105 protein-coding genes, 2 pseudogenes and 1 riboswitch (1 of these 108 running past the window's edge) are annotated in these 115343 nt (G+C 39.1%); of the genes and pseudogenes, 97 read left to right on the top strand and 10 right to left on the bottom strand.

Annotation, left to right across the window (positions count from 1 at the left end; all coding sequences use genetic code 11):
• The 54 genes and pseudogenes from JNUCC25_RS20865 to spoVK all read left to right on the top strand — a co-directional run.
• Positions 1-2042: the end of a PolC-type DNA polymerase III gene (locus JNUCC25_RS20865; RefSeq protein ID WP_013058841.1), read on the top strand. It extends 2269 nt beyond the left edge of the window; 2042 of the gene's 4311 nt are visible here — the last part of the coding sequence; its start codon lies off the left edge, out of view; the stop codon is at positions 2040-2042.
• A 364-nt stretch (positions 2043-2406) separates the two neighbouring features.
• Positions 2407-2877 (top strand): ribosome maturation factor RimP, encoded by a 471-nt coding sequence (gene rimP, locus JNUCC25_RS20860; protein WP_013058840.1) that lies wholly within the window; start codon positions 2407-2409, stop codon positions 2875-2877.
• Between the two features lie 37 nt (positions 2878-2914).
• Positions 2915-4027, top strand: coding sequence for a transcription termination factor NusA (gene nusA, locus JNUCC25_RS20855; protein WP_013058839.1), 1113 nt, complete (start codon positions 2915-2917; stop codon positions 4025-4027).
• Between the two features lie 13 nt (positions 4028-4040).
• Entirely contained in the window at positions 4041-4322 is a 282-nt protein-coding gene (gene rnpM / locus JNUCC25_RS20850; RefSeq protein ID WP_013058838.1) for an RNase P modulator RnpM, read from the top strand.
• The gene (locus JNUCC25_RS20845) at positions 4322-4621 is read left to right on the top strand and encodes a YlxQ family RNA-binding protein (protein WP_013058837.1); all 300 of its coding nucleotides are present in this window, start codon (positions 4322-4324) and stop codon (positions 4619-4621) included. The genes rnpM and JNUCC25_RS20845 overlap by 1 nt, the downstream gene beginning before the upstream one ends.
• Positions 4622-4643: 22 nt before the next feature.
• Positions 4644-6512: pseudogene (gene infB, locus JNUCC25_RS20840) on the top strand (translation initiation factor IF-2); the annotation flags it as partial.
• Positions 6509-6787 carry a DUF503 domain-containing protein gene (locus JNUCC25_RS20835; protein WP_013058835.1) on the top strand — a complete coding sequence of 93 codons (279 nt, stop codon included), beginning with the start codon at positions 6509-6511 and terminating at the stop codon, positions 6785-6787. The pseudogene infB and the gene JNUCC25_RS20835, both read left to right, overlap by 4 nt.
• Positions 6788-6801: 14 nt before the next feature.
• On the top strand, positions 6802-7167 hold the full coding sequence (gene rbfA / locus JNUCC25_RS20830) for a 30S ribosome-binding factor RbfA (protein WP_013058834.1): 366 nt from the start codon (positions 6802-6804) through the stop codon (positions 7165-7167).
• Between the two features lie 92 nt (positions 7168-7259).
• Positions 7260-8177: a tRNA pseudouridine(55) synthase TruB gene (gene truB, locus JNUCC25_RS20825; protein ID WP_029320617.1), complete on the top strand. Its 918-nt coding sequence runs from the start codon at positions 7260-7262 to the stop codon at positions 8175-8177.
• Positions 8178-8205: 28 nt separating this feature from the next.
• Positions 8206-9162 carry a bifunctional riboflavin kinase/FAD synthetase gene (gene ribF / locus JNUCC25_RS20820; RefSeq protein WP_013058832.1) on the top strand — a complete coding sequence of 319 codons (957 nt, stop codon included), beginning with the start codon at positions 8206-8208 and terminating at the stop codon, positions 9160-9162.
• Between the two features lie 149 nt (positions 9163-9311).
• Complete coding sequence (gene rpsO, locus JNUCC25_RS20815; RefSeq protein ID WP_013058831.1) at positions 9312-9581, top strand: 30S ribosomal protein S15; 270 nt, start codon at positions 9312-9314, stop codon at positions 9579-9581.
• A gap of 168 nt (positions 9582-9749) precedes the next feature.
• A complete protein-coding gene (pnp, locus tag JNUCC25_RS20810) occupies positions 9750-11876 on the top strand; it encodes a polyribonucleotide nucleotidyltransferase (RefSeq protein WP_013058830.1) in 2127 nt (708 codons plus the stop codon).
• A gap of 142 nt (positions 11877-12018) precedes the next feature.
• Positions 12019-12999 carry a polysaccharide deacetylase family protein gene (locus tag JNUCC25_RS20805; protein WP_013058829.1) on the top strand — a complete coding sequence of 327 codons (981 nt, stop codon included), beginning with the start codon at positions 12019-12021 and terminating at the stop codon, positions 12997-12999.
• Between the two features lie 28 nt (positions 13000-13027).
• Positions 13028-14272, top strand: coding sequence for a M16 family metallopeptidase (locus tag JNUCC25_RS20800; protein ID WP_013058828.1), 1245 nt, complete (start codon positions 13028-13030; stop codon positions 14270-14272).
• A gap of 98 nt (positions 14273-14370) precedes the next feature.
• Positions 14371-14637, top strand: a complete 267-nt coding sequence (locus JNUCC25_RS20795; protein WP_013058827.1) for a YlmC/YmxH family sporulation protein — start codon at positions 14371-14373, stop codon at positions 14635-14637.
• A gap of 188 nt (positions 14638-14825) precedes the next feature.
• A complete protein-coding gene (dpaA, locus tag JNUCC25_RS20790; RefSeq protein WP_013058826.1) occupies positions 14826-15725 on the top strand; it encodes a dipicolinic acid synthetase subunit A in 900 nt (299 codons plus the stop codon).
• Entirely contained in the window at positions 15725-16330 is a 606-nt protein-coding gene (locus JNUCC25_RS20785; protein ID WP_013058825.1) for a dipicolinate synthase subunit B, read from the top strand. Before dpaA ends, JNUCC25_RS20785 begins: the two co-directional genes overlap by 1 nt.
• A 191-nt stretch (positions 16331-16521) precedes the next feature.
• The gene (gene asd / locus JNUCC25_RS20780; protein ID WP_013058824.1) at positions 16522-17565 is read left to right on the top strand and encodes an aspartate-semialdehyde dehydrogenase; all 1044 of its coding nucleotides are present in this window, start codon (positions 16522-16524) and stop codon (positions 17563-17565) included.
• A 39-nt stretch (positions 17566-17604) separates the two neighbouring features.
• Entirely contained in the window at positions 17605-18837 is a 1233-nt protein-coding gene (gene dapG / locus JNUCC25_RS20775) for an aspartate kinase (RefSeq protein ID WP_013058823.1), read from the top strand.
• 75 nt (positions 18838-18912) lie between these two features.
• On the top strand, positions 18913-19785 hold the full coding sequence (gene dapA, locus JNUCC25_RS20770) for a 4-hydroxy-tetrahydrodipicolinate synthase (RefSeq protein ID WP_013084756.1): 873 nt from the start codon (positions 18913-18915) through the stop codon (positions 19783-19785).
• A 194-nt stretch (positions 19786-19979) separates the two neighbouring features.
• Positions 19980-21647: a ribonuclease J gene (locus JNUCC25_RS20765; RefSeq protein WP_025601502.1), complete on the top strand. Its 1668-nt coding sequence runs from the start codon at positions 19980-19982 to the stop codon at positions 21645-21647.
• A gap of 105 nt (positions 21648-21752) precedes the next feature.
• Complete coding sequence (locus JNUCC25_RS20760; protein ID WP_013058820.1) at positions 21753-22505, top strand: ClpP family protease; 753 nt, start codon at positions 21753-21755, stop codon at positions 22503-22505.
• On the top strand, positions 22502-22711 hold the full coding sequence (locus tag JNUCC25_RS20755; protein WP_013058819.1) for a YlzJ-like family protein: 210 nt from the start codon (positions 22502-22504) through the stop codon (positions 22709-22711). Before JNUCC25_RS20760 ends, JNUCC25_RS20755 begins: the two co-directional genes overlap by 4 nt.
• Positions 22712-22849: 138 nt before the next feature.
• Positions 22850-25207 (top strand): FtsK/SpoIIIE family DNA translocase, encoded by a 2358-nt coding sequence (locus tag JNUCC25_RS20750; protein ID WP_013058818.1) that lies wholly within the window; start codon positions 22850-22852, stop codon positions 25205-25207.
• A 639-nt stretch (positions 25208-25846) separates the two neighbouring features.
• Positions 25847-26572: a GntR family transcriptional regulator gene (locus JNUCC25_RS20745; protein WP_013058817.1), complete on the top strand. Its 726-nt coding sequence runs from the start codon at positions 25847-25849 to the stop codon at positions 26570-26572.
• Between the two features lie 133 nt (positions 26573-26705).
• On the top strand, positions 26706-27794 hold the full coding sequence (locus JNUCC25_RS20740; protein WP_013058816.1) for a BMP family lipoprotein: 1089 nt from the start codon (positions 26706-26708) through the stop codon (positions 27792-27794).
• A 119-nt stretch (positions 27795-27913) separates the two neighbouring features.
• A complete protein-coding gene (locus JNUCC25_RS20735; protein ID WP_263032825.1) occupies positions 27914-29443 on the top strand; it encodes an ABC transporter ATP-binding protein in 1530 nt (509 codons plus the stop codon).
• A complete protein-coding gene (locus tag JNUCC25_RS20730; protein ID WP_013058814.1) occupies positions 29440-30501 on the top strand; it encodes an ABC transporter permease in 1062 nt (353 codons plus the stop codon). Before JNUCC25_RS20735 ends, JNUCC25_RS20730 begins: the two co-directional genes overlap by 4 nt.
• Positions 30498-31457 (top strand): ABC transporter permease, encoded by a 960-nt coding sequence (locus tag JNUCC25_RS20725; RefSeq protein WP_013058813.1) that lies wholly within the window; start codon positions 30498-30500, stop codon positions 31455-31457. Before JNUCC25_RS20730 ends, JNUCC25_RS20725 begins: the two co-directional genes overlap by 4 nt.
• Before the next feature lie 258 nt (positions 31458-31715).
• A complete protein-coding gene (gene yfmF / locus JNUCC25_RS20720; RefSeq protein ID WP_064472073.1) occupies positions 31716-33011 on the top strand; it encodes an EF-P 5-aminopentanol modification-associated protein YfmF in 1296 nt (431 codons plus the stop codon).
• A complete protein-coding gene (yfmH, locus tag JNUCC25_RS20715) occupies positions 32998-34281 on the top strand; it encodes an EF-P 5-aminopentanol modification-associated protein YfmH (protein WP_025750276.1) in 1284 nt (427 codons plus the stop codon). The genes yfmF and yfmH overlap by 14 nt, the downstream gene beginning before the upstream one ends.
• 63 nt (positions 34282-34344) lie before the next feature.
• Positions 34345-35070: an elongation factor P 5-aminopentanone reductase gene (gene ymfI, locus JNUCC25_RS20710; protein ID WP_064472072.1), complete on the top strand. Its 726-nt coding sequence runs from the start codon at positions 34345-34347 to the stop codon at positions 35068-35070.
• Positions 35071-35135: 65 nt separating this feature from the next.
• Positions 35136-35396: a DUF3243 domain-containing protein gene (locus JNUCC25_RS20705; protein WP_013058809.1), complete on the top strand. Its 261-nt coding sequence runs from the start codon at positions 35136-35138 to the stop codon at positions 35394-35396.
• A 213-nt stretch (positions 35397-35609) separates the two neighbouring features.
• Positions 35610-36401 (top strand): DUF3388 domain-containing protein, encoded by a 792-nt coding sequence (locus JNUCC25_RS20700; RefSeq protein WP_013058808.1) that lies wholly within the window; start codon positions 35610-35612, stop codon positions 36399-36401.
• 12 nt (positions 36402-36413) lie between these two features.
• Positions 36414-37397 carry a helix-turn-helix domain-containing protein gene (locus JNUCC25_RS20695; RefSeq protein ID WP_255285006.1) on the top strand — a complete coding sequence of 328 codons (984 nt, stop codon included), beginning with the start codon at positions 36414-36416 and terminating at the stop codon, positions 37395-37397.
• Positions 37398-37541: 144 nt separating this feature from the next.
• Positions 37542-38126 carry a CDP-diacylglycerol--glycerol-3-phosphate 3-phosphatidyltransferase gene (gene pgsA / locus JNUCC25_RS20690; RefSeq protein ID WP_013058806.1) on the top strand — a complete coding sequence of 195 codons (585 nt, stop codon included), beginning with the start codon at positions 37542-37544 and terminating at the stop codon, positions 38124-38126.
• A 16-nt stretch (positions 38127-38142) separates the two neighbouring features.
• On the top strand, positions 38143-39384 hold the full coding sequence (locus JNUCC25_RS20685; protein WP_029320633.1) for a competence/damage-inducible protein A: 1242 nt from the start codon (positions 38143-38145) through the stop codon (positions 39382-39384).
• A 199-nt stretch (positions 39385-39583) separates the two neighbouring features.
• On the top strand, positions 39584-40621 hold the full coding sequence (recA, locus tag JNUCC25_RS20680) for a recombinase RecA (RefSeq protein WP_013058804.1): 1038 nt from the start codon (positions 39584-39586) through the stop codon (positions 40619-40621).
• A 280-nt stretch (positions 40622-40901) separates the two neighbouring features.
• The gene (rny, locus tag JNUCC25_RS20675) at positions 40902-42461 is read left to right on the top strand and encodes a ribonuclease Y (protein WP_013058803.1); all 1560 of its coding nucleotides are present in this window, start codon (positions 40902-40904) and stop codon (positions 42459-42461) included.
• Between the two features lie 81 nt (positions 42462-42542).
• Positions 42543-43340 (top strand): TIGR00282 family metallophosphoesterase, encoded by a 798-nt coding sequence (locus JNUCC25_RS20670; RefSeq protein WP_029320635.1) that lies wholly within the window; start codon positions 42543-42545, stop codon positions 43338-43340.
• A gap of 223 nt (positions 43341-43563) precedes the next feature.
• Positions 43564-43824, top strand: coding sequence for a stage V sporulation protein SpoVS (spoVS, locus tag JNUCC25_RS20665; protein ID WP_003181955.1), 261 nt, complete (start codon positions 43564-43566; stop codon positions 43822-43824).
• Positions 43825-43899: 75 nt separating this feature from the next.
• Entirely contained in the window at positions 43900-44817 is a 918-nt protein-coding gene (locus JNUCC25_RS20660) for a dipeptidase (RefSeq protein WP_013058801.1), read from the top strand.
• Positions 44818-45001: 184 nt separating this feature from the next.
• Positions 45002-45178, top strand: a complete 177-nt coding sequence (locus tag JNUCC25_RS20655) for a hypothetical protein (RefSeq protein WP_171843228.1) — start codon at positions 45002-45004, stop codon at positions 45176-45178.
• 17 nt (positions 45179-45195) lie between these two features.
• Positions 45196-46953, top strand: coding sequence for a 2-oxoacid:acceptor oxidoreductase subunit alpha (locus JNUCC25_RS20650; protein ID WP_013058800.1), 1758 nt, complete (start codon positions 45196-45198; stop codon positions 46951-46953).
• On the top strand, positions 46940-47806 hold the full coding sequence (locus JNUCC25_RS20645) for a 2-oxoacid:ferredoxin oxidoreductase subunit beta (protein WP_013058799.1): 867 nt from the start codon (positions 46940-46942) through the stop codon (positions 47804-47806). The genes JNUCC25_RS20650 and JNUCC25_RS20645 overlap by 14 nt, the downstream gene beginning before the upstream one ends.
• 555 nt (positions 47807-48361) lie before the next feature.
• Positions 48362-49891, top strand: coding sequence for a tRNA (N6-isopentenyl adenosine(37)-C2)-methylthiotransferase MiaB (miaB, locus tag JNUCC25_RS20640; RefSeq protein ID WP_025601388.1), 1530 nt, complete (start codon positions 48362-48364; stop codon positions 49889-49891).
• 1 nt (position 49892) lies between these two features.
• On the top strand, positions 49893-50324 hold the full coding sequence (locus JNUCC25_RS20635) for a RicAFT regulatory complex protein RicA family protein (RefSeq protein ID WP_013058797.1): 432 nt from the start codon (positions 49893-49895) through the stop codon (positions 50322-50324).
• A gap of 224 nt (positions 50325-50548) precedes the next feature.
• Positions 50549-51094 carry an outer spore coat protein CotE gene (locus JNUCC25_RS20630; protein WP_013058796.1) on the top strand — a complete coding sequence of 182 codons (546 nt, stop codon included), beginning with the start codon at positions 50549-50551 and terminating at the stop codon, positions 51092-51094.
• Positions 51095-51271: 177 nt separating this feature from the next.
• A complete protein-coding gene (locus JNUCC25_RS20625) occupies positions 51272-52669 on the top strand; it encodes an amino acid permease (protein WP_013084740.1) in 1398 nt (465 codons plus the stop codon).
• 163 nt (positions 52670-52832) lie between these two features.
• Positions 52833-55490 carry a DNA mismatch repair protein MutS gene (gene mutS / locus JNUCC25_RS20620; protein ID WP_064472069.1) on the top strand — a complete coding sequence of 886 codons (2658 nt, stop codon included), beginning with the start codon at positions 52833-52835 and terminating at the stop codon, positions 55488-55490.
• Positions 55491-55508: 18 nt separating this feature from the next.
• Positions 55509-57386 carry a DNA mismatch repair endonuclease MutL gene (mutL, locus tag JNUCC25_RS20615; RefSeq protein ID WP_098314800.1) on the top strand — a complete coding sequence of 626 codons (1878 nt, stop codon included), beginning with the start codon at positions 55509-55511 and terminating at the stop codon, positions 57384-57386.
• A gap of 100 nt (positions 57387-57486) precedes the next feature.
• On the top strand, positions 57487-58437 hold the full coding sequence (gene miaA, locus JNUCC25_RS20610; protein WP_013058792.1) for a tRNA (adenosine(37)-N6)-dimethylallyltransferase MiaA: 951 nt from the start codon (positions 57487-57489) through the stop codon (positions 58435-58437).
• Between the two features lie 32 nt (positions 58438-58469).
• A complete protein-coding gene (hfq, locus tag JNUCC25_RS20605; RefSeq protein ID WP_013058791.1) occupies positions 58470-58694 on the top strand; it encodes an RNA chaperone Hfq in 225 nt (74 codons plus the stop codon).
• A 187-nt stretch (positions 58695-58881) separates the two neighbouring features.
• A complete protein-coding gene (gene spoVK / locus JNUCC25_RS20600) occupies positions 58882-59838 on the top strand; it encodes a stage V sporulation protein K (protein ID WP_013058790.1) in 957 nt (318 codons plus the stop codon).
• Between the two features lie 31 nt (positions 59839-59869).
• On the opposite strand, the gene JNUCC25_RS20595 is transcribed toward spoVK, so the two are convergent.
• Entirely contained in the window at positions 59870-60481 is a 612-nt protein-coding gene (locus JNUCC25_RS20595; RefSeq protein WP_013058789.1) for a trimeric intracellular cation channel family protein, read from the bottom strand.
• Positions 60482-60758: 277 nt separating this feature from the next.
• On the opposite strand from JNUCC25_RS20595, the gene hflX reads away from it, so the two are divergent.
• From hflX to JNUCC25_RS20560, 7 genes are all read left to right on the top strand, one after another.
• A complete protein-coding gene (gene hflX, locus JNUCC25_RS20590) occupies positions 60759-62021 on the top strand; it encodes a GTPase HflX (RefSeq protein ID WP_078082127.1) in 1263 nt (420 codons plus the stop codon).
• A gap of 14 nt (positions 62022-62035) precedes the next feature.
• The gene (locus JNUCC25_RS20585; protein ID WP_013058787.1) at positions 62036-63298 is read left to right on the top strand and encodes a methionine gamma-lyase family protein; all 1263 of its coding nucleotides are present in this window, start codon (positions 62036-62038) and stop codon (positions 63296-63298) included.
• 191 nt (positions 63299-63489) lie between these two features.
• On the top strand, positions 63490-63897 hold the full coding sequence (locus JNUCC25_RS20580; protein WP_013058786.1) for a MerR family transcriptional regulator: 408 nt from the start codon (positions 63490-63492) through the stop codon (positions 63895-63897).
• An 83-nt stretch (positions 63898-63980) separates the two neighbouring features.
• Positions 63981-65315, top strand: coding sequence for a type I glutamate--ammonia ligase (gene glnA / locus JNUCC25_RS20575; RefSeq protein ID WP_013058785.1), 1335 nt, complete (start codon positions 63981-63983; stop codon positions 65313-65315).
• A 739-nt stretch (positions 65316-66054) separates the two neighbouring features.
• A complete protein-coding gene (locus JNUCC25_RS20570) occupies positions 66055-67089 on the top strand; it encodes an N-acetylmuramoyl-L-alanine amidase (RefSeq protein ID WP_029320646.1) in 1035 nt (344 codons plus the stop codon).
• A gap of 191 nt (positions 67090-67280) precedes the next feature.
• A riboswitch (cyclic di-AMP (ydaO/yuaA leader) is annotated at positions 67281-67422 on the top strand.
• A 162-nt stretch (positions 67423-67584) separates the two neighbouring features.
• Entirely contained in the window at positions 67585-69411 is a 1827-nt protein-coding gene (locus tag JNUCC25_RS20565) for an APC family permease (protein WP_029320648.1), read from the top strand.
• A gap of 108 nt (positions 69412-69519) precedes the next feature.
• A complete protein-coding gene (locus tag JNUCC25_RS20560; protein ID WP_013058781.1) occupies positions 69520-70497 on the top strand; it encodes a cation diffusion facilitator family transporter in 978 nt (325 codons plus the stop codon).
• 38 nt (positions 70498-70535) lie between these two features.
• Here the strand turns inward: JNUCC25_RS20560 and JNUCC25_RS20555 are convergent.
• The 3 genes and pseudogenes from JNUCC25_RS20555 to lexA form a co-directional block, all read right to left on the bottom strand.
• Positions 70536-71090, bottom strand: a pseudogene (locus JNUCC25_RS20555) (glycosyltransferase); the annotation flags it as partial.
• 32 nt (positions 71091-71122) lie between these two features.
• The gene (locus JNUCC25_RS20550) at positions 71123-72568 is read right to left on the bottom strand and encodes a magnesium transporter CorA family protein (protein ID WP_064472068.1); all 1446 of its coding nucleotides are present in this window, start codon (positions 72566-72568) and stop codon (positions 71123-71125) included.
• Between the two features lie 211 nt (positions 72569-72779).
• Positions 72780-73397, bottom strand: a complete 618-nt coding sequence (lexA, locus tag JNUCC25_RS20545) for a transcriptional repressor LexA (protein WP_013058778.1) — start codon at positions 73395-73397, stop codon at positions 72780-72782.
• A gap of 146 nt (positions 73398-73543) precedes the next feature.
• On the opposite strand from lexA, the gene yneA reads away from it, so the two are divergent.
• The 8 genes from yneA (at position 73544) to JNUCC25_RS20505 (ending at position 81611) form a co-directional block, all read left to right on the top strand.
• Positions 73544-73873, top strand: coding sequence for a cell division suppressor protein YneA (gene yneA / locus JNUCC25_RS20540; RefSeq protein ID WP_014458514.1), 330 nt, complete (start codon positions 73544-73546; stop codon positions 73871-73873).
• A gap of 53 nt (positions 73874-73926) precedes the next feature.
• Positions 73927-74595, top strand: a complete 669-nt coding sequence (locus tag JNUCC25_RS20535) for a YneB family resolvase-like protein (RefSeq protein WP_013058776.1) — start codon at positions 73927-73929, stop codon at positions 74593-74595.
• Positions 74596-74664: 69 nt separating this feature from the next.
• Entirely contained in the window at positions 74665-74895 is a 231-nt protein-coding gene (locus JNUCC25_RS20530; RefSeq protein WP_013058775.1) for a DUF896 domain-containing protein, read from the top strand.
• Between the two features lie 167 nt (positions 74896-75062).
• Complete coding sequence (gene tkt / locus JNUCC25_RS20525; protein WP_013058774.1) at positions 75063-77069, top strand: transketolase; 2007 nt, start codon at positions 75063-75065, stop codon at positions 77067-77069.
• A 149-nt stretch (positions 77070-77218) separates the two neighbouring features.
• Positions 77219-77659, top strand: coding sequence for a sporulation inhibitor of replication protein SirA (gene sirA / locus JNUCC25_RS20520; protein ID WP_029320661.1), 441 nt, complete (start codon positions 77219-77221; stop codon positions 77657-77659).
• A 90-nt stretch (positions 77660-77749) separates the two neighbouring features.
• The gene (locus JNUCC25_RS20515; protein WP_013058772.1) at positions 77750-77962 is read left to right on the top strand and encodes a YneF family protein; all 213 of its coding nucleotides are present in this window, start codon (positions 77750-77752) and stop codon (positions 77960-77962) included.
• Positions 77963-78052: 90 nt separating this feature from the next.
• The gene (locus tag JNUCC25_RS20510) at positions 78053-79816 is read left to right on the top strand and encodes an ABC transporter transmembrane domain-containing protein (RefSeq protein WP_029320665.1); all 1764 of its coding nucleotides are present in this window, start codon (positions 78053-78055) and stop codon (positions 79814-79816) included.
• Positions 79806-81611: an ABC transporter ATP-binding protein gene (locus JNUCC25_RS20505; protein WP_029320667.1), complete on the top strand. Its 1806-nt coding sequence runs from the start codon at positions 79806-79808 to the stop codon at positions 81609-81611. The genes JNUCC25_RS20510 and JNUCC25_RS20505 overlap by 11 nt, the downstream gene beginning before the upstream one ends.
• 21 nt (positions 81612-81632) lie before the next feature.
• On the opposite strand, the gene JNUCC25_RS20500 is transcribed toward JNUCC25_RS20505, so the two are convergent.
• Positions 81633-81809, bottom strand: a complete 177-nt coding sequence (locus JNUCC25_RS20500; RefSeq protein WP_013058769.1) for an aspartyl-phosphate phosphatase Spo0E family protein — start codon at positions 81807-81809, stop codon at positions 81633-81635.
• A gap of 140 nt (positions 81810-81949) precedes the next feature.
• Between JNUCC25_RS20500 and JNUCC25_RS20495 the strand changes: the two genes are divergently transcribed.
• The 3 genes from JNUCC25_RS20495 to JNUCC25_RS20485 all read left to right on the top strand — a co-directional run bounded on the left by JNUCC25_RS20495 (position 81950) and on the right by JNUCC25_RS20485 (position 84021).
• Positions 81950-82657 carry a cytochrome c biogenesis CcdA family protein gene (locus JNUCC25_RS20495; RefSeq protein WP_013058768.1) on the top strand — a complete coding sequence of 236 codons (708 nt, stop codon included), beginning with the start codon at positions 81950-81952 and terminating at the stop codon, positions 82655-82657.
• Between the two features lie 210 nt (positions 82658-82867).
• Positions 82868-83425, top strand: coding sequence for a DUF2179 domain-containing protein (locus JNUCC25_RS20490; protein WP_013058767.1), 558 nt, complete (start codon positions 82868-82870; stop codon positions 83423-83425).
• A gap of 104 nt (positions 83426-83529) precedes the next feature.
• Positions 83530-84021, top strand: a complete 492-nt coding sequence (locus tag JNUCC25_RS20485) for a CcdC family protein (RefSeq protein WP_013058766.1) — start codon at positions 83530-83532, stop codon at positions 84019-84021.
• A gap of 31 nt (positions 84022-84052) precedes the next feature.
• Here the strand turns inward: JNUCC25_RS20485 and JNUCC25_RS20480 are convergent, their stop codons facing one another.
• On the bottom strand, positions 84053-84478 hold the full coding sequence (locus JNUCC25_RS20480; RefSeq protein ID WP_013058765.1) for a DUF2621 domain-containing protein: 426 nt from the start codon (positions 84476-84478) through the stop codon (positions 84053-84055).
• 276 nt (positions 84479-84754) lie between these two features.
• On the opposite strand from JNUCC25_RS20480, the gene gabT reads away from it, so the two are divergent.
• The 4 genes from gabT (at position 84755) to JNUCC25_RS20460 (ending at position 89407) form a co-directional block, all read left to right on the top strand.
• Complete coding sequence (gabT, locus tag JNUCC25_RS20475) at positions 84755-86110, top strand: 4-aminobutyrate--2-oxoglutarate transaminase (RefSeq protein WP_029320670.1); 1356 nt, start codon at positions 84755-84757, stop codon at positions 86108-86110.
• 151 nt (positions 86111-86261) lie between these two features.
• Complete coding sequence (locus tag JNUCC25_RS20470) at positions 86262-86441, top strand: hypothetical protein (protein ID WP_078082126.1); 180 nt, start codon at positions 86262-86264, stop codon at positions 86439-86441.
• Between the two features lie 139 nt (positions 86442-86580).
• Positions 86581-87951, top strand: coding sequence for a sigma-54 interaction domain-containing protein (locus tag JNUCC25_RS20465; RefSeq protein ID WP_029320672.1), 1371 nt, complete (start codon positions 86581-86583; stop codon positions 87949-87951).
• 31 nt (positions 87952-87982) lie between these two features.
• Entirely contained in the window at positions 87983-89407 is a 1425-nt protein-coding gene (locus JNUCC25_RS20460) for an NAD-dependent succinate-semialdehyde dehydrogenase (protein ID WP_029320676.1), read from the top strand.
• Between the two features lie 36 nt (positions 89408-89443).
• On the opposite strand, the gene JNUCC25_RS20455 is transcribed toward JNUCC25_RS20460, so the two are convergent.
• On the bottom strand, positions 89444-89686 hold the full coding sequence (locus JNUCC25_RS20455) for a hypothetical protein (RefSeq protein ID WP_029320678.1): 243 nt from the start codon (positions 89684-89686) through the stop codon (positions 89444-89446).
• A 123-nt stretch (positions 89687-89809) separates the two neighbouring features.
• On the opposite strand from JNUCC25_RS20455, the gene JNUCC25_RS20450 reads away from it, so the two are divergent.
• Complete coding sequence (locus tag JNUCC25_RS20450; RefSeq protein WP_013058761.1) at positions 89810-89977, top strand: hypothetical protein; 168 nt, start codon at positions 89810-89812, stop codon at positions 89975-89977.
• A gap of 116 nt (positions 89978-90093) precedes the next feature.
• Positions 90094-90579: a metal-dependent hydrolase gene (locus tag JNUCC25_RS20445; protein ID WP_013058760.1), complete on the top strand. Its 486-nt coding sequence runs from the start codon at positions 90094-90096 to the stop codon at positions 90577-90579.
• Positions 90580-90925: 346 nt separating this feature from the next.
• Here JNUCC25_RS20445 and JNUCC25_RS20440 read toward each other — a convergent pair whose 3' ends face one another.
• Together JNUCC25_RS20440 and JNUCC25_RS20435 are read right to left on the bottom strand one after the other, a co-directional pair.
• Positions 90926-92158, bottom strand: coding sequence for an ATP-binding protein (locus JNUCC25_RS20440; RefSeq protein ID WP_223268972.1), 1233 nt, complete (start codon positions 92156-92158; stop codon positions 90926-90928).
• A gap of 213 nt (positions 92159-92371) precedes the next feature.
• Positions 92372-93799: a cryptochrome/photolyase family protein gene (locus tag JNUCC25_RS20435; RefSeq protein WP_078082125.1), complete on the bottom strand. Its 1428-nt coding sequence runs from the start codon at positions 93797-93799 to the stop codon at positions 92372-92374.
• Between the two features lie 165 nt (positions 93800-93964).
• Here JNUCC25_RS20435 and JNUCC25_RS20430 point away from each other — a divergent pair, with 165 nt between their 5' ends.
• The 13 genes from JNUCC25_RS20430 to JNUCC25_RS20370 all read left to right on the top strand — a co-directional run bounded on the left by JNUCC25_RS20430 (position 93965) and on the right by JNUCC25_RS20370 (position 108417).
• The gene (locus tag JNUCC25_RS20430; protein ID WP_454222405.1) at positions 93965-94858 is read left to right on the top strand and encodes a hypothetical protein; all 894 of its coding nucleotides are present in this window, start codon (positions 93965-93967) and stop codon (positions 94856-94858) included.
• Positions 94859-95109: 251 nt separating this feature from the next.
• Entirely contained in the window at positions 95110-95802 is a 693-nt protein-coding gene (locus JNUCC25_RS20425; protein WP_013058756.1) for a copper homeostasis protein CutC, read from the top strand.
• Positions 95803-96064: 262 nt separating this feature from the next.
• Complete coding sequence (locus tag JNUCC25_RS20420; RefSeq protein ID WP_064472066.1) at positions 96065-97429, top strand: aspartate aminotransferase family protein; 1365 nt, start codon at positions 96065-96067, stop codon at positions 97427-97429.
• Position 97430: 1 nt separating this feature from the next.
• A complete protein-coding gene (locus tag JNUCC25_RS20415; protein WP_029323970.1) occupies positions 97431-98951 on the top strand; it encodes a pyridoxal phosphate-dependent decarboxylase family protein in 1521 nt (506 codons plus the stop codon).
• Complete coding sequence (locus JNUCC25_RS20410) at positions 98929-100683, top strand: IucA/IucC family protein (protein WP_078082123.1); 1755 nt, start codon at positions 98929-98931, stop codon at positions 100681-100683. Before JNUCC25_RS20415 ends, JNUCC25_RS20410 begins: the two co-directional genes overlap by 23 nt.
• The gene (locus JNUCC25_RS20405) at positions 100680-101273 is read left to right on the top strand and encodes a GNAT family N-acetyltransferase (RefSeq protein ID WP_013058752.1); all 594 of its coding nucleotides are present in this window, start codon (positions 100680-100682) and stop codon (positions 101271-101273) included. The genes JNUCC25_RS20410 and JNUCC25_RS20405 overlap by 4 nt, the downstream gene beginning before the upstream one ends.
• Positions 101252-102541: a lysine N(6)-hydroxylase/L-ornithine N(5)-oxygenase family protein gene (locus JNUCC25_RS20400; RefSeq protein ID WP_013058751.1), complete on the top strand. Its 1290-nt coding sequence runs from the start codon at positions 101252-101254 to the stop codon at positions 102539-102541. The genes JNUCC25_RS20405 and JNUCC25_RS20400 overlap by 22 nt, the downstream gene beginning before the upstream one ends.
• Before the next feature lie 3 nt (positions 102542-102544).
• Positions 102545-103702, top strand: coding sequence for an MFS transporter (locus JNUCC25_RS20395; RefSeq protein ID WP_029323964.1), 1158 nt, complete (start codon positions 102545-102547; stop codon positions 103700-103702).
• Positions 103699-105504, top strand: coding sequence for an IucA/IucC family protein (locus tag JNUCC25_RS20390; protein ID WP_029323962.1), 1806 nt, complete (start codon positions 103699-103701; stop codon positions 105502-105504). The genes JNUCC25_RS20395 and JNUCC25_RS20390 overlap by 4 nt, the downstream gene beginning before the upstream one ends.
• 131 nt (positions 105505-105635) lie before the next feature.
• Positions 105636-105794 carry a hypothetical protein gene (locus JNUCC25_RS20385; RefSeq protein WP_013058748.1) on the top strand — a complete coding sequence of 53 codons (159 nt, stop codon included), beginning with the start codon at positions 105636-105638 and terminating at the stop codon, positions 105792-105794.
• Positions 105791-106693, top strand: coding sequence for a formyltetrahydrofolate deformylase (gene purU / locus JNUCC25_RS20380; RefSeq protein WP_025750221.1), 903 nt, complete (start codon positions 105791-105793; stop codon positions 106691-106693). The genes JNUCC25_RS20385 and purU overlap by 4 nt, the downstream gene beginning before the upstream one ends.
• Before the next feature lie 447 nt (positions 106694-107140).
• Positions 107141-107935 carry a thymidylate synthase gene (locus JNUCC25_RS20375; RefSeq protein ID WP_013058746.1) on the top strand — a complete coding sequence of 265 codons (795 nt, stop codon included), beginning with the start codon at positions 107141-107143 and terminating at the stop codon, positions 107933-107935.
• Positions 107932-108417 carry a dihydrofolate reductase gene (locus tag JNUCC25_RS20370; protein WP_029323958.1) on the top strand — a complete coding sequence of 162 codons (486 nt, stop codon included), beginning with the start codon at positions 107932-107934 and terminating at the stop codon, positions 108415-108417. The genes JNUCC25_RS20375 and JNUCC25_RS20370 overlap by 4 nt, the downstream gene beginning before the upstream one ends.
• 277 nt (positions 108418-108694) lie before the next feature.
• Here JNUCC25_RS20370 and JNUCC25_RS20365 read toward each other — a convergent pair whose 3' ends face one another.
• Positions 108695-108913, bottom strand: coding sequence for a hypothetical protein (locus JNUCC25_RS20365; RefSeq protein WP_029323955.1), 219 nt, complete (start codon positions 108911-108913; stop codon positions 108695-108697).
• 231 nt (positions 108914-109144) lie between these two features.
• On the opposite strand from JNUCC25_RS20365, the gene ilvA reads away from it, so the two are divergent.
• From ilvA to JNUCC25_RS20335, 6 genes are all read left to right on the top strand, one after another.
• Positions 109145-110416 (top strand): threonine ammonia-lyase IlvA, encoded by a 1272-nt coding sequence (gene ilvA, locus JNUCC25_RS20360; protein WP_013084697.1) that lies wholly within the window; start codon positions 109145-109147, stop codon positions 110414-110416.
• Positions 110417-110577: 161 nt separating this feature from the next.
• Positions 110578-110829: a YpmP family protein gene (locus tag JNUCC25_RS20355; protein WP_013058743.1), complete on the top strand. Its 252-nt coding sequence runs from the start codon at positions 110578-110580 to the stop codon at positions 110827-110829.
• Positions 110830-110999: 170 nt separating this feature from the next.
• On the top strand, positions 111000-111842 hold the full coding sequence (locus JNUCC25_RS20350) for a DegV family protein (protein WP_013058742.1): 843 nt from the start codon (positions 111000-111002) through the stop codon (positions 111840-111842).
• 150 nt (positions 111843-111992) lie between these two features.
• Positions 111993-113609 (top strand): ATP-binding protein, encoded by a 1617-nt coding sequence (locus JNUCC25_RS20345; protein ID WP_029323953.1) that lies wholly within the window; start codon positions 111993-111995, stop codon positions 113607-113609.
• A gap of 24 nt (positions 113610-113633) precedes the next feature.
• Positions 113634-114212 carry an SCO family protein gene (locus JNUCC25_RS20340; protein WP_029323951.1) on the top strand — a complete coding sequence of 193 codons (579 nt, stop codon included), beginning with the start codon at positions 113634-113636 and terminating at the stop codon, positions 114210-114212.
• A gap of 236 nt (positions 114213-114448) precedes the next feature.
• A complete protein-coding gene (locus JNUCC25_RS20335; RefSeq protein WP_014458541.1) occupies positions 114449-115333 on the top strand; it encodes an SGNH/GDSL hydrolase family protein in 885 nt (294 codons plus the stop codon).
• The last annotated feature ends 10 nt before the right edge of the window (positions 115334-115343 follow it).

The following is a 115343-nucleotide window of genomic DNA, read 5'->3' as shown; positions in this document are numbered from 1 at the left end:
CTAACCCGTTAAACCGTCACCAGCTGCCGGATGTTCATTTTAGATCAACGGATGAGATGCTGAATTGTTTTTCATTTTTAGACGGGGACAAAGCGAAAGAAATTGTTGTTCATAATACGCAAAAAATAGCGGATATGATTGACGATATTAAACCAATTAAAGATGATTTATATACACCAAAAATTGAAGGTGCAGACGAAGAAATGCGTGAAATGAGCTATGCGATGGCACGCAGCATCTACGGTGAAGAGCTGCCTGAAGTAGTAGAAGCTCGCCTAGAGAAAGAGTTGAAAAGTATTATCGGCCACGGGTTTGCCGTTATTTACTTGATCTCGCATAAACTCGTTAAAAAATCCTTGAATGATGGTTACTTAGTTGGTTCACGTGGTTCCGTAGGGTCTTCATTCGTTGCGACGATGACGGAAATTACAGAAGTAAACCCACTGCCGCCGCATTATGTTTGTCCAAAATGTAAGAAATCCGAGTTTTTTAATGACGGTTCCGTTGGTTCTGGATTCGACTTGCCGGATAAAAGCTGTGAAGATTGTGGCGTACCATTTATTAAAGACGGACACGATATTCCGTTTGAAACGTTCTTAGGATTCAAAGGAGATAAAGTTCCTGATATCGATTTGAACTTCTCCGGAGAGTATCAGCCGCGAGCTCATAACTATACAAAAGTACTGTTTGGACAAGATAATGTATACCGCGCGGGAACAATCGGTACAGTAGCCGAAAAAACAGCTTATGGCTATGTCAAAGGCTATGCCGGTGACCGTGATTTACATTTACGAAACGCAGAAGTGGATCGTTTAGTAGCAGGATGTACGGGCGTAAAACGTACAACGGGTCAGCATCCAGGGGGGATTATCGTTGTACCGGACTATATGGATATTTTCGATTTTTCACCGATCCAGTTTCCAGCTGACGACCGTAATTCTGAATGGAGAACAACTCATTTTGACTTCCATTCGATTCATGATAATTTATTAAAACTTGATATACTCGGACACGATGATCCGACCGTGATTCGCATGCTTCAAGATTTAAGTGGAATTGATCCAAAAACGATTCCGACGGATGATCCTGAAGTGATGAAAATTTTTAGCGGAACGGAATCACTTGGCGTAACAGAAGAGCAAATTATGTGTAAAACAGGAACGCTTGGTATACCTGAATTTGGAACGCGCTTTGTGCGTCAAATGTTAGAAGATACGAAGCCAACGACGTTTTCAGAGCTTGTTCAAATCTCGGGACTGTCTCACGGGACGGACGTATGGCTTGGTAATGCGCAGGAGCTAATTCGCAATGATATTTGCAACTTAAGTGAAGTAATTGGCTGTCGTGATGATATTATGGTTTATTTAATTTATCAAGGTCTTGAACCGTCACTTGCCTTTAAAATTATGGAGTCTGTGCGTAAAGGGAAAGGGCTAACACCTGAATTTGAAGAAGAAATGATCAAAAATGGTGTACCGGACTGGTATATTGATTCCTGTAAAAAGATCAAGTACATGTTCCCTAAAGCCCATGCCGCTGCTTATGTATTGATGGCCGTGCGTATTGCTTACTTTAAAGTGCATCACGCGCTTCTTTATTACGCAGCGTACTTTACGGTTCGTGCAGATGACTTTGATATTGATACGATGATTAAAGGCTCAACTGCCATTCGAGCGAAGATGGAAGAAATCAACGCTAAAGGTTTAGATGCATCTCCTAAAGAGAAAAACTTATTAACAGTGCTTGAGCTTTCTTTAGAAATGTGCGAACGAGGCTATTCGTTTAAAAAAGTAGATTTATATAAATCAAGCGCAGATGAATTTTTAATTGACGGCACGTCTTTAGTGCCACCGTTTAATGCCATTCCCGGTCTGGGTACAAATGCAGCGCTGAATATTGTAAAAGCTCGTGAAACAGGAGAGTTTTTATCGAAAGAAGACTTGCAGCAGCGAGGCAAAGTATCGAAGACGATTTTAGAGTATCTAGACAACCATGGATGCCTTGAATCATTACCTGATCAGAACCAGCTTTCTCTTTTCTAACATTTGCATAAAATAAGCGGTTATGATATAGTAATTGTGGAAATGCTAAGGATACGGACGAGAAAGAGTGGGGAAACCCGCTCTTTCTTATTGATATGAACTTACTGACATAGTAAGTAGTATGGAGAACGAATCGGCTTCTAGCATGATTCGTTTTTTCTGTAGATTTTCAATCACCATGATTGATTTATTATGTGACGTTTAAAATCCTGCAACACAAATGACAACATTTCCACTCTAGTAGGTTAGACCTCTTATAGAGTGCAAAATAAAAATAGCAAATAAACCACTCTTTTTTGATATAAGAGACATAAAAAACGCGTAACCTAAACATACCATGCAATGTCTCGAAGGGAGGATTAGAATGAGTAAAAATGTAAAACAAACAGTGGAAGAAATGGTTTCCCCTATCTTAGAGGAAATGAATTTAGAGCTTGTTGAAATTGAATACGTAAAAGAAGGAAAAGATTGGTTTTTACGTGTGTTTATCGACTCTGATAACGGCGTGGATATCGAAGACTGCGGAGCAGTAAGTGAAAAATTGAGTGAGAAAATGGATGCAGTAGATCCAATCCCTCATAACTATTTTTTAGAAGTATCATCGCCTGGTGCGGAACGCCCATTAAAAAAAGATAAAGATTTTGAACGTGCAATTGGTAAGCATGTATACATAAAAACATATGAACCAATTGAAGGTGCAAAAGAATTTGAAGGCGAATTACAATCATTTGACGGAGAAACTGTCACATTATCTATTCGTATCAAAACACGCACAAAAACAGTGGTTTTACCATATGACAAAGTCGCTTTTGCTCGATTAGCGATTGTATTTTAATGTGTAGGGGCCAATATTAAAGGGGGATTATCCAACGATGAGCAGTGAGTTATTTGATGCCTTAGTCATTCTTGAAAAAGAGAAAGGCATTAGCAAAGATGTAATTATTGAAGCAATTGAAGCAGCGCTAATTTCTGCTTACAAACGCAACTTTAACCAAGCGCAAAACGTACGCGTTGATTTAAATTTAGAAAGAGGTTCAATGCGCGTGTTTGCTCGCAAAGATGTGGTTGATGAAGTATATGATCCACGCCTGGAAATTTCGGTTGAAGAAGCACAAACAATCAACCCTAACTTCCAGCTAGACGATGTGGTTGAAATCGAAGTAACGCCAAAAGACTTTGGACGCATCGCGGCTCAAACAGCAAAACAAGTTGTTACACAGCGTGTTCGTGAGGCGGAACGAGGCGTTATCTATTCAGAGTTCAGCGATCGCGAAGAAGATATTATGACAGGTATTGTTCAGCGTCAAGATTCTCGCTTCATTTATGTGAGCCTTGGCAAAATTGAAGCATTGCTTCCTCAAAGCGAGCAAATGCCAAATGAACAGTATAAACCTCATGATCGTATTAAAGTGTATATTACGAAAGTAGAAAAAACAACAAAAGGCCCACAAATCTATGTTTCACGTACGCACCCAGGTCTTTTAAAACGTCTTTTCGAAAAAGAAGTACCGGAAATCTATGACGGTACAGTTGAATTAAAATCAGTAGCTCGCGAAGCTGGAGACCGTTCAAAAATCTCTGTTCATTCTGAGTATGCTGAAGTAGATCCGGTCGGTTCTTGTGTTGGTCCAAAAGGTCAGCGCGTACAGGCTGTTGTAAATGAACTAAAAGGTGAAAAAATTGACATCGTTCGCTGGTCAAATGACCCAGTTGAATTTGTTGCCAATGCTTTAAGTCCATCTAAGGTAGTAGATGTGATTGTAGATGAAAATGAAAAAGCAACAACTGTTATCGTTCCTGACTATCAGCTGTCACTTGCAATTGGTAAACGTGGACAAAATGCACGTCTAGCTGCTAAGCTGACAGGTTGGAAAATTGATATTAAAAGTCAATCAGAAGCTGAACAAGAAGGTATGGTTGTAAAAAACAGCGATGATATGCTAGTAAGTCAACATGCATTTGATTCAGATGAAGATATGGAATAAGAGGTGAGCCAAGGTGAACAATCGTAAAAAAGTCCCGATGCGAAAATGTGTGGCCACTGGAGAAATGAAGCCTAAAAAAGAGCTAGTACGCGTTGTACGCTCAAAAGAAGGCGACGTTTCAGTTGATGTAACGGGTAAAAAGTCCGGGCGCGGAGCTTATGTAAGCAAGGATAAAGAAGCAATTTTATTGGCAAAAAAGAAAAATGTGCTTTCGACACATTTAGGCGCGTCAATAGATGAAGCGGTTTATGAAGAGTTGCTAGCGCTTGTAGAAAAGGAGAAACAGTCACGCTAATGAATGAACAATGGATCTCCTTTTTAGGGCTTGCAAACCGTGCACGCAAATTGATTTCTGGAGAAGAACTTGTGGTTAGAGAAGTTCGGAAACAAAAAGCAAAGTTAGTACTTTTAGCAAGCGATGCGTCTGAAAACACAAAGAAAAAAGTAACGGATAAATGTTCTTACTACAACGTTTCGGTTAAAATCGTTCCCGATCGCTATACGCTAGGTCAAGCGATTGGTAAAGATGCTCGAGTTGTAGTAGCCGTGATGGACGAGGGATTTGCTAAAAAGCTAGCAACGATGCTCGGTTAATTTTATGGGGGTGAAAGTATTGAATAAAAATACAAAATCAACAGCTAACAAAGGAAACAATAAAGGTAACAAAAAGCCACAGGCACAAAAGTCACAGGCACCAAAAGGTAGACCAGCTCCAGCAGCTGCAAAAGAGTTACCGGAAAAAGTAACGTTTGTCGGAAGCTTAACGGTTTCTGAGTTAGCAAAAGAATTAGGCAAAGAGCCTTCTGAAATTATTAAAAAACTATTTATGCTTGGTGTAATGGCAACAATTAACCAAGAGTTAGATAAAGATTCTATCGAACTAATTGCCGGAGAATACGGTGTAGAAGTTGAAGAAGAAGTAGTAGTAGATGACACTGCTTTTGAATCATTAGAAATCATTGATGACGAAAAAGACCTTCAAGTGCGTCCTCCAGTTGTTACAATTATGGGTCACGTTGACCACGGTAAAACGACGCTTCTTGACTCTATCCGTAACACAAAAGTAACGGCTGCAGAAGCAGGCGGTATCACGCAGCATATCGGTGCTTATCAAGTTGTGGTTGACGAAAAGAAAATTACATTCCTTGATACACCAGGACATGCTGCATTTACAACGATGCGTGCTCGCGGTGCGCAAGTAACGGATATTACAATCCTTGTTGTTGCAGCAGACGATGGTGTAATGCCTCAAACAATTGAAGCGATTAACCATGCAAAAGCGGCAGAAGTGCCAATTATTGTTGCGGTTAACAAAATGGATAAAGAAGCAGCAAATCCAGATCGCGTTATGCAAGAACTAATGGAGCACGGCCTTGTAGCTGAAGAGTGGGGCGGAGAAACAATCTTCTGTAAGCTTTCAGCCATTTCAGGTGAAGGGATCGATCAATTGCTTGAAATGATTTTACTTGTAAGTGAAGTAGAAGAGTTAAAAGCAAATCCTAACCGTCGTGCAGCAGGTACAGTTGTAGAAGCACAGCTAGATAAAGGCCGTGGGTCTGTAGCAACGCTTCTTGTTCAAACTGGTACACTACGCGTAGGTGATCCAATCGTAGTCGGAAATACGTTTGGCCGCGTTCGCGCAATGGTAAATGATATCGGCCGCCGAGTGAAGGAAGTAGGACCATCTACTCCGGTTGAGATTACTGGCTTAAACGAAGTTCCGTTAGCTGGAGATCGTTTCTTAGTGTTTGAAGATGAGAAAACAGCTCGTCAAATCGGAGAAGCTCGTGCTCAAAAGCAGCTTGAACAACAGCGTGGTGAAAAATCTCGCGTAAGCTTAGATGATTTATTTGAAAAAATTAAACAAGGTGAAATGAAAGACTTAAATCTTATCGTAAAAGCAGACGTACAAGGTTCTGTAGAAGCATTGGCTGCTGCTCTTCAAAAGATTGATGTAGAGGGTGTAAATGTTCGTATTATCCATACGGGTGTAGGTGCGATTACAGAATCTGATATCATTCTTGCAACTGCTTCTAACGCAATCGTTATCGGCTTTAACGTGCGTCCGGATGCTGGAGCAAAACGTACAGCTGACGTAGAAAACGTAGATATTCGTCTTCACCGCATTATTTATAAAGTAATTGAAGAAATTGAATCTGCGATGAAAGGAATGCTTGATCCTGAGTTTGCTGAAAAAATCATCGGTCAAGTGGAAGTACGTCAAACATTCAAAGTATCAAAAGTTGGTACAATCGCAGGAAGTTACGTAACAGACGGTAAAATTACACGTAACAGTGGAATTCGTTTAATCCGTGACGGAATTGTTATCTTTGAAGGTGAAGTAGATGTGCTAAAACGCTTTAAAGACGATGCAAAAGAAGTCGCTCAAGGATATGAGTGTGGTATTACAATTAAAAACTTCAATGATATTAAAGAAGGAGATATTATTGAAGCATATGTAATGGAGCAAATTGATCCTAAATGATTGGACTAGTGGAGTGTGAATGCTTAATTTACGATGCTGCTTCTCTTAAAGAAAAACGTGCCGTGCTTCAGCGCATCTTGATGCGCTTGAAGCAGCGGTTTAACGTATCAGTTTCAGAAACTGATTTTCAAGATGTGTGGCAACGAACAAAAATTAGCATTGTCGCAGTCTCATCTAGCCGTGTCACAACGGAACAAGAACTGCAAAAAGCGCTAAGCTTGATTGATTCTTTTCCAGAGATTGAACGTACCATTACAACTTTTGATTGGTTATAAAAGGGGTGACACAGATGAACATAAGAGCAACTAGAGTCGGAGAACAAATGAAAAAAGAGATGGGCGAGATTTTAAATCGTAAAATCAAGGATCCGCGCATCGGTTTTGTGACTGTAACAGATGTTCAAGTATCAGGCGATTTACAGCAAGCGAAAGTGTATATCTCTGTTTTAGGAGATGCTGAACAGCGTGAGAATACGTTAAAAGGCCTTGCGAAAGCAAAAGGATTTATCCGCTCAGAAATCGGTCAGCGCATTCGCTTACGTAAAACACCTGAAATTACGTTTGAGTTTGATGAATCAATTGATTATGGTAATCGAATTGAATCATTGCTTCATGAAATTAAAAAAGAAAGCGATGACCATCAAGAGAACGAATAAGATCAGTGAATGTAGAAACAAAAAAGGGTGTCTCAAAAGTGGTTTTTGCTTCTGAGACACCCTTTTTTAAATGAAAAGGAGATGAAGAATGAGTGGACGGTGTTTTAGTTTTACATAAACCAGCTGGGCTGACTTCGCACGACTGTGTGTTTAAAGTCCGAAAGCTGCTTCGCACTAAAAAAGTAGGGCATACAGGCACATTAGACCCAGAAGTTACAGGGGTATTGCCTATTTGTATCGGTAGAGCTACCAAGATTGTAGAATATCTAACAGGAGCTACTAAAACCTATGAAGGAGAAGTTACACTCGGATTTTCTACAACAACAGAAGATTCTTCCGGAGAGGTTGTAGAAGAAAAGAAAGTAGAGGATTCTTTTTCACGTGCTCAAATCGAAGAAGTGCTGTCTTCGATGACAGGAGAACTTCAGCAAGTCCCTCCAATGTATTCAGCGGTAAAGGTCAAAGGTAAAAAACTATATGAATATGCAAGGCAAGGAATCGAGGTAGAGCGCCCTGTTAGAACTATTCATATCTATAGCTTTGAACTGCTGGATGATCGCTCTACATTTGAGGGAGAACAGATTTCCTTCAAATTCCGCGTAACGTGCAGCAAAGGTACATATGTGCGAACGCTTGCTGTGATGATTGGAGAAGCTCTTGGCTATCCATCTCATATGTCTTATTTGCAGCGAACAGGTTCCGGGCAGTTTTCACTGGAAGATTGTGTGACATTCGAAGATATTGAACGGGCGGTAGAAGAAGAAACGATCACTGAGAAACTGCATTCGATCGAAGAAGCTCTTAATCATTTGCCGAAACTTCAAATTAGTGATACATTAGCAGAGAAAGTGAAAAATGGCGCGGTATTGCCGTGTACGGAAGATGAAGAGTTAAAAAAAGAACCATTCTTTTTAATGATAAATTCTGCAGGCAAGTGCTTAGCAATTTATGCTCAGCACCCAACAAAAAAACATTTAATGAAGCCGGTTAAAGTGTTGGCAATCGACTAGACCGGTTAGAGAAAAGGTGAACTGTGTTTTGGAAACGATTGAAATTCGACATCCACACCACTTTCAACGAGAAGCTGTTCAACAATCAGTGTTAGCGCTTGGTTATTTTGATGGTGTGCATTTAGGGCATCAGCAAGTGATAAATTCAGCAAAACAGTTAGCGGATGAAAAAGGCATAGCTAGTGCTGTTATGACGTTTACTCCTCACCCTTCTGTGGTGCTTGGGCGCAATGTGCAGCACATTGATATGATCACACCACTTCAAGAAAAAAAGAAACTCATTGAGGAAATGGGAATTGACTTTTTATATATCGTTCATTTTGATAAACAGTTTGCAGCACTATTGCCTCAAGAGTTTGTTGATCAGTATATTATTGGCCTGAATGTGCAGCATGTGGTAGCTGGATTTGACTATACGTATGGAAAGTTAGGTAAAGGAACAATGGAAATACTACCATTTCATTCTCGATCAAAATTCACTCAAACAACAATTGATAAGTTAACAAATGGCGAAGAAAAAATTAGTTCAACGCTTATTCGCGAAAATTTAGCAAATGGAGACATGCATCGAGTAAAAGAGCTGCTTGGGCGCTATTATGAAGTGTCAGGTACAGTAACTCATGGAGAAAAGCGAGGCAGGCAAATAGGTTTTCCGACTGCTAACATCGCTTTAGACGATGAGTATTTACTTCCGCGCATCGGCGTGTATGCTGTTGAGCTTCAGCTCCACGGCAAGTGGTATGCAGGAGTATGCAACGTGGGCTACAAGCCGACTTTTCACGATAATTTAGAAAAGCCAACAATCGAAGTCCACTTATTATCATTTGACGAGCAAATCTACGATCAGCACGTAACGGTGAAATGGCACCGAATGATTCGTTCAGAAAAAAAGTTTAGCGGCATCGAAGAACTTGTCGGTCAGATCTCAAAGGACAAGGAAGAAGCCCTTGCTTATTTTGAAGGAATTCAAAAGCATAAGAAATAAAAAAATATATATAAATAGTTGCTACGACTTGCTTTTTGTTCTAATAAGTAGTAACATAACACTTGTATGTAAAACAACCATTGCTTGGCATTACGATTCACCAACGTTTTGCTCGGTAACTGGGGTTTAATAATAAGGAGGTGAATAGGATGGCTATCACACAAGAGCGTAAAAATGAAATCATTAGTGAGTACAAAACTCATGCGAACGACACTGGTTCTCCAGAAGTTCAAATCGCTGTCCTAACAGAGCAAATTAACAATCTAAACGGTCACTTACGTACTCATAAAAAGGATCACCATTCACGTCGTGGTCTTTTAAAAATGGTAGGTCGACGTCGTAACTTACTTAACTACCTACGTAACAAAGACGTTACTCGTTATCGTGAGTTAATCAACAAACTTGGTTTACGTCGATAATAAGAAGAAAGCGGGAGCATTCCCGCTTTTTTAGTATGTACATTTAAGAAACATTAAAGATGCTACATAATGTGAAAAAAGCTATTGTTTTTGGATATTTCGTTTATAATAAAACTATCACATTTGATTACATACATATTTTATATGTAGAGAGGGGTACTCGTCGATATGGAACAAGAAAAACGAGTGTTCTCCGTAGATCTAGCTGGACGAAAGCTAGAAGTTGAAGTTGGCCAGTTGGCAAAACAAGCAAATGGCGCAGCATTAATCCGCTATGGAGACACAGTTGTATTAAGTACAGCAACGGCTTCAAAAGAGCCTAAAAATGTAGATTTCTTCCCGTTAACAGTAAACTATGAAGAGCGTTTATATGCAGTCGGTAAAATCCCAGGTGGATTCATTAAGCGTGAAGGCAGACCAAGTGAAAAAGCAATCTTGGCTAGCCGTTTAATCGACCGTCCGATTCGTCCTTTATTCGCAGATGGTTTCCGAAATGAAGTTCAAGTTGTCAGCGTTGTAATGAGCGTAGATCAAAACTGTTCTTCAGAAATCGCGGCAATGTTCGGTTCTTCATTAGCATTATCAGTATCTGATATTCCATTTGAAGGTCCTATTGCAGGCGTAATCGTAGGCCGTGTAGACAATGAATTTGTTGTAAACCCAACGGTAGATGAGCTTGAAAAAAGCGATATTCATCTGACGGTTGCTGGTACAAAAGACGCGATCAACATGGTTGAAGCAGGCGCTGATGAAGTACCGGAAGAAGTAATGTTAGAAGCAATTATGTTTGGACATGAGCAAATTAAAAAATTAATTGCGTTCCAAGAAGAAATTGTAGCAGCAGTAGGCAAAGAAAAAGTAGAAGTTGAGCTTTATACTGTTGATGCTGACCTTGAGCGTCAAGTTCGTGAAATTGCAGAAGGTGACATGAACCGTGCCGTTCAAGTTCAAGAAAAGCACGCGCGCGAAAATGCGATTAAAGAAGTGAAAAGCGCAGTAGCTGCAAAATTTGAAGAGCAAGATGTAGAAGAAGAAGTACTAAATCAAGTGAATGAAATTTTATCGAAGCTTGTTAAAAGTGAAGTGCGTCGCTTGATCACAGAAGAAAAAGTGCGTCCTGATGGCCGTAGTATTGATGAAATTCGTCCACTTTCTTCTGAAACAAACTTGCTTCCTCGTACACACGGATCTGGATTATTTACGCGTGGACAAACTCAAGCGCTTAGCATCTGTACATTAGGTGCACTTGGCGATGTGCAAATTTTAGATGGTTTAAGTGTAGAAGAATCTAAACGCTTCATGCATCACTATAACTTCCCTTCATTTAGTGTTGGTGAAACTAGACCGATGCGCGGACCGGGTCGTCGTGAAATTGGACATGGTGCGCTAGGTGAACGTGCACTTGAGCCGGTTATTCCAAATGAAAAAGATTTCCCTTATACAATTCGTCTTGTATCTGAAGTATTAGAGTCAAACGGTTCTACTTCACAAGCAAGTATTTGTGCAAGTACGCTTGCAATGATGGATGCTGGGGTTCCAATTAAAGCACCTGTAGCAGGGATTGCCATGGGTCTGATCAAATCAGGTGAACACTACTCGATTCTAACGGACATTCAAGGAATGGAAGATCACCTAGGAGATATGGACTTTAAAGTAGCAGGTACGGAAAATGGCGTAACTGCGCTTCAAATGGATATTAAAATTGACGGGTTATCTCGTGAAATTTTGGATGAAGCCCTTCAACAAGCAAAAAAAGGCCGTATGCAGATCTTAAATCATATGATGTCAACGATTGCTACGCCTCGTCAAGAGCTTTCTCAATATGCGCCTAAGATCCTTACAATGGCTATTAACCCTGATAAAATTCGTGATGTTATTGGACCAAGCGGCAAGCAAATCAATAAAATCATCGAAGAAACAGGCGTTAAAATTGATATCGAACAAGATGGTACAATCTTCATTTCTTCTATTGATCAGCCGATGAATGAAAAAGCGAAGAAAATTATTGAAGATCTTGTACGCGAAGTTGAAGTCGGCCAAATGTACTTAGGAAAAGTAAAACGAATTGAAAAATTCGGTGCATTTGTAGAAATCTTCAGCGGAAAAGATGGGCTTGTTCACATTTCAGAGCTTGCAGAAGAGCGTATTGGAAAAGTGGAAGACGTTGTATCGATTGGCGACGAGATTTTAGTTAAGGTTATGGAAATTGATAAACAAGGCCGCGTTAACTTATCTCGTAAAGCAATTTTAAAAGAACAAAAAGAAAAAGAAGAAAAAGCAAAAGAAACAAAATAATCTTCTTTTACTACTATATAGATATTGTGAAATCGTCCATACATGAAGAAAATCCATGTTTAGGGCGATTTTATCGTTTGTAGATGTTTGTTCTACCTTGTCCTCTTTATACATATTTTAAATGGTAAAGGGGGAAGGATAAGTGAAGAGAACCATTGTGCAATTTACAGCATTTCTATTTTTACTGGCAATTACATATAAATCTATTTATAATCCTTTTGCTGAAGCATATATAGAAGCACTTAAATCCGATGTACAACTTGTATCAGCTCAGCATGATGCGTTATATCAAAAGATTGAAGAAAAAGCAAAAGATTATGAAAAGCCAGCAGCGAATGCACGAATCGATCCAGTTTGGAAACGGGTTCCTGGCTATAACGGCATAAAAGTTGATCTTGCTGCTTCTTATAAAAATATGAAACCTGCGGGTAAATTTGATGAAAAAAAACTAGTGTACAAACAGGTTAGACCAAAGGTTCACTTGAGTGATTTACCGCAGGAACCTATCTACCGTGGACACGATGAAAAGCCTATGGTATCGTTTACAGTGAACGTAGCATGGGGGAACGAGTATTTGCCTAAAATGTTAGAAGTGCTAAAAAAGCACCATGCTAAAGCAACTTTCTTTTTAGAAGGAAAATGGGTTAAAAATAATCCAGATATGGCAAAAATGATTGTAGACGCAGGTCATGAAGTAGGAAACCACTCTTATTCTCATCCTGATATGGCCACTTTATCGGCTAGTCAAATCAATCAGCAGCTTAAAAAAACGAATGATATTATTACATCTACTACGGGACAAAAAGTAAAATGGTTTGCTCCGCCGAGCGGCAGTTTTCGCCCCGAAGTAGTAACGCTTGCTTCTCAGTTAAAAATGAGTACCATCATGTGGACGGTTGATACAATCGATTGGCAAAAGCCAAGTTCAGAAGTGTTAATTAATCGAGTAATGAAAAAGATTCACCCAGGGGCTATTGTACTGATGCACCCGACTGAATCAACGGCCGAATCGCTTGACCAATTGTTAACCGATATTGAACGCAAAGGCCTGAAAGTTAGCGATGTGTCAACAATGCTAGATGAAGAACGAATGATGAAAATACCTTCTTCTACTAAGAAGTAAGTGAGATAAGCAAAAGGGAGGCACTAGCTTGATAAAACGATATACGTGCAAAAATGGTGTAAGAATTGTATTGGAAAATATCCCAACTGTTCGATCTGTGGCCATTGGGGTGTGGATCGGAACGGGTTCTCGAAGTGAACACCCTGAAATTAATGGTGTATCACATTTTCTTGAACATATGTTTTTTAAAGGAACAAAAACAAGATCTGCTCGTGAAATTGCAGAAAGCTTCGACCGCATTGGGGGACAAGTAAATGCATTCACTTCTAAAGAATACACGTGCTACTATGCAAAAGTATTAGACGAACACGCAGATCAAGCGCTAGATGTGCTGGCGGATATGTTCTTTAATTCTTCATTTGATGAAGAGGAATTAGCTCGTGAAAAAAATGTTGTATATGAAGAAATTAAAATGTATGAAGATACACCTGATGATATTGTACATGATTTATTAGGAAAAGCCGTATATGGCAATCATCCATTAGGCTATCCAATTTTAGGAACGGAAGATACGTTAAAAACATTTAACGGTGATTCGCTTCGTCAGTATATGGAGCAAATGTATATTCCCGAAAACATTGTTATTTCAGTAGCTGGAAACATTGATGAAAGTTTTATTCAACAGGTGGAAAACTATTTTGGTACATATACGTCAAGTCATTCCGCTCATCAATATGTTCAGCCAGAGTTCCATACAAATCATATTGCGCGCAAAAAGGAAACAGAACAAGCTCATCTTTGCCTTGGCTTTAAAGGTTTGCCAATCGGCGGAGAAGATGTATATAGCTTAATTGTATTAAATAACGTGCTTGGCGGAAGTATGAGCAGTCGTTTGTTCCAAGAAGTCCGTGAACAGCGCGGCTTGGCTTATTCTGTTTTCTCTTATCATTCTTCTTATCGAGACAGCGGTCTTGTCACGATTTATGGGGGGACGGGAAGCCATCAGCTCGACGTATTATATGATACGGTTCAAGAAACGCTTTATGATCTGAAAGACAAAGGGATTACGGATAAAGAACTTTCTAACAGCAAAGAGCAGCTGAAAGGAAACTTAATGCTGAGTCTTGAAAGTACAAATAGCCGTATGAGCAGAAACGGAAAAAATGAGTTAATGCTAGGCTATCACCGCTCATTAGATGAGATTTTAGACCTTGTTAATGCCGTGACTAAAGATAGTGTAAATGGTCTTGCGCGAGATATTTTCAAAGATGAATTTGCTCTTTCATTAATAAGCCCGAGTGGAGATTTACCTAAAGGTTTTAAAGGAAATTAAACAGTAACAGTAAGGTTGGCTAAAATAATTGAGCCAGCCTTATTTTTTTGTAATTTTTTGTATGGTTGTTCAATAAATTAGATGAAAGGAGGGATTTTATGAGATTAAGCGAACTGAGTGGAAAAGAAATTGTAGATGTTAAGCGAGCAGAGCGTTTGGGTATTTTAGGGCAAACAGATCTTGAAATTAATGAACATACGGGACAAATTAATGCACTTATTATTCCATCTGTGAAGTGGTTTGGGTTTCGAAAGCAAGGAGATGAAGTGCGAGTGCCGTGGGGGAATATCGAGAAAATTGGTACAGATATGGTGATTGTAAATGTCCATCAGCTAGAAGACATAAACAATGAGTCAACAAAATAAGAAACGAGATGCTTACTGCATCTCGTTTCTTTTATTTTCAGGGATAAAGATTCACCGATTCCTGTGTGTTTACATAGTATGTTGGAGAAAAGCAATAGGCATTCTAGGGCGTAATGATAGCACTTTACATCTCGATGGTTTAAGCGAAAGATACATCTATTTAATGTTAAAGAAGGTGAAAATGAAACATGTTAACGGATTTGCACATAGCTGTAATTGGCGGTGATGCTAGGCAGCTTGAAGTCATTAGAAAATTAATTCAATTAGATGCAAAAACCTCTCTTATTGGTTTTGATCAGCTAGATCATGGTTTTACAGGTGCGACGAAATATCAGATAGAGGAGCTGGATTTTTCAGATGTTGACGCCATCATCCTTCCAGTGCCTGGAACAAATCACGAAGGGCAAGTAGATACTATTTTTTCAAATGAAAAAGTAGTGCTGACTGAAGAAATACTTAAAAAAACGCCTGAGCACTGCATTATTTATTCTGGTATTAGCAATGGGTATTTAAACGAATTAGTCAAAACGACAAACCGTAAACTCGTTCAGCTATTTGAGCGTGATGATGTAGCAATTTATAACTCTATTCCTACTGTTGAAGGTACCATCATGCTTGTTATTCAACATACAGATTTTACTATTCACGGTTCAAATATTTCTGTCCTAGGTTTAGGAAGAGTAGGAATGAGCGTGGCGAGGTCCTTTGCTGCACTGGGTGCCAATGTAAAAGTAGGAGCCAGAAAATCTGAACATTTAGCACGTATTGCTGAAATGGGTTTGCAACCTTTCTATCTTTCTGAACTCGATAAAGAAATTGCTGATAGTGATATATGTATTAACACCATTCCATACCCCATCTTAACGGCTAAGACATTATCTAATGTCCCGACCCATGCGCTCATTATTGATTTAGCTTCAAAGCCTGGAGGAACCGATTTCCGCTATGCAGAAAAACGGGGAATTAAAGCTATTTTAGCACCTGGTCTTCCAGGAATTGTGGCTCCAAAAACAGCAGGTCAGATTGTCGCTAATGTATTAGTGAATTTATTAAAAGACGCTGCGGATGCGAGAGAGGAGAAAAAATAATGTCATTAAAAGGTAAAAGAATAGGGTTTGGCTTAACCGGATCTCACTGTACGTATGATGCGGTTATGCCGGAAATTGAAAAGCTTGTTAATTTGGGAGCAGAAGTGTTACCGGTTGTTTCTTACACTGTACAATCCACAAATACTCGTTTTGGAGATGGAGAAGACTGGGTGAAGAAAATTGAGGAATTAACAGGTCACGCCGTCATCAATACAATTGTAAAAGCAGAGCCTTTAGGACCAAAAATTCCGCTTGATTGTATGGTGGTTGCCCCGATCACTGGGAATACGATGAGTAAGTTTGCAAATGCAATGACTGAATCTCCGGTACTCATGGCAGCTAAAGCAACGCTTCGTAATAATAAGCCGGTGGTACTGGGAATTTCGACTAATGACGCACTAGGGCTAAATGGTGTAAACTTAATGAGGCTAATGGCGACTAAAAATATTTATTTTATTCCATTTGGTCAAGATGACCCGGTGCTTAAGCCAAATTCAATGGTAGCGCGTATGACGATGTTATCAGACACGGTGTACGCAGCGCTTGAAGATAAACAGATTCAGCCTGTTATTGTCGAAAGGTTCCGCGACGGTCAAGAGTCATAGGACATATATGCCTCTTGCTGTTGCATGAATCTATTCAATACTGCGGCTGTAAGAGAACTCTCAATCTCAAAGAAGAGAAGATTTTAAAAATCTTCTCTTCTTTGACGCAATGAAGCATAATAATATGTTAAAATAGTCAGTATATGCAGATAAATGTTGAGTAGTTGAAAATTGTTGGAGGCGGTATTAAAATGACAAGAGAATTACATGTAGCAGTAGTAGGAGCAACAGGTGCAGTAGGACAACAAATGATTAAAACCCTACAGGAGCGTAATTTTCCAGTTGGTAAATTAACGTTATTATCTTCAGCTCGTTCAGCTGGTAAAAAAGTGTTGTTTAACGGAGAAGAAGTTGTTGTGCAAGAAGCAACTCCGGATAGCTTTGAAGGCGTAGACATTGCTTTATTCAGTGCAGGCGGGAGCATTTCAAAAGCACTTGCACCAGAGGCAGTAAAACGCGGAGCAATCGTTGTAGACAACACAAGCGCTTATCGAATGGATGAAAATGTCCCGTTAGTTGTGCCGGAAGTGAATGAAGACGCATTACACGCACATAACGGAATTATTGCTAATCCAAACTGCTCTACAATTCAAATGGTTGCAGCATTACAGCCATTGCGCGAAACATACGGCTTATCTAAAGTGCTAGTATCAACGTATCAAGCCGTTTCTGGAGCAGGAGCTGCTGCAATTAATGAATTAAAAGAACAAGCTAAAGCTATTTTAGAAGAAAAAGAGTTTACACCGGAAATTTTACCGGTTGGTGGAGATAAAAAACATTATCAAATTGCTTTTAATGCCATTCCGCAAATTGATAAATTTCAAGATAACGGTTTTACATTTGAAGAAATGAAAATGATTAATGAAACGAAGAAAATTATGAGCATGCCTGAATTGCCAGTAGCTGCTACTTGTGTTCGTCTACCGGTTGTAACAGGTCATTCAGAGTCAGTGTACATTGAAATTGAAAAAGACGGTGTAACGGTAGCTGATGTGAAAAATTTATTGGCTGATGCACCTGGTATCGTATTGCAAGATGATCCAGAAAATCAAGTATATCCAATGCCAGCAGATTGTGTAGGTAAACGAGATGTGTTTGTCGGCCGTATTCGTAAAGATTTAGATCGCGATAACGGTTTCCATATGTGGATCGTTTCTGATAACTTGTTAAAAGGTGCAGCTTGGAATTCTGTACAAATTGCAGAATCACTTATTAAGCTTAGCTTAGTAAAATAAGCGCAACCAGAGTGTCTCGGAACATGATGAGGTGTAAGTATGAAAATAATCGTCCAAAAATTTGGAGGAACTTCCGTTCGTAACGAAGAAGGAAGAGCGAGAGCAATCTATCATTTAAATAATGCATTAAGTGAGGGTTACAAAGTAGTCGTTGTCGTATCGGCAATGGGACGAAAAGGTGAGCCGTATGCAACAGATACATTGCTTTCACTTGTTGATGGAAATAAAGCGTCACTTAACAAACGTGAGCTTGATATGCTTATGGCATGCGGAGAGTTAATTTCATCGGTTGTATTTACGAATTTATTAAACGAAAATGGTATTAAAGCTACAGCATTAAACGGTGCACAGGCCGGGTTTGTGACGAATGATGATTTTACCAATGCCAAGATACTGGAAATGAAATGCGACCGTTTGTTAAAAGAATTAGAAGAATATGATGTCGTTGTTGTAACAGGCTTTCAAGGGGCAACTACTGAAGGTGATACAACAACGCTTGGACGCGGAGGCAGCGATACATCTGCTTCAGCTTTAGGTGCAGCCCTTATGGCTGATTACATTGACATTTTCACAGATGTAGAAGGTGTGATGACAGCGGACCCGCGTATTGTAGAAGATGCAAGGCCGCTATCCGTTGTCACATATAACGAAATATGCAACATGGCTTATCAAGGTGCAAAAGTAGTTCACCCACGTGCCGTAGAGATTGCCATGCAGGCAAAAGTACCGATGCGCGTCCGTTCCACGTATGCTGATTCAGCAGGTACGCTCGTTACATCTCAAGGTGAAGCACAGCAGCGTGGAAGCGATGTGCAAGAACGCCTTGTAACAGGCATCGCGCACGTATCCAACGTCACTCAAATTAAAGTTTTTAGTAAAGAAGGCCATTATGATACGCAAGCAGAAGTATTCAAAGCAATGGCACAAGAAAAAATCAGCGTAGATTTTATCAATATTTCACCGAAGGGTGTTGTATATACGGTAACAGATGAAGCAACTGACAAAGCGATTGATGTGCTTCATGCGCTGGGGTATGAGCCGGCTGTTATTCGCAACTGTGCCAAAGTGTCAACGGTTGGAGCAGGAATTGCAGGGGTGCCTGGTGTTACATCTAAAATTGTTACAGCCCTTTCTAGCGAAGGTATTCAGATTTTACAATCTGCTGACAGCCATACGACGATTTGGGTGCTTGTAAAAGAAGAGGATTTAAAGAAAGCCGTTAATGCTCTTCATGGTGCCTTTGACTTGTCAAAAGCACCGCAAAAGAGATAAACTACATGTTCCGTTAGCTATAAGCTAACGGTTCATTACATGAATAGGGATAATGCAATTTCAAGGAGTGAAAACATGATTGATTTTGGGAAAGTCGCAACAGCGATGGTAACGCCTTTTGATCATAAAGGAAATATTGATTTTGAAAAAACAACGCAGCTTATTAACTATTTAATCAGCAACGGTTCGGATGCGTTGGTTATTGCAGGAACAACGGGTGAATCTCCTACGCTTTCAACAGAAGAAAAGCTGGCGCTGTTCCGCCACTCAGTAAAGGTAGTAGATGGCCGTGTACCTGTTGTGGCTGGTACAGGAAGCAACAATACGTATGCATCAATTGAATTAACGAAAAAGGCAGAAGAAATAGGCGTAGATGCGATTATGATTGTAGCACCTTATTACAACAAGCCGAATCAGGAAGGCTTATATCAGCACTTTAAAACAATTGCTGAAAGTACAGAGCTGCCTGTCATGTTATACAATATTCCAGGGCGATCCGTGATCAATATGTCTGTTGATACAATTGTACGCCTAGCTGAACTGCCAAATGTTGTAGCGTTAAAAGATGCAAGCGGAGATCTTGACGCAATGACAGCTATTATCGCACAAACAAGCGATGATTTTGCTTTATACAGCGGTGATGATGGCTTAACACTACCGGTATTAGCAATTGGAGGAACTGGTATTATTTCTGTTGCCTCTCACATTATTGGGAATGAAATGCAAGAGATGGTTAAGCTTTATGAGTCAGGAAATCCGAAGGAAGCAGCAAAAATTCATCAGCGTATTGTACCTGTTATGAAATCTCTTTTTGCAGCTCCAAGTCCAACGCCTGTTAAAACGGCTTTACAGCTAAAAGGATTAGACGTAGGATCGGTACGATTACCTTTAGTTCCGTTAACAGAAGAAGAACGCCAAACGTTAGTCAGCACATTAAATACGCTATAAGCTATAAGTATGTTTTTTAAACGTCTCTTCATTGACCGTATATACGAGTCGATGAAGAGACGTTTTTTTCTTATAAGATAATAGAAGAGCAGATGACGGAAATAGACGAATGAAATTTCTTGTATTCCAATTCTTACTTCAGTTATAATGTAAGCAAATGAAATTGTACGGGTGAAAGTAAGTAGGAGGAGCTTATGGTACTAGAAAAGACAGAAAATATTAAAATTTCAGCCTTGGGTGGAGTCGGAGAACTTGGAAAAAACATGTATGTGGTGGAAATCAATGAAAACATATATGTGTTAGATGCAGGATCAAAGTTTCCGGGAGGGGAAATGTTAGGAATTGATATTGTCATTCCGGACATTACATATTTAGTAGAAAATCAGCAGAACGTAAAAGGCATATTTGTTACTCATGGACACGAAGAACAAATTGGCGCTATTCCCTTTATACTTCAAAAATTGGATGTGCCTGTATATGGTACAGAATTAACGCTAGCACTTATCAAAGAAAAGTTAAAAGAATATGGAATTAAAAAATATGAAGCTTTACATCCTATCACTTCGTCAACGGTTTTATCGTTTGAAGGAGTGGATATTTCATTTTTTAGAACGCAGCACAGCATCCAAGATTCAGTCGGTATTTGTTTACAAACAAATCAAGGGGCGATTGTATATACAGGTGATTTTAAATTTGATCAAAATTCAGTCAGCATTCAAAGCGCTGATATTGGAAAAATGGCTGCCATTGGGGAACAAGGCGTCCTGTGTTTGCTTTCAGACAGTACAAATGCGGATAAGCCAGGCTATACAGTTTCTGAAGCCGTCATTGGACAAAATATTACCGACGCTTTTTATAAAAGCAAAGGTCGAATCATTGTTGCTGCATACAGTTCCAATCTGCACCGTATTCAGCAAATCATTCATGCCGCATATCAGCACGGCCGTAACCTGATCGTTATGGAAAAAAGTATGCTGAAAATCATTGATATTGCAGCAAAACTTGGACATTTGCAGCTGCCTGAGGATTTAATTGTTCCTGTACAAAAGCTAAAAGATCTTCCAGAACATGAAACGGTTATTTTAACAACAGGTCATCACGGAGAGCCGATTTTAGGTCTTACTCGAATGGCTAAACAGTCCCATAAATTTATTCAAATCAAACAAGATGATACGGTCCTGCTGGCTGCTACACCTGTGGCGGGGCACGAAACGACCTTTTCAAAAACAATTGACGTCATCTTTCGTTTAGGAGCAAGCGTAGTGTTTGCTCAGAGGAAAGTGCAGGCTTCCGGACACGGCAGTCAAGAAGAATTAAAATTTATGATTAACTTAACAAAGCCGAAATATGTCATGCCTGTGAATGGAGAGTATCGAAAACAAAAAGCTTATGCGAAGCTGGCCGGTCAATTAGGAATATCAGAAGATCATATTTGTTTGCTTGAAAAAGGTGAGCGAGTTGAATTTAAAGATGCTCGCATGTACCCTAGCGGTTCTATTCAAGCGGGAAATACGCTCATTGATGGACTAGGCGTCGGTGATATTGGAAATATCGTTCTGAGAGATCGCAGGCTGCTGTCACAGGACGGAATCTTAACGGTGGTAGTTACGATTAATAAACGCCAAAAAACGGTAGTAGCGGGGCCGGAAATCATCTCCCGCGGATTCGTCTATGTAAGAGAATCAGAAAAGCTTTTAGAAGAAGCAACGAAGATTGTTCAGCAAATTTTAGAAAAGTGTATGGAAGACAAAGTGATCGAGTGGTCTTCATTAAAATTAAAAATGAGAGAAAGTTTAAATCAATTTTTATATGAAAAAACCCGTCGTAAACCGATGATTTTACCGATTATCATGGAAATCTAATGTGAAGCCTTCCCGCTGGGAAGGCTTTTTATTTGCAGCTGATGCGGATGTAATAACTATGAGAAGTTCATACTACTACTATCAATAAGTGAAAGGAGCTAGAATATGTTTGAAAATAACGAAAGATTACATTCTGATGAAGCGCCTCAGCAGCCTAATAAAAATGAAGAAAGCAAGGGCGGAATATTAGATAAAATTCAACAACTAGGACAGACCAACGTGGCTCAGCTTCCTCAGGATTCTAATATTCACTGTTTAACGATTGTAGGACAAATCGAAGGGCACATGCAGCTGCCTCCTCAAAACAAAACGACAAAATATGAGCATGTCATCCCGCAAATTGTGGCGATCGAACAAAATCCAAAAATTGAAGGATTGCTTATTATCTTGAATACAGTAGGTGGAGATGTAGAAGCGGGTCTTGCAATTGCTGAAATGATCGCTTCGTTATCCAAGCCTTCTGTGTCTATTGTGTTAGGAGGCGGACATTCAATCGGTGTTCCAATTGCGGTTTCAACTGATTATTCGTATATTGCCGGTACAGCGACCATGACCATTCATCCTATTCGCTTAACGGGTCTTGTTATTGGTGTACCGCAAACATTTGAATACTTAGATAAAATGCAAGAGCGCGTGATTAACTTTGTGAGAGAACACTCTCATATTTCAGAAGAAAAGTTTAAAGAACTTATGTTTTCAAAAGGGAACTTAACGCGTGATATCGGGACAAATGTAGTTGGCGGAGATGCTGTTTCATACGGGTTAATTAATGAAGTAGGCGGAGTTGCTCAAGCGATCAAAAAATTGAATGAACTGATTGAGCAAGGACGTCAGAATGAGGAGCAGCTGCTGCAATGATTTTGTATACAATGATGCCGCAAGAACTGATCTTTCAGCAGTCTTATCATCAAGAACAATCTCAGCCAAAGCTTATTAACCATAATGGAATCCCGGTTATTGTTGAAGAAAATGAACAAAAGCAACAGCAAATTGTGAGGATTTTAAGCACGAATCCTCAAGATTATTTGAATGAAAATTATTATCCTGGTCAAATTTTGTCGTAAGGATTTCAGTATAATTATGGTGAATATGGTATAATGAATATGACGAAGAAGGCAGCCGCTGTATTGGCTGCTTTTTTATTCAACTGATAAAAGAAACAAAATCAACATAGAGTGTTGGACGTTGATTGGAGTGGAAAAATGGCAAAGAAAAAACGAAGAGGTCAAATAAAAAAGGATGAATGGAAACGCATATTGCGCTTTGAGCTTATTGGCTTATTTTTATTAGCATTAACGTTAATTGCCATGGCAGGACTTGGTGCTGTAGGACAGGCCCTTGTACTAGTGGTCCGCTTATTTATTGGCGAATGGTATATGCTGTGTTTAATCGGAATGGCTATTCTATCTGTTTATATTATTTGGAAAAGAGAAATGCCTCCTTTAGTGACGCGGCAGCTTATCGGTACATATCTCATTATTTTATCTATTTTACTGTTTAGTCATGTTACGTTATTTGAAAATTTATCAAAAAACGGAACGTTTACAGATCCGTCTGTCATTATGAACACGTGGGATTTGTATATGCTCGAAGCAACGGGCCAATCGAATCACAGTGATTTAGGCGGAGGGATGATAGGAGCTATTATGTTTGCCATGTTCTACTATCTATTTGATAGCTTAGGAACAGAACTTATCGCTGCCTTGCTTATTGTGATTGGGGTACTGCTTATTACCGGACGTTCGCTTCACGAAACGGTATTAAAACTTTTGTCACCTCTAGTGAATTTTTTAACAACGGAGTTAAAAGAAGGCTGGCAAGATATTCAGACGTGGAAACATAAGAAGAAAAAAGCTCCTAAAACAACAAAAAAGAGACGACAAGAAAAAGCTGTGCAAGAACCTGAAGAAAGCATGGACATAGAAGTAGAAGCACCTTCGCCTCCAATTATTGAACACTTTGACTACGGAGAGGAAGAGTCTAGTCAATCTCCTGCTGCTCCTATAGCTCCAGCGCCGCCGGTTATGGAATCGAAGCCTGTAGCTGCTGCACCGCAACAGCCAAAGCCGCAAAAGGAACAGGAAGAAGAAAAAGCTCCTATGATTACATTTACTGAAACGGAAAATAAAGAGTATGAGCTTCCTCCTATCAAGCTATTAACGATGCCAAAGAAAAGCAACCAGGCAAAAGAGCATAAAAACATTTATAAAAATGCCGAAAAACTTGAAAAAACGTTTCAAAGTTTCGGCGTAAAAGCAAAAGTGGCAAAAGTTCACCTTGGACCAGCTGTTACAAAATATGAAGTATATCCTGATGTAGGAGTAAAAGTAAGTAAGATTGTCAATTTAAGTGATGATCTAGCACTTGCATTAGCTGCCAAAGATATTCGGATTGAAGCTCCAATTCCCGGGAAATCAGCGGTAGGAATTGAAGTGCCGAACGAAGAAGTAGCGATGGTTTCACTTAGAGAAGTACTTGAAGCAACTGAAAATAACCGACCGGATAAAAAGCTATTAGTTGGTTTAGGAAGAGATATTTCAGGCGAAGCTGTGCTAGCAGAGCTTAATAAAATGCCTCATATGCTTGTAGCAGGCGCAACAGGAAGCGGAAAAAGTGTGTGTATCAACGGTATTATTATTAGTATTTTAATGAGGACAAAGCCTCATGAAGTAAAATTAATGATGATTGACCCTAAAATGGTTGAGCTCAATATGTACAATGGTATTCCGCATTTATTGGCTCCTGTTGTAACGGATCCGAAAAAAGCTTCTCAAGCCTTAAAGAAAGTTGTAAGTGAGATGGAGCGACGTTATGAGTTGTTTTCACACAGCGGAACGAGAAACATTGAAGGATATAACGATTTAGTAAAACGTATGAATGATGATGGAGACGCCGATGCAAAACAGCCGACTCTTCCTTATATTGTGGTGATTGTCGATGAGTTGGCTGACTTGATGATGGTTGCTTCATCTGACGTCGAAGATTCGATCACACGTCTTGCTCAAATGGCTCGTGCTGCCGGCATTCATTTGATTATTGCTACACAGCGACCATCAGTAGATGTTATTACTGGGGTTATTAAAGCAAACATTCCTTCCCGAATCGCTTTTAGTGTATCTTCACAAACTGACTCTCGTACGATCTTAGATATGGGAGGAGCTGAGAAGCTTCTAGGAAGAGGAGATATGCTGTTCATGCCTGTTGGAGCTTCAAAACCTGTGCGTGTGCAAGGTGCCTTTTTATCAGATGAAGAAGTAGAAGAAATTGTTGATTTTGTAATTGCACAGCAAAAAGCGCAGTATCAAGAAGAAATGATTCCAACCGATGCTCCTGAACAAGTTGATGATTTTGCAGATGAGCTATATGACGAAGCGGTACAGCTTGTAGCAGAAATGCAAACAGCTTCTGTTTCTATGCTGCAGCGACGCTTTCGAATTGGCTATAACCGGGCTGCACGCTTGATCGATGCAATGGAAGAGCGTGGAGTGGTGGGGCCTTATGAAGGAAGTAAGCCGCGTTCCGTGCTGATTTCTCAGCAAAATGAGGATGTTGGATCTTAATAATGTTACTAGAAAAGATGAGGCTGGGACAAAAGTATTTTAGCTGAAGTGAAAAACGAACCATTAATCAACATGTTTGATTAGTGGTTCGTTTTTTTTTGTTATGATAAACGTAGGTTTCATCTGTTTCGTTCCTTCTAGCAGTTGATTGAAGGGCAGGGCGAAGACTCCTGCGGGAAAAGCGCAAGCGACGAGGAGGCTCATCACCCGCCGGCGGAAACCGGAGTTTTACATGGAAATCAACTGCAGTGTCAAAAGCTGTTCAGCTCATTATCCCATTTGTTCGTCTTTAGTTTGAATTCATTTCGTTATGTCTCAACCTCATTTTTTATGGAATAAGAGACGGTAAGAATAGTATCATACAAAAATATGTCATGCTAAATAAATGAAATAAAAACGAATATTAAAAAATTTAATGACTAAAATGTTTGGTTTTTATCTAATATTAGAAGAAAAGCAGGTTGTTAGGTATGCTGACATTAAAAAATAACAAAAATTCATTTTTTTAAAAAAATAATAATAATTTTAATAAAAAATTAATATAACCTATTTATTTATCTGTCGAAAAATGATATATTATTTTCGATTAAGTAGTCGAACATCAGAGGTCTGATGACTTTTTAATATGGAGGAAGAGTGATGTCTATACGTGCGGATAATCGGCACTTGTATTTACAAGTGATTGATAAAATTAAACAAAATATAGAAAAAGGAATTTTTAAAGAAAAGGAAAGACTCCCTTCAGAGTTTGATTTATCAAAGCAGCTAGGGGTTAGCCGCGCAACGCTACGTGAGGCACTTCGCATATTAGAAGAAGAGAATATTATTGTTCGCAGACACGGCGTGGGAACATTTGTCAACACGAAGCCTACTTTTTTGTCAGGGATTGAGCAATTAAATAGTATAACACATATGATTGAACAAGCCGGTATGAAGGCTGGAACAATCTTCTTATCTTCTCAAATACAAGAGTTGTCTGAAAATGATTTAACACGTTTTGCTTGCGGGGAAGACGAACAGATTTTATTTGTTGAACGGGTGAGAACGGCAAACGGAGAGCCGGTTGTATATTGCATGGACAAGGTTCCTCAAAAAATATTGCCTGAAAATTTCGAATATAAACAAGAGTCTTTGCTAGAAATTCTTGAAAAACAAGCAGGAAAACATATTTCATACGCAGTGGCAAACATTGAGCCTCTAGGCTACCATGAAAAAGTTTCTCCTATTTTACAATGCGAACCAGAAACCGCTTTGCTTGTGCTGAAACAAATGCATTATGACCAGCATGATGAACCCATTTTATATTCCATCAATTATTTTAAAGCAGATCAATTTAGTTTCCAAGTATTGCGTAAACGCGTCTAGTTTTTTTGCGGTTAAATGTCAGAAAATTTATAACTGTTTAACATTGTCCTTTTAAGGAGGTGTCAAATGTAGGTCACAAGGACGAAATAGAAAATTGGCTTTATACTTTTAAAACTATTCAGGGGGTTAAAACATGTTAAAACGTAAAACGGGACTTGCATTATCACTAGTATTAGCGGCAGGAACACTTTTAAGCGCGTGTGGCTCAGACGACGCAGGTAAGAGCGGCGGAGATAAAAAAGCGGCGGATTTTAAAGTGGGAATGGTAACAGATACGGGCGGGGTAGATGATAAATCGTTTAACCAATCTGCTTGGGAAGGTCTGACAAAGTTTGGGAAAGATAACGGACTTGATGAAGGGACTGGATATAAGTATTTGCAGTCTACAAAAGCATCTGAATACGAGAGCAATCTTTCTAAATTTGCTGAGAGTGGCTACAACTTGACGTATGGAATTGGCTTTTTATTAAAAGAAGATATTAAAAAAGCAGCAAAGCAGTATCCAGATGCTAACTTTGCATTAGTAGACGATACGCTAAAGTCAGAGAACTTAGATAACGTGGCAAGCATTCTATTTAAAGAAGAGCAAGGCTCTTTCTTAGTAGGTGTAGTGGCAGCTAAACAAACGAAAACGAACAAAATCGGCTTTATCGGAGGCGTTGAATCTCCATTAATCAAGAAGTTTGAAAACGGATTTAAAGCAGGTGTTAAATCTGTAAACCCAGATGCTGAAGTTATCTCTCAATACGCAGAAAGTTTTAACTCTCCAGAAAAAGGTTCAGCTATTGCTTCTACCATTTACAGCAAAGGCGCTGATATTATTTATCAAGCGGCTGGCGGTACTGGAAACGGCGTATTTACAGAAGCTAAAAACCGTTCAAAAGGCGGGAAAGACAAAAAGGTTTGGGTAATTGGAGTTGACCGCGATCAGCATGAAGAAGGTATGCCTGAAAACGTAACGTTAACTTCGATGGTTAAACGCGTTGACTTGGCTGTAGAAGATGTTGCCAAAAAAGCAATGGACGACAAATTCCCAGGTGGTAAAGAAGTTGTGTTTGGCTTAAAAGAAGACGGAGTAGGAATTGCTCCATCACAAGATAATGTAAGCAAAGATGCGTTAAAAGCAGTTGATGAGTATAAGCAAAAAATTCTAGACGGTGACATTACAGTGCCTCAAACGGATAAAGAATTTAAAGAGTTTGAAAAAACGCTTAAAAAATAAGTTGACGTCTGTTAAGCAATGATTATATGAGTATAAAAGGCTAGTGAAAACTAGCCTTTTTCATAGCCAAAAAACGGAAGACAGAATCCTGTAGCAGGCAGGAATAGGGAGTGAAAGCAGTGGAATATGTTATTGAAATGCTAGATATTCGCAAAGAGTTTCCCGGTATTGTCGCTAATGACAATATTACACTCCAAGTGAAAAAGGGAGAAATTCATGCTTTGTTAGGGGAAAATGGTGCAGGTAAGTCAACGCTGATGAACGTTTTATTTGGACTTTATCAGCCTGAAAAAGGGCAGATTCGTGTAAACGGCCAAGAAGTCAAAATCACGGACCCTAACGTAGCGAATGACTTAGGAATTGGGATGGTTCATCAGCATTTTATGCTCGTTCAAAACTTTACAGTAACAGAAAATATTATTCTTGGAAACGAACCGACGCGCACGGGGAAAATCAATATTAAAAAAGCAGCTCAAGATATTCAAGAGCTTTCAAATCAATATGGATTATCGGTAGATCCATATGCGAAGATTCAAGATATCTCAGTTGGCATGCAGCAGCGAGTGGAAATTTTAAAGACGCTTTACAGAGGAGCCGACATTCTTATTTTTGATGAACCTACTGCCGCCTTAACACCTCAGGAAATTACGGAATTAATTCAAATTATGAAAAAATTAATTCAAGAAGGAAAGTCGATTATTTTAATTACGCATAAATTAAAAGAAATTATGTCAGTATGTGACCGCTGTACAATTATTCGAAAAGGTGTCGGGGTTGGCACGGTAAATGTGCAAGAGACCAACCCTGATGAACTTGCTGCTTTAATGGTAGGAAGAGAAGTGCATTTTAAAACTGAAAAGAAAACAGCGACTCCAAAAGAAGCTGTGTTAACAATAAAAGAATTAGTAGTAGAAGACAGCCGAGGAGTAGAGGCTGTAAGTTCGCTTGATCTAAGCGTTCGGGCAGGCGAAATTGTAGGCATTGCGGGTGTAGATGGGAATGGTCAAACAGAGCTGATTGAAGCAATTACGGGTCTGAGAAAAATAAAGTCGGGCTCGATCACATTAAAAAATCAAGAATTGTCTACGTTATCCACTCGTAAAATTACGGAGTCAGGAATAGGACATATTCCGCAGGATCGTCATAAGCACGGACTGGTATTAGATTATACAATAGGTGAAAATATTGGCCTTCAAACGTATTATCAAAAGCCGATGTCTAAATCAGGTATTTTAAATTATAAAGAGATGTATAAAAAGGCAAAAGAACTAATTGCAGAATATGATGTGCGAACGCCTAGTGAATATACACAAGCGCGATTGCTATCGGGGGGGAATCAGCAAAAAGCCATTATTGCCCGTGAAGTAGACCGCAGTCCGGAGCTATTAATTGCAGCTCAGCCAACGAGGGGGCTGGACGTAGGAGCCATTGAATTTATTCATAAGAAACTGATCGAAGAACGAGATAAAGGACGAGCAGTGCTGCTTGTTTCGCTAGAACTGGATGAAGTAATAAATTTAAGCGATCGCATTGCGGTTATTTATGAAGGGAAAATAGTCGACATTGTAGATCCAAAAGAAACGAATGAACAAGAGTTAGGCTTATTAATGGCAGGCGGTACGCGTGAGAAAGCGGGTGGAACAGCATGAATAAACTTGTGAAAAATGAACGTGTAATGATGATTTTGATCCCTGTTGTATCGGCCATATTAGGACTCATTGCCGGAGCGGTTATTATGTTACTAGGCGGCTATGATCCAATGCTTGGCTATCAATCTCTTTTTGACGGGATGTTTGGAACGCCAAAAGCCATTGGAGAAACGATTCGTGCCATGACTCCTCTTGCTCTGGCTGGTATCGCGGTTGCGTTTGCTTATAAAACCGGTCTCTTTAACATTGGAGTAGAAGGACAGCTTTTAGTTGGCTGGTTGGCTTCAGTATGGGTTGGGTATGCGTTTGATTTACCAGCAGTCATTCATATTCCTTTAGCTGTATTAGCAGCAGCTGCAGCTGGAGCAGTTTGGGCGTTTATTCCAGGATTTTTAAAAGCAAAATTTCATGTTCATGAAGTAATTGTTTCCATTATGATGAACTATATTGCCCTTTATACAACGAGCAGCTTAATCCGTACGTATTTATATGCGGGTAATGAAAAATCGTATGATATTAAGGAATCGGCATCTTTAGCATCAAGCTTTTTAGCACAGTTAACCGATAACTCCCGCCTTCATTACGGCATTCTTATTACCATCGCTGCAGCCATCGTAATGTGGTTTATTTTGAATAAAACAGCTAAGGGCTTCGAGCTAAGAGCTGTTGGTTTTAATCAACATGCTTCACAGTATGCAGGAATGAATGTAGGCCGAAACATTGTGTTATCCATGGCGATTTCAGGCGCTTTTGCCGGGCTTGCCGGGGCAATGGAAGGGCTTGGAACATTTCAGTATATGGGCACATTCACTGCGTTTACGGGTACGGGGTTTGACGGTATCGCCGTAGCTCTTTTAGGAGCTAACAGCGCAATTGGAATTTTATTAGCTTCATTCTTTTTCGGAGGATTGCAAACTGCGGCTCCTCAAATGAACTTTATGACAGGCGTACCGTCTGAATTAATTCAAATTGTCATTGCGCTTATTATCTTTTTTGTTGCATCTAGTTATTTAATTCGCTGGGTGCTTGGCCGTGCAGGCAAGGGGGGAGCAAAATGAACTTCTTAGAGGTGTTAGCCATTATTATTCCAGCGGCGCTTTATTCAGCTGCACCGCTTATCTTTACCGCGCTCGGAGGGATATTTAGTGAACGTTCCGGGGTCGTGAACATCGGATTAGAAGGGCTGATGATGTTTGGCGCGTTCACAGGTATTGTTTCAACCCTTTTACTTCAGGATTCATTGGGTGCTTGGGCCCCGTGGGTAGCGATAGTAATTGCGGCTGTTGTTTGCGCTGTGTTTTCGCTGATTCATGCTGTTGCAAGTATTACATTAAAAGCAGATCAAACTGTAAGTGGTGTAGCGCTGAATTTTCTAGCTGCGGGTCTTTCAATCTTTTTAATCAAAAAGATTTTTGGGAAAGGACAAACAGATTTTATCCAATTCCGTATCGATAAAGTAAGTATTCCAGGTCTATCAGACATTCCAGTAATCGGTAAAATTCTGTTTTCGAATGTTCCTATTACGTCTTATATTGCAATTGCGCTAGCTTTTGCTGTATGGTACATCATTTATAAAACGCCGTTTGGTCTTCGTCTTCGTTCAGTTGGTGAACACCCAATGGCAGCAGACACGATGGGGATCAAAGTTGTGAGAATGCGTTACGTTGGCGTTATGATTTCCGGAATGTTAGCTGGAATCGGCGGCGCGGTGTATGCTACATCTATCGCTACAAACTTTGCAGCGGGAACGATTGCTGGACAAGGGTTCCTTGCTATTGCAGCTATGATTTTTGGAAAATGGCATCCTATTGGTGCTTTAGGCGCAGCCATGTTTTTCGGGTTAGCACAGTCTTTGAGTATCACGGGAGCTCAGATTCCGGTTATTCAAGATATCCCATCCGTCCTTTTAACCATTGCACCGTACGTATTAACAATCTTAGCACTTACTGGTTTTGTAGGACGTGCTGAGGCTCCTAAAGCGCTAGGCGTTCCTTATGAAAAAGGCCGCCGCTAATAAATCCTCTATACGAGGTCTAACAATGACTAAAGTTGGATAAATATAGAAGGTGGAGACAAAGGAATCATATTCTTTTCTCCGCCTTTTTTTCATTGAGAGAAAGAATATGAAAAGAAATGAGGAAGCGCGCGGCAAGTTACTTGAAAATGTTTCCTTGAATTCGATATAGTGGTTATAAGACTAAAATTAGCGTTAAAGATTCAAAATAGAAGTATTGTCTAGTTAATACATCAAAATTTAAAAGGAGGTTTATATATGAAATTATTGACTGAACAAAAACATGAACTAGAAGGATTGACTGTTCACACCATTCAAACAGCTAAGTACAAAACAAACACGTTCATTTTAAAACTAAATGCCCCTTTAGATAAGAAAACGGTGACAATGCGTGCCCTTTTACCTTATGTGCTTCAAAGCGCTACCGAGTCGCTGCCGTCTACGACAAAGCTTCGTACATATTTAGATGAGCTTTATGGTGCTACTTTACAAGTAGACTTAACAAAAAAAGGTGATAACCACGATATTACGATTCGCATTGATATAGCGAATGAAAAATATTTGAAAGATTCAACTCCGCTTTTGCAAAAAGCGTTAGCGCTTCTTGGCGATATTTTATTAAAGCCAGCAGTTGAAGGGGACTCTTTTTTAAAGGATATTATGACAAAAGAAAAGCGTTCGCTTCGTCAGAGAATTCAAGCCGTATTTGATGATAAAATGCGCTATGCTAATTTAAGATTAGTCGAAGAAATGTGTAAGGAAGAACCTTACTCTTTACATGTAAACGGTCAAATTGACGACGTGGAAGAAATTACAGGTGAAAGTTTGTACGCCTATTATCAGCAGGTGTTAAAAGAAGATGCCATTCACCTTTATGCTATTGGAGATTTGCAACTCGAAGAGGTTTTACAAACAGTAAAAGAAACATTTACGTTACCAAAGCGCGAGCAAAAAGACATTGAAGATTCTATTACGTCTAAAGATATCTCAAAAGTAAATGAAGTAGTGGAAAAACAAGAAGTAAAACAAGGGAAATTAAATATTGGCTACCGCACAAATGTTGTGTATGGAGATAGACAGTATTTTGCTCTGCAAGTATTTAACGGTATATTCGGAGGTTTCTCACATTCTAAGCTATTTATCAATGTGCGTGAAAAAGCAAGCTTAGCCTATTATGCCGCTTCAAGGGTAGAAAGTCATAAGGGATTACTGATGGTCATGTCGGGTATTGATGCTAAAAATTACGACCAAGCCGTGACCATTATTAAAGAACAAATGCAGGAGATGAAGCAAGGGTCGTTCACAGACGGCGAAATCGCTCAAACAAAAGCCGTCATTCACAATCAGCTGCTTGAAACGGTGGATACTCCACGAGGACTAGTAGAGGTTATGTATCATAATGAATTAACAGGCAAAGACATTTCAATTGACGAATACTTAAAGCATATTGATGCGGTATCTAAGCAGGAAATTATTAAAGTGGCTGAGAAAATTGAAATGGATACAATTTATTTCTTAACAGGAACGGGCGGTGAAGAAAATGGAGAAAATTGAATTTTCGCAGCTTCAGGAACAGCTGTATCATGAAAAAATGGATAACGGGCTGCAGGTATATATTTTGCCAAAGCCGGAGTTTAACAAAACGTTTGCTACCTTTACAACGAACTACGGATCGATTGACAATCAATTCGTACCACTAAATGAAAATGAAATGACAAAAGTTCCGGACGGAATTGCACACTTTTTAGAGCATAAATTATTTGAAAAAGAAGACGGGGATGTCTTTCAGCAGTTTAGTAAACAAGGTGCTTCGGCCAATGCATTTACTTCTTTTACCCGCACAGCTTACTTATTCAGCTGTACGTCAAATTTTGAGGAAAACCTTGAAACATTAGTGGACTTTGTACAAGAGCCGTACTTCTCAGAAAAAACGGTCGAAAAAGAAAAAGGCATTATCGGTCAAGAAATTACAATGTATGACGACAATCCGGACTGGCGCTTGTATTTTGGTACCATTCAAAATATGTACAAAAACCACCCTGTTAAAATTGATATTGCCGGCACGATCGAATCGATTTCACATATTAATAAAGATTTGCTGTATACATGCTATGAAACGTTCTACCATCCAAGCAACATGCTGTTGTTCATTGTAGGCCCTGTTGATGCGGAAAAGGTAATGAAGCAAGTTCGAGACAATCAGCAGAAAAAAGATTATAAAGAAATATCTGACATACAGCGTCACTTTGACGAAGAGCCTGAAACGGTGGATCAAGAAAAACAAGTACTAAAAATGCCGGTGCAGTCTTCTAAATGTATGGTGGGTCTAAAAGCGAAAAATCCGCAGCGTTCAGGTGGAGAAATGCTTAAATATGAGTTAGCAATGAATATTATCTTAGATTACGCATTTGGCAAAAGCTCTTCGTACTATGAGGAGTTATATGCAGACGGGCTCATTGATGAAACATTTGCTTATGATTATACGGAGGAAAGAGGATTTGGTTTTGCTCTTATTGGGGGAGATACGGACCAACCCGAGCAGCTGTATGATCGAGTTAAACAAATTTTACTTGAAATGAAAACAAAATCACTAACAGAAGAAGAACTTGAACGTATCCGTAAAAAGAAAATCGGCGGATTTTTACGTTCATTAAACTCACCTGAGTTTATCGCTAATCAGTTTACACGCTATGCATTTAATGATATGAATTTATTTGATATTGTTGAAACGCTGGAAAAACTGAAGGTGAACGAAATAAAAGATGTGCTAAACGAGATTATTGATGAAAAGAACTTTACGGTTTGTGAAGTAGTACCTAAATAAAGATGATTGTTGCCAAAAAAGCTGATGTTCATCAGCTTTTTTGCATGTAAAGGAGAGAAGGTTATGGAGAAATTTGCCCTTTTGACAGGTGCAAGCGGAGGAATTGGCACAGCGATTGCTAAGCAATTAGCTGAGGATGGATATTCGCTTATTTTGCATTACCATCAACGAAGAGACAGAATAGAGGCGCTTGCACATGAGCTTGCTGAAAAGGTAAAAACCGTGTTTACGGTACAAGCGGATTTATCATGTAAAGAGGGAGTGGAGAAGTTTTTAGAGGAAATTATTGTTCCGGTAGAAGTTATTATTCATAACAGCGGACGAAGCGTTAGCGGGTTAATGACAGATACTCCGGCAAAAGAAACCGAAGAAATGATCTATCTTCACATCACGGCTCCCTTTGTTATTACCAAAGCTTTATTACCTAAAATGATTAGTGCTAAAAGCGGACAAATCATCATGATTTCTTCCATTTGGGGACTTACAGGAGCTTCATTTGAAGTCCTTTATTCAATGGTAAAAGGTGCACAAAATACGTTTGTAAAAGCTTTGGCAAAAGAGGTTGCACTAAGTGGGATTCGAGTAAATGGAGTTGCGCCCGGAGCGATTGAAACGGATATGATGGCCAGCTATTCAAAAGAAGAGGTCAAAGAGCTGGCTGAAGAGATCCCTTTAGGAAGAATAGGATATCCAAAAGAAGTGGCAGATGCGGTTTCATACTTAATATCTTCACGAGCTTCCTACATAACGGGACAAATATTATCGGTTAATGGCGGTTGGTACATATAAAGTGTGCATAAAATCAAAAACACGGTACAAACTATGATATGAATAAACCTTAAGGAGGGCTACTCATGTCAGTATTAGAAAACTGGGATAGCTGGAAAGATTTTTTAGGCGACCGTTTACATCATGCGCAAAACGAAGGAATGCAAGAAGAAGTTATTCATGATCTTGCTTATCAAATTGGTGGATATTTAGCAAACCAAGTTGATGCAAAAAATGATCAAGAGCGAATTTTAGCAGACCTTTGGAGCGTTGCTTCTAAAGAAGAGCAGCATGCGATTGCGAGCAGCATGGTGAAATTAGTTCAAAATAACGGATCAGTAAAATAAGTTATCGTTTTTAAAAAGGAGCTAATTCACCGCATGTGAAAGCTCCTTTTTTCTTAGAAATAAATAGTACAAATAAATAAGCGCTTACATACATAACAAATGTAGAACTACTTGTCTTTAGGGTTTATAATATAATGGAAATCATTTATAGTTAAACTAGGTGAAAAAAAGGGGGCACCTCTCGAAGGCCAGCCAAGAAATGGGAGGGGTTTGATGGAGAAAATTGAGTGGTATTTAGAATATCAAATACAAAAAAATCGTCCGGGTCTTTTAGGTGATATTTCATCGCTTCTTGGAATGTTGTCAATTAATATTGTCACAATTAACGGAGTGGATGATATTCGCCGTGGATTATTGCTGCGCTGTGATTCACATGAGCAAATAGACAGGCTTGAATCTATTTTGAAAACAATGGATAATATCATTGTGACAAAAATGAGACCGCCTAAATTGCGTGATAAGTTAGCAGTGCGTCACGGTCGCTATATTCAGCGGGACGCAGATGATAAAAAGACGTTCCGTTTCGTAAGAGATGAATTAGGTTTGCTCGTAGATTTTATGGCGGAACTGTTTAAACAAGACGGTCATAAGCTTATCGGCATTCGAGGTATGCCGCGAGTAGGCAAAACCGAATCCATTGTAGCAGCTAGCGTATGTGCGAACAAAAGGTGGCTTTTTGTGTCTTCTACACTCTTAAAACAAACGATTCGCAGTCAGCTTATTGCTGACGAATACAACGCTGATAATATTTTTATTATTGACGGGATTGTATCGACAAAACGCGCGAATGAAAAGCACTGGCAGCTTGTTCGAGAAGTAATGAATGTACCCGCGACAAAAATTGTGGAGCATCCGGATGTATTTGTACAAAATACCGAGTATTCGTTAGATGATTTTGCCTACATTATTGAAATAAGAAACGACCCCAATGAGAAAATTACATATGAAATAATGGAAGGTCCTCAAATGTTTCAAGACGGTGGATTATCGATGTTTGATTTTTAGCATAATTGGTAGGTGTTAGCATTGACAGAGTTAGGACAAAGGTTAAGACAAGAACGAGAAAACAAAGGATTGTCGTTAGAGGATTTACAAAAACTAACGAAAATTCAAAAACGCTATTTACTTGGCATTGAAGAAGGCAATTATGAGGTTATGCCGGGGAAATTTTACGTACGAGCGTTTATTAAGCAATACTGCGAAGCAATTGGGTTGGACACAGATGCTATTTTTGAAGAATACAAATCAGACATTCCTTCAACTCAAACAGAAGACATGCCGCAGCAGCTTTCGCGCGTTCGCAGCCGCAAAGAAATTCCTCAGCATACAAAAGGAGTTTCAAAAGCATATGACTACCTTCCAACTGTTCTAGTGGTGGCGGGAGTTGTAGTTGTTGGGATTATTATTTGGGTAATCGCTCAAAATATCGTCTCGGATAAAAACAAGGAGCAGGCTAACCAAGAAGCTCCAAACAGCGAAGTTCAGCAGTCTAACACGCAGGAAGAAACGAATGAAACTACTGCAAAAAATGACAATAGCAAGTCAGAAGATGAACAAAGTGCTGCTGATAAGAAAGAACAAGAAAAAGAAAAAGCTGAAAAAGAAAAAGCCGCAAAAGAAAAAGCTGAGAAAGAAAAAGCTGAAAAAGAAAAGAAAGACAGCGGTAAACAAGAATACAAGGAAGTTCAAAAAACAGGCAGAAGTGCTACGTATGCTCTTTCCGGTACAGATGCATTTAATCTAGAAGTAACATCCACTCAAGCAGATACTTGGTTAGATGTGAAAAATGGAAAAGGAAATGCTTTCTTTAGCTCCATTCTAAAAAAAGGTGAAACAAAAGAATTTGATTTGACGAAAGAAACTGAAGCTCGTGTCAACATCGGTTATTCACCTGGAGTAGAGTTAAAAGTAAATGGAAAAGCGGTTGACTTGCCGTTTGATTCATCCAAGCAAGTTCGACAAGTTGTAACGATTCAATATCAGCCGGCAGAAGCACAGTAAACACCCTGTTTTAAAAAGTGATCAGGGTGTAAATAAAGATAATATGTGAATTAATCACTTATTCACGCTATAATAAAACCAAAGCCGTGCAAACAATTTCGTTTGCACGCTTTCAGTTTGTAACAGTAATTGGAGGCAGAAGAAGTGAATTTACCAAACAAGATTACCATTTCGCGGATTTTCCTAATTCCCGTATTCCTCATTTTTATGATGGTGCCGCTACCATTTGGCACAGTGGAGGCAGCAGGAAAAGAGATTCCGATCGCTCACCTATTAGGGGCAGCATTATTTATTATTGCATCTACAACAGACTGGATTGACGGATACTATGCCCGAAAGTACGACTTAGTCACGAACTTGGGCAAATTTTTAGATCCACTAGCAGACAAGCTATTGGTTTCAGCTGCGCTTGTAGCTATTGTTGACTTAGATTTAATTGCAGGTGCAGGATGGGCTGCTATCATCATTATTAGCCGTGAATTTGCTATCACTGGTTTAAGACTTGTACTAGCAGGGGAAGGGGAAGTTGTAGCAGCAAATATGTTAGGTAAAATTAAAACATGGACTCAAATTTTAGCTATTTCAGCTATTCTGTTGTATAACTTGCCTTTTGAATGGGTTTCCATTCCATTTGCTAGCGTAATGCTTTGGATCTCAGTGATTTTTACGGTTATTTCAGGCTGGGACTACTTTGCTAAAAACAAACAGGCTTTTGTTAACTCAAAATAAGTAAGATGGAGATGATATGATGAACGCTGAAATTATTGGAGTCGGCTCTGAGCTGCTGCTTGGACAAATTGCCAATACAAACGCTCAGTATTTATCGAAAAAATTAGCCGAACTTGGAATTAATGTTTACTATCATACGGTAGTAGGAGATAATGCACAGCGCTTAAAAGAAGTGATTGCTACAGCTCAAACGCGTGCAGAGTTAATTATTTTCACAGGCGGGCTTGGTCCTACAAAAGATGATTTAACAAAAGAAACAATTGCGAGTGTGCTAGGAGTAGAGCTGACAACAAATGCAGAAGCACTTGAAAGCATTGAAGCCTATTTCAAACAGTCAAATCGTGTCATGACACCTAACAATAAAAAACAGGCAATTGTGCTAGAAGGTTCGGCAGTGCTCCCTAACGATTACGGAATGGCTCCAGGTATGGGGCTTACGGTAGAGGGAAAACACTATATGCTATTTCCCGGGCCACCAAAAGAGCTTTATCCAATGTATGAATCGTATGGCCAAGAATTTTTAGCTCAAAAGCTTGAATTAAAAGAAAGTATTGAATCACGTGTTCTTCGCTTTTTCGGAATAGGAGAATCACAGCTTGAGACGGAAATTGAAGATTTGCTTGATGCGCAAACCAACCCGACGATTGCGCCGCTAGCAGGAGATGGAGAAGTGACGCTTCGCTTAACTGCTAAGCACGCTAATGCTGCTGAAGCACAGCGCATGTTAGACGAAGTGGAAAAAACCATTTCAGAGCGCGTAGGCGAGTATTTATATGGATACGAAGCAACTTCTTTACATAATGAATTGGTAAAAGAATTAACGGCACAAGGATTAACGATTGCTTCAGCCGAAAGTTTAACCGGCGGTTTATTCAGCGAACGTTTAACAACTGTTTCAGGTTCTGGAGAAGCTGTAAAAGGCAGCCTGGTCGCCTATCATTATGAAATCAAGCAAAATATTCTCGGAGTGAGCGAACACACGCTGAATCAGTACGGAGCCGTTAGCGAGCAGTGCGCGGCTGAAATGGCTCAGCGTATTCAACAGTTATACAAAACGGATATTGGCATCGGGTTTACAGGTGTAGCTGGGCCCTCCAAACAAGAAGGACATCCTGTAGGAACAGTATATATAGGGGTAGCCTATAAAGATCAAGCTCCTCAAGTTTACAGCCTGCAGCTATCTGGAAGCCGCCAGGGGATTCGTTCACGAACGGTTAATTATGGCTGTCATTACGTATTAAAGATGATAAAGAAATAAAGAAAAAAGGCTGTTTGGTTTTTCCAAAACAGCCTTTTTTTTATAAAATAATAAACGAACATTTATTCGCTTTTTGCTTGTCAAACGACTCGAAAACTAGTATAGTAAGTTATAGAAAGTTGTTAATTCGACATTGCTACTACATCGTAGTAAGTTTGCAGTTTATAGATGATTTCAAAGAGATAGAGGAGGAAATTGAGTGAACGATCGTCAAGCAGCCCTTGATATGGCTTTAAAACAAATTGAAAAGCAATTTGGTAAAGGTTCAATTATGAAATTAGGTGAACAAACGGAAAAAAGAATTTCTACAATTCCAAGTGGTTCATTAGCGTTAGATATAGCTTTAGGTGTAGGTGGATATCCACGTGGACGTGTAGTTGAAGTATACGGTCCAGAAAGCTCAGGTAAAACAACAGTTGCTCTTCATGCGATTGCAGAAGTTCAACAGCAGGGCGGACAGGCTGCATTTATCGATGCGGAGCACGCGTTAGATCCTGTATATGCTCAAAAATTAGGTGTGAATATTGATGAGCTATTATTATCTCAGCCTGATACGGGAGAACAAGCGTTAGAAATCGCTGAAGCTTTAGTTCGAAGCGGTGCCGTAGATATTATCGTTGTTGACTCAGTAGCAGCATTAGTGCCAAAAGCGGAAATTGAAGGAGAAATGGGAGACTCTCACGTGGGTCTACAAGCTCGTTTAATGTCTCAAGCATTGCGTAAACTATCTGGAGCTATCAACAAGTCTAAAACAATCGCTATCTTTATTAACCAAATTCGTGAAAAAGTCGGCGTTATGTTTGGTAACCCTGAAACAACTCCTGGTGGACGTGCGCTTAAATTCTATTCTTCAGTGCGTCTAGAAGTACGTCGTGCAGAGCAGTTAAAGCAAGGAAACGATATTGTAGGTAACAAAACAAGAATTAAAGTTGTGAAAAACAAAGTAGCTCCGCCTTTCCGTGCTGCTGAAGTAGATATTATGTACGGAGAAGGTATTTCAAAAGAGGGTGAAATTTTGGATATCGCTTCTGAACTAGATATTGTTCAAAAAAGTGGATCTTGGTATTCATATAATGACGAGCGTCTAGGTCAAGGTCGTGAAAATGCAAAACAATTCTTAAAAGAAAATACTGATATTCGTCAGGAAATTGCGGGACAAGTGCGTGAACATCATGGTTTAGACCAAGATGGAGAGCCAGCTCCTGAGGATGACGATCAAGGCGATTTAAATATTTAATTTGCTGCGAGATAAAAAAAGACTCCTCTATTTCAAAGAAGGGGTCTTTTTTTTGTAAAAATTGTTAATGCTAGAAAAGTAACATACGAAATTTCAATATATACTGTAGAGGCAGGCTTGACAATAAAAATGCACAGATTTACAATTAAGATGTATATTTTCCCTTTTTAAAACATTTTAGCGTTTAAAAGCCTTTGTGTGTATATTGAAAGGTGAATACGATGTACATGCCGACATGAAATTTAAAACTTACAAGTTTATAGCAAGGGGAGGTGAAATGATGGATACTAATACAATCATCTTCGCTTTGCTTGGCCTAATCGTCGGTGCAGTTGTTGGCTTTTTTGTTTGTAAATCGATTGCTGAAGCTAAAATTGCGGGAGCAAAGTCTAGTGCAGAACAAATTATCGATGAAGGAACCCGCGAGGCGGAAGCTTTGAAAAAAGAAGCTTTACTAGAAGCGAAGGATGAAATCCATCAGCTTCGTACAGAGGCAGAACAAGATATTCGTGATCGTCGAGCAGAACTTCAAAAACAAGAAAATCGATTAATGCAAAAAGAGGAAAATCTTGATCGTAAAGACGAATCACTTGATAAACGTGAAGCGTTACTTGAAAAGAAAGATGATTCTCTTACTGTTAAACAACAGCATATTGAAGAGATGGAAAGCAAAGTTGAAGAAGTAGTACGTGCACAGCAAACAGAGCTAGAGCGCATTTCAAGCTTAACAAGAGAAGATGCAAGAGCGATTATTTTAGATCGTGTTGAGAATGAACTTTCCCACGACATTGCAATAATGGTAAAAGAAACAGAAAACCGTGCAAAAGAAGACGCCGATAAAAAGGCGAAAGAAATTCTTTCACTTGCTATTCAACGTTGCGCAGCAGATCATGTTGCTGAAACGACTGTCTCAGTTGTTAACTTGCCAAATGACGAAATGAAAGGCCGAATTATTGGTCGAGAAGGTCGAAACATCCGTACGCTTGAAACTTTGACAGGAATTGATCTTATTATTGATGATACGCCAGAAGCAGTTATTTTATCAGGATTTGACCCAATTCGTCGTGAGACAGCAAGAATTGCACTTGATAAACTCGTTCAAGATGGTCGTATCCATCCCGCGCGTATTGAAGAAATGGTTGAAAAATCTCGCCGTGAAGTGGACGAATATATTCGTGAAGTTGGTGAACAAACGACGTTTGAAGTCGGTGTTCACGGGTTGCACCCAGACTTGATGAAAATTCTTGGTCGCTTAAAATTCAGAACAAGCTATGGTCAAAATGTGCTGAAACATTCAATGGAAGTAGCACATTTATCAGGACTTATGGCTGCTGAATTAGGTGAAGATGAAACGTTAGCCAAACGAGCAGGATTGTTACATGATATTGGTAAAGCAATTGATCATGAGGTAGAAGGAAGTCACGTAGAAATCGGTGTTGAATTAGCTACAAAGTATAAAGAACATCCGGTTGTTATTAACGCGATTGCTTCTCACCATGGAGATACAGAACCAACATCAATCATTGCTGTACTAGTTGCAGCAGCGGATGCATTATCTGCTGCAAGACCAGGTGCTCGTAGTGAGACGTTAGAAAACTACATTCGTCGTCTTGAAAAGTTAGAAGAAATTTCAGAGTCTTATGAAGGCGTTGAAAAATCATTTGCGATTCAAGCAGGGCGTGAAGTTCGTATTATGGTGAAACCAGATACGATTGGTGATTTAGAAGCGCATCGACTTGCTCGAGATATCCGAAAACGAATTGAAGATGAGCTGGATTATCCTGGCCACATCAAAGTAACCGTTATTCGTGAAACAAGAGCAGTAGAGTATGCAAAATAAAAATGAAGTGGCGTTTCGCCACTTTATTTTTTTTCGTAGAGATGAAGATGCAGATTAAGAATGAAGTATAGGAGCTTTTACATGAGAATTTTATTTATTGGAGACGTAGTTGGTTCTCCAGGCCGTGAAATGGTTGAAGAATATTTACCAAGATTAAAAAGAAAATACTCTCCGGGACTTACAATTGTGAATGGAGAAAATGCAGCTTCGGGCAAAGGCATTACTGAAAAGATTTATCGTCAGTTCTTACAAGCAGGGGCTAACATTATTACCCTTGGTAACCACGCGTGGGACAAACGCGAAATTTTTGATTTTATTGACGATGCAAAAAATCTTGTTCGTCCAGCTAATTTTCCTGAAGGTACACCGGGCAAGGGAATTACGTATTTTACGTACAATCAGCTTGAGGTAGCCGTGATTAATTTACAAGGGCGCACGTTTATGGCTCCGCTTGATTGTCCATTTCATAAAGCAGATGAACTGATTGAAGAAGCACGTCAGCGCACTCCACTTATTTTTATTGATTTTCATGCTGAAACAACAAGTGAAAAGCAAGCGATTAGCTGGTATGTGGACGGTCGTGTCAGCGCTGTTGTCGGCACTCATACTCATGTTCAAACAGCTGACAATCGTATATTGCCAAAAGGAACAGCCTACATCTCTGACGTAGGAATGACGGGACCTTATGACGGCATTTTAGGGATGGAGCGCGAAGCTGTTATTAAGCGTTTTTTAACGTCTCTTCCTGTTCGATTTGAAGTGCCAAAAGAAGGAAGAACGCAGCTTAGTGGAATCGTTATTGATATTGATCAAAAGACGGGGAAAGCAACAAAAACAGAGCGAATTTTAATTAACGAAGACCATCCATTTTTTGAATAAAGGGAAAAAGTCAATGTGTCGAAAGACGATACGTTGGCTTTTTTATTTTGTCAAAAACGTAAAAAGAAAAAAGAAAGGTGTAGAAATATAAGTTTTTGAATATTTAGGAAAAACAAGCAGGAATACGTTTGACATATCGTGAATATAGTAACATTGAAATCAATTAAGTCATTGGTCTAATGATCTCTCATCATACATTGTAAAGAATAAGGAGGAGCTAGATATGGAAATATTAAAAGTTTCAGCAAAGTCTAATCCAAATTCAGTTGCTGGTGCCTTAGCAGGCGTACTGCGCGAACGCGGCGCAGCAGAAATTCAAGCCATTGGGGCCGGGGCGCTTAATCAAGCAGTAAAAGCTGTAGCAATCGCAAGAGGGTTCGTTGCACCAAGTGGGGTTGATTTAATCTGCATCCCAGCTTTTACAGATATTCAAATTGATGGAGAAGAGCGAACAGCCATTAAATTAATTGTAGAGCCGCGATAATTATAAAAACCACGGACCTGTAAAGCATAGAAGCCAAACAGGTCCTTTTTGTATAGAGTTAAAGGGGTGTGGGTTGTGATATTTGATGCTCATTGTGATGTATTGATGAAACTCTGGCTAAATAAACGTTTATCTTTTACATATGATTCAGCGCTGCATGTGACGTTAGAAGGAATAAAAAAAGCAAAAGGGAAAGTTCAGCTATTCGCTATTTATATTCCAGAAGCGGTTCCGGCAGCTCAGCGCTTTGATGTTGCGTTAGAAATGATCCAGCTGTTTCAGAGTCATATTTTATCGCTTCCCGGTGTGAAATGGGTTCGTTCAAAACGCGATATAGATAGCTTGAAAAAAGGTGAAATAGGAGCAATGCTGACGCTTGAAGGCTGCGATGCCATTGATACAAGTTTAGTTCGCTTAAAGACACTTTTTTCACTGGGTGTACGTTCAGTAGGTTTGACATGGAATTACAGCAATGCTGTGTGTGACGGTATTTTAGAACCTCGCGGCGCGGGATTATCTTCTTTTGGAAGAGAAGTTGTTGAATTGAACAATGAATATAAAGTGTGGACGGATGTCTCTCATTTATCGGTAAGAGGTTTTTGGGATGTGATTGAGCTAGCGCAATATGTAGTGGCTACTCATTCCAATTCACACGTATTGTGTTCTCATCCCCGGAATTTAAGAGACGATCAAATTCATGCTTTAATAAAGCGAAACGGCGTGATTGGCATTACGTTTGTGCCTGAATTTTTAACGAGTTCTGCCAAAGCGCAAATAGCGGATGTGATCCGCCATCTTGATTACATGTGTGAAAGAGGAGGCGAATACTCCGTTGGTTTTGGCTCTGACTTTGACGGCATTGACAAAACGGTTCATCGTCTCGGAAGATATGAACAGTATACAAATTTAATCGAAGAACTCCTTAAGCATTACACTGAGGATCAGGTAAAACGTTTTCTGTTTCAAAACTTTGCTGATCGTGTATGCAGCTAATAAAAAAAGAGCTTTTTCTTCTTGGAAAAGCTCTTTTTTATACAAGTTATTTATATACTAATGCCTCATGTGAAGGCAGAAAAGATCATTAAAAAACTTCATCTTATTCATTAAATATAAATATAATTAAAACGATTGAGAATTCAATGGAAAGGGTTGCATTTTTCTGGCAATCGGAATAAAATTGAAAACGGATTACGGAGCTGCTCAAGCAGAAACGTATCCTGGACAGCGGCAAGGTGCTGTGGGAGTTTTGCAGATGATTTTGGTTGGTGAAATGCAGAAGCAAATGAAATCGTTTGCTAATTTACTTTTTTCAGTTTTTATTAATAAAATAGATTTCTATATTATGAGCAATTAAAGGAGTGGCGTTGATTTATGGTACAGCAACTTTCATGGAAAGTTGGCGGACAGCAGGGTGAGGGAATCGAAAGTACGGGAGAAATCTTTTCAACCGCTTTAAATCGATTAGGTTATTACTTATACGGCTATCGTCATTTTTCTTCTCGTATCAAAGGTGGACATACAAATAATAAGATTCGAGTGAGTACAACTCAGGTTCGATCTGTGTCAGATGATTTGGATATTTTAGTTGCGTTCGATCAGGAAACAATCGATGTAAACGTCCATGAGCTGCGCGTAGGTGGCGTTGTAATTGCAGATGCGAAATTCAACCCAAGTCTGCCCGAAACATGTACAACTGCTACGCTATATGCTGTTCCGTTTACGGAAATTGCAACGGAATTAGGAACGTCACTAATGAAGAACATGGTTGCTGTTGGCGCTTCAAGTGCTGTGCTTCATATTGACACAGAAGTATTTGAAGAAGTAGTGCTTGAAATCTTCGGTAAAAAGGGCCAAAAAGTTGTACAAAAAAACATGGAAGCTATTAAAAAAGGTGCAGATTACATTCGTGAACAGCTAGGCGAACAATTAGAAACAATGAAACTAGATCCAGCGGATGGTAAAAAACGTATGTTTATGATTGGAAATGATGCGATTGCGCTAGGTGCTTTAGCCGGTGGGGCTCGTTTTATGCCAGCATATCCAATTACCCCTGCTTCAGAAATCATGGAATACTTAATTAAAAAGCTTCCTCAATTTGGTGGAACCGTTATTCAAACAGAAGATGAAATCGCAGCATGTACGATGGCTATCGGAGCTAACTATGCAGGCGTACGTGCGCTGACAGCATCAGCTGGACCTGGTCTATCATTAATGATGGAGTCGATTGGATTAGCGGGAATCACTGAGCAGCCTGTTGTTATTATAGATACGCAGCGCGGCGGTCCAAGTACAGGGCTTCCAACTAAGCAAGAACAGTCTGATTTAATGGCCATGATTTACGGTACGCACGGTGAAATTCCGAAGATCGTCATGGCGCCAAGTACGGTTGAAGAAGCATTCTACGATACGATTGAAGCGTTTAACTTAGCAGAAGAATATCAGTGTCCAGTTATTATGCTAACGGATTTACAGCTTTCACTTGGGAAGCAATCAGTAGAACCGCTTGACTATAACCGCGTTGAAATCCGCCGCGGTAAGCTTCAGCAAGGAGAGCTAGAAGAGCTAGAAGAAAAACAATACTACAAGCGCTACCGCGTAACAGAAGACGGCGTATCACCACGCGTCATTCCTGGAATGAAGCATGGCATTCATCACGTGACGGGAGTAGAACATGATGAGACAGGAAAGCCATCTGAATCTCCGGTGAACCGCGATGATCAAATGAATAAGCGTCTTCGTAAAACAAAAGGAATTCGTTTTAATACGCCAATTCATGTTCACTCTCATGAAAAAGAGTCTGATATTTTATTTGTTGGATTTAATTCGACGCGTGGAGTCATTGAAGAGGCAATGGAACGTTTGGAACAGGACGGTATAAAAGTAAATCATGCTCACATTCGTTTGATTCATCCTTTCCCAGCTGACGAACTGCTTCCTTACGTGCAAGGAGCTAAAAAAGTAGTCGTCGTTGAAAACAATGCTACTGGACAGCTTGCTAATATTTTAAAAATGAATATTGCAAGTCATGATAAAATTCAAAGCGTATTGAAGTATGATGGAAATCCATTTCTTCCGCAAGAAGTATACGCAAAAAGTAAGGAGATGTTTGTGTTAAATGGCAACGTTTAAAGATTTTCGTAACAGTGTAAAACCTAACTGGTGTCCGGGGTGTGGAGATTTCTCCGTACAAGCAGCCATTCAACGCGCATCTGCTAACGTAGGTTTAGAACCTCATGAGCTTGCTGTTATTTCAGGTATTGGATGTTCTGGACGTATCTCTGGTTATATTAATTCATATGGTTTTCACGGTATTCACGGACGTGCGCTTCCAATCGCTCAAGGTGTGAAAATGGCTAATCGTGACTTAACCGTTATCGCATCTGGCGGCGATGGAGATGGGTTTGCTATCGGTATGGGACACACGGTACATGCGATTCGCAGAAACATCGATGTGACGTATATCGTAATGGATAACCAAATCTATGGTTTAACAAAAGGACAAACATCTCCTCGTAGTGAAGTAGGATTCAAGACAAAAAGTACGCCTGAAGGATCAATCGAGTCGTCTTTATCTGTTATGGAGCTTGCGTTAACTTCTGGAGCAACGTTTGTGGCTCAAAGCTTTTCAACGAATTTAAAAGAGTTAACAAGCTTAATTGAACAAGGCATCCAGCATAAAGGTTTTTCTTTAATTAACGTATTTAGCCCGTGCGTAACGTATAACAAAGTGAACACGTATGATTGGTTTAAAGAAAACCTAACTAGTCTTAGCACAATTGAAGGTTATGATGCAAACAATCGTATGCAAGCTATGCAGACGTTAATGGAGCATAACGGTTTAGTAACAGGGCTTATTTATCAAAATGCGCATCAGCCGTCGTATCAGCAGCTTGTTCACGGTTATAGTGAAGAGCCGCTGTCAAAAGCAGACTTAGGCATGACTGAGGAAAAATTTGATGAGCTAGTAGCTGAATTTATGTAAAAGAGGCTGCAATAAAAGCAGTTTAGTAGAGGGAAAATCCGAACGTTGAACTGAGATTCTTGATGGAGAATCCAACTCGTTCGGATTTTTTCATAGTGATAGCGAACGTAGGTTTCATGTAGGGAGTGGCTTCTAGCTGTTAATTGGAGAGCTAGGAGAAGGCTCCTACGGGAAAAGCGAAATAGGTGAGAACCCGCGGGAGCTGAAGCGACGAGGAGGCTCATCGGCCGCTTGCCGAAAGCGAAGTTTTGCACAGAAATCAACAACGGTGTAATAAGCGAATTTCTATGAGCTCTTTTATCCCATTTGTTCGTCTCTAAAATAGGTTAATTTAGTTATGTATCAATCTCTTTTTGTGATTTAATAAATATTTCGAAAGTCGAACGAAATTTTAACGAAACAGGTATAGAAAATAGGTATATGATTGTGTTCGCTACTTGAAAGTTATATACTATGTTAATGTGATGAGTTTTATGCATAAGCATAAGGCTCTCACATTTTTTTGCGATTTACAGGTGCAACGTGACAATTGTCATGGCGAAAGGAGATTTTTTTATGAATGAAAAACAACGTTTAGAAAGCAACCAAGTTAATCCAGCGGACAAAAAATCCGAAAAGGATTACAGTAAATATTTTCAAACAGTATACATGCCACCTTCTTTAAAAGATGCGAAAAAACGAGGAAAAGAAGAAGTTTCCTATCACAATGATTTTGCAATCGATGAACAGTTTCATGGAATGGGACAGGGACGTAAGTTTTATATCCGTACGTACGGCTGTCAAATGAATGAGCACGATACAGAAGTAATGGCTGGTATTTTTCTAGGCCTTGGCTACGAGCCAACTGACTCTGTTGAAGATGCTCATGTTATTTTATTGAATACGTGTGCAATCCGTGAAAATGCGGAAAATAAAGTGTTTGGTGAATTAGGACACTTGAAGGCCTTGAAGCGCGAGCGCCCTGAATTATTAATCGGCGTCTGCGGATGTATGTCTCAAGAAGAGTCAGTTGTAAATAAAATTTTACAAAAACATCAGCACGTGGATATGATTTTTGGTACACATAATATTCACCGTTTGCCTCACATTCTAAATGAAGCATACTTAGCAAAAGAAATGGTAATTGAAGTATGGTCTAAAGAAGGGGATGTTATTGAAAACCTTCCAAGAGCACGTAAAGGCAGCGTTAAAGCATGGGTTAACATCATGTACGGCTGTGACAAGTTCTGTACGTACTGTATCGTTCCGTATACGCGAGGAAAAGAACGAAGCCGCCGTCCAGAAGACATTATCCAAGAAGTACGTCATTTAGCTGCTCAAGGCTATAAAGAAATTACGCTTTTAGGCCAAAACGTTAATGCATACGGAAAAGATTTTGAAGACATGACGTACGGCTTAGGGGATTTAATGGATGAAATCCGTAAAATTGATGTTGCCCGTATTCGTTTTACAACAAGTCACCCTCGCGACTTTGATGACCGTTTAATTGAAGTTCTAGCTAAAGGCGGAAATCTTGTCGACCACATTCACTTACCTGTGCAATCAGGAAGCAGCGACATCTTAAAAATTATGGCACGAAAATATTCTCGTGAACATTATTTAGAGCTTGTTCGTAAAATTAAAGAAGCCATTCCAACGGCCTCATTAACAACTGATATTATTGTTGGTTTCCCAAATGAAACGGATGAGCAGTTTGAAGAAACAATGTCACTATATCGTGAGGTTGAATTTGATAGTGCGTACACGTTTATTTACTCACCTCGTGAAGGTACTCCGGCTGCTAAGATGCAAGACAATGTACCAATGGAAGTGAAAAAAGAGCGTCTTCAGCGCTTAAATGCTCTTGTAAATGAAATTTCTGCAAAGAAATTGAAGGAATATGAAGGTAAAGTTGTCGAAGTATTAGTAGAAGGTGAAAGTAAAAATAACCCTGAAGTACTAGCAGGCTACACTGAAAAAAGTAAGCTTGTAAACTTCAAAGCACCTAAGTCAGTGATTGGTCAACTTGTAAAAGTAAAAGTTACAAAAGCCAAAACATGGACATTAAACGGGGAAATGGTAGAAGAAACAGCAGAGGTGAAGTAATATGGCGCAGTATAACAAGAGTGACGTAATTAAACGTGCTCAAGAGCTGGCAAAAATGATTGCTGAAACGGAAGAAGTAGATTTCTTCAAGCGTGCCGAAGCTCAGCTTAACGAAAATCAAAAAGTGCGTGAAACCATTGCAAGCATTAAAAGCTTGCAAAAACAAGCTGTTAATTTCCAACATTATGGTAAAACAGAAGCGTTAAAACAAGTGGAGGCAAAAATCGATCGCTTACAGGAAGAGCTCGATGAACTGCCGATTATTCAGCAGTTTCAAGAGTCTCAAATAAACGTGAATGATTTGCTTCAACTTGTCGCTAACACTATTTCAAACACAGTAACGGATGAAATTATTGTGTCAACAGATGGTGATTTACTGCGCGGTGAAACAGGTTCACAGGTGCGAAACAGCCCTGGATCTAGCTGCTCATAAAGAAAAAATGCCTCAGCAATTTGCTGAGGCATTTTTTTGTGCATCCCGTGGCATAAAATTGGGCAGATTTTCTCTCTAATAATTGTCACGTTTTTCTATATCCTTGCATACAATGGAACATAGGTTTTTTATGCCTTAAACCTAGTTTCTTAAAAATAATGTGCAAACAAGTGAATGAGCCTGCATAGGATGAAATGAAGATAGTTTGAGGAGGGTATGCTCACATGTCACAACACTATAGAGAAATTATTACAAAAGCAGTCGTAGGTAAAGGTCGCAAGTTTACACAATCGTCTCATACGCTTGCACCGAAAAATCGACCAACAAGCATCTTGGGGTGCTGGGTGATTAACCATGAGTACAAAGCAAAAAAAAGCGGCAGCAATGTAGAAGTTGACGGCAGATATGATATTAACATCTGGTATTCGTACAATAATAATACAAAAACCGAAGTTTGGACGGAAACCGTATCATACAAAGATAATATTAAGCTGCGCTATAAAGATGAAGATTCGATTGGAGACGATTATGAAGTAATTGTTCGCGTGCTGCAGCAGCCAAATTGCCTAGAGTGCACAATTTCACCAAATGGCAATAAAACGATTGTTCAAGTAGAGAGAGAATTATTGGCAGAAGTGATTGGCGAAACCAAGGTTTGTGTTGCAGTAAATCCGAAAGGCTGCGATGATGAAGATGAGTTTGATTTAGACGTAGATGACGATGAATTTGAAGATTTGGATCCTGATTTTATATTAGGGGACGATGAGTAACTAGGAAGAAGTTCTTCCTAGTTTTTTTATTTTTACTATTTTAAGAAAATTCTTATAAAAACAAAAAAATATATTGCTTTTTGTCGAATGCGCAGTGTATAGTAAATCTAAAGAAAATAATGCATTAATTTTCAGAAAATTTAGTTATATCAGATAAGTATTTTTTGGGGGTTTACTATGAGCTTATTTCGAAAAAAATCAATTCAAACGTTAATTAGTGAAACCAATTCTAAAGGTGTTAAATTAAAAAAGGATTTAGGCGCTTTCGATTTAACAATGTTAGGAATTGGAGCCATTATCGGAACCGGAATTTTTGTATTAACGGGTGTAGCCGCCGCTGAACATGCCGGTCCAGCTTTAGTTATATCTTTCATTATGTCAGGACTTGCGTGTGTGTTTGCAGCTCTTTGTTATGCAGAGTTTGCCTCAACAGTTCCAGTTTCAGGAAGTGCATACACTTACAGTTATGCAACATTTGGTGAATTAATCGCTTGGATTTTAGGGTGGGATCTTATCTTGGAATACGGTCTTGCTTCTTCTGCTGTAGCCAGCGGATGGTCCGGGTATTTCCAAGGATTATTAGCAGGGTTTGGCATACATTTTCCCAAAGCTTTAACAAGTGCATACAATCCTGCAAACGGCACGTATATTGATATTCCAGCAATTATGATCGTGTTTTTAATCACATTACTTTTAACGCAAGGAGTAAAAAAATCTTCACGTTTTAATGCTATCATGGTTATTATTAAACTTGCTGTTGTACTTCTGTTTATCGGAGTAGGAGTTAGCTATGTTAAACCAGAAAACTGGACGCCGTTTATGCCGTTTGGTTTCTCGGGAGTAGCGACAGGAGCAGCAACTGTATTCTTCGCCTACATTGGGTTTGATGCTGTAGCAACAGCGGCCGAGGAAGTACGCAAGCCTCAGCGGGATATGCCAATCGGAATTATCGCATCTCTCGCGATTTGTACAGTCCTTTATATCGTCGTATCGCTTATCTTAACAGGAATCGTACCTTATACAGAATTAAATGTTAAAAACCCTGTAGCATTTGCTTTAAGCTACATTAACCAAGACTGGGTAGCAGGATTTATTTCATTAGGCGCAATTGTTGGTATTACAACGGTATTACTCGTTATGATGTATGGACAAACTCGTTTATTTTATGCGATCAGTCGAGATGGTCTATTGCCAAAGCCTTTTTCAAAAATTAGTGAGAAAAAACAAACGCCAGTAGTAAATACGTGGATTACATGTTTACTAGTATCCATCTTCTCTGGTTTAGTACCATTAGGAAGATTAGCAGAGTTAACAAACATCGGTACTCTTTTTGCTTTCATGACCGTATCAATTGGAATTTTATATTTACGTAAATCAAAACAAACTTCAGAATCGACTGGTTTCCGCGTACCGTTCGTGCCGGTGATTCCAATTTTAGCTTTTGTGTTCTGTTTATACTTAGCACTTCAGCTTCCAAAGTTAACATGGATTAGTTTCGTAATTTGGCTTGTACTAGGGCTAGTGGTTTACTTCTTATACGGACGTAAGCATAGTCATTTGAACAGCAGTAAATAATGACAAGCTTCGGACAAGCTTCTTCCTTCGTCCGAAGCTTTTTTATTTGTTTTATGAAAAGAAATTGAAGATTGTTCTATTTGAATAAATTAAGTTTAAGAAAGACTTATGTTATAATACGTGTAGCAAAAACGCACAACTAGATGTGGTATGGAGGAATAGTATGGCAGCGTATACGCCAATGATACAGCAATATTTGAGAATTAAGGCAGAGTATCAAGATGCCTTTTTATTTTTTAGATTAGGTGATTTTTATGAAATGTTCTTTGAAGATGCTACGACAGCTTCTCAAGAACTTGAAATAACATTAACAAGTCGAGACGGAGGAGGACAAGAGAGAATTCCGATGTGCGGGGTTCCGTATCACTCTGCTCCTACGTATATCGAGCGTTTAATTGAAAAGGGATTTAAAGTAGCTATTTGTGAGCAAGTAGAAGACCCTAAGCATGCAAAAGGTGTTGTAAAGCGAGAAGTGGTACAGGTGATTTCACCCGGAACACTGATGAACGAACGCGGACTGCATGAAAAGGAAAATAACTATATTTGTTCTGTTACTGGGTTCGAGGATCAAACGTTTGGTCTTGCTCTTTCTGATTTGTCTACAGGAGAAAACAGCGTAACGCTTGTTAGTTCGTTTCACGATATAGTCTCAGAGATTTATGCAAAAGAAGCAAAAGAAGTCGTTGTAAGCTCTGAGTTTCCTGCTGACTTATTACAAACACTAAAAGAGCGCATGACGATTACCATTTCTTATGAGAATAGTACAGAGCAAGTAGAAGGACTAGATTATTTAGTAGAGTCGCTTCAGCAGCAAAAGCTTATTACAACGTTTGCGCGTATTCTTCAGTATTTAACTCGCACGCAGAAGCGTTCGCTTGAACACTTACAGCCCGTGCAGTTTTATCAAATCAATGAATATATGAAAATTGATTTGTTCTCTAAGCGAAACTTAGAGTTAACCGAAACGATTCGTTCAAAAGGAAAGAAAGGCTCGCTTCTATGGTTATTAGACCAGACTGTTACGGCAATGGGCGGCCGTTTATTAAAAAAATGGATTGACCGTCCGCTTTTAAAACAAGCGGATATTGATAATCGTTTGAATATGGTAGATGTCTTAATGAAACAGTTTTTTGAACGAGAAGAACTGCGGGAGTTGCTAAAAGACGTATATGATTTAGAACGCTTAGCTGGTCGAGTAGCTTTTGGTAATGTAAATGCTCGTGATTTAATTCAATTAAAAAAATCATTGCAAAATGTGCCTCATATCCAAGAGGTTGTGAATCGTTTGAATCACCCTTATGCCACCAAGCTTGTTGAAGACATTGATCCTTGTGAGCGATTAGCTAATCTTCTTGAAAGAGGATTAAAAGAGCACCCTCCTTTGTCAATTAAAGAAGGAGACATTATTAATGACGGCTATCATGAACAGCTTGATCAATACCGAGATGCAAGCCGAAACGGAAAAACGTGGATTGCGTCACTTGAACAGCAAGAGCGTGAGAAAACAGGGATTCGCTCACTGAAAATTGGTTATAATCGCGTGTTCGGCTATTATATAGAAGTAACGCGGGCAAATCTCCATCTTTTGCCTGAAGGAATGTATGAACGAAAACAGACGTTAACCAATGCAGAACGTTTTATTACGCCTGAGCTGAAAGAAAAAGAAGCGCTGATTTTAGAAGCGGAAGAGAAAATTGTAGAGCTGGAATATGAATTGTTTTTACAAATTCGTGAAGAAGTAAAAGCATATATTCCAAGGCTGCAAGAACTCGCTAAAAAAGTAAGTGAGCTTGACGTACTGCAGTGCTTTGCAAAAATCAGTGAAGAACGTCATTACACGAAGCCTATTTTTTCAAGTGAAGATATTTCGATTCAAAATGGACGCCATCCAGTGGTAGAAAAAGTAATGAATTCGCAGGAATATGTGCCAAACGACTGTCAAATGACGGATGATAGTTCAATTTTACTGATTACAGGACCCAATATGTCTGGTAAAAGTACGTACATGCGTCAGGTCGCTTTAACGGCGATATTAGCTCAAATTGGCTGTTTTGTGCCAGCAGACGAAGCGGTTCTGCCGATTTTTGATCAAGTGTTTACACGTATCGGAGCAGCCGATGACTTAATTTCAGGTCAAAGTACGTTTATGGTCGAGATGCTAGAAACGAAAAATGCAGTGACAAATGCCACTCAGTCGAGTCTAATTCTGTTAGATGAAATTGGACGCGGCACGTCTACGTATGACGGAATGGCTCTTGCTCAAGCAATTATTGAATACGTTCATGAACATATTGGCTGTAAGACACTATTTTCTACTCATTATCATGAATTAACCGTACTCGATGAGTCGCTTCCTGCGCTTAAAAATGTTCATGTAAGCGCGGTTGAAAAAAATGGGAAAGTCGTCTTTTTACACAAAATCAAAGATGGTGCCGCAGATAAAAGTTATGGTATTCACGTAGCGGAACTAGCGGAACTTCCAGATCCGCTTCTAGAGCGAGCTCGCGTCATCTTACACGATTTAGAACAATCTTCTGAGCGTGAACCTGTACATCAGGCTCCAAAAAGAGAAGAGATGACACAACAAGTTCCACAAGAAGGTGCTTCTTTGGTTCAAGAAGAACGTGCAGATAATAAAAAAGCAGATGAAGCCAATCAGCTTTCGTTCTTTGAAATAGAAGAGAAAAAAGAAAAGCCTGCGCTTTCGAAACGGGAAAAAGCAATTATAGATCGTTTAAAAGAGCTGGATATTTTAGAAATGACGCCTTTAGACGCAATGAATGCGATGTATGAACTGCAAAAATCATTAAAGAAGAAATAGATTGAGAGGAGTGAGTCTGTGGGTAAAATTGTGCAGCTTTCAGACGAACTTTCAAATAAAATTGCTGCCGGAGAAGTTGTTGAACGACCTGCTTCGGTGGTGAAAGAACTAGTCGAAAATGCTATTGATGCAAACAGTACAGTTATTGAAATTGAGCTAGAAGAAGCTGGGCTTTCAAAAATTCGTATATTGGATAATGGAGACGGCATTGCTTCTGAAGACTGCTTGACCGCTTTTAAAAGACATGCGACAAGTAAAATCAAAACAGAGCAAGATTTATTTCGAATTCGAACGTTAGGATTTCGCGGTGAAGCTTTGCCAAGTATTGCTTCGGTTTCAATGCTTGAACTCAAAACGAGTACGGGAGAAGAAGCCGGCACTCATCTTAAACTTAGAGGCGGAGAAATCGTTCATCACGAATTAACGTCAAGTCGAAAAGGTACCGAACTTGTTATTGAAAACTTATTTTTCAACACACCTGCACGTTTAAAATATATGAAGACGGTAAACACGGAGCTTGGTAACGTAACGGACGTAGTCAATCGCCTTGCGATGTCTCATCCTGAAGTTTCAATTCGGCTGATGCATCAAGGAAGACAGCTTCTGTATACGAACGGAAGCGGAGATGTGCGTCAAGTGCTTGCAGCTATTTATGGAATGGCAGTGGCCAGAAAAATGATTCCGATTAACGTTCAGTCTCTTGATTATGAAGTGAGTGGTTACGTCGCTCTTCCTGAAATTACAAGAGCTTCTCGTAACTACATGTCGACCATTATTAACGGTCGGTTTGTTAAAAACTACGGGCTGTTAAAAGCGGTACAGCAGGGCTATCATACCCTTTTATCTATCGGCCGTTTTCCAATCGTGTTTTTAACCATTACAATGGACCCTTTGTTAGTGGACGTGAATGTTCATCCAGCGAAACTAGAAGTGCGCTTAAGTAAGGAAGCGGAGCTGTTTGAACTTATTGAACAAGGAGTGAAAGCTGCTTTTAAAAAGCAACAGTTAATTCCGGATGCTGTAGTACCAACTAAGTCAAAATCAGCTGTTCAGCCAACTGAGCAGCAGACCTTTACATTTGATCATCGGTCTAAACCGTCTGGCTATCAGCCGTCTGACATGGTTCGCGAGCCTAGCCTTAAGGAGGCTCCCGCTCGTGTAGACGAGATCATGCCGCCTGTTAAAAAAGAGGTCATACGTCAAGATGAAGAACTCGAACCAACGTTTCGAGAAATAGAACACTATGAAGAATCGGTGGAAGAAAACGCTCCTATTCCAGAACCAAGCCATTCAGCCAAAGAGCGGCCAGAACCGCGTGTTCCTGCGATGTACCCAATTGGCCAAATGCACGGAACGTATATTTTGGCACAAAATGAAAAAGGATTATTTATTATTGATCAGCACGCGGCGCAGGAGAGAATTAAGTACGAATATTTTAAGCGAAAGCTTGGAGAAGTAGATTCAGAAGTTCAAGAACTGCTTATGCCGCTTACGCTAGAGTTCTCGGGAAATGAAGCCCTGATTTTAGAAGAATACAAAGACATGCTTGCTGAAGTAGGAGTCTTTTTAGAACCGTTTGGACAAAACTCCTATATAGTTCGTTCGCATCCGCAGTGGTTTCCAAAAGGAGAGGAACAGGAAACCATTGAAGAAATGATTCAGCAAATCTTTACGATGAAACGAGTCAATATCGAAAAGTTACGAGAAGAAGCGGCTATTATGATGAGCTGTAAAGGATCGATTAAAGCGAATCATCATTTGCGAAACGATGAGATTTTTGCTTTACTTGAAACGTTGAGAAAAACAACAGATCCATTTACGTGTCCGCACGGACGACCAATTATTATTCATCATTCGACGTATGAAATGGAAAAAATGTTTAAGCGAGTGATGTAGGCAATGCGGCTAGCTGCAGCTAGCCGTTTTGTTGAATAAATCATGGCCATTTGGATAAAATGGAATGATGTGAATGCCTATAGATGAAAGTAGTGTTGTTATGACGGGAGAGAAACCCAAACTTATTGTCATTATTGGACCAACTGCGGTTGGTAAAACAAAATTGAGCATTGAACTTGCCAAACAGTTAGACGGAGAAATTATTTCAGGTGATTCCATGCAAATTTATAAAGGGATGGATATCGGAACAGCAAAGGTGTCAGAAGAAGAGATGCAGGGTATTCCCCATTACCTGATCGATATTAAGGAGCCAGATGAATCGTTTTCTGTGGCAGAATTTCAAGAGATTGTAAGAAAACAAATCGATGATATTCATGCTAGAGGAAAAATGCCGATGATTGTTGGAGGGACGGGTCTTTATATTCAATCCGTTATTTATGATTATCAGTTCACAGAAACTCCTAGTGATGAAAAAGTTCGTGAACGAATGGAAGTATTTATTAAAGCTCATGGCATTGATCCCCTGTATGAAAAGCTAAAAGAAATTGACCCAGACAGTGCAGCTGCTATCCATAAAAATAACCATCGCCGTGTAATCAGAGCGCTTGAAGTTTATGAAGTAACCGGTAAAAAATTCAGTGACTATACAAAAGAACAGTCGCAAGAGTTATTATATGACGTAAGCATTATTGGACTTACAATGGATAGAGACGTATTATATGAGAGAATTAATCACCGAGTCGATATGATGATGCAGGCTGGACTGCTTGATGAAGTCAAATCATTGTACGAAAGTGGTCTGCATGATGTACAATCAATTCAAGCTATCGGCTATAAAGAGCTGTATGCTTATTTTGAAGGACGCTGTACGCTCGAAGAAGCCGTTGAACAGTTGAAACAAAATTCACGCAGATATGCAAAGCGTCAGTTAACGTGGTTTCGAAATAAAATGCCTGTAAAATGGATAAAGATGGAAGTTGACAAATTTCCCGAAAAGTTTGCTGAAATTTTTACATATATTGCAGGAAAGCTGAAGAAAGAAGCGAATTAAGTAAACAGATAGAGAAACGAGGAGGCCGAATAATGAAACAATCAGTTAATATTCAAGACCAATTTTTAAATCAATTACGTAAAGAAAATATCTACGTGACGGTATTTCTTTTAAATGGTTTTCAATTAAGAGGACTAATTAAAGGATTTGATAACTTTACTGTGTTAATTGAATCTGAAGGAAAACAGCAGCTGATTTATAAACATGCTATTTCGACATTTGTACCAAATAAAAATATTACAGTAGAACTTGAATAGAGATTAATGAGAAGCATCCGCATATTCGGATGCTTTTTTTATGCAAATAAAGGCTTAAAAAAGTTTCTTAACATTGTTTTTACTCATCGAACATAAACCTTATAATAGACGATTATTTCTTCGGTAATAAGAGATCATTGTCTTCGTATCGTTCATCGCATGCAGCTATGCGATACAGAGAAGTGGGATGAAACGAGAGGTGAACATGGTGGAGCAGCCGATAACTCTTAAAAATAATGGGCAAATTAATATCATTTTAAATAATGAAACAAAAAAGGAAAAATCGTATACGACATCAATTCCGCGTCCTGCCAAAAAAGCTGTGATAAATCATGAGCCGCTTCGGGAAATTGAACGAGAAATGAGCGGACTGGTTGGAATGGAAGAATTGAAAAAAATGATAAAAGAAATATATGCGTGGTTATATATTAACAAAAAAAGAGAGGAACAGGGCTTAAAAGCGGGAAAGCAGGCGCTGCATATGATGTTTAAAGGAAATCCAGGAACAGGGAAAACGACGGTAGCCCGCCTGCTAGGTAAATTATTTTTGAATATGAACATCTTGTCTAAAGGACATTTAATTGAAGCAGAGCGGGCAGATTTAGTTGGAGAATACATTGGTCATACCGCTCAGAAAACGAGAGATCTTGTAAAAAAAGCGCTTGGAGGTATTTTATTTATTGATGAGGCTTATTCTCTTGCAAGAGGGGGAGAAAAAGATTTTGGAAAAGAAGCGATTGATACATTGGTCAAACATATGGAAGATTCAAATGATAAGTTTGTATTGATTTTAGCTGGTTATCCAAGAGAAATGGAAAATTTCTTAAGTCTTAATCCAGGACTGCGCTCTAGGTTTCCGTTTATTTTTGATTTTCCGGATTATGATGTCAATGAACTGATGGACATTGCCGGTCACATGATGAATGACAGACAGTATCAGTTTAGTACAGAGGCCTATAAAAAGCTAAAAGATCATTTCATGGACGTGAAGTACAATCAGACGCCTAGGGATTTTAGTAACGGTAGATATGTGCGAAACATTATCGAACGTTCCATACGCACTCAATCCATGAGGCTTTTAGAAGAAGAAAGCTATGAGCGCAACGAGCTTCTAACTTTAACGTCAAGCGATATTCAGCTGTAAAAAAAAGCCTTTCGTCATGAAAGGCTTTTTTCTACATATTTGGCTGTCGAATCGTTTTGATCGGCAGGCGCCATTTGTAAATATATGAACACATCCGAAGACCTACAAGTAAGATAAATAACGTATAAAGTTCTACAGGCGTATTTGTAATATGCAGCCCCACGCTAAATCCTGCGATAATCGCCCATACCGCATAAATTTCATCTTTAAGAACAGTAGGCTTTCGGCGTGCTAATAAATCTCGGATAATCCCCCCACCGCTTCCTGTTAAGACCGCAGCTACAATAACCGCGCTAAGCGGATGGTTCATATGAGTGGCATAAAGCGCTCCTTGAATCGCGAATGCTGCAAGGCCAATGGCATCCGAAAAGTTTCCCCATCGCTTCCAATGTTTTAAGATATTGTTTGGAAATAAAAAAGTGGCAGTGATAGATAATAAAGCAATCTGAAAAAAGAGTCCTTGTTCCCAAAGGGCAGACACCGGTACACCGATAAGCAGGTTTCGAATGGCTCCTCCGCCAAAAGCCGTTACGATTCCGAGTATGTAAACGCCTAAAATATCATATTCCTCTTCCATGGCAATGAAAGCTCCGCTGATTGCAAAAGCAATCGTTCCAATAATGCTAAGTACGTCCCAAGTCATGATGCTATCCCCTTTATTCTGTTTTCACCAAGTAGCGACTATTATTTTAAAATCAGGCAGCCTGATTCAAATTTCGATAAGTAAACCAATTCAAATTGTATACAGAATTTCGTGATATTTCAATGTTTTTTTAATCATCGTTTTATAGATTTTAAAAAGGGTGTTAAACTAGTAAAAGACAATGTATTCTGTCTCTTTTGCAAAGATGGAGAAATGGACATTTTTTTGATATGATATGAATGATTTGTCAATTTAATAGTAAGGGAAGGAAAAATCTTTGACAGCAGAAATGAATACTGAACTTGAACGCGTAATTTTAGTCGGATGTCAGCTTCATGACGATGACGAACGTTTTGAATATTCAATGGATGAGCTAGCATCTTTAACTGAGACTGCAAAAGGCGAAGTGCTGGTAAGGTTAACGCAAAAGCGCGATCGCATTCATCCAGCTACTTATATTGGAAAAGGGAAAGTAGAAGAACTTGTAGCTCTTGAAGAAGAGTTAGAGCCTGATTTAATTGTATTTAATGATGAATTGTCACCGAGTCAAATCCGCAATTTGTCAGCAGGGTTATCTGCGCGTATTATTGACCGCACGCAGCTGATTTTGGATATCTTCGCACAGCGTGCTCAAACGCGAGAAGGAAAAATGCAGGTGGAACTTGCTCAATTAAATTATCTGCTACCTAGGTTAGTAGGACAAGGTACCGCTTTGTCGCGTCTTGGAGGCGGAATTGGAACAAGAGGTCCTGGTGAAACGAAACTTGAAAGCGACCGCAGACATATTCGCCGTAAAATTGATGAAATTAAGCGTCAGTTAAAGACAGTGGTAAGTCACCGCGAACGTTATCGAGAAAGACGTAAGCGTAATCATGTCTATCAAATTGCAATTGTGGGCTATACGAACGCTGGTAAATCGACGATCTTTAACCGTTTAACAGAAGCTGGTATTTTTGAAGAAAATCAGCTGTTTGCAACTCTTGATCCAACGACAAGACAGTATACGCTTCCGTCAGGATTAACGGCTCTGTTAACGGATACGGTTGGATTTATTCAAGATCTTCCAACAACGTTAGTAGCCGCGTTCCGTTCAACACTTGAAGAAGTAACCGAAGCTGACCTTGTTCTGCACGTGGTAGATTCATCTAATCCAGATTACAACAACCACGAAAAAACAGTGCATCGCTTACTAGAAGAGCTGAACGTAACGGACATTCCGATGCTGACAGTTTACAATAAAGAAGATATGCAGCATGAACTATTTGTCCCATCCGCTTCGACATCGTTATCAATGAGCGCTTTTAAAGCCGCTGATTTAGTGAAGCTTGGGGAAAGAATTCAAGAAGAAATGAAAAAAGAAATGGCGTTTTTTCATGTGCTGCTGCCGGCTTATGAAGGGAAAATGCTCGCTGAACTCAAAACGGTCTCTATTGTTGAGTCGTTAAAATTCAATGAAGAAACTGAGAAGTATCAGTGCAAAGGGTATATTGCAAAAGAGCATCCCCTTTACAAAAAGCTACAAACGCTTGAAGAAAGTTGAGGAACAAAGAAATGATGTTTGATCAGTTAAAAAACGGGGCACGCATTCGAGAACTTGCTGCAAAAGTAGAAAAACAAATTAAGCCCGTGCATGAGAAAATTGACGAGCGCATTGAAGCAAATCAATTTCGGGTGCTGCAAAGCTTTCAGCAAAATCGAGTGAGTGATTCACATTTTAATCCGACAACGGGGTATGGATATGACGATCTAGGCCGCGATACGTTGGAGAAAGTATACGCGGACGTTTTTGGAACAGAAGCTTGCCTGGTGCGTCCGCAAATTATTTCAGGTACGCACGCAATCGGCATATCGCTGTTTGGTGTACTGCGTCCTGGAGATGAACTATTATATATAACCGGAAAGCCTTATGACACCCTTGAAGAAATTGTTGGTATACGAGGAAGCGGCGTAGGCTCTTTAAAAGAATATAATATTAGCTATAAATCAGTAGATTTAACAGCGCAAGGTCAAGTGGATTTTGAGGAAGTGAAAGCGTCTATTCATGAGCACACAAAGATGATAGGCATTCAGCGCTCAAAAGGTTACGGCATTCGTCCTTCTTTTACAGTCGCGCAAATAAAAGAAATGATTTCTTTTGTAAAGAGTATTAAGCCTGACGTTACAGTATTTGTTGATAACTGCTACGGTGAATTTGTAGAAACAATCGAGCCAACGCATGTAGGAGCAGATTTGATGGCAGGGTCGCTTATTAAGAACCCCGGTGGAGGCCTTGCTAAAATCGGCGGTTATATTGCAGGACGCAAAGATTTAGTGGAGGCTTGTTCATACCGAATGACAACTCCTGGAATCGGTGCAGAAGCTGGAGCGACGCTTTATAGCTTACAAGAAATGTATCAAGGATTCTTCTTGGCGCCGCACGTAGTCGGTCAAGCATTAAAAGGAGCGGTTTTCTCATCCGCTATGTTTGAAGAACTAGGGATGCAAAGTGAACCGAAGTGGAACAGTGAACGAACGGATTTAATTCAATCCGTGCAGTTCGATGACCGCGATAAAATGGTTTCTTTTTGTCAGGCTATTCAATTCGCTTCGCCAATTAATTCACACGTAACAGCCTATCCTGCTTATATGCCAGGGTACGAAGATGATGTAATTATGGCAGCAGGAACGTTTATACAAGGAGCAAGCCTCGAGCTGACGGCAGATGGGCCTATCAGGCCTCCATATGTCGCTTACGTGCAGGGTGGGTTAACGTATGCTCACGTAAAAGTAGCAATATGTATGGCAGTAGATCAAATGCTGACGAAAGAACTTTTATAAAATATAAGATAGAAAGACTATTTTTCTCCCCGCTAAGAAAGAAAAGATAGGCTTATAAAAATAAACGAAGTGCTATTTATTTGTATAGAAGAAATGTTCAGAAAAATTTATGTTAGAATTACTAACATTCGGTTGACAGGTGAACTAACATAGCATACAATGTAAATAGTTAATCCAAAGGAGGAACTGAAATGAGTGACAACATTCGAAGAAATACGCCACTTTTCCCAATTGGAATTGTGATGCAGTTAACTGAGTTGTCGGCTCGCCAAATTCGCTACTATGAAGAACATGAATTAGTTGCACCAGTAAGAACAGAGGGAAATCGACGATTATTCTCATTTAACGATGTTGATAAGCTGCTTGAAATCCGTGATCTTATTGAACAAGGTGTAAACTTAGCAGGTGTAAAACAGCTGTTTCATCTTCAAAAGGAGCAAAAAGGGCATAAGCAAGAAGAAAAAGTTGTGGCAGCAACAGCAAAGCCAGAATTAACGGACGATGAATTGCGAAAAATGCTTCGTGCAGAACTTATGCAAGCAGGCCGTTTTAATCGAGCAACTTTAAATCAAGGAGATATGTCCAGGTTCTTTCATTAATAAAGTTATCAATATTTATGCCGTTCGTATATGAGGGGTATAGATTATAAATATTATATAGAGATTTAGGGGAGGATCACACGATGGCAAAGTACACAAAAGAAGATATTTTCCGCAAAGTTCAAGAAGAGAATGTAAAGTATATTCGTCTTCAGTTCACTGACATTTTAGGAACAATTAAAAACGTTGAAATTCCAGTAAGTCAATTAGAAAAAGCGTTAGACAACAAAATGATGTTTGACGGTTCTTCTATTGAAGGGTTTGTGCGTATTGAAGAATCAGATATGTACCTATTCCCGGATATTGATACATTTGTTATTTTCCCTTGGACATCTGAAAAAGGTAAAGTAGCACGTTTTATTTGTGACATCTACAATGCAGATAGAACTCCGTTTGATGGCGATCCACGTAATAACTTAAAACGTGTGTTAAAAGAGATGGAAGAGTTAGGATTTACTGATTTTAACCTTGGACCTGAGCCAGAGTTCTTCTTATTCAAATTAGACGAAAAAGGCGAACCTACATTAGAATTAAATGATAAAGGTGGCTACTTCGACTTAGCGCCAACTGACCTTGGTGAAAACTGCCGTCGTGACATCGTATTAGAGCTTGAAGAAATGGGCTTTGAAATTGAAGCATCTCACCATGAGGTAGCTCCTGGACAACACGAGATTGACTTCAAATATGCTGCTGCATTAAAAGCTTGTGATGATATCCAAACGTTCAAACTTGTTGTAAAAACAATTGCACGTAAACATGGCTTACATGCTACATTTATGCCAAAACCATTATTTGGTGTGAATGGTTCAGGTATGCACTGTAACGTTTCATTATTTAAAGATGGTCAAAACGCATTTTATGATGAAAACGGTAATCTAGAGCTAAGTGATACTGCTCGTCAATTTATCGCAGGTATCATCAAGCACGCACATAGCTTTACAGCAGTAACAAATCCTACTGTAAACTCTTATAAGCGTCTAGTGCCTGGATATGAGGCTCCTTGTTATGTTGCATGGTCTGCTCGCAACCGTAGCCCATTAATCCGTATTCCAGCTTCTCGCGGCGTAGGAACTCGTGTTGAGGTACGTAGCGTAGACCCAGCTGCTAACCCATATTTAGCAATGGCTGTTCTATTAAAAGCTGGTTTAGATGGAATCAAGAACAACCTTGAAGCTCCAAAACCTATCGATCGTAATATCTATGTAATGACAAAAGAAGAGCGTATTGAAGAAGGTATCGTAGATTTACCTGCAACATTAGCTCAAGCTTTAGATAGCTTCCAATCAAACGAAGTTATGGTTTCTGCATTAGGTGAACACTTAGCAGAGCACTTCGTTGAAGCGAAAGAAATCGAATGGGATATGTTCCGTACACAAGTTCATCCTTGGGAACGTGACCAATACATGAGCCAATATTAATTCCTAAAAGTCCGAGAGATCGTTTATACGTTCTCTCGGACTTTTTTGTTTTTCATAATGAATAATATTCTGCATGCGTATATTAAATATCGAACTAAGCTGTTCATAAAACAAGTATAGCTGCCTGTCGTATAATTTACGGGAGGCTTTTTATTGTTTTGTTATATACAGGAAAGAATTTGGTTATATGAATTAAAAAGGATAATCTTTTTGTCTCATTGAATCTATATGTAAAAGTAGTGTATAACAGATAGAGAGATTGTTTATGTGTTCACTCTGCACTGTATTTCAGTATAACTTCAGAGAATTTTCAGCCAGGCACAGTATCGATAGAAAATACTGTTGGAGAGGAATGTAAGGAAAATGAAAGAAGGAAATTTCTTTAAAGGTTTGGTCATAGGAATTTTAATAAGCATTCCAATTTGGATTATTCTCATTGTTGTAGGTGTTCTTCTTTTTAAATAGGCTTATGACGATAATAGAATAGACAAAACTTTCCTTGCAGTGTATACTTTAAATGAAAATGATAATTATTATCATTTAATCAACGAATCAACACTCTGCATATAGCTGTCACTCCTTGAGAGCTATCCTTATTCAGTATTCTGTCTATAAAGCAGAATAACCCGTTGCCATTGGGCAGCGGGTCTTTTTTTTAGTGATTTTTCACCTGCTAGGCTAGTATACGTAGCACTTTTTGCCCCCTTGCATATGTTAACAATAAGGAGGGACAAGTAATATGAAAAAAATCTATCTTGATGCAGGACATGGTGGGGCAGATGCAGGAGCAGTTGGAGCGAATGGACTGTATGAAAAAAACTTAGTTTTAAAAATTCAACAATATTTAATAAGCTATTTAAATAGCACCTACAGTGACTTTACGATTAAAACCACTCGTACCACAGATACTTTTTTATCGTTATCTCAGCGCGCTTCTCAAGCTAATTCGTGGGGAGCAGATGCATTTATGTCTATTCACGTAAATGCCGGTGGAGGAACAGGGTACGAAGATTATGTTTACAGAAGCGCTAGCAATGCCAGTAAAACGTTTCAATCAATTGTCCACGGCCAAGTACAGCCAACGCTGCTATCGTATAATCATCCGAATCGCGGTCGAAAGTCAGCCAATTATGCGGTGCTTCGCTTAACAAATATGCCCGCAGTACTAACTGAAATAGCTTTTATTGATAACCGCACCGATGCAGCACTTCTCCAAAACGAAGCTTTTTTAAAAAGCATGGGTGAATCGTATGCAAAAGGAATTGCCGTCTATTTGAATTTACCCCGTCGTGCAGTTCCAAACCCAAATCCAACACCAACACCAAATCCATCACCTTCTGAACCAGGTACAAAAACGTATACGATCAAGCAAGGAGATACGCTGTACAGTATTGCACAGAAGTACAATATAACAGTACAAGCGCTTCAAGAAGCGAATACAGGGCTTTCTGATCCTTTAACACTACAGGTTGGAAAAACAATTGTTATTCCTTCAGGGACTTCACCAAACCCATCTCCAACACCACCTGCTGAACAATATCCACTTCCCAATGGAATTTTAAAGCAAGGTGATTCTGGAGAAGCCGTGAAACAGCTTCAAAGAGCATTAAACGCAGTTAATTTTAAAGTAGGGTCAGTAGACGGAATATATGGAGTTCAAACGAAAGATGCAGTAAGACGTTTTCAGCTTGTGTATCTTCCTTATGATGTAGATGGCATTTATGGTCCTCAAACGAAAAACAAGCTAGCAGCCGTTTTAAAAGCAAAAAGTTAAAGCAAAAAGGTCTTCTGTAAGCGAGCAGAAGGCCTTTTGTTTTTCTGTTAAAAGCGCCTTAAGTACTATTTTATGGTTTACGTAAAATAATGCTTTACAAACCATTTGTACGGGAGTATATTATCTAAGAACAAAGGATAGTTATGAAAGAAACATGTTATCGATCATACCCTTTAACCGAAAATTATATTGACCTGTTATCGCTTAATTCGTCAGAAGTGGGGGACCCAAATTTGTGCATTGTCACTTGGGGTGAATCCTTTTTTAAAAGGTAGGGCTACTCTCATAGCCCGAATCCGACAGCTAACCCCATAAGCGTTTTGGAGAGGAGGTTTAAGCTGTGTAAAAACGCTGAGAACCCTTAGTGTTTTTTTTGTGCGCTTTTTTAACATAAAAAGGTATTTTTTAGGAATGATATCACTTGTTCGTGAACTTGTAACGGAGCTTAGCAATGAATAGTAAATAGTAGCTAGGCAATCATCGGAGGGAAATTGCGTGAACTATTCAGTTCTCAAAAGATTATTGATTGGAAAGCCGCTTAAAACAAAAGAGTTAGGCGATCAAAAGCTTAGTAAGCTTAAAGCACTGGCTATTTTATCTTCAGATGCCTTATCTTCAGTGGCTTATGGAACAGAACAAATTTTGATTGTACTTGCAACAGTCGGCGTCCTTGCCTATTGGTATTCGATTCCAATTGCGATTGGGGTATTGGTACTCCTGACGGCTTTAATTCTTTCATATCGTCAAATTATTTATGCGTATCCGCAAGGCGGAGGAGCTTATATTGTTTCGAAAACCAATTTAGGAGAAAATCCTGGGCTTATCGCTGGGGGGTCACTGTTAGTAGATTATATTTTAACAGTTGCCGTGAGTGTTTCAGCAGGAACCGATGCTTTAACTTCGGCTTTTCCAACGCTGCATCATTACAATGTAGTAATTGCGTGTTTGCTGGTGATTTTTATTACCGTTTTAAATTTACGTGGTGTAACAGAATCCGCTTCTGTATTAGCTTATCCGGTTTATTTATTTGTTATTGCTCTTATTTTGTTAATAGCGGTAGGCTTGTTTAAAATAGCGACAGGTCAAGTTTCACCTGAGCTTCATCCATCTCTCGGTACAGTAGTGCCAGGTATTAGTTTGTTTTTATTATTAAAAGCTTTTTCGTCAGGCTGTTCGGCATTGACAGGTGTAGAAGCTATTTCAAATGCAGTGCCTAACTTTAAAGAGCCAGGTGCAAAAAATGCTGTTCATACATTAATGCTGATGGGCGGTATTTTAGCCGTTTTATTTTCGGGCATCACGTTTTTAGCTTATTGGCTTGGCATTTCTCCAAAAGCAGATGAAACGGTTGTATCACAAATTGCATCGAGTGTGTTTGGACGAAATGGATTTTATTATTTTATTCAAGGCACAACAGCTCTAATTCTAGTGCTAGCAGCGAATACGGGCTTTTCAGCTTTCCCTTTGCTGGCTGTCAACTTATCGTCTGATAAATACATGCCAAGAATGTTTCAAATTCGTGGCGATCGACTAGGCTATTCAAATGGAATTGTGACCCTTGGAATTGCTTCTATTGTCTTAATTGTAGCTTTTAAAGGAGCGACTGAACAATTAATCCCTCTTTATGCAGTTGGAGTGTTCATTCCATTCACGCTTTCTCAAACAGGCATGATTGTCAAATGGCTTAGAGAAAAGCCGGCCGGCTGGCAAGGAAAGCTAATCATTAACTTAATTGGTGCGCTTATTACCTTAACTGTGCTAATCATTTTGTTTACAACGAAGTTTTCACAAGTATGGTCCGTGCTCATTTTCTTACCGGTTATTGTCTATATTTTTCATCGCATTCATACGCATTATGAAGCGGTAGGAGAGCAGCTTCGCATTAAGCAAGGAGAAAAGATTGGAAAGCTTGAAGGAAGTGTGGTCATTGTTCCTGTAGCAGGAATGACAAAGGTAGTAGAAAATTCATTAAATTATGCAAGAACGATTGGCGATACCGTTATTGCAGTGCATGTGGCCTTTGATCGAGAAAGCGAAAAGAGAATGGAAGAGAAGTGGGAGAAGTGGCAGCCTGATATTCGTATTGTTACGTTTCATTCTCAATACCGCAGCTTAGTGCGGCCGCTGTTTCGATTCATTGATATGGCCGAGGAAAAAGCGCGGGAAAACAATATGGCTATTACGGTCGTTATTCCACAATTCATTACGAAAAAAAGCTGGCAAAATATCCTTCACAATCAGTCCAGTCTGCTGTTAAAAGCACATTTGCTTTACCGTAAAAACGTAATCGTTACAACTGTACCGTACCGTTTTAAAAAATAATGAAACATGACTAAAAACCTCCAACTTGTATGTTGGAGGTTTTTAATTTTTAAATTCACATACACTAACCGTAATCGAATCTCATAAAGGCGCAAACGGAGGGATTGTATGAGTGAATTAATTAAGTTATTGCGAAAAGGAAATAAATCGGCCATGATGGCCGCTATAGTGAATACTATTATTTCCATTATTAAAGGGATTGCTTTCGCTTTAACAGGGAATGTAGCGATGTTTGCTGAAACGATGCACAGCTTAGGGGATGCAGCAAATCAGTTTTTTGTTTTTATAGGTTCGGCATTAAGTAAAAAAGCCCCGACCAAACGATTTCCAAACGGATTTGGCCGATTGGTTAATCTTGTTCTATTAGGAGCGGTTCTTGTAGTAGGAATTATGGCGTTTGAAACGATTAAAGAAGGATATCACCACATTCTTCATCCGACGAAGTCTTCAGGCTTTATTTTAAATATTGCAGTACTTGGCATCTCGGTGTTACTTGAAATGTTTGTTCTATTTAAGGCAATGAAAGAAATTTTGCACGATGTGGGGATAAACCCTGCAGAAACAAATGTTTTTGCGCAAAGCTTTGTTCATTTAAAGAAAGCCAAGCCAGCAACTAAACTTGTTTTTATGGAAGATCTGGTAGCTACTGGAGGAGGCGTATTGGCTTTAATCGCCGTTTTTATTTCGCGATTTACGCCTTTTCATCAAGCTGAAGGAATTGCTTCTATTTTAATTGGTCTTATGATGTTTTTTGTAGTAGGACGAGTCTTTTTAGATAATGCTGCTGGAGCGCTTGGCGAAGCGGATAAAGAAATGGAAATGAAAATTGGCGCGATTGTCATGCAAGATGTACAAGTGCGTGATATTCAAACGTTAATGGTGATGAAAGAAGGAGAAGAGCTTCACGTTGAATTAAAAGTAGAAATTGATCCTGTTTTAACAGTGGCAGAAGCTGATGATATTAAAGATCGTCTGGAAAATCGTATTTTACAGGAAAAAGGAGTAACGGATGTCATTATTGAATTTGATGAAGATGATGGAATTCCGGACTGGGTGCCAAGTGATTTACAGCTTCAAAAAGAATAAAAACAAGGAAGAAAACAGCTGTTTTCTTCCTTGTTTTTTTAGCTATATACTTTTTCACGTACGTTTGGAGAATCTGTTGAAGCTTTCGAGAAGTTAACGGTTTCACGTACAACGTAAATAGGTCTATTTTTACTTTCATCGTAAATTCTTGCGATGTATTGTCCGACTAGTCCTAAGCCAAGTAGCTGAATACCGCTAAAGAAGGTGATAGCTACCATAATAGAAGTCCAGCCAGGCTGAATGTTTTTACCTATCAGCCAAACAACAATCGAATAACTTAAAACTAAAAGTGATACAAAAACCGATAACCAGCCAATAACCATTACTAAACGCAAAGGCTTCGTTGAAAACCCAATAATTCCATCTGAAGCAAACTTGATCATCTTTTTTAAAAGATATTTTGTTTCACCAGCAAAGCGTTCATCGCGCTCATATTCTACATATGTTTGCCTGAAGCCAATCCAAGACATCATTCCTCGTACAAAACGATTGCGTTCAGTCATTTTTTTGAATACATCCGCTACTTTTCGGTCGATAATACGAAAATCTCCCGTGTCTTTACGGATTTCGATATCGGACATATAATTTAAAAAGCTGTTTGCATCCATACGTATGCGAACAGCTTTTATGTTTTAAACCGATCTTTTAATAAATTCCATAGGGAACTCACTCCGAGACTAATGCTGATCAGAATTCCTGATAGAGCTACTATTAAAGCGATATATTCAAAGATAGAAAACTGCTTCATACTATCCCAATGGATGTTTCCCTTTAGTTTGCTAATAACTAAATTCATTCCGTAAATACCGGAAAGAACCGTGTAAATCGTTAAAATTAATAATAAGTAATTGTGACGCTTGGCTGCGATTTTCTCTTGATTTTGGTACAAAGTACCAAGGGTTTCTTTGACTTCTTGATAAAGAGAATTGATATGAAAGATTTTTTTAAAGAGCTCAGAAAACTCTTGACCTTCTGTGCGAGAGCTAATTTCTAAAAACAAATATTTACCTGAAAACACGGTAATAGAGCGGATTAGTCGTTCAATGCCCTCTGAATTTTTATGAAACGTGAGCTGAGAATATTCATAAGATAGTTTTAGCAACACGATTTTATAGAAAAAATGTAAAAATAAATTATAGTAATGCTGGCCAAATAGATGATTCATCAAAAGCTGATCCGTTTTAGAGTCTGTCGATTTAGAAATACACGAAAACACATGGTCTGTTATGACGTAATAGGTTTCAGGAGCCCATCTGGAATACACGTGTTTAGTATTATACGTTTTAATATACTCATGATTGTGTGCAGAAATAAACGCTTTCCCGCCAGGCGTATAGCTATTTAGCTGTCCAGTACGAAATAAAGTTGTGGAATTAATCTCTTGCTCTTGATTTACCGTTACATAACTTAACACAAACATCCGTTCATCGATAAAATAAGGAAGGCTCCCAACGTGCTGTTCACGTGTGGCTTCTTTCTTGATGTGTTCGTTCAAAAATGGCGCGAGCTGTGAAAAAATATAATCTTGCACTTTGCTATAGCGATGATGTTCATAGGTAATGGTGGATCCATGCTCTTCAGCAAGCTTCGGTTCTAATACACGAAAATGATTCATGAACTCTAAAATATCATCATAGGTGTAATGATTATGGCTCATCTCAGTGCGAATGGTCATGACGCCAATTTCAAAAGGACATAAAAAAACATCCACAGACAGCACGTTGCTAGACACGGTGGTGGAGGAAGTGTGTAACGTAATGGCATGGTCTATTTTTTTTGAAAATCTAAGCAACCCTTCTTTTTCGCACGAGTCAGGGAATAGAATGCATTCAATGTAAGGAAGAAAATATTGATCCAGGCTATCATGAGATACGTAATATTGTTCTCCGTAGTATTCTTTTTCTAAATGTTTGTTTTGAATGGAAAAAAACTCGAACAAATTTGCTTCCAGTGCATGAACAAGCTGCTCTTTATTTTTTCGGTCAAAGGAAAAAGGAAAAAGAAACATGTTCATTGCTTTGGTAGGTACAATGGTTTGAAATGGTTCTGTTTTCCTTAGTGTATTGGTCATAAACTACATCCTTTTTATAGTCGGTTGTATTTCCTTGTAAGAGTCGAGGAAATGCAGATAGAAAGTAAAGGGTAAAACAAGCTTTATAAAAACCGTTCTACCTGCCTGCGATGATTCAACGTATCATTTATAATATGCCAATTTTTTTAGAAAACAAACGTAAAAAAACCAACTAACATCATGATTAGTTGGTTTTACATACAGTGTCTGATTAGTGAATAGTGCGATATACACCAGTTACTTTTCCTAAAATCGTTACGTGGCGAAGAATAATAGGCGCCATCGTTGAATTTTCAGGCTGTAAACGAACGAAATTTTCTTCTTTAAAGAAGCGTTTTACCGTTGCTTCGTTGTCTTCGGTCATAGCGACCACAATATCTCCATTATTAGCTGTTTGCTGCTGACGTACGATTACCATATCGCCATCTAGAATACCTGCTTCAATCATACTTTCTCCCATAATTTCAAGCATAAATACATGATCATCTGGAGAAACGAATTTATCTGGAAGAGGGAAATATTCTTCCACATTTTCAACGGCTGTTATAGGAAGCCCCGCTGTTACTTTACCAATAACAGGAACATTAATGACATTGCTTTTAGGGATGTTTACTTCGTCTAGTTGAAGAACTTCGATTGCTCTCGGTTTTGTTGGATCTCTGCGAATTAACCCTTTGCTTTCTAAACGAGCTAAATGCCCGTGTACAGTGGAGCTAGAGGCTAATCCTACCGCTTCCCCAATCTCGCGAACAGAAGGCGGATAACCTTTTAATTTTACTTCGTGCTTAATAAAATCTAGTATGTCTTGTTGACGTTTTGATAGCTTCATATTTTTCACCTCGATTTTAGCTATTCTTTAGGTGAATTATACCACGTGATGTGTCAATATACAAACATAAGTTCGAAGAATTCCATTGACAGAAACAAATGTTCTCACTAAAATAAGAACATATATTCTGATAGGGGGATCATAATATGCAACAATTCTTACATTCTATGAAACATTACGCTATTTTTTTTGCAGTTATCGCTGCACTTACATATGTATTGACGCTGGTTTTAGGAGCGGATAAAGTAGATTTAGACAAATATTCAACGGTTACTATTACAAAAGGAGATACGCTTTGGGACTTGTCCAACAAGTATCATAATCACCATCATTTGACCACCAATGAATTTGTCAAATGGGTTGAAGACGTCAATGATTTAAACTCAGACACTGCCCAGTCTTTATCTCCTGGAGATAAATTATATATTCCTGTTTTAAAAAAAGAGTTACATAATCAAGTGGCAATTGAACAGTAGTGTGTAACGGCCGTTCCTGAATATTGTTAGAAGCCGAAAAGGTCGTGATAAAAGTGGATGCCATTATTTATTGCCGTGTCAGTACGGATAAAAAAACCCAAGAAACATCTTTACAGCGCCAGCAAGAAGAATTAAAAAAGCTTGCTGATCTTCACCATCTAAAGGTGAAAAAAGTCGTGATGGAAAAAGCAAGCGGATATGATGTAGACAGAGAGGGGATTTTGGATGTTCTTCATACAATGAAAGAAGAGAAAATATCTGTGCTGCTCATTCAAGACGAAACACGATTAGGCAGAGGAAACGCCCGAATTGCGCTGCTTCATGCTTTTCATAAAGAAAATGCTACAATCTATACGATTAGTCATCAAGGCCAGCTTCAGCTTTCAGAATCTGACTCAATGGTGTTAGATATTATTAGCTTAGTGGAAGAGCATCAGCGGAAATTACATAATGCTAAAATTAAAAGAGGAATGAAAAGAGCCGTAGAAAACGGTTATCGTCCGCAGCAAAATTTAAAAAATCAAGGAGTTAACTCGGGAAGAGAAAAAAAAGAAGCGCCGATTGAAGAAATTGTCCGCCTTCGTCATAACGGCTTAACCTTTGCTGAAATTTCAGTTACGCTAAAAGGTTTTGGTTATAATATTTCAAAAGCGACGGTACATCGTCGCTATCAAGAGTACCAAGACAGTGCTCAATCTCTTGATAAAACGAAAGAGATTTAGTAAGATGACTACATGTTGCCGGAACGGTTCGGTAATTTTAATTATTGATTATAAGGAGATAGGTTTTATATGCTATCAAAAGATAAACTTGCTCGTATTAATGCTCTTTCAAAAAAGGCAAAGGCTGAAGGGCTGACAGAATCTGAAGCGAAAGAACAGCAAGAGCTACGTCAGGAATATTTAAAAGTTTTCCGACAATCTATGACAAATCACCTTCATACGATTAAAGTTGTGGACGAAGAAGGTAAAGATGTTACGCCTAAGAAGTTAAAAGAGAGTAAAAAGAAGCGTCTTCACTGAGACGTTCTAGTAAAACTAGAGGGAGAGTTCCCTCTAGTTTTTTGTATAATTTTAATAAGGCACACAAAAACTGTGAAAGTGGAAATTTTTTTGGTTCAAGTATTGTACAAATAAGCAAATCATTAGTATGATAACATATGTACATAGTTTTGAAAGGAATGAAGAGTATGACACAACGTATTGAAGATCTTTCGATTGCAACAATTCGTACTTTATCAATCGATGCGATTGAAAAAGCAAATTCAGGTCACCCAGGTATGCCAATGGGAGCTGCTCCAATGGCATATACATTGTGGACAAAATTTATGAACATCAATCCAAAGAATCCAAACTGGTTCAACCGTGACCGCTTTGTATTATCAGCAGGACACGGATCGGCACTATTATACAGCTTGCTTCATTTAGCTGGATATGACTTATCAATTGAAGACCTTAAAAACTTCCGTCAATGGGGAAGTAAAACACCAGGTCATCCAGAGTTCGGTCATACAGCAGGTGTTGATGCAACAACCGGCCCACTAGGACAAGGTATTGCAATGGCTGTTGGTAAAGCAATGGCAGAACGTCATTTAGCTGAAACATACAACAAAGAAGGTTTAGAAATTGTAGACCACTTTACGTATGGTATTTGTGGTGACGGAGACTTAATGGAAGGTGTATCTGCTGAAGCAGCTTCATTAGCGGCACACTTAAAATTAGGACGTTTAGTTGTTTTATACGATTCAAATGATATTTCTTTAGACGGAGATTTAGATCGCTCGTTCTCTGAGAACGTAGAAGATCGTTTCAAAGCTTACGGATGGCAAGTAATCCGCGTTGAAGACGGCAATGACTTGACAGCGATTGCAAACGCGATTGAAGAAGCAAAAGGCGATTTAACACGCCCAACGCTAATTGAAGTAAAAACAACAATCGGATTTGGTTCTCCAAACCACGCGGGTACTTCTGGCGTGCACGGTTCTCCATTAGGTTCCGATGAAACAAAATTAACAAAAGAAGCTTATGCATGGACATTTGAAGAAGATTTCTATGTGCCAGAAGAAGTGTATGCTCACTTCAAAGCTACAATTGCTGAAGATGGCCAAAAGAAAGAAAACGAATGGAACGATGTATTTGCACAGTATAAAGAAAAATATCCTGAACTAGGTCGTCAATTTGAACTAGCAGTAGAAGGAAAGTTACCGGAAGGCTGGGAAGAAACGCTTCCAGCATACGAAACGGGTTCAAGCCTAGCTAGCCGTGCTTCTTCGGGAGAAGTATTAAACGCAGTAGCACAAGCTGTACCTCAATTCTTCGGCGGTTCAGCTGACTTAGCTGGCTCAAATAAAACAATGATTAAAGGTTCAGAAGACTTCACTGCAGCTGATTACAGCGGACGTAATATCTGGTTCGGTGTACGTGAATTTGCAATGGGAGCTGCATTAAACGGTATGGCTCTACACGGCGGTGTAAAAGTATTCGGAGGAACATTCTTTGTATTCTCTGATTATCTTCGCCCAGCAATTCGCTTAGCAGCTTTAATGAAGCTTCCTGTAACATATGTATTCACACATGACAGTATCGCAGTTGGAGAAGACGGCCCAACACATGAGCCAATTGAACAATTGCCATCACTTCGTGCAATGCCAGGTCTTTCAGTGGTTCGTCCTGCAGATGCAAATGAAACAGCTGCTGCATGGCGCCTAGCATTAGAGTCAACTGACCGCCCAACGGCGCTTGTATTGACTCGTCAAAACTTGCCAACGCTTGAAGGTACAAAAGAAAATGCATACGAAGGCGTGTCTAAAGGTGCGTACGTTGTATCTAAAGCTGGTAAAGACCAAGCGGATGCATTAATACTTGCAACAGGCTCTGAAGTAAGCCTAGCAGTAGAAGCACAAAAAGCATTAGCTGCAGAAGGCATTGACGTATCTGTAGTAAGTATGCCTGCATGGGATCGTTTCGAAGAGCAATCTGCTGAGTACAAAGAAAGTGTTATCCCTAAATCAGTGAAAAAACGTTTAGGTATTGAAATGGCTTCTACACTTGGCTGGGAACGCTATGTTGGAGACGAAGGACAAGTTCTTGGTATTAATCACTTCGGTGCATCTGCTCCTGGTGAAACAATCATGAAAGAATTTGGTTTTACAGTTGAAAATGTAGTAGCAAAAGTGAAAAGCTTGCTTAATGCATAATTCTTTTTCATAAGAAAGAGCAGACTCTTGTGGTCTGCTCTTTTTTTTCGACAAAAAAACAAAGGAATTTTTTCATCGATAGACAAGCATTGCGTACACCATTCGGTATAATGGTACAAAAAAGAACGAGCCGAAAGGGAGGATGAATCGTGAGAACGTATGAAGTATATTTAATGGAGGAAGAAGTTGCATCATCCTATTTTCGAAGAGAAAAGCTCATTTATCAGCTGCTGATTGAATATAGAATGAAACGTCACTTGAAGGAAACGCACTTACAAAAACAAGTTCATTACATTACTCGGCAACTGCCCATTTCATTTATTCAACGAGAATTACTTCAGGCGTTTTCTCATTATCCTCATTTTTTTACTCATCAAGAGACGTTTGTGCTGGAATATCCTCATAAAAAAAGTCGAGCATCTATAAAATTAACGAATCGCTGTATAACAATTGAAGGAGATGGCAATGTTGATGCTGAGACAGCTTTTTTTGAAGTATTACGCAAGCTAGATCCTTGTTTTTTAGCAGTGAATTATGGAACGGATGAATACGGCTGGCTGAGGCCTGTGAAAACAAGAAAATTTGTGTAATTATTTAAGGAAATTGGAACGGAAATATTGTATAATAGCGTATGGTCTAGTACACTGTAAGTTAGACAACACGAAGGAGGAAGTAATACCATGGGAATGTATATTCTAGTTGGTGTTCTAGCATTAATTGTTGGGATAGCGCTAGGATTTTTCATTGCTCGTAAATATATGATGAGCTATCTGAAGAAAAATCCACCAATTAATGAACAAATGTTAAAAATGATGATGATGCAAATGGGCATGAAACCATCGCAGAAAAAAATTAACCAAATGATGAAAGCAATGAACGGCCAAATTAAATAATGGTTAATTGGACAGACACTCTCTATTCAGAAGGGTGTCTTTTGTTTTATGATAGATATAAGAAAATGGTTGCGGGGCTAGGGGGATACGATGAAAATTTTTCGAGAGCTATGGTGGTTTTTCAAACAGGAAAAAAAGTCTTACATAACGGGGATAGCGCTGCTCATTATTGTGGCAGCATTAGAACTTCTCCCGCCTAAAATTATTGGTTTAACGGTAGATGGCATTAAAGAAGGGACGCTGAATGGAAAGCGCTTAATGCAGATGGTTAGCATTTTGCTAGGAGCTGCTGTTGTGGCCTATTTCACAAGGTACATATGGCGTATTATGATATTTGGTTCATCTGTTAAACTAGCCAAGCAGCTGAGAAATACCCTCTACACTCATTTTACCAAGATGAATCAGGCCTTTTATCAGCGGCGGCGAATTGGGGATTTGATGGCCCATGCAACAAACGATATTCAAGCTATTCAACAAACTGCGGGTTCGGGCGTTCTGACGCTTGTGGATTCGATTGTCACAGGAGGGCTTGTTCTATGCACAATGGCCCTTACAATCAGCTGGAAATTAACGCTTATTTGCCTTATTCCTATGCCGCTTATGGCCGTTTTAACAAGTTACTATGGTACATTGCTTCATGCGCGGTTTCATCACGCACAAGCAGCATTTTCTACTTTAAATGATAAGGTTCAAGAAAGCATTAGCGGAATTAAAGTCATTAAGACGTTTGGGGAAGAAGCAGCTGATGTCGAAGAATTTCGCATTAAGTCTGCAGATGTTGTCCAAAAGAACATGAAAGTAGCCCGAGTAGATGCATTGTTTGATCCGACCATTTCGATTATTGTAGCACTTTCTTTTTTACTTGCTCTTATTTTTGGCAGCAAGATGGTTATTAATGAAGAGTTAACACTGGGGCAGCTTGTTACCTTTACAACTTATTTGGGCCTTCTTATTTGGCCGATGCTCGCGTTTGGCTGGCTATTTAATATTGTGGAACGAGGAAGAGCATCATATGACAGGGTATTTTCTTTATTAAAAGAAGAAAATTCGATTGAAGAAGCAGCGCATCCTAGTGTTGAAATGCCAACAGGAAATATTGAAGCTGTTATTCATAGGTTTTCGTATGTTAAAGAAGACGAATATACGTTAAACGAAATTTATTTTACACTTTCTCGCGGTCAAACGTTAGGTATTGTCGGAAAGACGGGTGCTGGGAAAACCACGCTTTTAAAGCTGCTGCTTCGTGAATTTGATGTAAGCGACGGAGCTGTTTTATGGGGAGGAAAAGACATTAAAGACTATGCTTTTGATTCATTGTACAAAAGCATTGGATATGTTCCTCAAGATCACTTTTTGTTTTCAACAACAGTTGCTGATAATATCGCGTTTGGAAAAAGAGAAGCAAGCAATCAAGAAATTAAAGAATCGGCTAAAGTTGCCAATGTACATAGAGACATCCTCGATTTTACAGATGGCTATCAAACAATAGTAGGTGAAAAAGGCGTTTCGTTATCGGGTGGACAAAAACAGCGTATCTCGATTGCAAGAGCTCTTCTATTAGATCCTGAGCTTTTAATTTTAGACGACTCGCTATCAGCGGTAGATGGAAAAACGGAAGCGGGTATTTTACAAGCGCTGAAGCAGAAACGTCAAAATCGAACAACGATTATTACAGCGCATCGACTGAGCTCGGTTACTCATGCAGACCTGATTCTTGTACTTGATAAAGGGAAAATTATTCAGCGAGGAACTCATGAGGAACTGCTTAGCGTGAGCGGCTGGTACCAGGATATGTACGATAGACAGCAGCTTGAACGTGCGGTAGAAGAAGGAGAGACGAAAAATGAAAATTGAACATTCTTCGGTACATAAACGTCTGTTTCGCTATACAATTCCGCATAAAAAATCATTTTTTTTAGCGTTCACACTATTATTAATTGCTACGGCTGCGGATTTATTAGGGCCCATTTTGATTAAAATTTTTATTGACGATTATTTAACTCCTAAGTACTTGCCTCTTCAGCCTCTTGTGTGGCTTGCGAGCAGTTATTTGCTTTTACAGCTTTTAAAAATTGTCGTTCAATACTTTCAGCTTCTGCAGTTTCAAAAAATTGCGCTTCAAATTATTCAGCAGATTCGAATTGACGTTTTTTCTCATGTTCATCGCCTGGCTCTTCGCTTTTTTGACAACACGCCAACGGGAAGCCTGGTATCTCGAATTACAAATGACACGGAAGCCATGAAAGAAATGTTTGTGGAAGTCATCGCGGTTTTTATTCAAAATGGGGTATTTTTGATCGGTATTTTTATAGCCATGTTTATGCTAGATGTGAAGCTGGCTTTTTATTGTTTAGTTCTTCTCCCGTTCATTTGGGGACTTATGAAGCTTTATCAGCATTACAGCGCTATTTACTACGGACAGCTCCGAGAAAAGCTAAGTCAATTAAATGCCAAGCTTCATGAGTCTTTGCAAGGCATGTCTATTATTCAGTTATTTCGTCAAGAAAAGCGGCTGCGCTCGGAATTTGAAGAAATTAATGATGAGCATTATAAAGCGGGTATGCGCAATATTAAGTTAGATGGTTTGCTGCTGAGGCCGGCAGTCGAAATACTTTACATTTTAGCCGTTGTTCTTGTACTCAGTTATTTTGGTATTTCCGTAGCTGACAGCCCTGTTAAAATTGGTGTTCTTTACGCGTTTATCAACTACTTGGATCGTTTTTTTGAACCTGTTAATGAAATGATGCAGCGTCTTTCTATGTATCAGCAAGCGATGGTATCAGCCTCTCGGGTATTTGACTTGATGGATGAAAAAGAAAAAAATCCAGTCATGACAGGAGAACAAAAGCAGGGGGTACAAAAAGGAACGGTAGAATTCAGAAACGTAACGTTTTCCTATGATGGTGTTCGAGATGTGCTTTCTGATATATCATTTACGGTAAACGAAGGAGAAACAGTGGCTTTAGTAGGCCATACTGGAAGCGGGAAAAGCTCCATCATTAATTTATTAATGCGTTTTTATGAGCAGCAAAAAGGAGACATTTTGATCGATAGTAAACCGCTATCGTCTTTTTCAAATAAACAGCTTCGAGAAGAGGTAGGGCTGGTGCTGCAAGATGCCTTTTTATTTGCCGATACCGTAAAGCGAAATATTACGCTGCATGAAGACCATTTTTCTGATGAGCAAGTAAAAGCAGCGGCGAAATTTGTGCAAGCTCACGCATTTATCGAAGCACTTCCTAATAAGTATAATGAAGTGCTAGTGGAAAGAGGTTCGACTTTATCAAGCGGTCAGCGCCAGCTCTTAGCATTTGCAAGAACGGTGATTCGAAACCCTAAAATCCTTATTCTTGATGAAGCAACAGCGCACATTGATACAGAAACGGAAGAAGCGATTCAAGAGGTGTTAAGAGATATGGGAAAAGGCCGCACAACGATTGCGATTGCTCATCGCTTATCGACCATTCAACACGCGGACTGTATTTTAGTATTGCATAAAGGAAAAATCGTCGAAAAAGGAACGCACGCTGAACTGCTAAACAAATGCGGTTTGTACTATAATATGTATCAGCTTCAGCACAGTGAAAAAGAAGAGAATTTCAGCAAAGAAACAGGAGTAAAAGAGATTTATACAGAATTGATAGAGTGAAGGTGAAAAAAGAAACAACCTTCATGAAGAGGTTGTTTCTGTTGTTTGAGTAGGGAATTCATTGTAAACGTTTAATAAATGATCTAATTCTTGACTATGTTTAATAGCAGGTGGAGAGTTTAATCCACTTACTCGGACTATGCGGATGAGTTCTTCTCGTTTCTTTTCAATCGCTAATAGTATATCTTTTTTGGCCAATGCTATGTATCCCTTCTAACAAGTCGTTTACCTAATTATACAAGATAATGGTACTATTTGAAAGAAGTGAGATAAGACAATTTGGTTACAAAATGGTAACGAAAAAGAACAAAAAGAACAAAAAAAGGGAAGTGGGAAATGTGGGAGATTTAAATTTGTTTTTGGCATTTGGCGCGGGGTTTTTATCGTTTATTTCACCCTGCTGTTTGCCTTTGTACCCAGCTTTTTTATCGTACATAACAGGAGTGTCAGTTAGCGAGCTAAAGGAAGGCGCTAAGTCACATCAGCGCAAAGCTTTTATTCACACAGCTTTTTTTCTATTGGGGTTTTCTGTTATTTTCATTATGATTGGCTTTGCCACTTCTTTTATTGGTCAGTGGTTTTTTAACTATAAGGATTTAATTCGGCAGATTGGCGCTATTCTTATTATTTTCTTTGGTCTAGTTGTACTAGGGATTTTTAAGCCTCGAATTCTTATGCAGGAACACAAGCTTAAATTCGCAAATAAGCCGGCTGGACTCTTAGGTTCTTCTTTTATTGGTATGGCTTTTGCTGCCGGCTGGACTCCGTGCACGGGCCCTATTTTAGTATCGGTTATGGCGCTTGCAGCGACAAACCCAGGCTCCGGTCTTTTGTACATGATAACTTATTCACTTGGATTTTCTATTCCATTTTTTATTATGACGTTTTTTATTGGGAAAATGAACTGGTTAAAAAAACATATGAATTCCATGATGAAAGTTGGCGGATACGCAATGATTGGAATGGGATTTATTTTGTATTTTGACTGGATGACAAAAATTATTATTTATACAACGAGCGTATTCGGAGGGTTTACGGGCTTCTGAAAAGGGAAAGTGATACAAAAAGAATCTGGGAATTGGCAGATTCTTTTTATTTTTTAAAAGACAAAATAGTTACTTTCGCTCTTAGGAAATAAGCACAAATATGATGTGAAAAAATATATAGAAAAAATTTATTTTTACTATATCTTCTATAAATACGGAGTGATACAATAAAATCGTCATATTTTTAATTGTTAAAAAGAGGTGTATAAATTGAAAGATATTTTGTTAATCTTGCTTTTGCAACTGATCTATGTACCGATCTTGACGCTGCGCACAATTTTTTTAGTCAAAGGTATGAGTATGTATGCCTCGGTTTTTGGATTTGTTGAAGCGTTAATTTATGTATTCGGCTTATCCCTGGTATTTTCAGGAGATCAAAGCACGCTTGCTATGGTTGTATATGCAGTTGGGTTTGGAGTGGGAATTATCCTTGGAAGTTATATTGAATCTAGACTTGCTATCGGATATACAACATTCTTAGTTAACCTTATGACCAAAAATGAAGAGTTGATTAACCGCCTTCGACAGGAAGGTTTTGGTGTTACTGTTTACCAAGGAGAAGGAAGAGACAGTGCACGCTATAGATTAGACATTTTAACAAAAAGAAGTAGAGAAGAAGAGCTATTAGCATTCATTGAAGAATATGAGCCTCGTGCTTTCATTATTTCATACGAGCCGCGTAAATTTAAAGGCGGGTTCTTACTAAAAGCAATGAAAAAGCAAAAACAAAAGCAAAAAGCAAAAGCAGATATCACCTCTACTAAATAAAAACAGAAGAGATCCTCTTCTGTTTTTTTGTTGCACTTTTACTTCTGATGTTTTTTGGATTATAATATAAGTAAACACTAAACTATAGTAAAGGAAGGATTTCATTGGTTATTGCTTCAACACTTGTCGCAATTTTTATGGCTTCTTTCATATTAGTTGTTCGAATGAAAGCTGCTGATAAACCAACGAATGCAAAAAAAATTATACTTCCGCCTTTTTTTATGAGTACGGGAGCGTTAATGTTTATCTTTCCAATGTTTCGAGTAACGGGTGCAGAACTGCTTGAGGCGTTAATAGCAGGCATGATTTTCTCAATCCTGTTAATTAAAACGTCTAAATTTGAAATTCGTGACGATCATATTTACTTGAAGCGTTCAAAAGCTTTTGCATTCATTATTATTGGTTTGCTTATTATTCGAATTGCAATGAAAATATATTTAAGTTCTTCAATTGATGTTGGCCAGCTTGGCGGTATGTTCTGGATCTTAGCATTTGGTATGATTGTACCTTGGCGCATTGCTATGTACACATCGTACAAAAAGCTCGAACGAAAGCTGCATAATGATCGTCTTGCTAATACAACGATATTAAACTAAAAAAGGTGGCTACGCAGCCACCTTTTTTGATTTAAAATAAATGCTGATAGGGGACGGCATCTATTTTTTGCTTTTTTAATGTTTTTAATAAAAATTTATGATCACGTTTAGGCGTAGCTAAAATGTATCCACGTACGATTAAGTCTTCCGTTATAGAGGCTGCTTGTTCCTCAATTGCGAGTTCCCCAATTTTTCCCGCGATTTTTTGTTTGGCTACATCGCGAAATAGTTCAGGTACTGGTTCAACAAGAACGTTTAATAGCTGCTTTTGATCCGCTGACCAAAGGTGGACGGTTTTGGAAAGATAGTGATCTTGCCAATCAAGCTCAGACATGCCGTCTTCTTTTGGTAAGCGCTTTAAAAATTTCCTGAACATAAAAAATCCGCCGATAGCAAACATGCTCATTAAAAAGACAACCCAAAATAAAATAACCCATAAAAACCAGCCCTCTAGCATATTTTTCACTCCCTTATAAAGAGGTTAAACAAAACATTACTATATTTATACATTTATTATAAAAGCCTTGTTCCTTTTATGGCAATATAAAATTCCTGTACTTTGTAGGAGAAGAAAGTCTTTTTTGACTCATCGATAAGTTTATATAGACTCGCTGACGAGTAAATTATCGTTAGAATTATCTAAAAATCCTTATTTTTCAGCTTTTTAAAAGTTGGCACGTTTTTTGCATATAAACTAATTGAAGAATTATTTAATATGAGAGGAAGATAAAAAATGAGTCAAACTTTTAGCAAAGTAGCAACAAATTTACCGGGAGAAAATGCAAAGCAATTATTAGATAGAAGACACCGTGCCATTCCGAAAGGTGTAAGTTATGGCATTCCGACATTTGCTGATACGGCTGAAGGGGCGATCGTTAAAGATGTCGATGGCAATACGTTTATTGATTTCGTAGGCGCAATTGGCACAATCAATGTAGGACACAGTCATCCAAAAGTAAAAGAAGCGCTTCACAAACAAGTAGACCGTTTTATTCACACAGGATTTAATGTAATGATGTATGAGTCATATGTAGAGCTTGCAGAAAGATTGGCAGCAATTGCACCTGGTGAATTTGACAAGAAAGTATTACTTTTAAATAGCGGAGCAGAAGCTGTAGAAAACGCAGTGAAAATTGCTCGTAAATATACAAAGCGTCAAGGAATTATTTCCTTTAACCGCGGTTTCCATGGTCGTACATTAATGACAATGACAATGACAAGTAAAGTAAAACCATATAAATATGAATTTGGACCGTTTGCTCCTGAAGTATACAAAGCTCCATATCCTTATGAGTATCGCCGTCCACAAGGGTTATCAGTTGAAGCATACGAAGATTTCATGATTACAGAATTCAAAAACTTCTTAAATACAGAAGTAGCACCGGAAACGATTGCAGCTGTTGTAATGGAGCCGATTCAAGGTGAAGGTGGTTTCATTGTTCCAGGTAAACGTTTTGTGCAAGAAGTGTATCAATTATGTAAAGAGCACGGAATTTTATTTGTATCAGATGAAATTCAAGCAGGATTTGCACGTACAGGCCGCTACTTCGGTATTGAACATTTTGACGTTGAGCCTGATTTAATTACGGTATCAAAATCACTAGGAGCTGGTGTACCAATCAGCGGTGTCATTGGCCGTGCTGAAATCATGGATGAATCTAATCCTGGTGAGCTTGGCGGAACGTATTGTGGAAGTCCTCTTGGATGTGAAGCAGCCTTAGCTGTACTTGATATCATTGAAGAAGAAAAGCTAAACGAACGCGGTGAGTACCTTGGAAAAGTGGTAACATCACGATTTGAAAAACTAGCAGAAAAATATGACTGTATCGGTGATATTCGCGGATTAGGAGCGATGTCTGCGATTGAGCTTGTGAAAGACCGTGAAACAAAAGAAGCGGACAAAGAGCTTACACAGCGTATCGTAAAAGAAGCAAACAAACGTGGATTATTACTGCTTAGCGCGGGAGTATTCGGAAACGTTCTTCGTATCTTAATGCCGATTGTTATTACGTATGAGCAGCTAGAAGAAGGCTTAGCTATTTTTGAAGCTGCACTAGAAGCAAGCGTACAGCAAACAGTTGAAGTGTAAGTGAAATTGTGGCATGAGGCTGAGACAAACGTATTTTAGTTGAAGAAAGATCCGAACGATGAATGGAGATTTTTGATGAAGAATCCAACTCGTTCGGATTTTTCATGGCGATGGTGAACGCAGGTTTCATGTATGTGGCTGCTTCTAGCTGGTGATTGGAGGGCAAGACGAAGACTCCTGCGGGAAAAGCGGAACAGGTGAGACCCCGCAGGAGCGGAAGCAACGAGGAGGCTCACCGACCGCCCGAGGAAAGCGAAGTCTTGCACGGAAATCAACAGCGGTGTCACAAGCGATTCATACGAGCTCCTTTATCCTATTGGTTCGTCTTTAAATGGGATGGATTTAGTTATGTCTCAACTTCATTCTTCATGAATCACAAAAAATGGGTATGTTTGGACACTCTATTTATAGATTTTTCATTTTCTGATAAAATAAAATAATAATTATTTTTTGACGAAAAGGTGATTCAAATGACCATTCATAAAAAGCATATTCAGCAAATTAACGACGAACTTTACGATATATTTGAGTCATCATTTGATGAAATCTTTGTAACTGATGCAAATGGGTATGTATTAGTTGTAAATTCAGAGTGTGAAAAAAATTATGCTTTGAAAGTGGAAGATTTTATTGGAAAGCACGTAAAAGAACTGCAGGAAATGGGTATTTTTTATCCTTCGGCCACGCTAAAAGTGATTGAATCTAATCAAGCAATTGAATTGGTTCAAAAAACAAACTCCGGCCGGTATCTTCATGTGCGGACAAGGCCGGTATTTACAAACGACGGGCATTTAAAAAGCGTTATTAGCTATTCTCGGGATCTCACAGACTTAATGGAATTAAAACGAAAAGTAGAAGAGATGGAAGAACAGCTTGAAAACTATAAAAAAGAGTTAAATGAATCCGTAGACTTAGAAGGCATTGTGACAAAAAGCGAAGCGATGAAAAAGGTTTTTTCAACCATTCAACGAGTTGCTTCTGTAAATACAACCGTTCTTTTACTTGGAGAAACAGGGGTAGGAAAAAGCAGAGTAGCAAAACTGCTTCACCAGCTTAGTACAAGAAAACAGCAGCCGTATCATGAGCTTAATTGTGCAGCGCTTCCTGAACAGCTTATTGAATCAGAGCTATTTGGCTATGAAGGCGGTACGTTCACTGGAGCATTTCGAGAAGGGAAAAAAGGTATCATTGAGCTTTCGAACGAAGGCACGCTTTTTCTAGATGAGATTGGTGAACTTTCTCTTTCAGCACAAAGTAAGTTGCTCCATGTACTGCAAGACCGTACAATTCGTCCCGTGGGTTCAACAAAAGCAGTATCAATAGATGTACGAATTATTGCTGCTACGAATCAAAATCTGGAGCAAATGGTGGAAGAAGGAAAGTTTAGACGTGATTTGTACTATCGACTGAACGTAGTGCCAATTACGATTCCACCTTTACGAGAGCGAAAAGAAGATATTCTGCCTCTTGTCTATCAATTTCTTCATCATTTTAATACGGTATACGAACGTAATGTACGCTTATCACCAAAGGCGTTAGATGCATTTTTAGGTCAGGAATGGAAAGGAAACGTTCGCGAAGTGGAAAATATCATTGAGCGCCTGGTTGTTACAGGAGAAGAAATGATTACGCTTAAAGACTTGCCGTTTGCAAAAGAGTTTGCTATCGATCCGCCTGTTCATACGCTTCCTGAAATGATTGAACATGTGGAAAAAGAAATGGTCATCAAGGCGTTTGAACAGCATAGGTCATCTTACAAAGTAGCCGAACAGCTTGGTATTAGCCAATCACAAGCGAGTCGTAAAATCCGAAAATACGTGTCGGACAGCACCGAACAGTGAGTAGATAAATTTAAGCAGGGAGTGAAGAAATATGAAGCAAGCAAACTTATATATTAACGGAGAATTTGTTTCAACAAATGATACATACGAAGTGGTAAATCCAGCGACAAATGAAGTAGTGGCTGCCGTTGCAAAAGGCGGAGAAAAAGAAGCGAAGCTAGCAGCAGATGCTGCCTATGAAGCGTTTCAAACATGGTCTAAAAAAACAGCAGAAGAGCGCGGCAAACTATTATTTAAATGGCATCAGCTGATTGAAGAACACACGGATGAACTGGCTGAAATAATGACAGTCGAGCAAGGTAAGCCTCTTAAAGAAGCAAAAGGTGAAATTGGCTACGCCAACGGATTCGTGTCATGGTACGCAGAAGAAGGAAAACGAATTTACGGAGAAACAATTCCAGCTTCTTCTCCTAATAAACGTCTATTTGCTCACAAGCAGCCAGTGGGAGTTATGGCAGCTATTACGCCGTGGAACTTCCCGGCAGCAATGATTACACGTAAAGTAGCGCCAGCTTTAGCAGCTGGATGTACAGCGGTTATTAAGCCGGCAGAACAAACGCCACTAACGGCTCTTCGTCTAGCAGAACTGGCAGAAGAAGCAGGTATTCCAAAAGGCGTAATTAATGTAGTTACGGGAGATGCAAAAGCGATTGGAGAAGCGTGGCTTCAAGATGGACGTGTACGTAAACTATCGTTTACGGGTTCTACAGAAGTAGGTAAACTGTTAATGCGCGGAGCAGCTGATACGGTTAAAAAAGTGTCTTTAGAATTAGGCGGACACGCTCCGTTTATCGTAACAGCAAATGCTGATTTAGATAAAGCAGTAACAAATGCAATTGCTTCTAAATTCCGCAACGCTGGTCAAACATGCGTATGTACAAACCGCATCTACGTGCACGAGTCTATTGCTAAACCGTTCGCAGAGCAGTTTGCAGCGGCTGTTAGTCAGCTGAAAGTCGGAAACGGCTTAGAAGAAGGTACGGATATCGGACCTCTAATCGATGAAAAAGCGTTAGAAAAAGTAAAGCGCCACTTAGATGATGTTGTAGCAAAAGGTGGAAACGTCTTAACTGGAGGGGCTGTACGCGAAGAGGGAAGCGGACTGTTTGTTGAACCTACGGTTGTAGATGGTGCAACGGATGATATGCTTTGTATGTACGAGGAAACATTCGGGCCAATTGCTCCAATTGCGACGTATCAAACAGAAGAAGAAGTTATTCGCCGTGCAAATAACTCGCCTTACGGATTAGCAGCCTATGTGTTCACTGAAAATATTTCAGAAGCTATTCGTATTGCTGAGGCTTTAGAATATGGTATTGTAGGGCTAAATGATGGACTACCTTCTACACCACAAGCGCCGTTTGGCGGCTTTAAGGAAAGCGGACTTGGACGTGAAGGCGGACATTACGGAATTGAAGAATATTTAGAAGTGAAATATATTTCTTTAGGCTTTTAACAAAAAGTGATTTCGCTTTCCTGCGAAATCACTTTTTTAGTAATAGTACACGTGGGGAATTTGTGCATGTACGGATTGGAAATTCATGAATAAAAAACAAAATTCTTCTAGAGTACAGCATTCGAGATCTTCGCAATCGTGAGAGTTAAAAAAATCTTCAAGTATAGTTGCCTCCACGTCTTTAAATAACCAGTGGTGTTCAACATCCTCAAAATTGCCGCGATAAACCTCACTTAACCCATAAAAGTCGAATATATCTTCCAGCTGCTTCTGTTGCATAGCCATCCCTCCTCTTCCTAGTATAAGAAAAAGAAAGAGATATTAAACAAGCCGTCATACTACTTTGTTTTTTTGAAAAAATCTCGTATAGTTAATAGTAATGACAAGCAAAGGAGTTTCGGTATGTTTACATATATCACGTTATTTGGTTTTCTTGGATTCGCTGTGTATTCGAGTACGTGGATTTATTCAATTGTCAAAAAAGATGGAAGAGCAAAGAAAAATGGAAAGGGTACTCTTATTAGTTTTCTTGTGATGCTTATCGGGTTAGTCGGTCTGCAGTTTACGTAACCATAGATTATTTTGACATTTTTACCACCTTCACTTATAGTTAACTTTGGGCGAACATATGTATGATTTTGGTCACGGTGCTTGCCTTAAGTTGAAAAAGAAAGAAGGTGGCATATTTGAGATATCACACACATATTGCAACATCGATTGCTGCCGGTGCCGGTGTGGCTATAACAGGAGACGCTTCGTTTACATTTCCTTATGTTGTAGGCATTGCGATTGGAGCGCTGCTTCCTGATATTGATGAACCAAATTCATATATTGGTAGAAGATCTCTTGGTCTCGCAAAAGTCATTAAATCTATTTTTGGTCACCGAGGTATTACGCATTCTATTCTTGCAAGCGGACTTATTTTTTATTTACATACGATGTATAACAACGATTTTACATTAGGAATAGCCTATGGATACGCTTTTCATATTCTTGGAGATTTCTTTTCTAAACGAGGGGTACCTTTTTTCTCTCCTCTTAGCAAGAAGAAGTTTAAGCCTCCTTTAACATATGAAACAGGTAGCGGAGCAGAGACTCTCATCTTTTACCTGGCAGTGATAGGAAGTTTTTATATGCTTTATAAGTATCAGCTGTACACCCAGCTGTTTTAAAGGAAGAAGAGACTGGGACAAAAGTATGTTAGCCAAGGTGAATGACGAACTATTGATCAAAATGTTTGATTGGTGGTTCGTTTTTTATTGGAATGGTGAACGTAGGTCTCATCTGTTTAGTTGCTTCTAGCGGTTGATTGGAGGGCAAGGCGAAGACTCCTGCGGGAAAAGCGGCCTAGAAGAGACCCGGCAGGAGCCTAGCGACGAGGAGGCTTATCGGCCGCCCGCGGAAAGCGAAGCCTTGTAAGGATATCAACAGCGGTGTAAAAGGCCATTTATACTAGAGCATTTATCTAATTTGCTCGTCTTTAAATGGAAGTGATTTAGTTATGTCTCAACCTCTCTTTTAGGCTTCCACTACGTAAAGTTCAGTCGTTTTCATAGGAAGGGTAATGGTAATACTTGTGCCGTCATTTTTTTCACTGGATACATGAAAAAAACCATTATGTTCATTAATAATTTTGTTGCAAATTGTTAGTCCCAGGCCTATTCCTCGTTCTTTTGTTGTATAAAAAGGCTCTCCTATATGAGGGATACGCTTTGAATCAATTCCACATCCATTGTCTTTTATCACAATGCACAGCGTTTCTCTAGCTGATTTTTCAATCGATACCGCCAGCTTGCCGCCGCTTTCCATCGAATCAATAGCGTTTTGTATAATATGAATAAATACTTGGGTTAGCTGTGTTTTTTGCCCACTAACGAGCAGAGGATGTTCTTTTGGATAGTGACGAAAGATGCGGATGTTTTTGACTCCAGTAACCGGTTCAAATTGCTTTAATACCTCATCTAACAAGTCGGTAATAACAAGGTTGTCTGTATATACGTACTCTTGTTTAGCTAAACTCATAAACTCTGTGATGATATGTTCAATTTGTGAAAGTTCATGCTGAATGAGATCTCGATAAATCATTGTTTTTTTCGGCTGCTGTGTCTCACTGAACAGTTGTACAAACCCTTTAATGGTTGTCAAAGGATTTCTAACCTCGTGTGCGATACTTGCAGCAAGGTGACCAATGACAGAAAGTTTTTCTGAATTTCGAATCTTTTTCTCTGCTTGTCTTTTTTCTGTTACGTCTCGTGAGACAAATACAAACCCTTCGATTTCTCCAGTGGATGTAATAATTGGAGCGCCTTTACATTCTAATAAAACGATGGTGCCGTTCACGTGAAACTTTCGGTATTCAAATGTGGAGGCATCTTTTGTTTTGCTCATGTTAGCTAAAGTAGTCGAGATTATGTGTTTGTCTTCGGGATACGCATTGATAAGCACATGTTGTCCAATAAGCTCATCAGGATAAACGCCTAACGTTTTAGCGTAAGAAGGAGAAGCGTATTCATAAATGCCATCTTCAGTAATAGCACATACTAAATCATGGGTATGAGATAAAATAGCTTGATGCTTTGGTTCATTGTCATCCGTAATGATTCGATCTTTTAATGGATAAAAAGGCTGATCTTCTTGGTTGGCGAAGGTGTGCCGAACTTGAGTGCCGCACATTCTGCAAAAATTATAATCTTCCTTATAGTTACAAGAAGGACAAACGGGCATCGAATCACTCCAATCAGATCTATGCAATGAGAGAGTTCCCAAGCATATATAATCATTATTATATATTCAAATTATAGGAAAAAATATGAAAAATCAAATGTGCTATAGAGAGGGGAATTGGGCTTGAAAACCCTATAAAGAGATTTCAAATACATGTTTTTAGTTGTAAATAGATGAAGAATGGAATTTTTTACACATTTAAAAAATTCAGCACATCAAATAAGAGGCTTGATTTACCTCTTATTTGATGTGCTGATAATGCTCCAGCGCTCGCTCTCTAGCTGCTTTATGATCGACAATTGGAGCCGGATATGTTTTATTAAGTGTAACGTTTGCTTTTTCTAATACGTCTGCTGGGGCCTCCCAAGGTTTATGAATATAAGAAGAAGGAATATCTTTAAGCTCTGGAAGCCACTCTTTAATATATTCTCCTTCTTTATCAAATTTTTCTGATTGAGTAATTGGATTAAAAATACGAAAATATGGCGCGGCGTCTGCTCCCGAGCCTGCCACCCACTGCCACCCCATTGTATTATTAGCTAAATCTGCGTCTACTAAGGTATCAAAAAACCAATTTGCTCCGTGTTTCCAATGAATTAAAAGGTGCTTTACTAAAAAGGAAGCAGCTACCATTCGAACTCGATTGTGCATAAAACCTGTTTCCCACAGCTCCCGCATTCCGGCATCGACAAGGGGATAGCCGGTTTTTCCATTTTTCCAAGCTTGAAGCTCTTCATTGCCGTCAGCCCACTGAAATTGCTTGAATTTTTCATTAAGCGGTTCAGTTGTAGTGTGCGGGAAATGATAAAGCAGCTGATAAGCAAAATCTCTCCATATAAGTTGACGAATAAACATTTCAGCTTGCTGTTCAAAAGCATCAGAACCTACTTTTTCAGCTTTAGTTCTCAAATAATGATAAAGGACTCGAGCTGAGAGCTGTCCTGTAGCCAAATAAGGAGATAGAAATGAATTTAATGCTTCAGCAGGAAAATCTCGTCCTTTTTCATAATGAAGCAGCTTATTCTTTAAAAACGTTTTGAAGACATCAATAGCGCCTTTTTCCGTAGCTTCCCACGTCGACTTAATCGTTTCATCCCACGGTATGCTTGGAAGCAAATCGAGATCTGAGACTGAAAGAGATTCAACCGGTTTAGAGGAGGCCTGTATGGAAGTAACTTTTTTTACAGCAGAAGATACTGAATGTTTTTGAGAAGCTTTATAGTAAGCTGTAAACACTTTATAAGGATCCCCATTTTCTTTTGTGATTTTCCAAGGTTCATGAAGGAGAAACCCCTCAAATGTGCGAATATTTATTTGTTGCTCTGAAAAAAAAGCTTGAAGCTCTTTATCTCTTTTTAGCGCATGTGGTTCATAGCGTCTATTCCAATAAATATCTTGTGCATTTGTTTCATGGAGTAATTTTTGTAACACATCTTTAGGGTTTCCTTTTTGTACAATCAGCGTTCCTTCTATTTTTTTGATCGAGGTTTTAAAGTCATTCAGCGCATGGTGAAGCCACCATTTACTTGCACTTCCCATTGAGCTTTCTTCATAGTCGTCATGGATATAAACAGGTACAACCATTCCTTCTTTAGCTGCGTGAAATAGAGCTGGGTTATCAACTAGCCGGAAATCTTTTCGAATCCATACGATAATGGTTTTATTCATCATGTGCCACCTTTCTATCTGCAATTTGCCTCGATTATAGCTTTTTTCTTATACGTTCTACAATTTTGAATGTGTAGAAGGCCTATTTTCTTATGGACGAATTTCAGATTGATGGTAAAAAGAATAACGTAAACAGAGTAAGAGAATGGGAAGGAGCCCTTAAAAATGAGAAATTCGTATGGAATGAAACAAACCGGACAACCGATATCCAATCCATATATGCAAGCAGCACCTAAACCTGCTAAAATGCCGCCTATGCCTTCTGCAAAAGAAATGCAGGCAATGCCGATGCAAGAAGGCGCAAATCAAATGCCAATACACGGAGAAATGCCGCCGATGAAAGATGCAATGCCGTCGATGCATGGAGGAATGAATCAAATGCCAATGCAAGGCGGAATGCCGCCGATGCAAAAAGAAATGAATCAAATGCCAATGTACGGAGAGCTACCGCCAATGCATGAAGAAATGGGTCAAATGCCGATGCACGGAGGAATGCCGCCAATGCATGGAGGAATGGGTCAAATGCCGATGAAAGATGGAATGCCGATGCATGGAGGAATGGGTCAAATGCCGATGCAAGACGGAATGCCGATGCATGGAGGAATGGGTCAAATGCCGATGCAAGACGGAATGCCGATGCATGGAGGAATGGGCCAAATGCCGATGCAAGGAGGAATGCCGCCAATGCACGGAGGAATGGGCCAAATGCCGATGCAAGGAGGAATGCCGCCAATGCAAGGAGGAATGGGCCAAATGCCGATGCAAGGAGGAATGCCGCCAATGCACGGAGGAATGGGCCAAATGCCGATGCAAGGAGGAATGCCGCCAATGCAAGGAGGAATGGGCCAAATACCGATGCAAGGAGGAATGCCGCCAATGCACGGAGGAATGGGCCAAATGCCGATGCAAGGAGGAATGCCGCCAATGCAAGGAGGAATGGGTCAAATGCCGATGCATGATTGCGGATGCCGCGATTTCTCAGCACCCGTTGGTCATCAGCAGCCTCATCCTTTAAATGATTGGATGTTCATGCAACAAACAAATCCACGCTCTTTTTAATAAACCCTTTACCCTAGATAAAAGGGATGTATTTTTGAATCTTTAGTATAAATATAGAATTTTATTAATTGAAACGTCATGAGAAAAAGAATAGTTCTTACTCTTTTTCCATGACATTCAATTTTTTGAAAATATTAATCACATCTTTTGGGTGTTTTCTTACATAAGAGAGTTTGGTAGAGTTTTTTAAGTATAAATACAGGGAAAAGAAGGCAAAAGCTCTATATTAAAGGGGAAAGGGTGTTTTTAGAATGATATTAGAAGTCACAGCTGCAACCTTACATGATGCTAAAGTTGCCCAGGAACATGGTGCCGATCGTATAAGCCTTGTAACTGGAATCGGTGAAGGCGGCTTAACCCCAAGCTACGGTTTGATGAAAAAAGTGAAAGAAACGATACATATCCCAATATTTGTGATGATTCGTCCACATAATCAATCTTTTCAGTATGATGAAGATGATTTGCAAACAATGATTGAAGATATTCACTATGCAAGAGAAATTGGCATTGATGGAATTGAAATAGGCTGTTTAACAGAAGACAAAATTATTGATGAGCAAGCTTTAAAGCGACTGCTGGATGCGGCAGGAGAAATGAATGTAACGTTCCACTTAGCATTTGATGAAATCAGTGATCAAGAAAAGGCGCTTGAAACGCTTGTAAGCTATAAGCAAATTCAGCGTGTCATGACTTCAGGAGCGGATAAAAGTGCGCTAAACGGTATTCCTCATATTAAAAAACTGTTAAGAAGAATGAAAGATAAAGATATTATTTTAATCGGGACAAAAGGGCTGAAACCTGAAAATCTTCAAGCGTTCTTATCCGTTACTCCCGTGAAAGAAATTCGTATTGGTTCAGGGGTTCGAGTGAATTGTCAATATACGAAACCGCTTGACCCAAGGAGTGTAAAAGCTGCAAAAGAAACGATGAATAAGCAAAAGTAACAGAAGTGCTACAAGGAATTGTAGCACTTTTTTATTTGGAAATAGAAAGGGACTTATTACATAGTTTTCCCTAAATGGAAAACATCATAAAACCCTTTGAATCCTTGATACATAAGAGAAATGCTGCGTTTTCCCGACTTTAGAGTGAAATAGGAATAATTTCATATTTTCAGAATAATCATTGACAGTGATAATCATTATCATTTATTGTTGTAATTGTTAATGAAAATCATTATCAATTGAACAAACAGGAGGATATGATATGTCAACGTCAACGAAACAACTTACATCAAACGAAATGCTGCTTGCTATGCAAAATGAACGTGAATCCAATGCAAGGTCTTATCCTAGACGCCTTCCTATTGCAATTAAACAAGCAAAAGGCGCCGTGATCACGGATATGGATGGAAAAGAGTATATTGATTGTTTAGCAGGAGCCGGCACGCTTGCTCTTGGTCATAACCATTACGTAGTCCATGAAGCAATACAAGACGTTTTAGCAAAATCTATTCCTTTACATACATTAGATTTAACAACGCCTGTGAAAGAAGCTTTTATCGATGAAGTATTTGCTAGTTTACCAGAAGGATTTGCAAACAAAGCGAAAATACAGTTTTGCGGTCCAACTGGAGGAGACGCAATTGAAGCGGCTTTGAAGCTTGTAAAAACAGCAACAGGCAACCGCACGATTTTATCTTTTCAAGGGGGATATCACGGCTCCACGCACGGAACGTTAAGCATTAGCGGTACAACGAGTCCCAAAAAGCACATTCATGCGCTAGTGCCCGATACACATTTTCTACCTTATCCATATGAATACCGCTGCCCGTTTGGCGTAGGTGCTGAAGGTCACACTTACATTAGTACATACATTGAAAATATGCTGGATGATCCTGAAAGCGGAATTGTTACTCCGGCGGGTGTTGTAGTAGAAATTGTACAAGGAGAAGGAGGCTCTGTTCCGGCGCCGATTCCATGGTTAAAAGAGCTTCGCAGAATCACAAAAGAACGAAACATTCCGCTTATTGTAGATGAAGTTCAAACTGGAATTGGACGAACAGGAAAGCTGTATGCATTCGAACACGCTGATATCGAACCGGATGTATTAGTACTATCTAAAGCAATTGGAGGAAGCCTTCCTTTATCCGTTGTTCTATATGATAAAAAGCTTGATCAATGGGAAGCAGGTGCACACATCGGTACATTTAGAGGAAATCAGCTTGCGATGGCTACAGGACGAGCTACTTTGCAATTTATAAAACAAGAAAACTTACCTGCACATGCTCATGAATTAGGAGCTTATATTCAGAGTCAGCTAAAACATATTCAAAAGCAAGTATTCTCAATTGGTGATGTACGCGGAAGAGGTTTGATGCTAGGCGTTGAAATCATAGACGCAACAAAGCCGGCTAATAAAATCGGCAGTCATCCTGCAAACGGTGAGTTAGCTAAGCTGATTCAAAAAGAATGTTTCGACAGAGGCGTCATTTTAGAAGTGGGTGGAAGACATGGTGCTGTTATTCGTCTGCTTCCTCCATTAATTTTAACGAAACAAGAAACCGATGAAGTGTTAACAAGATTTGAAGAAGCGATAAAAGCAGCAGAAGAGAAGTGGGTGAATAAATAAAATGGCGCCGTTTGAAAAGTGGTTTTTATCATCATCCAAAGAAAGCCTCGAGAATTATGAAGCGATGATAGGCGGAATGACAGAGATGATTAAACGTCACTACCATGAACTAAAATCCCCTTATACTCATATAGACGTTGACGAACTATCGAACTTAGTCAATCGTTCGGTCTATTTTAGCGAACACGAACAGCCGCTAGAAGATCTGTTTGATGACGTACAAGCCGTAGTGCTGGATCATTCGCTTCATATTTCGCATCCCGGGGCAATGGCACACTTGCATTGTCCTCCGATTATACCGGCCCTTGCTGCGGAAGTGATGATTTCTGCTTTGAATCAATCTATGGACTCGTGGGATCAAAGTCCGGCAGCCACGTATATAGAAGATCAAGTGATTGATGAGTTAACAAAACAAATTGGTTATCCAAGCTCTTCTTCGGGCGTTTTTACAAGCGGAGGGACTCAGTCGAATTATATGGGACTTCTGCTTGCTCGTAATGAATATTGTCATGCTGCATTTTCAATTGATGTTAGTGAAGAAGGTTTACCGCTCCAAGCTAAAAAACTGCGGATTTTCTGCTCCGAAAAAGCCCACTTTACGGTGCGGCAATCTGCAGCTCAGCTTGGATTGGGCATGAATGCAGTGGTGAGTGTAAAGTGCAATGAAAGGCACGAGATGGATATAGAAAATTTAGAAGAAGCGATACGGGAAGTCAAAGCCCAGGGAAACCTTCCTTTTGCTGTTGTAGCAACGGCAGGCACGACGGATTTTGGAAGTGTAGACCCTCTTTTTGAAATAAGTGAGCTAGCTAAAAAAGAAGGGCTTTGGCTTCATGCCGACGCCGCTTATGGAGGAGCGCTGCTATTTTCACATAAATATCGTGAACGCTTAAAAGCTCTTGAACGAGCAGATTCTATTACGATGGATTTTCATAAGTGGTTTTACCAGCCGGTGAGCTGCGGGGCATTTTTACTGAAGAATTCAGCTATGTTTAAACACATTCAGCTTCATGCAGATTATTTAAATCCTGAAGAAGATGAGCACGTACATTTGGTAGATCGCAGCATTCAAACGACCAAACGATTTGACGCCTTGAAGCTATGGCTGACTTTCCGTGCAGTAGGTACAAATGAGTATGGAAAAATGGTTGACCATACGATTGAAACGGCTAAGCAGACAGCTGAACATTTACGAAAGCAAAGGAATATTACGGTGTTAAATGATCCTTATATGAACGCGGTTGTATTTCGCTATGTGCCAGATACTTTATATGTTGATTGTCAAAAACAGCAGCATTATGAAAATAAATTGAATCAGCTTATTCAGCAGCACTTATATGAAAAAGGCACGTTTATCACGGCAAAAACAAAGCATAAAGAGCAAGCTTATTTAAAGCTAACGATGTTAAATCCCATGATTACAGTTGATACTGTTGCCACTCAGTTGGAGGAAGTCGTGGCTTTAGGAAAAGAGTTGGAGAAAAAGGAGGAGCGATTACGTGAACGCTCAGTTATCGGCTAATTTTATTACGATGCAAAATATTATTAATTGCTATATTCGAGAAACAGGTAAGGGAGTATGGCAGTCCATTACAGAAATAAAAAGCGAAGAAACGCTCGTTCTTAGGCTAGAAAAACAGCCGGTAACTCTTTACTTTCCAGTAAAGTACCGTTCAGCTACCGGACGTCACTTGTTCTTTCCGGTCTTTTATTATCGCATTCAGAAAGAGGAGCTCAAGGAGTTAGATGTCGTCACTCTTTTGGCTTTTCTTTTAAAAGAAGTAACAGATCATTTACTACAGGTAAATGAGCTAATTGTACGTGTGCTATTAAGCTATGAAAATATGAAATTGTTCATTGAAAAAAGACAGAAAGAGTTAGAAACGTGCTATAAATGGGACAAAACGTTCTTAGAATCTGAGCAGTCATTGCTTATTGGCCACCAGCTGCATCCTACACCTAAAAGCCGTCAAGGGATATTACCTGAAGAAGAAGAGGTGTTTGGGCCTGAAGTTAACGGCAAATTTCAGCTTCATTATTTTAAAGCACATAAATCTCTTGTTGCAGAACAGTCTGCCGAGAGTCAAACCGCTTCACAGCTTATTAAAGAGCAGCTGAAAAAAGATAACAAGGTTTCTGAAGAATTCATACAGTCGCATTGCCAAGCGGACGATTATTCACTTATACCTATGCATCCGCTGCAAGCTCGTTATCTTTTAGGAAAAGAAGAAGTGTGTGAATGGATTCAAAAAGGCAGGCTTGCTTATCTAGGACCACACGGTCAGCCGTTTTATCCGACTTCGTCTGTTAGAACCGTATACAGTGAAGATGCAGATGTGATGTACAAATTTTCTATTCCGGTGAAGATTACGAATTCACTGAGAGTGAATAAACGCAAAGAATTAAGCAGAGGGGTAGAAGTTAGCCGTTTATTGCAAGAAGGATTGCAGGCGGAGCTTCAAGAAAACTATCCGGCTTTTCAAGTGATTGAAGACCCTGCTTACATCACGCTTGGAAAAAAAGAGCTTGGGTTTGAAGTCATGATTCGAAGCAATCCTTTTCAAGGTGAGCATGGGGACCGTACAACACTCTTAGCAAGTTTGTGTCAAGATCATGTGTTTGGGAAAGCTTCTCAAATTGAAAATATTATTAATTACATTGCTGCAAGTGAAAATAGCACAAATGAAGACATAAGCAAGCACTGGTTTAAACGCTATTTAGATGTCTCATTTCATCCTATGATGTGGCTTTACACTCAAAAAGGAATTGCGCTGGAAGCTCATCAGCAAAATTCCGTTATTAAACTTGATGAAAACGGATATCCATCGGTGTTTTACTACCGTGACAACCAAGGCTATTACTTTATGAAATCAAAGGAACAAGAGCTTCGCAAGCTGCTTCCTTCCTTAAACGGAGAAAGCGATACGGTATGTGATGACGCTGTAGCAGAAGAAAGATTTCGTTATTACGTATTTTTTAATCATATTTTAGGGTTAGTTAACGCATTTGGTGCTGCTGGCCTCGTTCAAGAGTCAGATCTGCTATTGATCCTGCGACAAGAGGTAGAGATGTACAAAGAAAAAGATCATACAGGGCTTGTTTCATCAATGTTAGAAGAGAAAGTGCTGCCTTGCAAAGCTAATTTCTTAACGCGCGTTCACGATATGGATGAGCTGGTAGGCTCTCTTGAAACGCAGTCTGTTTATGTAAATGTTGAAAATCCTCTGTACGAATCTTCAGGTGTACGGTTATGAAATCGGCATTACAAAAGCAGTATCCATTTATGATTCAGCAAAAGGAGCAGAGCATCACCTTTCGCTCTGTTTCTTTTGCAAAAGATTTCGAACGGCTGTACAAGTGGATGCATGAACCGCATGTTATTCCGTATTGGAATTTAAATATTTCAAAACAGGCGTATGAACAGCATTTAAAAACATTTCTAGCTGATTCCCATCAAAAACTGCTAATTGGAGAAATTGACGGTGTACCTATGAGCTATTGGGAATCTTATACGGTTGACGGCGATATTATCAGTAACTATTACCCTTATGAAAAAGGAGATCAAGGGATTCATTTATTAATTGGAGAACCTGCTTTTTTAGGAAAAGGCCATATTTATCCGCTCCTTCTTAGTTTACTAAAGCACAAGTTCCAGGTAGCAGATACTGCTAAAGTAATAGCGGAACCAGATATACGAAATGAAAAGATGATTGCAGTATTTAAAAAATGCGGGTTTCAATTTATGAAAGAAGTGTCGCTGCCTGATAAAACAGGCGTACTGCTGAAATGTGAAAGAACAGTATTTGAAAGAAGGTGGAGTGAATGGAACAACGGGACATTTTAGACGTAATTGGAGTAGGAGTTGGTCCATTTAATTTAGGATTAGCAGCTTTAATTGATAAAACAGATTGTACATATAAATGTTTTGAACAAAAAAAGGAGTTTAATTGGCATCCAGGAATGCTTTTAGAAGGGACAACTCTTCAAGTTCCGTTTATGGCAGACGTGGTCACGATGGTGGATCCGAAGAGTCCGTACACGTTCTTAAATTATCTGCATGAGCATGAGCGCTTGTATCAGTTTTATTTCTTTGAGAAGTTTCACATTCCGAGAAATGAATACAATCATTATTGCCGCTGGGTAGCGAGCCAGCTGAGTGGGCTTGAATTTAACAGCACAGTAAAAGAAGTAAAAATGCATGAAGACGCTAAACCTTTTTATGAAGTAACGATTGAAAAAGAAGGAAAGCTTCATACCTATTACAGCTATCATCTTGTAACCGGAGTAGGTACACAGCCCGTAGTGCCAAGAGACTTTCAATCAGTAGCCAGCGATACGTTCTATCACTCCGCTCAGTACAAAATGAATCGTGAACAAACGCTGAAGGCTAAAAGTATTACCGTAATTGGCTCTGGTCAAAGCGCAGCTGAAATTGTCTATGATTTACTTCAACAGCAGCCTCAGTTTGACTATAAGCTGAATTGGTATACGCGCTCAAAAGGGTTTTATCCGATGGAATATTCAAAGCTTGGCCTTGAACATTTTTCGCCGGATTATACCCACTATTTTTACAGATTGCCCCAAGAGAAAAAAGAGAGCGTTTTACGAAATCAAGCTCTTTTATACAAAGGAATAAGCTTTGAAACGATCGGTGATATTTATGATTTGATTTACGAACGAACAATTGGAGGAAAAGAAGTGCCGCTAACGATGCGAGCGCTTACGGAACTTGCAGGCGTTGAAAAGACAAACGATACACATCTTCTTACTCTTCACCAATACGAGCAGGACTCGTTTGAAAAAGAAGAAAGTGAAATTGTCATTATGGCCACGGGCTATCATGCAAAAGAGCCTGCTTTTATGGAAGGTTTAAAAGAACATTTGCTGTTTGATGAAAAAGGACAGCTGAAAATCAACGAACTCTATCAAGTTGAGATGAAGAAAAAAGGCGCCCCGCTATTTGTTCAAAACGGAGAGCTTCATACACACGGGGTTGGAGCACCAGACTTAGGTTTAGGCGCTTATCGCAATGCTGTTTTGATTAATCAAATTGCAGGTGAAAACGTGTACAAAATATATAAAAATACTGTTTTCCAAAAGTTTGGATTTTAAGAAATGATTTCTCCGCGCTTTGTTTTTATCTGTTTGTTTATGACCATGACGTCGGAAGTGTTATTATCACCATTTTATCCGCAGTATTTTACAAATGCTTTCCATGTAGATGGAGTCGCAATGACGTCTTTTTTTATTATTTGCTGCCGAATTGTGGTCATTGTTATGACTCCTTTATGGGGAATGCTGCTTAAGAAGTGGAAAGTACAACATATAATCGTAGCGTCACTTCTAATGACAGCCTTAATTAAAGTCATTCTGAGCGAAGTTTCTACTTTTTATGGATTTTTAGCCATTTCGTTAGTATTACTTGTGTTTCAAAGCAGTTTATATCTTTTGTACCCATATTTAGTAGGCGGCATGAAAAATGGACAGAAAAAGGCAAGTGCCGCAACAACCTATGTATTTATTGTTCATACGGCTATTATTGTCGCTAGCTTGTTTGGAAGTACGATTATTGCATGGGAAATGCCGCTTAAAGTATATCAGTACTTTGCTTTAGCTGATATGGTACTGGCCGTATGGCTCATAACAAGAAAAGCTTCATCTTTAAAAAAAGAAAAAACACCAACATACATTCAAAGTATAAACGAGCCTATTTTTTTCTATTTGCTGGCTATTTTCTTTTTTCACCTTGGACACAATGTCATTCGCCCTTATTTTACATTGTTTACAAGTGACACATATAGCATGAATAGTCAAGGCAGCGCTTTGTTATATGTGATGCCGAGCATTATGGCGATCGTCTTAAAGCTTACGGTACCTACAAAGCTATTTAATGGAAAAGTTATACCGCTTTTTTATAGCGTAACGGGTGCTAGTGCTTTACTGCTATGTTTGCAAGCATATGCCGATCATCTCAGCATATTTATTATAAGTCGAATTTTATATGGAGCCGGGTTTTATCTCAGCATGGTTATACTTGATATCTATTTATTTCAAAAAAGCAAAGAAGGAGCTGCTTACTATTACAGCTGGCTTATTGCTGTTCAAAATATTGCCCTGCTGATTGCACCGCTTTTAGCACTAGAAATCAGCAAAGTAAATTTAGCGCTTCCGTTAGCAGCTGGTGCTGCTGCTTTGCTAGCTGCTAGCGCTGTAATGCCGCTGCGTAATAAAACAATCCCTATTCTAAGACAAGTAAAGGAGAATGAAGGATGAAAATCAAAGAAACGTATCTTTCCGTATTTAATAAGCAATCATGGGAAAAAGCAAATCGCCAGCTTTTAGCTAAAATGCTGCAGGAATTCATGTATGAAAATATTATTGAGCCAAAACAGCTGCAAAAGCAGGGTGCGCTTGCCACGTATCGATGGGAAGACCACCGGGGCGTTACGTATACATATCAAGCGAAACAGCGATTGTTTGATAGTTTTTCTGTACTGCCAGAAAGTATTAAGCTGACATCTAAAGCGTCAACCCCTACATTTTCGGAGGCCTTGCAGCTGTTAATTAGCTTATCTGAAGACAAAGGAATGTCTAGCTCAACCGCAGGTCACTTAGCAAAAGAATATTTTCATACATTAATAGCAGACGTACATTTGCAAAATCGAAAATCAGCTGATGAATTAGCAGGTATGGATTATGCGGAGCTAGAAGGTGAAATGACGGGACATCCTTGGATTACATACAACAAAGGGCGCATCGGATTTGGCTATGATGATTATCTGCGGTTTGCACCTGAGCAAAAACAAAAAATTAAGCTTTCATGGATTGCTGTTGCGAAGCAAATTGCTTCGTTTCATTCATTAGATACCCTCGGCTTCGATGATGTCATGGAGCAGGAGTTAAGCGGTAAGACGCTAGCTGAATTTGAAAAAGAATTAACAAGCCAAGACCTTTTAGCAGCGGACTATTACTATATTCCCGTCCATGAATGGCAGTGGATGAACGTGATTGTTCCTTTATTCGCTGAATACATTGCAAATGATTTAATTGTTCCGTTAGGAGAAGGTGAAGATCAATATTTTCCTCAGCAGTCGATTCGTACATTTGTGAATACAACAAATCGAGATAAATATCATGTGAAGCTTCCCATGAGTATATTAAATACGCTTGTGTACAGAGGCCTTCCAAGTGAGCGGACGGTAATTGCTCCTCAAGTAACTCAGCACATTAAAGGCATACGAGATCGCGATGCGTTTTTAAAAGATACGTGCAGAGTAGGACTTTTAGGTGAAGTGGCTACGTTAAACGTAACTCAGCCCACGTTTGCTTCTATTAAAAACGCGCCTTATCAGTATTTAGAAATGCTGGGAGTGGTTTGGCGTGAAAGCATCTATCAAGAGTTAGAAGAAGGAGAGCATGCGATTACGCTAGCTGCGCTTTTACATGTTGACAGTAAAGGGAAAGCTTTAGTTTCATCTTATATAGAAAAGTCGGGTTTAACTCCTGTCGAGTGGATTGATGCGTTAACCAGCGCTGTATTGCCGCCGCTTCTTCATTACTTATATCAATACGGTACTGTATTTTCCCCGCACGGTCAAAATACGGTACTGGTGCTTAAAAACAACAAGCCCGTTCGAATTATTATGAAAGATTTTGTAGACGACGTGAATATTAGCGATCAGCCGTTTGAAGAACTGCAGCAGCTATCTTTTGAACTGAAAGAAGTGTTGCGCAGCGAAGAGCCGGAAGGACTGACGCAGTTTATTTTAACAGGGTTATTTGTTTGTCACTTCCGCTATTTAGCGACTATTTTAGAAGAGCATGAAGGCGTAGAAGAAGCGGAATTTTGGAAAAGTGTACGAGCAGAAATTTTACATTATCAAGCATCATTTCCACATTTGAAAAAACGATTTGAATTGTTTGATTTATTACGTCCAACCATTACGAAATTAACGTTAAATCGAAATCGAATGTTTGATTACGGATACGAAGATGACGGAGATCGTCCTCACGCAAGCGAATATGGAAAGGTACGAAATGCCTTGCATGAAGTTAGTGAAAAAGCTGTGCAATAATAAGGAAAAGCCGCTGGTGTTGTGCTAGCGGCTTTTTTATGTTTAATTCAAAAGCAGCAAGAGAATTGGATGAGCTACAGCACTTTAGGAAACACTCATTTTAGGTATGTGTAGAACGTAAAGGTGAGTGAATGAACGATTTGATGGGAGTAGATGTTAGAACAACAAGTACACAAGCTGAAGCAAACGTTTCGGCTTTCTTTTGTCAAAGCCTTATTTCAATGTCGCATCGCTGCAAGGATAATGGTACAATTGTCTGTATATTTAAAAAAAGAGAGGGAATTACATGAAATCGCATATTCAAAAACATTTAACTTCATATAAAGAGAAATATAAAAATCGCGGTCGGCTGCTAATTAGCTGTCCGGACAAACCGGGTATTGTAGCCGCTGTGTCTACGTTTTTACATGAGCACGGTGCAAATATTGTAGAATCAAGTCAACATTCAACGAACCATGAAGGGGGGATGTTTTTTATCCGTTTCGAATTTGAATGTGAGGATTTATTAGCTAAAGAAGTAAAGCTAGAAGAAAGCTTCAAAAAAATTGCCGATACGTTTTCAATGAACTGGCAGTTTACATATGCTCATAATTTGAAAAAAACAGCTATTTTTGTGTCAAAGGAGCCTCATTGTCTACTAGAGCTGCTGTGGGCATGGGAAAGCGGAGATTTGATGACAGACATCGCTGTCGTTGTGAGCAATCACGAAGATGCGCGCGAAGTGGTTGAATCATTCGGTATACCGTTTAAGCATATACCGGCGACAAAAGACATTCGCCAAGAAGCAGAAGCCAAACAGCTGCAGGTATTAAAAGATTATAATATTGACGTAATTATCTTGGCGCGTTATATGCAAATTTTAACGCCGACTTTTGTGGCTGAAAATCCATATCGTATCATTAATATTCACCATTCATTCTTACCGGCATTCATCGGAGCACGCCCCTATGAACGCGCATATCAACGAGGTGTAAAATTAATTGGTGCTACGTCTCACTATGTAACGGACGACTTGGATGAAGGACCAATTATTGAACAAGATATTGAACGCGTGAACCACCGTGATGATGCGGATGACTTAAAGAAAAAAGGCCGCTTAATTGAACGTACGGTGCTCGCACGTGCTGTAAAATGGCATTTAGAAGACCGCATTTTAGTGCATGAAAACCGCACAATTGTATTTAATTAACAAAGACTAAGCTATTAAAAAAGTAGTTTAGCCGAAGGAAGATCCGAACGATGAATCGAAATTCTTGAGAGAGAATGAAATTCGTTCGGATTTTTTTATGGTGATAGTAAACGTAGATTTCATCTATTTAGTTGCTTCTAGCGGTTGATTGGAGGGCAAGGCGAAGACTCCTGCGGGAAAAGCGGAATCGGTTAGACTCCGCAGGAGCGCAAGCGACGAGGAGGCTCATCGGCCGCCAGCCTTGCACGGAGATCAACCGCGGTGTCATAAGCGATTCATAAGCGATCATTTAATTGATTTTGTTAGGTCTCATCCTCGTTTTTTTCGGGGAAATCGTGTATCTAAATGATAAAAAACTTTTCTACATGAGCTGAGATTTAGTTGTTTACTTAGCTCGTGAACACTTATACAATAGAAAAGGACTTTTTAATAAAGGAAGTGTCGGAAGTGAAACAATATCTTGAACTTTGCGAGCATGTGTTAGCAAATGGAACAAAAAAAGAAGATCGGACAGGAACAGGTACAATTAGCACATTTGGCTATCAAATGCGTTTTAATTTACAAGAAGGTTTCCCGGTATTAACGACAAAAAAACTTCATTTGAAATCAATTATTCATGAACTGCTTTGGTTTTTACAAGGAGATACAAACGTTAAGTATTTACAAGATAACGGCGTGCGCATTTGGAATGAATGGGCGGATGAAAACGGGGAGCTTGGTCCTGTGTATGGCCATCAGTGGCGTTCATGGCCAACGCCGGACGGAGAAAAAATTGATCAAATTACAAATGTTATCAATCAAATTAAAAACAACCCTGATTCTCGCCGCTTAATGGTAAGCGCCTGGAATGTGTCTGATGTAGACAATATGGCTTTACCGCCGTGTCACTGCTTATTTCAGTTTTATGTAGCGGACGGCAAATTGTCTTGTCAATTGTATCAGCGCTCAGCTGATATTTTCCTAGGCGTACCGTTTAATATTGCTTCATATGCGCTGCTTACAATGATGGTGGCACAAGTGTGTGATTTAGAGCCAGGTGATTTTGTTCATACGTTTGGCGATGCGCATATTTACAGCAATCACATTGAACAAGTAAACCTGCAGTTAACGCGTGAGCCTCATGCTTTGCCAAAAATGAAAATCAATCCAGACGTAAAATCAATTTTTGACTTTAAATTTGAAGACTTTGAGCTAGTAGACTATAATGCGCATCCTCACATCAAAGGAGCTGTGAGCGTATGATTTCCCTCATTGTCGCAATGGATCAAAACAGGCTGATCGGTAAAGAAAATGATTTGCCATGGCGTCTTCCGGAAGATTTAAAGTATTTCAAACGCATCACAACGAGTCATACCATTATAATGGGAAGAAAAACATTTGAATCAATTGGACGACCGCTCCCTAATCGCGAAAATGTGGTTCTTACGCGTCAAAAAGATTATCAACAAGAAGGAGCAACCGTTATTCATTCAGTTGAGGAATTAGAAGCATTAGATGCTGAAAAAAAAGACGAGCTGTTCGTGATTGGCGGAGCTACTCTGTATGAGCAAACATTAGACGTTGCAAACCGACTTTATATTACGCATATTGAAGAATCCTTTGAAGGAGATACACATTTTCCTGCGATTGATTTGAGCGAATGGAAAGTTATTTCGAAGCAGCAAGGAATTAAAGATGAAAAAAATCCCTACACGTATTATTTTACCGTATACGAGCGAAGCTGATCTCTTTTGTTTATAAAAAACGCGAGTCTGGTACAAAAGTATGTTAGTCGAAGAAAGATCCGAACGTTGAATCGTTCGGATCTTTTCATTATGAGGGTGAAGGTAGATTTCATGTATGTAGGTGCTTTTAGCAGTTGATTGGAGGCTCACCAGCCGCCCGCGAAAAGCGAAGTCTCGCATGGAAATCAAATGCGGTGTAACAAGCACCCCCTACTAGCTAGCTCCTATACTCCATTTATTCGTCTTTAGATTGATTTCGTTATGTTTCAATCTCTTTTTATATTGATTTTAATTGCTTCATCATTTCGTGAAAAGCCGCTGGGCTCACAAACTGTTCAGTGCTCCAGTTAGCTTCAATCCATTGAATCAGCTCGCTTGGTGTATTAAAAACTTCTCCGCTCGTATCTGCTTTGCGAAGCATGTATCTACCGTTTTCTTCATCTGCAACTATTTCGCACGGAACGGCACTTTCATGACTTTGAAGCGAAAACTCCATTTATTCCACAACCTTTCTTAATTTATACCTGTTATCGCATCAGCTGCATGTAGAAAGTATGGGCAATTTTGTAAGTCTATTTAGCTTTTGCTAAACATATGTAAAGTATGTGGACAGTAAAATAGTTGGAAAAGTTTTTTTAGTTATTATTAATGAAAAATAATGATTTTTCTAAATTTTTTGTGATATAATGTACAAATTAATAATGGTAGAAGAGGAAGGAAGTTGGTTATGAAACAACAAGTAGATAATCGAACAAAACACGTACATTTAGAGGACATCATGATTGCAAATCAATTGATTAAAGATGTTGTTGTGCATACACCACTACAGCGTAATGACGTTTTGTCTGAACGATATGAATGTAATATCTATTTAAAACGTGAGGATTTACAGGTGGTGCGCTCATTTAAAATTCGCGGTGCGTACAATCGAATCAAAAAGTTATCCCCAGAAGAATTAGAAAATGGAATTGCCTGTGCAAGTGCAGGAAACCACGCACAAGGTGTAGCATATGCGTGCCGTCATTTAAATATCGATGGTAAAATCTTTATGCCGAGCACAACGCCGCGCCAAAAAATTAATCAAGTGAAATTTTTAGGCAAAGATAACGTAAAGGTCGTACTAATCGGAGATACGTTTGATGATTCTTATGAACAAGCTATTGCATGCAGTGAAGAGGAACATCGTACATTTATTCACCCATTTAATGATGTAGACGTTATTGCAGGGCAGGGTACAGTAGCCGTTGAAATGTTCAATGACTGTGAAGATGAAATTGACTACGTATTTGCGGGTATCGGCGGGGGCGGATTAATTTCCGGTGTCGGCACATACGTAAAAAGCATCTCGCCTCAAACAGCTGTAATTGGGGTAGAACCAGCAGGCGCGCCTGGCATGCAGACATCTTTAGCAAATGGAAATGTAGTGACGCTACCGGCAATCGATCCATTTGTAGACGGAGCAGCTGTTAAAACAGTCGGAACGCTTCCGTATGACATCAGTAAAGAGCTTGTGGACGATATTGTAGTTGTTCCTGAAGGCAAGGTTTGCACAACCATTTTATCTCTATACAATGAAAATGCGATTGTAGCAGAACCAGCAGGAGCTCTTTCGATTGCTGCTCTTGACTCATATCGTGAGCAAATTAAAGGAAAAACGGTTGTTTGCGTCATCAGCGGAGGAAACAATGACATTGGACGTATGCAAGAAATCAAAGAACGTTCGATGATTTATGAAGGATTACAGCATTATTTTATCGTTAATTTCCCTCAGCGCGCAGGAGCTCTTCGTGAATTTCTAGACGAAGTGCTTGGACCGACAGACGATATTTCGCGCTTTGAGTATACGAAAAAGAATAACAAAGACAGCGGACCAGCACTTGTTGGAATCGAGCTCAAGCATAAAGAAGATTATTATCCACTGATTAATCGTATGGATAAAAAAGGATTCCCTTACACAGAAATTAATAAAGAAAGCAACTTGTTTCACTTATTTATTTAAATAGAAGGTCATTTTAAAAAGGAATGCTTCATCAACTGTCGAATAAGTTGATGAAGCATTTTTATTTTAAAGAATATTTGTGTTTTCTTTTTATTTTATCAAGACAGAAAGTGCCTTAAGCATTATAATAAAATAAACGGGTAAAAAGAGGGTTGATCGCCTTGCTATTAAAAAGCCTTGAATTTAAACATGTCAGTGGTCAAAAAGTAAAAATTACTGAAATTCCAGTTTTAGAGGAAAATAGCACGTTTCGGTTCATGTTATCTGCAAAACTTGATTTATTTATTAGACAAATCACGAACGAATCAGTTCCGAAGCAAACCTACTCGTTTCAAGAATATTTAAAACGCGTGTTGAAATGGAAAGATTACGAACAGCTCTTTAAGTCTCATGTATTAAAACATAATGCATAAACGTAAAAGTTGACTTTTCTGAATATTTCAGCAGAGTCAACTTTTTTTTGTTGATATAAAAGGTTGAACATGCGTTTTACGAATTAGCAAAACTTGCATTCTATTATAACTATATTGTTGTAAGTGTTCATGTTATACTAGTCTGCAATGCATCTTATAGGGGTGAACACATGGCGAAAATTAAAGTGGTAACGGATTCAACAATTGATTTAACGTTGGAAGAAGCTGAAAAGTACGGTATTGAGATGATACCTTTATGTATTAACATTGATAATGAAACGTATTTAGATCGCGTGGAATTAACGCCGACAGATTTTATTGAAAAAATGAAAAATTCAAAAGAATTACCAAAAAGCTCTCAGCCAGCTATTGGTTCTTTTGTTGAAGTATATGAACGATTAGTTAGTGAAGGGTATGACGTCATTTCGATTCATATGACTGGGGGAATGAGCGGAACTGTTCGAGCAGCTGAAAGCGCGGCTCAAATGGTAGAAGGAAACATCACCGTTGTTGATTCTATGTACATTACAAAAGCTCTTTCGTTTCAAGTCTTTGAAGCGGTGAAAATGATTGAAGATGGGCATACAGTAGAAGAAATTATCACACGCTTGGAAGAGGTGCGTCAAAATACGAATCTTTTTGTCGTAGTTGATACGCTTGAAAATTTGGTTAAAGGTGGACGTATTGGACGAGGAAAAGGATTGATCGGTTCTCTTTTAAATATTAAGCCGATTGCTTCTCTAGCTGACGGAGTATATACTCCTGTTGCTAAAGTGCGCAGCCATTCTCAAATTGTTAAGTTTTTAACGAAACAGTTCGAAGAGCATACAGAAGGAAAAAGTATTAAAGGAGTAGGGCTTGTACATGCAGATGGATTTGGACTCGCCTCTAAGTTAAAAGAATCAATTGTGAAGGCAAGGGGCTATACGCAATTTTCGATTGAAGATACGACGCCTATTATCTCGACGCATACAGGTATTGGTGCAATTGGTTTTATGTATTTTGCTGAATAAAGTGGGTTGCTTTTTGCAAGTCACTTTTTTGGCTTTCTCTTTTTTGGAAAAAGGGGAAAGAGAAGTGGACGAACGTGTGATATAATAGAATCAACTTTCTACCAGCGAATGCTGTGCTGGTTACTATTCTTTTGAATCCGGAGTATACCGATGAAAAAATATATTCGAAATTTGAGTGTGTTTAACAAAACGGTTTTATTTTCTACTTTAATTGTAGTTGCCCTTGGAGTCATTTCTTTAGCCATTAGCTATCAAGTTCAAAAAAAGATGGCAAAAGAGACACTAACGCAGCACGCGTTAATTATGGCTGATTTATGGAGGGAGTCTTTATCTAAACAAGCCGTAATAGCAGCAGTGGATTCAAGGAACGGGACGATTCCTGAAAAAGACGAGCTAGAAAAGCAGTTTAGAAAGATTTATGAATTGCATCCGTCGTACTTGCAGGGATATATTATGACGACCGAAAAATTCAAGTCGCATGGAAATAAGATTATCGTAACAGCGAATAAGAAAATTAAGCAATCACTAGAGCCGTCCATGATTTATTATGGAGGAGAAGAATTTTACAAATCATTTAAGCAAGCAGAACAAGAAAAGAAGAATATCGTAACATCTACATACAAAGACGAATTCGGGACGTGGATCACCGTTTTATCGCCTATTACAAACAGCTCCGGAAAAGTCGTGGCTATGCTTGGTGTAGATATAGATGCGAGCGCTATCTATATCTACCAAAAACGTTTAATTGTGGCTTTGATCGTTGCGTTTACGATTTTGTTTACCTTCATTATTGTTATTCAAGACTGGGGACTAAGGCGATTAATGTCGCCCCTAGGAGAATTAATAGAAGGAATTCAAGCAGTAAGTCAAGGTAAGTTTGATGTGAAGCTGACACATGAAAATGATTCTGAGTTAGGGAATGTACACACAAGATTTAATGAAATGACCGAGCGGCTTCAGCAGCTTTTTCAACAAGTATCAGCAACAAAAGAACAGCTGAACGTAGAAACGAATTTCAGTCATTCAAAAGATGGAATTGCTAAAGCGATTGATGAATTAGAAGTTATTATGGAAAAAACGAGGATGCAAAAGGAATTGCAGCGAGCAGAGAAAATGAATGCAATTGGTCAATTAGCTGCTTCTGTAGCCCATGAAATTCGAAATCCTATGACGGTGGTAAAAGGGTTTTTACAGCTGTTTCAAGATAACACAAAGCTTTCAAACACTGAATTAAGTTACATTCATCTTATGATTAACGAAATGGACAGAGCGGAAGCGATTATTCATGACTATTTATCTTTAGCCAAGCCGGATGTTCATCAGCATCGTTTTATTAACTGCTTAGAGTGTGTTACAAGCTTAGTAGACTTATTATCTTCTTATGCTTTGTTAACAAACAATATACTCATAGAATTAGACGCAAAAGAAGAGATGTATGTTCGCGGCAGCCGAAACGAATTGAATCAAGTTCTGCTTAATATTATGAAAAATGGAATTGAAGCCATGAGAAATGGAGGAACGCTTCGAGTAGGGCTTTACAAGCGAGAAGGGCATGTACATATTCAAATTGAAGATACTGGTATAGGCATGACCAGTGAACAAGTGAACCGGCTGGGAACAGCGTTTTATTCTTTAAAAGAAAAAGGAACAGGGATTGGTCTGATGGTGTCTTATCAACTGGTCGAACAAATGAATGGAAGAATTGAAGTGGAAAGCATACCAGGAAAAGGTTCAACGTTTACCTTGATTTTCCCTAGCTATGACTAAACTTTAACCGTGCAGGAGGAACATATGAAAAGCTGGTCTTATAAATTGTTTTTTTTACTGCTCATTAGTTGTATGATGTTAACAGCCTGTGGTTCCAAAATAGAAAATCCGCTTAATTGGAAGATGGACTCTTTTTCTTATGTTAACCAAGATCAAAAGAAAGTAGGGCTAAGTCAGCTGAAAGGGAACGTTTGGGTAGCTAACTTTATCTTCACAAGCTGCGAAACCGTATGTCCCCCAATGACGGCTCATATGGCTAAATTACAAAAAATGGCCAAGGATGAAGGGCTGGACGTTCGCTTTGTTTCATTTAGCGTAGACCCTGAAGTGGATACTCCACTGAAAATGAAGGACTATGCGACTAAATTTGGCGCTGATTTTTCGAATTGGGATTTCTTAACGGGTTATAAACAAGCGGAAATTGAAAAGTTTGCGCTGGACCAATTTAAAACGATTGTGAAAAAGCCGCAAGAAAATCCGCAGGTTATTCACGGCACGGATTTTTTTCTAATTGACAAAGATGGAGTCGTTCAAAAATCTTATCAAGGAGTGACTGATCCTCCTTATGAAGATATGTTAAAAGATATCAAAACCCTTCAGTAAGAGCTATAAATCCGTCAAATCTATCCGCCAAACACAGCTATCTTTATAGTGATGTGTTAGCGGATATTTTTATGAAAGAAACATGCTTATCCTTTTTTTTACATATACTATATATAAGAAACGTAGTAAAATATCAACTTGACATAGTATGATAAGATATAAGGATATAGTTATTCAGAGCGGTAAGCAGTATTGCTTGTGACAGCGAGAATACAGCATAGTTAGTAGGTGTTATGATGAGAAAATGGAAAAGTATAGTGATAAGCAGTATGAGTGCGGTGGTGTTAGCGAGCTGTTCGACGACGACTTTTTTGCCAACGGACAATAAAGAAGAAGCCGTTCAGAAAGAAGTGGATTTAACACCTAAAAAGCATATTCCGAAAGGCTTTTTTCCTGTAGATTTAGATATTGTAGCCATTGGCGACTCATTAACAGAAGGAGTAGGAGATGAGTCTAAAAAAGGCGGTTATGTACCATACTTAACTAAATACCTTTCTAAACAAAATGAAGTGCAAAATGTACGAACAGAGAATTTAGGTAAAAGAGGAAACCGGACGGATCAGCTATTAGCGAGGTTAAATCAGCCGGGAGTAGCAGCTGAAGTATCAAGAGCAGACATCGTTTTCTTGACGATTGGCGGCAATGACGTGATGAAAGTGGTAAGAGATTACTTTTACAATATCTCAATTAAGACGTTTGAATCACAGCAGTCAAAATATGAAAAACGTCTAAATGACGTGTTTTCACGTATACGTAAGCTTAATCCTAATGCTCATATTTATTTAATTGGTTTTTATAATCCATTCTTTAAATCGTTAAGTGATGTGAAAGAAATTAATGTTGTTATTAATGAATGGAATGCGGCAAGCGAGAAAATTGCTTCTCAATATGATAATGTAAGTTATGTAAAAATTGATGATATTTTTTATGATTCTGACGTAAATTTATTAGGGAAAGACGAGTTTCACCCTAATAAAAAAGGGTACAAACTAATGGCTGAGCGCATTAGTAAATCAATGGAGGAAGAAGATCCTCTCGTTGGAGACCAGAAAAAGGAAACAGCAGAAGAAGTTACATCTGATGAAAAAGAGAAAAACACGAAAGAGAGTGGGAACGAGTAAGGAGATTGTT

It is taken from the genome of Priestia sp. JNUCC 25 (assembly GCF_053667915.1).
This window is presented reverse-complemented; position numbering and strand designations above follow the sequence as displayed.

Coding starts and splice junctions, on each gene's coding strand:
- rimP (WP_013058840.1), top strand. CDS start 2,407: ATGAGTAAAAATGTAAAACAAACAGTGGAAGAAATGGTTTCCCCTATC.
- nusA (WP_013058839.1), top strand. CDS start 2,915: ATGAGCAGTGAGTTATTTGATGCCTTAGTCATTCTTGAAAAAGAGAAA.
- JNUCC25_RS20845 (WP_013058837.1), top strand. CDS start 4,322: ATGAATGAACAATGGATCTCCTTTTTAGGGCTTGCAAACCGTGCACGC.
- JNUCC25_RS20835 (WP_013058835.1), top strand. CDS start 6,509: ATGATTGGACTAGTGGAGTGTGAATGCTTAATTTACGATGCTGCTTCT.
- rbfA (WP_013058834.1), top strand. CDS start 6,802: ATGAACATAAGAGCAACTAGAGTCGGAGAACAAATGAAAAAAGAGATG.
- rpsO (WP_013058831.1), top strand. CDS start 9,312: ATGGCTATCACACAAGAGCGTAAAAATGAAATCATTAGTGAGTACAAA.
- pnp (WP_013058830.1), top strand. CDS start 9,750: ATGGAACAAGAAAAACGAGTGTTCTCCGTAGATCTAGCTGGACGAAAG.
- JNUCC25_RS20795 (WP_013058827.1), top strand. CDS start 14,371: ATGAGATTAAGCGAACTGAGTGGAAAAGAAATTGTAGATGTTAAGCGA.
- dpaA (WP_013058826.1), top strand. CDS start 14,826: ATGTTAACGGATTTGCACATAGCTGTAATTGGCGGTGATGCTAGGCAG.
- JNUCC25_RS20785 (WP_013058825.1), top strand. CDS start 15,725: ATGTCATTAAAAGGTAAAAGAATAGGGTTTGGCTTAACCGGATCTCAC.
- asd (WP_013058824.1), top strand. CDS start 16,522: ATGACAAGAGAATTACATGTAGCAGTAGTAGGAGCAACAGGTGCAGTA.
- dapG (WP_013058823.1), top strand. CDS start 17,605: ATGAAAATAATCGTCCAAAAATTTGGAGGAACTTCCGTTCGTAACGAA.
- dapA (WP_013084756.1), top strand. CDS start 18,913: ATGATTGATTTTGGGAAAGTCGCAACAGCGATGGTAACGCCTTTTGAT.
- JNUCC25_RS20765 (WP_025601502.1), top strand. CDS start 19,980: ATGGTACTAGAAAAGACAGAAAATATTAAAATTTCAGCCTTGGGTGGA.
- JNUCC25_RS20760 (WP_013058820.1), top strand. CDS start 21,753: ATGTTTGAAAATAACGAAAGATTACATTCTGATGAAGCGCCTCAGCAG.
- JNUCC25_RS20755 (WP_013058819.1), top strand. CDS start 22,502: ATGATTTTGTATACAATGATGCCGCAAGAACTGATCTTTCAGCAGTCT.
- JNUCC25_RS20750 (WP_013058818.1), top strand. CDS start 22,850: ATGGCAAAGAAAAAACGAAGAGGTCAAATAAAAAAGGATGAATGGAAA.
- JNUCC25_RS20745 (WP_013058817.1), top strand. CDS start 25,847: ATGTCTATACGTGCGGATAATCGGCACTTGTATTTACAAGTGATTGAT.
- JNUCC25_RS20740 (WP_013058816.1), top strand. CDS start 26,706: ATGTTAAAACGTAAAACGGGACTTGCATTATCACTAGTATTAGCGGCA.
- JNUCC25_RS20730 (WP_013058814.1), top strand. CDS start 29,440: ATGAATAAACTTGTGAAAAATGAACGTGTAATGATGATTTTGATCCCT.
- JNUCC25_RS20725 (WP_013058813.1), top strand. CDS start 30,498: ATGAACTTCTTAGAGGTGTTAGCCATTATTATTCCAGCGGCGCTTTAT.
- yfmF (WP_064472073.1), top strand. CDS start 31,716: ATGAAATTATTGACTGAACAAAAACATGAACTAGAAGGATTGACTGTT.
- yfmH (WP_025750276.1), top strand. CDS start 32,998: ATGGAGAAAATTGAATTTTCGCAGCTTCAGGAACAGCTGTATCATGAA.
- ymfI (WP_064472072.1), top strand. CDS start 34,345: ATGGAGAAATTTGCCCTTTTGACAGGTGCAAGCGGAGGAATTGGCACA.
- JNUCC25_RS20705 (WP_013058809.1), top strand. CDS start 35,136: ATGTCAGTATTAGAAAACTGGGATAGCTGGAAAGATTTTTTAGGCGAC.
- JNUCC25_RS20700 (WP_013058808.1), top strand. CDS start 35,610: ATGGAGAAAATTGAGTGGTATTTAGAATATCAAATACAAAAAAATCGT.
- JNUCC25_RS20685 (WP_029320633.1), top strand. CDS start 38,143: ATGATGAACGCTGAAATTATTGGAGTCGGCTCTGAGCTGCTGCTTGGA.
- rny (WP_013058803.1), top strand. CDS start 40,902: ATGGATACTAATACAATCATCTTCGCTTTGCTTGGCCTAATCGTCGGT.
- JNUCC25_RS20670 (WP_029320635.1), top strand. CDS start 42,543: ATGAGAATTTTATTTATTGGAGACGTAGTTGGTTCTCCAGGCCGTGAA.
- spoVS (WP_003181955.1), top strand. CDS start 43,564: ATGGAAATATTAAAAGTTTCAGCAAAGTCTAATCCAAATTCAGTTGCT.
- JNUCC25_RS20650 (WP_013058800.1), top strand. CDS start 45,196: ATGGTACAGCAACTTTCATGGAAAGTTGGCGGACAGCAGGGTGAGGGA.
- JNUCC25_RS20645 (WP_013058799.1), top strand. CDS start 46,940: ATGGCAACGTTTAAAGATTTTCGTAACAGTGTAAAACCTAACTGGTGT.
- miaB (WP_025601388.1), top strand. CDS start 48,362: ATGAATGAAAAACAACGTTTAGAAAGCAACCAAGTTAATCCAGCGGAC.
- JNUCC25_RS20635 (WP_013058797.1), top strand. CDS start 49,893: ATGGCGCAGTATAACAAGAGTGACGTAATTAAACGTGCTCAAGAGCTG.
- JNUCC25_RS20630 (WP_013058796.1), top strand. CDS start 50,549: ATGTCACAACACTATAGAGAAATTATTACAAAAGCAGTCGTAGGTAAA.
- JNUCC25_RS20625 (WP_013084740.1), top strand. CDS start 51,272: ATGAGCTTATTTCGAAAAAAATCAATTCAAACGTTAATTAGTGAAACC.
- mutS (WP_064472069.1), top strand. CDS start 52,833: ATGGCAGCGTATACGCCAATGATACAGCAATATTTGAGAATTAAGGCA.
- miaA (WP_013058792.1), top strand. CDS start 57,487: ATGACGGGAGAGAAACCCAAACTTATTGTCATTATTGGACCAACTGCG.
- hfq (WP_013058791.1), top strand. CDS start 58,470: ATGAAACAATCAGTTAATATTCAAGACCAATTTTTAAATCAATTACGT.
- spoVK (WP_013058790.1), top strand. CDS start 58,882: ATGAAACGAGAGGTGAACATGGTGGAGCAGCCGATAACTCTTAAAAAT.
- JNUCC25_RS20595 (WP_013058789.1), bottom strand. CDS start 60,481: ATGACTTGGGACGTACTTAGCATTATTGGAACGATTGCTTTTGCAATC.
- JNUCC25_RS20585 (WP_013058787.1), top strand. CDS start 62,036: ATGTTTGATCAGTTAAAAAACGGGGCACGCATTCGAGAACTTGCTGCA.
- JNUCC25_RS20580 (WP_013058786.1), top strand. CDS start 63,490: ATGAGTGACAACATTCGAAGAAATACGCCACTTTTCCCAATTGGAATT.
- glnA (WP_013058785.1), top strand. CDS start 63,981: ATGGCAAAGTACACAAAAGAAGATATTTTCCGCAAAGTTCAAGAAGAG.
- JNUCC25_RS20570 (WP_029320646.1), top strand. CDS start 66,055: ATGAAAAAAATCTATCTTGATGCAGGACATGGTGGGGCAGATGCAGGA.
- JNUCC25_RS20560 (WP_013058781.1), top strand. CDS start 69,520: ATGAGTGAATTAATTAAGTTATTGCGAAAAGGAAATAAATCGGCCATG.
- JNUCC25_RS20550 (WP_064472068.1), bottom strand. CDS start 72,568: ATGACCAATACACTAAGGAAAACAGAACCATTTCAAACCATTGTACCT.
- lexA (WP_013058778.1), bottom strand. CDS start 73,397: ATGAAGCTATCAAAACGTCAACAAGACATACTAGATTTTATTAAGCAC.
- yneA (WP_014458514.1), top strand. CDS start 73,544: ATGCAACAATTCTTACATTCTATGAAACATTACGCTATTTTTTTTGCA.
- JNUCC25_RS20530 (WP_013058775.1), top strand. CDS start 74,665: ATGCTATCAAAAGATAAACTTGCTCGTATTAATGCTCTTTCAAAAAAG.
- tkt (WP_013058774.1), top strand. CDS start 75,063: ATGACACAACGTATTGAAGATCTTTCGATTGCAACAATTCGTACTTTA.
- JNUCC25_RS20515 (WP_013058772.1), top strand. CDS start 77,750: ATGGGAATGTATATTCTAGTTGGTGTTCTAGCATTAATTGTTGGGATA.
- JNUCC25_RS20510 (WP_029320665.1), top strand. CDS start 78,053: ATGAAAATTTTTCGAGAGCTATGGTGGTTTTTCAAACAGGAAAAAAAG.
- JNUCC25_RS20505 (WP_029320667.1), top strand. CDS start 79,806: ATGAAAATTGAACATTCTTCGGTACATAAACGTCTGTTTCGCTATACA.
- JNUCC25_RS20480 (WP_013058765.1), bottom strand. CDS start 84,478: ATGCTAGAGGGCTGGTTTTTATGGGTTATTTTATTTTGGGTTGTCTTT.
- gabT (WP_029320670.1), top strand. CDS start 84,755: ATGAGTCAAACTTTTAGCAAAGTAGCAACAAATTTACCGGGAGAAAAT.
- JNUCC25_RS20465 (WP_029320672.1), top strand. CDS start 86,581: ATGACCATTCATAAAAAGCATATTCAGCAAATTAACGACGAACTTTAC.
- JNUCC25_RS20460 (WP_029320676.1), top strand. CDS start 87,983: ATGAAGCAAGCAAACTTATATATTAACGGAGAATTTGTTTCAACAAAT.
- JNUCC25_RS20455 (WP_029320678.1), bottom strand. CDS start 89,686: ATGCAACAGAAGCAGCTGGAAGATATATTCGACTTTTATGGGTTAAGT.
- JNUCC25_RS20450 (WP_013058761.1), top strand. CDS start 89,810: ATGTTTACATATATCACGTTATTTGGTTTTCTTGGATTCGCTGTGTAT.
- JNUCC25_RS20435 (WP_078082125.1), bottom strand. CDS start 93,799: ATGAATAAAACCATTATCGTATGGATTCGAAAAGATTTCCGGCTAGTT.
- JNUCC25_RS20430 (WP_454222405.1), top strand. CDS start 93,965: ATGAGAAATTCGTATGGAATGAAACAAACCGGACAACCGATATCCAAT.
- JNUCC25_RS20425 (WP_013058756.1), top strand. CDS start 95,110: ATGATATTAGAAGTCACAGCTGCAACCTTACATGATGCTAAAGTTGCC.
- JNUCC25_RS20420 (WP_064472066.1), top strand. CDS start 96,065: ATGTCAACGTCAACGAAACAACTTACATCAAACGAAATGCTGCTTGCT.
- JNUCC25_RS20415 (WP_029323970.1), top strand. CDS start 97,431: ATGGCGCCGTTTGAAAAGTGGTTTTTATCATCATCCAAAGAAAGCCTC.
- JNUCC25_RS20405 (WP_013058752.1), top strand. CDS start 100,680: ATGAAATCGGCATTACAAAAGCAGTATCCATTTATGATTCAGCAAAAG.
- JNUCC25_RS20400 (WP_013058751.1), top strand. CDS start 101,252: ATGGAACAACGGGACATTTTAGACGTAATTGGAGTAGGAGTTGGTCCA.
- JNUCC25_RS20395 (WP_029323964.1), top strand. CDS start 102,545: ATGATTTCTCCGCGCTTTGTTTTTATCTGTTTGTTTATGACCATGACG.
- JNUCC25_RS20390 (WP_029323962.1), top strand. CDS start 103,699: ATGAAAATCAAAGAAACGTATCTTTCCGTATTTAATAAGCAATCATGG.
- JNUCC25_RS20385 (WP_013058748.1), top strand. CDS start 105,636: ATGAACGATTTGATGGGAGTAGATGTTAGAACAACAAGTACACAAGCT.
- purU (WP_025750221.1), top strand. CDS start 105,791: ATGAAATCGCATATTCAAAAACATTTAACTTCATATAAAGAGAAATAT.
- JNUCC25_RS20370 (WP_029323958.1), top strand. CDS start 107,932: ATGATTTCCCTCATTGTCGCAATGGATCAAAACAGGCTGATCGGTAAA.
- JNUCC25_RS20365 (WP_029323955.1), bottom strand. CDS start 108,913: ATGGAGTTTTCGCTTCAAAGTCATGAAAGTGCCGTTCCGTGCGAAATA.
- ilvA (WP_013084697.1), top strand. CDS start 109,145: ATGAAACAACAAGTAGATAATCGAACAAAACACGTACATTTAGAGGAC.
- JNUCC25_RS20350 (WP_013058742.1), top strand. CDS start 111,000: ATGGCGAAAATTAAAGTGGTAACGGATTCAACAATTGATTTAACGTTG.
- JNUCC25_RS20345 (WP_029323953.1), top strand. CDS start 111,993: ATGAAAAAATATATTCGAAATTTGAGTGTGTTTAACAAAACGGTTTTA.
- JNUCC25_RS20340 (WP_029323951.1), top strand. CDS start 113,634: ATGAAAAGCTGGTCTTATAAATTGTTTTTTTTACTGCTCATTAGTTGT.
- JNUCC25_RS20335 (WP_014458541.1), top strand. CDS start 114,449: ATGAGAAAATGGAAAAGTATAGTGATAAGCAGTATGAGTGCGGTGGTG.